Here is a 115,343-nt window from a genome sequence, read left to right on the forward strand (position 1 = left end):
AAAATCCCCGTTGCCGCTAGGCCAATACCGATCCCTGCCCAGATACCGGTCAGACCGTAATCGCGAGTGAGCAGCCACGCACTCGGAATGCCAAATCCCCAATAACCAATCGCAGTAATAAGTGTCGGGCCTTTGACTATGGTCATGCCGCGCAGCAAATTGATCGCTAACAACTGCCAAGCATCGACAACAAATGAGATGGCAACCACCCAAAGCACCGAGCGGAACAACGCAGCTGCGGCTTGCTCTGCGCTATCAAGGTTGAACAAGGTAATGATCACAACGGGAAAGGCGATAAATACTGCGCACAGTACTAGGCTGAGTAAGGTCATCAAGGCAAAGCTTTTTAACGAGATGGTTTTTATCGCATTGAAATTGCTTGCACCAAACTCTCGCCCAACCAGTATCGCCGCCGCTTGAGAGAGGCCGAAGTTAATGTTCCAGGTGAAACTCAGGCACTGCAAAAGGATTTGGTGAACTGCGAGCGCGGTCACGCTGATGGTTCCCGCCAACAGTGTCCCACCGTAAATTAGGCCGTTCTCCATCAGGGCGGCAAGCATAATCGGTGTACCAAGACCTAAAATCGGCAACATAGCCCCAGGACGATAGTGTTCAAGCCTCTGCCATGGCATATAAGCTTGATAGCTTGGGTGCTTGAATAGCCACCAACCATAGCCGAGCATCACCAACAGCGCGGACAGTGCCGTGCCAAGTCCCAGACCTCTAAGTTCAAGTCCGAGCGGGAACGCGAGCAGATAGGAAAGGGGGATATTGATCAGCACGGTGGCAATCGACATAAACATCACCGAACGCACGTTACCCGTTGCACTGGCTAAGCCACGCAGCACAAGCAGCATCAGTGAGGGCAGCATTGCCAATTTGACGGCGTCGAGGTAAACCATCGCTTGCTCGATCACCGCTTGTGGCTGACCCGCGAGCGTCAAAAACTGTGGGGCGGCGGCAAAGACCACCACACTACCGATAGAGAGCAAGAGTGCGACTAAAATTCCACCTTTCACCGCTTGGTCGATTTGCGCTTGTGCGGCTTCACGCTGGGCGACTTGTTTGCCGTAAGCAATCGCCACCAGATTGGCGACGCAGCCGACAATACTCGAGATGAGAATAAAGACGAAGTTGTAAACCGTCGCCCCCAGTCCACCTGCAGCAATGGCAGCGACAGAGAGTTGGGACATCATCCAGATATCCGTGAGGACCAGTGCCATTGAAATAAGTTGGGAGATAATCAGCGGCAGAGCCAGTGTGAGTATTGTTTGCATAAGATCCTCTTTTGTGGAGGAGTAAAATAGCGATCTATCGATTGGCTTTCAATCGACTTTTATGCCAGTCTGACATTACTTCAACTCATGGGTTAAACAATGACCAGTTATCCAGATACTCCTTATTCGCACAAATGCTTAACCACTTTTGAAGCGGTAGCGCGTCATATGAGTTTTACTCGGGCGGCAGATGAACTGCATGTGACCCAAGGCGCGGTCAGTCGTCAAATCCGCCAACTCGAGGAGTTTTGTCAGCAGACACTGATTATCCGCAAGCAGCGTTATATTGAACTCAGTGATAAGGGCCAACAGTTGGCCAAGCTGCTGACCCGCAGTTATAGTGAATTGGATCAGTTATTTGCCAGCTGGAAGCCGCAAAAAGGGCGTCGGATCGTGATAAAATCGGCGATGAGTTTCGCCACGCGAGTCCTGATGCCACGGCTGCCCTATTTGGTTGAGCGATACCCTCAATACGAGATCATTGTTGTGCCCACGCTTGAGGAGGAGCTAACCTTGACCTCAGGTGATTATGATCTGGCGATATTTTTCACGCGCAAACCCATGCCGCGCCATGACATTGAATTTCTGCGTGATGAGTATATGTCACCGGTGTGTGCCACGCGCCCCGACCAAGCGCCGGTCACTATTGACGATGTTCTCGCGCAGCCGCGCCTGCATCCAACCGATGATCATACAGATTGGCGCTCTTGGCTCGAGCAGATAGGGCATCGCGAGAGCGAGACCGTGAGGAACTCGACGCTTTTTACCCTTGATCTGGCGCTGAGTGCCTGCCTATCCGGACAAGGGGTGACCGTTACTGATATGCTGTTGGTGCTACCGGAACTGCAGCAAGGCTTTTTGACCAGTCCCAAACAGACCATCATCTACACCAGTCCGTGGAAGTATTACTGTCATCAACCACAGCCGAGCGAAATCACTCAGGAGATAGCCAGCTGGCTGCGCCAAGAGACGACTCAGCAGTTAGACGATTTAACCGCATTGGCTGAGCAAAACCAATGGCAAATAAGAAGGGTGGAACAATGGAGCTAAACAAGCTAGAGCAGTATCTTTTATCCCGCGCAGGCAGCGAACTCAGCTATCCATTTGGGCCCGAAGTGCGTGTATATAAGGTGAAAGGCAAGATGTTTGCCTGGGTGGCGCACGAGAATACGCCGCTCGATTTGACCGTAAAATGCCAGCCGAGTGAGGTGGATTTTTTGGTCGATGAGTACGCGAGCATCAAACGTGGCTACCATATGAACAAGCGTCATTGGGTAACGATTGCGCTTGATGGCGAGGTGTCTGAATCGATGCTCGAAGACCTGATCGACCGCTCTTATCGGCTGGTGGTGAGTAAGTTACCCAAGCGCGAGCAAACCAGCTTGTTGATTATCGGTGATGACCCAACACCGTGATAAACAAGCACTACAATCACCGAGCTGTGCAATAAATGCATTTCGCAACAAGGACAGTTTCAGTTTGGCACTCAAGTGGTTATCATAGCGCGCAGAACACTCATCTCCACGACTAGTACGCTACCGCTATGTATGACAAACATCTATTACGCCAGAGCTTGATTGAAACTCTTGAAATCTCACGCCAAACTGCCCTCAATGCGGCAGATAGTGCGCACGATGATGCAACCCACGAGCAGAGTGTGGCCGAAACCCAGTACGATACCGTGGGTCTTGAAGCGGCCTATCTGGCGCATGGACAGTCACAACGTGTCGCCGACTGCACCGCGATGATTGAGCGCCTCAAGTCGATGGTGTTGCGTGACTTTGATGCTGACGATGAGATAGAGCTTGGCGCATTGGTGTGCCTTAATGATGGCATGACGTGCTGGTTTTTGCCCGTGTGTGGTGGAGTCAAGCTTGCTAACGGCAAGGTGGTGGTGATCACCCCGCAGTCGCCGCTTGGTCAGATGTTAGATGGCGCAGAGTGCGATGAGCATCTGGAAGATGGCCGGGTGATCGTTGCCATCAGTTAGTGCGATCAGTTAGTGCGACCAAGCCCACAGTCATAGTGACCTCCTTTGCTATAGTGCTTGTTAGAGCGTAGCGATGAGGTGATTTATGTGTGGCAGACTGAATATTATTGATGACCCTTTGTGCACAGCCGTCACTACGCTGCTCGGGGTCACCTTTTCCACGCCAACCAATCAAGACCTGAGGCCAACCGAGCAGGTAGCAACGCTTATTCACCATCCGTCGCATGGCCATCTCGCCTCATCCGAGCCTTTCTCCTCACCAAACCATCATGCCGGATTCAAGCAAATCAATCTCGCGTGGGGCATTCAGCCCAGCTGGTCAAAACGAATTATTATCAATGCTCAAGCGGAATCGGTGGCCAACAAGGTCACGTTTCGCAATGCCTTTCAACAAGCGCGAGTGATCGTGCCCTGCTCGGGTTGGTATGAGTGGGCGACTCATGCTGGTGTCAAGAAGCGCTATCTTTTTGCACAGCCCAATGGCTCACCAGTGTGGATGGCCGGGATTGCGTTCGATGATAGTAAGTTAGTCACCCTGACCACCAGTGCCAATGCGCAGTGCGCGGACTATCATCACCGAATGCCACTGCTGCTGGAGGATGGCCAGCTCGATACCTGGCTGGCTGGAAGCGTGCAAGAGGCTCATCGGTTGACTACTCAATGTTGGCAACCCCGTCTTGTAGTGAGCCGCTGTGAGCGTGTCTAATCTCGTTGCAACTTAACGCTTTTTGTTGATTTCAGAACACATTTCAGTCTTTTACTCCCTCAATGGCGTATGAAATGACCTATATAGATAACAGTGGACAGAGTGAAATGAGTTTAGATGAAGAGCAGCGCTCGCGAATTATTGAGATGGCGTGGGAGGATCGCACGCCATTTGAGGCAATCTGGCGGCAATTTGGTGTCAGCGAAGCGCAAGTGATCACCTTGATGCGCGCGAATATGAAGCGCTCGAGCTTTAAACTATGGCGTAAGCGCGTATCTGGTCGGCGCAGCAAGCATGAGCGGCTGCGTCACCCTGATATTCTGCGTGGGTACTGTCCAACTCAGTATAAAGTCAGGTAAAGACAAATAGGTCCCGCGCGACAAACAAGGAGGGGAGATGGAACACCCGCTGGTGCAACTCGTCAATTTGGCTAAGAGCTTTCAAGATGGTAAGGAAACGCATCAGGTGCTTGGCCACATCAACCTGTCGATCGCGCACGGTGAAAGCATCGCCCTGACGGGGGCAAGTGGCAGTGGCAAAAGTACCTTACTTAATATCATCGGCGGATTCGAAACCCCAAGTCGCGGCGACCTTATCCTGTTGGGTGACAACACACATGATTGGCAACACCAACAGTGGAGTGACTTTCGCGCTCGCTCGCTTGGCGTGATATTCCAGCAGTTCAACCTGCTTACACCGCTGAACGTCAGGCAAAACATTGAGTTTCCCCTGACCCTACAAGGCCAGCATTGGAATGATTGGTGTCAGCACCTGGTGGCGTCACTTGGGATAGACACACTGCTCGACCGTCATGTTGCCAGTCTATCTGGGGGGCAGCAACAGCGAGTCGCTATCGCTCGCGCTTTGGCCCATCGCCCTAAGATATTGTTGGCAGACGAGCCGACGGGCAACCTAGATCAACACGCCAGTAATGAGGTGATGCGCCTACTCATTGAACTCTCCGCGCAAGGTAACACGGCGATCGTACTGGTCACTCACAGTCGTGAATGTGCGCAATATATGCAAACACAGCTGCAATTAAGTGGTGGGCAAATTGATGAGGCGAATTGAGTTGCAGCATTTACGCACTAGCTTAAAGGTGTTCGCTGCCCACTATCGTCAAGCACCGCTCCAGGCCGGTTCGATTTTGCTTGGGATCTTGCTAGCGGTGACACTGTTTGTCGCCGTTCAAGCTATCAACCTCAACGCCAAGCGCAGTTACGCCCAATCGACTGAGCTACTTAGCGCTCGTGCCAATGCCTTTGTCCTTCCCCCCTTGGGCCAGCGATATCTATCTGAGCAGATTTATTTTGCACTACGCCAGGCCAGCGTCAGCGGGGCACTGCCAATTATCGAAGGTCGGGTGAGCGACCAAGAGGGACAAAGGTGGTCTCTACAAGGCAGCGATGTGATTGCTGCCATCACATCAGGCTCGCGCTTTTTAGATCAAGACGCTGGCGCCTCGCTTTCAAGCGAGCAGCTACCACTCAATCAACTTCTGGCTGGCGAGCCGTTAGTTCTTATCAGTCAGTCACAGCATGAGCGAACCGGTGGTGCGCACACTATCGTACTTGAGGGCGTTGAGGCTGAGCTGGTGGTCGTGCCCGATAGCTGGCGTTTGGGCAGTAAATTGTTTGCCGATATTGGGTTCGCACAGCGTCTATTGAAAAAAGACGGTCAGCTTAGTTATATCGCTGTGTTTGATCCCAATCTCTCACCTGAGCCTGCTTTCTTGTCTGCGACTGAGCAGCAAGTGCGTTGGGAGATTAATCAGCAAAGTGACGATCTGGGAGCCTTAACCGACAGCTTTCATCTAAACCTGACCGCAATGAGCTTGCTCGCGTTTCTGGTTGGACTGTTCATCGCTTACAACGGAGTGCAATACAGTCTACTCAAACGCAGCCGGCTCTTGGTGCAACTGCAGCAAGCGGGGATAGCCCCAAGCACACTGCAAGCTGGCCTAGTGATAGAGTTAACGCTGTTAGTGCTAATTGGCGTCAGTGTTGGATTTATTCTTGGTATCCAGTTGAGCTATTGGTTGCACCCTATGGTGGCGGTGACGCTAGAGCAGCTCTATGGCGCGACCTTGTTACCAGGCATTTGGCAATGGCAGTGGTGGCTGCAATCGCTATTACTGACATGGGTCGTGGCGCTCATAGCCTGTTGGCACTATTTTCGCCGTCATATTGGACAGCCATTATCTTCACATACTGGGCTCTATGCCCAATCGGCGGTGTTGGCCTCTGGCCGTTTGTGGCAACTCGGCCTGAGTTTGATGACGGTCGCGATGATCGGGCTGCTCAGCGCGGAGCATTTTCGCTTTACCATGCTCTGGCTTGGCGTCCTGATTGTCGCCATCCCTTTACTGTTACCACAAACCCTCACTTTGCTGAGTGAGTGGGCAGTAAGGCGCTCCCCCCCAGGCTTGATATGCTATCTGTTTGCCGAGCTTCGAGAGCTCGTCGCGCCGCTCTCATTGGCAATGATGGCACTACTTTTGGCAGTAACCGCAAATATTGGCATGAATACACTAGTAGGCAGCTTTGAATCGACCCTCAAAGCCTGGCTAGAGCAGCGTCTGCACGCCGACCTATACATCACGCCGTCAGCGGGACAAATGCTGCCCTTGATTGAAGCGTTAGAGGATATGGAGGGCATCGAAAGCGTTTATACTCAAACGTATATCGACGATAAGATTGCTAACTTGCCGATACAGCTTGGCACCAAGGATCGCCAAACCCTAGAGCAAACCATGGTGTTTCACTCGCAGTTAGATGACTTCTGGTTGCGTTTCTATGCTGGAGAGCTGGTGGCCATCAGTGAGCCTACGGCAGTAAAGCAGCAGCTCAAACTGGGCAGTCTACTTGAGAGCGAGAGTCTGGCGGGTGTGCCGCTTCATGTCGGCGCCATCTTTCACGATTACGGCTCGCCTGATGGTGAGGTACTGATTGCCCCTAAACTGTGGCAGCAACTGGGATTCACTGCCACACCATCAAGCGTTGGGGTAGCTTTTAATCAAGCCCCGTTCGCGGTAATCGAGCAGCTTAAAACTCAATTTAACCTACAACAGAGTCAATTGTATGATCAGCAGCAAATTAAATCCCTTGCCCTTGAGATCTTTTCCAGAACCTTTGCTATCACTAGTGCGGTCAACAGTGTGACCTTATTGGTGGCAGTCGTGGGGCTGTTTAGTGCGTGTTTTATGTTGCTTGATGCGCGTAAGGCGGCGATCGCACGTTTGTATGCGCTTGGGGTCGGTCGCTACAAATTGATAGGAGTAGTAGTTGGGCAAATTGCGGTCCTGGTGGTATTCACGCTGATCCTGGCGCTACCACTTGGAGCTTTAGTGGGCATGGTTTTAACAGATATCGTCACTCTGCGTGCATTTGGTTGGAGCTTAGTGTTTGATTGGCAATGGAGCGGTGCGCTGATCATCTGCATGATCACCTTAGTGGTCGCGGTATCCGCGACGGTTTTTCCCCTCTGGCGACTGGTCAATAGACCAGTTATCTCGGCTCTGCAGAGTGAGGTGTTGTGATGATTAGAGTGTGGATCATAGTGTTAAGTGCTGTTGCCTTGACCGTCATTAGTCTAGTTGTCATGAGCTTAACTGGTGGTGATAACACGCCGGCTCCATCAATGGGCAGTTGGATGGGGGAGGGGGGAGAAGAGAACGTTTACGCCCAAGTTACGCCAGGCCACCCATTGCAGTTCCCGCGTGATCATCTATCTCACGGCGACTATCGTCATGAATGGTGGTATCTGACGGCGAATTTAATTGATGAGCGAGGAGAGCAGATTGGTATTCAGTGGACCTTATTTCGCTTGGCAACAGAGCCAGATGTTGAGGGCAACAGCCCTTGGTCAAGCGGGCAGCTATATATGGCGCATAGCGCGGTCACTACAAACAACGTTCACTATGCCGATGAAAAGTGGTCACGCGCTCACCCACAGTTAGCAGGAGTGACGGGCGCACCTTTCGATGCCTTTATCGATGATTGGCGTTGGCATTCAAGCAGCACTGATCTGTTCCCGGCCACTTTGCAAGCAGACTCAGAGCAGTTTAGTTACGCTCTAAGCCTCACCAGTGATGCGCCATATCAGTTACAAGGCCTGGATGGTTTTAGTCAAAAGAGCACTAATGGCGAGGTGGCGTCTTATTACTACAGTCAGCCATTTGTCTCGGTTAACGGGACGGTGACGATCGATGGGCAAGCGCTTTCAGTAACAGGGCAAGGCTGGATAGACCGAGAGTGGAGCTCACAGTTTTTGCTCGATTCACAGCAAGGCTGGGACTGGTTTGCATTGCGATTGGACCCAGATACCACGCTGGTGGTATTTCAGTTGCGCCAATTGGGCAGTGAACAAGCTGAGTATGCCTATGCCCGTCTGATGCATCGAGATGGGCAAGGGGTGAACATTCCTCAAAACGAAATAGAACTCTCGGTGCGCAAAACCAGTCGTATTGATGGAGCTGGATACCCCACAGAGTGGTGGCTGGCCATTCCCTCACAAGCGATCTCGCTGACCATCACAGCGCTTAATCCATTGGCAAAAATGCCATTGACCGTGCCTTACTGGGAAGGCCCGGTCAATATTAAAGGAAGTCATGAGGGCAACGGTTATATGGAGTTAACTGGCTATTAGGTGGTGAAAGCTAACTCGCTATTGGCCACAAAATAGAACATAAATGATTTCTAAGGCCTGTGGACGCCGAAAGTATCTATGCTCTTGCTGCTGAGCCGGAACGTAGAGCAAAAAGATCACAGCATACTTGAGCAATTAAGTTGTCGCTCGGGCTCTCGGAAAATTATGTATAGTGGCACGACTATATCCAAGCGCAATCGCTGCTGTGATTCAGCTGTCGAAGTGGGCGTGACGTCTTATGTGTTCAATAAACATAGGTATCCGGTTGGCTACATGTTTTTGGGACGCGTAGAACGCGCACAGTACAAGGTCCTCCGGTTGGTACTCCATATCAACTACCTGTAAAGCGCCTGAGCGTATTTCATCTTGGCAATGTTCAATGGGTAATATGGCGAGCCCTAAACCAGCAACGGCCCCAGCTTTGGCCAGGTGACCGCTGTTGACTTTAAAGCAAGACTTCACTCTTTGAATCGTGACTTCATTACCATTATTTTTGAACACCCAAGGTGTCCCGTTCACTGCGGTTAGACTACTAATACACGGGAGGTACTGTAAATCTGTGATCTTAGAGGGCGTTGGATAACGGCTAAGGAGGTTTGGTGAGCCAACTACAGCACTAGGCCAGCGCTGGATTTCTCTCGCAACCAGGCTGGAGTCTGCGAGCTTTCCCCGGTGGAACTTTAAAATAACATCGAAACCATCGAACAAGTCCTCTTTAGGGCTAACGCTAGTATCGCAGCTGATGGAAATAGATGGATGTTGTTGACAAAAGCTCACCACCGCATTGGCCAGTATCGGAGAATCTGGCATTAGTATTCTAAGCTGTCCCTTTGCCTCTCTGGACTGGTTAGTGACTTCCTCCAGCGCATTATCCAACTTACTCAACAACGGCTGCGTGAGGATATATAACTGCTCTCCAGCACTCGTTGGCGCGATTTTGCGCGTCGTCCTGTCAAAAAGGCGTGTATCAAGCTCTTGCTCTAACAAGCGAATGTGGCGACTGATGTTTGATGTCGGTAAGCTTAAAAAATCAGATGCACGCTTAATGCTCAGGTTTTCGTACACGCAATGGAAGCTTCTGAGCCATTGCTGATCAATTCTATTGAGCAATTTCTATTGTCCCATAATATTGGATTATGTAACCAAAATAACTCACTTTATTACCAAATATAGGCTTATACAATACTTAGCTTACCGTAGGAAACTAAAAAGATGTAGGCATGAGTTGGCTCGAAAGACTAATACGCAATAAGAATATTACCAGTAAAAAAAGGGCTGAAATACCTGAGGGCTTGTGGATAAAGTGCACTCAATGCAGTCATATCCTTTATTACAAAACCCTAGAAATTCACTTGGATGTATGTCCCAAATGTAATCATCACATGCGAATGAAAGCTCGTAGGCGACTTGATAGCTTTCTAGATACCCATGAAAAAGTCGAAATTGCTACCCACTTTGAGCCAGCGGATACATTAGGCTTTAGAGACAAACAGCACTACTCCGACCGCCTTGCTAAAGCACAGCGGAGCTCTGGGGAGAAAGATGCATTAATTGTAATGAAAGGAGAATTAATGGGGATACCTGTCGTAGCTTGTGCGTTTGAGTTTTCATTTATGGCAGGGACCATGGGGGCCGTCGTAGGAGCCCGATTTGTTCAAGCCGTTCATACCGCAAGGGATAACAACTGCAGTCTAGTTTGTTTTTCTGCCTGTGGAGGAGCTAGGATGCAAGAGTCATTAATAGCTTTAATGCAAATGGCCAAAACTAGCGCAGCCTTGAACCTGCTATCGAAGGCTGGGTTGCCTTATATCTCAGTATTGACCGACCAGACTTATGGAGGGGTCTCTGCAAGCTTGGCTATGCTTGGTGACATTAATATTGGTGAGCCAAATGCAAGGGTCGGATTCGCGGGCCGACGCGTCATCGAGCAAACGGTACGCGAAGAATTACCTGAGGGCTTCCAACAAACTGAGTTCCTTTTAGAGCATGGTGCTATAGATATGATCGTGCACAGGCACGATATGAGGCAACGAATCGCTTCTCTTCTATCCAAGCTCACCGATACGCCAATTGCTTAGGGGGCTTAATCGGTTCAATTATTTGGCGTTACAACATCAGAGGGAGTGACATGATTAGGGAGTGCAGTGGTATAGTCTGTCTGTGCTTGACCGAGCAACAAGTTGATCAGTTAAACTTACCACCAGTGGTTGCCGTAGCCGATAGTGCAAACCATACGGCATTTACTGTGAGCGTCGAAGCCAAAATAGGCGTGACTACTGGAGTTTCAGCCACTGATAAGGTTAACGCCATATAAGCTGCGACTGCGTCACATGCTAAACCATGTGACTTAGTGCGAGCTGGCCACTATTTGTTTACGCATAAGTAGATCAGGCCCATATATTGATCACTCTTTTCTTGATGGCATATAAACACAGACGATAACATACCTTATTTCTATATGATTTTATTAGGTTTTTTATCAAGATGGTTGAAGTTTTAGGGAGAGAGAATGAAAAGATACATAGGTTTCTTGTGTTTGTTTTTTATCGTGGCTTGTAGCAGTGACAATGATAGTGATAGTGATAGTGACACCCAAGAGCCTGAAGCAAGAGTGGTGTGGCGTTTAAATCAGCCTTATTCCTCTTATTTTATATCCATGCCTGAATTAGAAGAGGATGTCAATCTTATCGAGCTAGTGTTAGCACCATCGGGATATCTTTGTTGGACACGACATGAAACACCAAATTGGACGTTACTTCAAGGCGACCCAGAGGTGGATGATCTGGTTACTATTCAATTTCTGAATTCTGAAGGTAATACATTCACAGGGGAGTATTATCGCTCGGAGCTTGATTTAAATAGTCGTTCTTTATGTGATTCAAATCATAGAGATAATGGTGTTTATAAAGCGATCATGCCTACTCATCACGAATATTGGGTATTAATGTTGCCGTATACTACTGGCTACTACTGGGAAGAGTCTCTAGGTTGCTACGCATACGAGAATATTCCTAAATGGAACAGAGGCCACACTAGTGTGGATAGCGATGGGCGTATAGAGTATGGTGTTGAGATGTTTGACAGCGAAGGTGGTTTAATAAGCGGACACATTGAGCGAAACGTCAATAAACCTGAGTTAATAGAACCAATCTGTCAATAGCCTTTCTATTTAGGTACAGAGTGGTGTTTATACTATTAATTCTTTATGGGGAGTGTAACACAACACTGCCCCATTTCGTGCCAGCGACGATCAACCTCTCAAACAACAACGAGGTACTTTACCTTACTTTTTATAATCGGTGTAATTTATGAAGAGTTTTAGGCTTATCAATTCGCTAGATGGCGGAGTTATGTGTTCCATTCATCAGAGGAGGTTGTTGTGGCTTGGAGAGGCGTTAGGTCCGCAATATGCATCATACAGCGACATACGTTTGACTTAATCGGTTGATAATCTAATGAACTTTATGGATTATGTTGATCTAGGTTTGTTTTTGGTGGCAGTGCTGTAGGGAATTAAGTGGCATGTTGCCGCATAACAAGCATTAGTAAATTAAAAGGAACTTTTCATGACGAAGATTGAACCAACTATCGGATCTGTATTGACGGATGAATCTGCTGAGATAGAAAGTCTGTGTCCCAACTTGTCTGAGCAGGAACTGAGACTAAGTTATCCTCTTGCATCACTAGGGAGGCGACACAATGCTTTATTACTAGATGTCTTACTCACATATGGGTTGTTTGTTGGAGGTATGTACCTAAAGCAGATATTTGGATTAAATCACCAATATGCTGATTATCTGGTGGTAGCCGTGGCCGCGAGTTACTTTTTATTTTCTGATGGTCTTCCCAAAGGAAAGAGTCTTGGGAAAAGAGCATTAGGAATATCTGTAGTCAATGTTAACTCTGGAGCTTATTGTTCATATTGGCAGTCTTTTCTTAGAAACATATTGATTCCTGCTACGAGTATATTAGATGTTGTTATTTTGTTTTCCAAAAAGCGCCGTCGGATAGGTGACTACTTGGGAAGTACAATGGTTATTAATGATAAAATTAGCTAACAAACCAATCAAGTACGCTTCCGATGGTCGCCGGACTCGCTCCGCTCGCCGCTTATTATTAGTGTTAGTTTTTAAGGGGGAGTGGTGAATAATCAAATAGCCTATAAATTGTATTCTAAGGATGTCTCTGATGTACTTTTAGTGTACCAGATGATAGAGCACTCACTAAAGTTATATATTGAGTACAGTTGCAAGTTCATAAAGGTGTATCTGACGGATACCATACCTTTTAACTTTACTGGAAAATAACATGAAAGTTATGCTCTTGGATCGTTAATTAAAGCTTTTGCCAAATATAGCAATAGCAAATAATTAGTTCACGACCTCAAGTTACTACAAAATAGAAGAAATTATGTAGCTTATAAAGCCCTTGTAGACTTCATGGCGACAGGGGAGAAAGTTGAAGATTTGGCAAACATGAAAGCAGACGCATGGATAGCATTCACTGAACTTCAAGAAGAACTAGCTCGCCTAGGTACGCGAATTCGAATGAGGGGATTCGCTAGAACAGGGTGTTATGGAAAATTAGATGATTTAAACAGATGTAATTAGAGTATTGTTGATGGATAAAAAGTAAAAGGAATTAAAATGAAAAAAAGTATTGTTATTGCCTTTTGTGGGCTTGCTTTAACCGCGTGTTCTACAATGCAACCTCCTAGGTATGCTAGTTCAGTAGATAATGTGGTTAAACTCAAGGAGTTTGATGGGGCCAAAGTTAAGGTAGGTTCTTTATCACTAGCAGCATCGTTTGATGCAAATTGTCGTCTGAGGGGAGCTATTGAGCCTGCTGATGGTTTATCAGTCCCTGAGTTTATTGCGAAGGCTATAAACGATGAGTTGAAAATGGCAAGCATTTACTCATCTGATGGAAGTGAAATTACTGGTGAAGTTAGTAAAATTGAATTTTCCTCAACATCTGGGTTAACTAATGGGTATTGGGATATTGGTGTAATATTAGAGTCTTCAAATGGTAATTCCATTAAAGCAGAGCATAAGTATTCATTTAAAAGTGGATTTGATGCTAACACAGCTTGTAATGCTACAGCTGATGCCCTTACACCGGCAGTTCAAAATTTGATAAAAACAGCCATTAATCACCCTGAATTTCCCAGTTTAATTGGGATTTAGCCATAACAAAATGCTCAAGCAGACCAAAAACACGGTGCAGTTCATGTTTACAGTAGCTTATGTGTTTAAGATGGCATACAGAAGGTGCAACTATTCTTTTGGCTGCTTAGCAAAGGGTTATGTTCTATGGAGTAAGAATGGAAAATAATTCGGATTGGAGACTGAGACTTAGATATGGAAAGGATCAGACTCCCTACATTCATTTCACTGTGTTAGGGGATGGTACAGTTGTCGACAATTCACACGGTTTTGACTGTCCTGTTGGCCCCGCGGTTATGGCAATTAAAGTTTGGGCGCTAGATTCTGACCAAGCTTGTGACATGTTAAACGTTATTGGTAAACAAGTGGGATTTCATGTTAGAGGAAAAGTCGAGATATATAATACAGAGCCTGAAGAACCGCCAAAAGAAAATCCTTTTGGCTATGGAATAAACTTTACGCCTTACAGAGAATAAATTCGAACATACAAACTGTTTAAGAGTGTTTCACAACGCGTGGCATTTTTACGAAAATTAACTCAAAATTAACTAGACACCCATATCATTGGTGGAGTTATCGATCCTCTCCTACACTGAAGTAGTGTTTAACTCTCAAGAGAATCACGATGCCCAAAGCTCGCTCTGAACAAGTTAGTCTGGATGATACGGCCTACTACCACTGTGTTTCGCGCTGTGTGCGCAGAGCTTATTTGTGTGGCGTTGATGAGATTACTGGTAAGAGTTATGAACATCGGCGGGGTTGGGTTGAAGAGCGTCTGCTCAAGTTGGCGCGTGTGTTTGCCATTGATGTTTGTTCATATGCGGTGATGAGCAATCATACCCACGTGGTGCTGCATGTTAATCAGGAGACTGCTCTGGGCTGGAGTGAGATTGAGGTGTTGGAGCGTTGGCATCAATTGCATAAAGGAACATTACTAACTAACCGTTATCTTAGTGGAGAGCAGCTCAATGACGCGTCATTGAAAGCGGTTATGGATATTGTTGAGGTGTATCGCCAGCGTCTGTATGATATCAGCTGGTTTATGCGCAATCTCAATGAGGCCATAGCCCGTCAAGCTAACAGAGAAGAGGGGTGCACAGGTCGATTTTGGGAAGGGCGTTTTAAGTCGCAAGCGCTACTTGACGACGCTGCCTTAGTTGCCTGTATGGTTTATGTCGACTTAAACCCGGTCCGCGCCCAGATAGCACCAACTCCTGAAGAGTCTGAATATACCAGCATCAAGGTGAGGGTGGATACTCTTCAGGATTCTGACAGCTGTGGCTCACGCCAACCTGAAGCCTTATTTCCCTTTGTTGGAGACTCAAGGCAGGAGATGCCAGAGGGGCTGCCGTTCCGGCTTGAAGATTACCTGTCACTGGTCGATTTCAGTGGTCGCGCCATACGCGAAGACAAGCGTGGGGCCATAGCTGAGTACCATCCACCAATTTTGTCCAGACTAGGAATCGATGAAGCGGTGTGGAAGTCCCTGATAGTATCGCTTGAAAAGGAGTTCACCGGACCTATCGGTGGTGAAAAGTCTCTGCGTCAATATCAGCGACATCAGGGCTTGCAGCGGATGAAAGGCGTGACTTCCGCCAGGCGTTGCTTTAAAGCTGCTTAACTTTCTATTTATCAAGCTCGAATTTCCGCTGATGAGTGCAGTGGTGAGGAATTATTTGTCCGTTACTGCCCAATAACCAAAAAAATGGTTCTTTTCATAGATTTTGTCTGATATTTGACACCTTTTCTGTTCTGTATACCGTACCGTTGTTGATTCAATAGGTCGGTAATCTCATTTTAATCAAATATGGGTATCTATGTTCTTTACTTAAATATGAGTGTCGATATATGTATTTTTTACGCCGGGAACCCAGCTAAAAAGTTACGTGATTTACCGTGACGGTATAACTAACAAGCACTCAAGATTCTAAGGTTATTTTTCTATTTAGGTAGAAGGTTGTTAGAGCAATACTCCCAGCACGTCTTTGCCCCAAAGCTTTTCAGCAAGCCATCCTTAATCCTCAACCACTGCCTTGAGTTGACCTACTTTACCTAATCGGTGAATATACTCAGTCAATTATGGGATGTAATAATCATTGAATAACAGGGAGTTTGCGTGAAAGTAAAGAAAGTAAGCACAACCTCGGGTTTAGTTGAAAAGCTAAATAAGTTACTGAGCGATTGTATCGAGAGTGGGGCCTCTGTTGGTTTCCTAACACCAGTAGATGAACTAGAAGTAAAGTTATACTGGTCATCTGTAGAGGAAGACCTTAAGTCGGGCAACAGGAAGTTGTTTATTGCTTACGACAACGAAAATATCGTAGGAGCTGTTCAATTGTCTCTCTGCTCGAAGTCCAATGCCTCCCATCGTGGTGAAGTTGAGAAACTTATGGTTCATACCAGTGCGAGAGGAAAAGGTATTAGTAAAAGCTTAATGGCACTGATGGAAAGTGCCGCCCGTGAGCTTGAACTTTCACTATTGGTACTGGACACACGTTTAGGTGATATCGCATCTTCATTATATCGTTCAATAGGCTATACCGAAGCGGGTCAAATCCCTAATTTCGCACGCAGCTCAACTGGTGAACTCGAAGGCACAGTTTACTTCTTCAAATTACTGTAGCGTAATGAAGGACTGCATTCTTTGGAGTACGTGGCACGAATCTGCCCCATTCTTTGCCAGTAGCATTCAACCTCACAAATCACTGTGAGGTGGTTTGACCTACATTTTCCTATCTGTGCAATGTCTGTAAGCTAGGATCTTACCAACTTAGCCAACTAGTTCGAATAGGCCGTCTTATTCCATTTTTTAACCTACCGAAGAAACGTGTTCTCTGTTAGAGTCACCGTCACTACGCTATTGAATAAAGACACCCACAGATCGCATGTGATTGATGGATTTTTATTCACCCTTAGAACTCATTTTAGGAATCCCTAGTGACTAACAACGAAATTTTACGTCGTATCCAACACGCGTTAAACCTTAAAAACGCACAGATAATGAAAGCTTTCGGGCAGGCCGAAGTTACTGTGGCTCACGATAAAGTGGCAAACTGGTTAAAAGATGAAAGCGACAAATCTTGCGTCAAGATGAAGGATCAAGAGTTAGCGGGATTCTTAAATGGCTTTATTAACCTCAAGCGAGGAAAAAAAGACGGCGAGCAACCCAAGCCAGAAGTCACGTTGACCAACAACATGATTCTCATGAAGCTGCGCATTGCGTTAGACATGAAAGCAGAAGATGTGTTGGACGTATTAGAAGTAGTTGGTATTAGTTTGAGTAAATACGAAATTGGTGCATATTTCCGCAAGCCAAACAACAAAAACTACAAACAGTGTGAAGACCAACTGCTGTGTGACTTCTTAAATGGTGTGCAGTTTACCAATCGTCCCGATTCTGAAGAGTTTACTGGGTAATTTTCATCTCGAATCGAAAGTGGTAATTGATTAAAAAAAGCGGGAACCATTTCATTTGGCTACTCGCTTTTATCATTTTAAAGACAGATATTAGAGCTTCACAATCACGTCTACTCTTTGTCTTTCGTCAGTAGATACCTATCAAATCACGCTGAAATCTGGTCGGCTTTTAGAATCAAGACACACACTGCCCCTATTGCAGTGACTCACTAAAACTGGCCATGGATATGGAGTTTTTCCATACTTTTGGTCATACGAGCAGGGTCACGACTGACGCCATTAATAACACGAATTTGCCCCGAAATGGGTTACGAGCATTCAGGTATGCGGTTCTCTAAGGCATAATTTGACTTACTTTCCCTCGTGCCTAGAACTCTAACTCTGTGGCTAAATTCACTGTGCCACTAAAGGTACCGTTAACCGAGACGACCATAAGCTGGTTCTTACCCATCTTAAGGTTGCCTTCCTCGATATCTTTCATCCACACCGATAGAGCGAGAGACTGGACACCGAAAGAGTTGGTAATTGTGATTCGTTCATCCAAAGATGGGCGTGAACCTGGCGGAATCTCTGCATTAATATCATGATTGTTGAACTGCTTGTCGGTATCTAGAAAGATGCAGTTTGGCGCGGGGTGGCAGGTGCGCTCAAGACTTCTCACTGTCTTATATACTGGAATATCGAAACCAAGTTGCGCATATACGTCACACCAGTGGCTATTCAACAGTGGTCCTGCAGGTACACCCAGGCGAGAGTTGACTTCATAGTTAAACACCTTATGAGTTTGAGTGACAGCTGGTCGAGCTGGCATTTTGCCCTCAAAGAAGGGACCGTTGTGGTAGTTATCCTCATAGGTTTTGAGAATATCGTAGAGTTCGAACTGAGTGGGTGTAGTCATCGGAGGCCTTTCACAGTGTACCAATTAGAAATTGGAACGGATACTAACGCTACTGGACAGCATTGGACATAGGCTGGTAGGCACTGATCACGTTATCGCTGAGTGAGATTAATGACTCGACTAAAATAGTAACAAAGGTTTGAAGGAATATCCTTGAGCGGCAGATCTGCGGTACCTAGTGTTTGATAATTATGTTGCTATTACGCAGGGGAAATCTTAAGGTAGCTTTCAGAAAGCGTCAGGCAGAACTGTTAGAGCTCATCACCGACTGGACCACTTGATTGATTTCCTGATTGAAGACGATCAGCGTGGTGCCGATCATACATACCACGATTCCGACAATTTCGACGACGTTGACTACTTTTTTGTAAAACACCCACTGAACGAAAATCGCAATCACGAAAGCCGCAATTTTTGCAATGATGTTCAGCGATGGATAGGAAAAGACTTCACTCCCTTTACCGTAAAACATGGTGAAGCCAACGGTTCCGGTAAAAGTGATGGGCAAGGTAAGAAGGGCAATTTTCGCTACTGAGCCCCACGTCAACTCACTCGCGTTACTCATTCCCATTAAGTTTGGAACTTGTGTCATCACAGTTGCTAAGATTAGTGAAGAAATGATTACGCCCATACGAATGATTGTCCTATCAGTTAAACATGAAAGGCGCGTAATCTAGTTGGTTTTGACTATTTTTGCAACACAGGCTGGCTAAGTTTTGTCCAAAACCTTCGCGGCGGGCACTTCATAACTCAGAAATGCCCCATAACTTGCCAGCAATCCTCTACTTCACAAATTACAGCGAGGTAGCTTGACTCATTTTTTCTAATGCAAGTGGGAGATATTTCGCTTTTTCGATATAAATTGCAATCTGAGCTATTTACCAAACACATCTTCAAATTTGTTCAAATTGTTACCGAACCAGCTAACTTTGTAACGGGCAGTTAATGAGTTATTTTTGGGCCCTGGTGTTTAAATCATAATTTGGTCTATTTATTAGTTAGTTAGATGAATAATTGAATTATCCTAGTTGAGGGGGGGGGGAAGTAGTGAAAGCAGTAAAAGCAGTTATGACAACCATTGCCATCGTAGCGGTAGCAGGGTGCAATGATGATGGAAATAACAACGATTGGTATACCGAAGTGAACACCACAATGCGTACAGCGGAGTCGCTAGGTGATGAATTGAAGGTGGACGAAATCCACACTATGGATGACGTCTTTGACTTACAGTATCGAGGTTACATTAGTCCAATTCCTGAAGAGTTCGAGCATAAGACAGTGTATACCTATAAGGATGCTCGATATACCCTAAAGGGAGGTGATGCAAGTTATGTCAGCGTAGATGATATAGCCACCACTCTTTATGGGCTTAATGAGCATCTAGATAGGTTGTCCTACTTGTTAGGGTACAAAGATAAAGATGAAATACTCTACTCCATGAACTATGACAGAAAGTTTGGTCATATGAGAAATCGCAATGATGACTTAATTGTTAATGTTCTTAATCATGACATCAACAATCACCTCGATGGTGGAACATTAATAGTCTCTCCAGAGTTGCTTGATTACCTCCACGAAGACCCTAGATATATCGAATCGGTTCGGAAAACCGCTCTGTTGAGTTGTTTTATTATGGGTGGTGATTATTATTCGCAAATTTGTTTAGAGGATCAGAATCGCTATGGTTTTGAGGCTCTCGGTTACCTGAGACGCAGAGATATCGAGTTGGAATACGGAGCCTACTTCAGTGAGGCTGGGAATGATTTTGAAGCATGGTATTGCGATTCTACCAGCGATTATGAGTATTGTAGCAAAGATGCCCAGCTTTTTGACAGCTACCTGACCAGTTTGCGTGGTGAAGGTTCTAAGCATTTTTTACGAGCCACTTTTAGCCCTTGGCTGTGCCCATGGTGCGGACAGTATTCTAACGAGGATGTGGGCTTGCAGTTCCCATCAGGTATCTATAATGCTGAGATATACCCACGAGCGACCATGGCTCACGAACTCGTCCACTTGCTGACCTTCGCTCCCATGAATGAAAATAAGGCTATGTACTACTTTGGTTGGATGAATGAGGGCATCGCAGAAGCTTTGGCTTGGCGCTTTAAAGAAGATTGGGGTTTTCTAGCCAGCGCAAGTCAAGAGACCATTGATGGAGCCTTCGAATACCGCACAGAAGATTATCCTCTATCAGCCTTGTTCCCTAGATACATGATGTCAGGCTTTACGCTCGATGAATCAAAAGAGCGTCACGAGAAGTTCATTGAGTATATTAAAAACGTTAGACGCCATTCTAGTGATGCTCATAAGGAGCTATTTGATGATATGAAGTTTACCGATCACAAAGGTAATGTAATGACGGCTGACAGGTTTCAAGCTGATATAAAGTCACTTGCTCAAGAGCTTGTCGATTCTGGCAAAGCGTCTAGCTATATCTCTTACGCGGAGAGAAAATTTCCAAACCCTTAACTCAGTAAAAGATTGACTCACACTCTATTGCGAATGAATGAGTGTGAGTCAATCAATAAGAGGATTTGCATTACCTCTTGTTATCCGCTTGAAGCTAATTTATTAAAATCACTGACTCGTTTTTGTCCAAAAAAGCGTTAGAAATCGGAGAAGCTATGAGCATCAGTATCAGAAGAGCAGAAATCAGTGATGCGAAGGCAGTCAGTGAGTTGATCTTACCTTTAACAAAAAAATATGTCTGCCCAACTTGCGAGGCGTCGGTAAACGGTATTTTGCTCGATTCAATGTCAGAGGAAAATGTAGGCCAGTACTTATCTACAAATTACAACTATGTAGTAGCAGTGACTGCGAATGACGAGGTGGTTGGCGTTGCTGGAGTTCGAGACAACTCGCATCTATATCATCTCTTTGTAGATGAAAACTATCAGGGGCAAGGACTTTCCCGTAAGTTATGGGAAGTAGTCCAAGAAATAGCAATAGAAAACGGCAATGACGGTGTCTTCACGGTTAATTCAGCGGTAAATGCTGAAAACGTATACTTGCGGCTTGGTTTTAAACGTATTGAGGGCATTAGAAACCGACGAGGAATGATTGATATTCCAATGCTGTTAGAGCCGGATTGCTAGTAGGTATTCTGCCAGGTTACATGTCTACTGGGAAAATCATAAAAAGCAGAACTGCCCCTTTCGGTGCTGGCAACTAGGAAGAGATCCTTCTCGGTTGCCTAAATCACCTTTGCCCCTTTCCTTGCCAGTAACGCTCAACCTCACAAATCACAGTGAGGTGGTTTGACAATCAGCATAGTGTCTATGAAAGTGGGGTCTTACTAGGTGATTCAAAAACTGGAGATTGGCCCGGCTTCGTCATCATGTCAGCTAAATACTTAGTGATCATAATCCACTCCTCTCAGCACAATTTGTTTGACGAGAACAGTATAGATCGTTGATACACCACAGGGCTTATACATATCCTAGAAGGGCGTATACATTCATGACTAAGGCCATTTGAACCTGATTGATTATTTGACTGGTAATCTCATTTACAAGTACTCTCATGAAAAATACTTATTTTAAGTAAAAGTAGGGCGGATGAAACAGAATATATATGATGATAAAACCTTCTTTAGTGGTTACCAATCTCTGAGGCAGAGTGAATCTGGATACAACCGTTATTTAGAGGAGCCAGCAGTACATGCTTTCTTGCCGGACTTAGAAAATAAATGTGTACTCGATATTGGTTGTGGATTCGGTGACTTTTCAAAACATGCGATAAACCTCGGTGCTGGTCGCTACTTGGGCATCGATATTTCGCAAAAAATGTTCGCTGAAGCTCTAAAGTTAAAAACAGGGAATATTGACTTTGAAAACTGTTCTATCGAGGATTATTCTTACCCACGAGAACAATTTGACTTAGTCATCGCTTCTTTGTGTTTGCACTATGTAGAGGACATCTCAGCTATCTTCAGAAAGGTTTATAACTGCCTCAAGCCTGATGGAACATTTGTGTTTTCAGTTGAACATCCAATATGTACGTCATTGCTTCAGGGGCTCTATGAAAGTAAGGAGGGCTCTCATTGGCCTGTAGACCGATATTTTGATGAGAGTGAAAGAAGGCAAAACTGGTTTGTCGATGGTGTCATCAAGTATCACCGTACCACTGAGAGCTACATAGGCGCTCTGCTAAACGCAGGCTTTAGATTGCAAGGTCTCGCTGAACCTCAGCCTTCAAATGAGCTCATCCAACAGCAACCACAGCTTAAACTTCATAGCAGAAGACCCGCATTATTAGTATTCAAGCTAGCGAAATAAAATAAGTGTCCCAGTGTAGTGGCTAAGTGAATCTGGCCACTACACTAGAAGCTCTGCCATACTTCAAGTAATCCGCTAAATGCTAATTTAGCAATGCATATAACACGGAATTGTCCAAAACTTTGCTGGTTGGCACCGTGACGCTTTTTGTGATGACCAAGCGAATCTGTCGTATGCTAATTACCAAGCGATTTTGATTAAGTGCAACGCTTTCCACCTGATATAAACAATGCGCTTACTTATGGCGTCAACTTCTCCAACTGTTTCCAAGCAGCAGAGAAATAGCGACAGAAGCGCCCAGTGCGATAAGAGTATTGGCGAGCGAAAATCCCCAGATTGCAATGCAAACAGCAACGGTGACAACACACCAAAGTAAGGTTTCTAGAATCCAAGTCCCCATGAAATAACTCCTCTTTGTAAGCCTTTAGTCATTGTAAATGGGTAATGGTTAATTTTTGGTTACTCCCGATGGTGAGGACGCCTCCGGGTGAGCTGGTGAGAAATCTACGCTAGCAATATACTGATTCTGCGTAGATTGATGGGTAAATTTCCAGTTCTGATGTTGGCACAGGCGCTCTATAAGCATGAGCCCAATGCCAAACGAAACCTCGGAGTTGTCTTGTTGTACAGAATCATGCTCTAGGTCCTCTGGACGTGATTCGGATAGTGCATTGCATATACTGATCCTACGCGAAGAGACACGTATTTCAACATCCCCTTTAGAGGCATGTTGAAACGTATTACGGATCAAGTTGGTCACGATAATTTCAACTAGCATTACAGGCATTGGCTGTGAAAGGCCTACTGGTTCTGCGATTAGCTTTACATTTAGGTCTTTTTCATCAGACAGGTAGCGATGCTGATCGATTGCATGTTCAACCACCTCCGTAAGTACAATTTCGCCCAACTCAAGATTTAGTTGTTGATTTCGACTCATCCAAAGTAACGATGTGACCAAATTTTGCATCGTCACCACCGAGCGGCTGATCCTTTTCACTGCCCGTTGGCCCCTATCAGGAATGGCACCCGCGAGTCTCGTCAGCATCTCGCTACTGGCAGAAATAATCGAGATAGGGGTCCTTAATTCATGGCTTGTAGCACGCAGGAAAAACTCCTCTCGTTCAATCGATTGTTGTTGTGATTGAACACTGTCCACCAGTTGGTCAGCAAGTTGCTGTACCTCTGTGTGGCGAAAGTGTTTTAACTCATGCACTTGATTGAGGTCTAGTGTTTCTGACCATTTTGAAAGCTGGAGAATAGGGTGGGTCAGGCGGTAAATCAGCAACCGAATTAGCGCAAAGATAAGTAAAAGCAATAGCCCAATCACCAAAAACGCTGAGCCGACTTGGCTGACTGACTCTGGCGGGCTCTGTTCATAGAGATCGTAATATAGTGCCTCGTCGTACTGCGATACCATATAAAGGTATCCTTGCTTACTTGCTACATACTGAGAAGCGGCGTAATAGTATTTACCGAATCCTCCATCTTTAGCAGCAACGTACTTGTCGTATATCACGCCTGGCTCAAAGCTGCTCCAATCAAACTGATTCTGGAAAGCCTGCGGAACACTGTTTAAGTCGTCGAAGACCTCAAAAGACATACTATGGGACGGTTGAATCTCTCCAGTCGCGATGTAATGCTGCTCGGCCAGCGCTATCTCATACAAAAAGCTGTATTTGGCTGACTCATTAAGCCCAAGTTCATAGCTTTGGTTGATCATTAAGGCATAGATAGCGGTAAGGCCAAGTAGCAAGCCGAATAAGTAAATATAGATATCTCGCTTAATACTCACCTGCTTCATTTATTGCTCTTCCCTAATTACAATACCGACACCATGCACGGTGTGAATAAGTTTATGCTCAAACGGCGCGTCGACCACTTTGCGCAACTTAAACAGTTGGACTTTTAAGCTATCGGTGCTGGGTAACGCGTCGCCCCAAACCTCATCTTCTAGCTTGGTTTTGCTCACGACATTCGGACTGTTTTGCATCAGGCATACCAGCATCTTCCAACAAACCGGCGGTATTTTAAGGGGATGTCCAGCCCGAGTAGCTTGGTGCTTGTCCAAATCAACCGTGAGGTCGCCAATGCTCAAACGCGTTACGATACCTTTTGAACGCCGTACCAAGGCTAACAAGCGAACTCTAAGCTCATCCATTGCAAACGGTTTGACCAAATAATCGTCAGAGCCTGCGGCGAATCCAGTGAGTTTGTCACTTAAAGTATCCCTTGCGGTGAGCATGAGAATTGGTGTAGTGACCCCTTTGTCCCGAATGGACTGGCATACATCAATCCCATCCATCTTCGGCATATTGAGGTCGGTTAAGATGATGTCGTAAGGATGTTTCAACGCCAGATCACGGCCCGAGAGGCCATTGTAAGCAAAGTCAAACTCAAAGCCATCCAGCTCCATATAGTCGCTGATGGCCTCAGCGAGATCTTTATCGTCTTCAATTAGTAGGACGCTAACGGTCATTGCGTGTTTGTTCCTTTTCGCTTTTGTTGCCATGCCCAAATAGGAGGCTTAATCAGCAGTTGCAGGCGATAACTCCAGTTTGGTGCGTTCCAGATATGTTGGCCTAATTTTACGTAGCCATCGAAATACACTTTAAATGGGTTGACTGTATTAATCCGTGGGAAAACACCATATTTTACCTTTTCGTCTTCACGCGCGAAGGTACCGAACATTCTATCCCAGATGATTAGGATGCCTGCGTAGTTCTTATCCAAATATTGCTTATTAGTGGCGTGGTGCACTCTGTGATGTGACGGGGTATTAAACACTGCTTCAATTGGTCTTGGGAACCTTTTTACCATCTCGGTGTGCAGCAGCGTTTGGTAGAGCTGAACCAGTGTTTCACACATCAACACCACAAATGGATTAAAGCCCATCAGGATCAAAGGTAAATGGAAAAAGAACGGGAAAAACCAATCAAGCGGGCCAAAGCGATAAGCGACCGAAATATTAAAGTAAGGCGAGCTGTGGTGCACAGAGTGGGTTCCCCATGCCAAGCCGTTACTATGCAGAAATCGGTGTTCCCAATAGTAAGCGAGGTCCGCTAAGATCAAACAGCCGAGAATTGTCCAGCCCGTTATCGGTAGTTGGGTTAGGCTAAAATGCTCGTAGGCATAGCTAAATCCCCCAACATACATTAGTCCGATGAAGAACAGCGTAATCAGGTAAAAAAAGAGTGTGACTACGTTTGTCACGCTGTCACCAACAAGGTTCCAGCTCAGCTTGTTATTAAATGCGTAGCGGATTAGCTCAATAAAAAATACAGTGGCTGCAATCAGAACAAAGTACTCGTCCACCCAAGCTTCAGTGAAGATGACGGACATCTCAGATAGCGTTTGAGACATAAAATCCATAATTTAACTCCATATCATCACTATTTATATTGAACAACCAACTGATTAGACTCTTCTCGCCCGAGTGCATCGAGATAATACGTTTCAATGACCATATTTACAGGCTTGTAAAAGTTAATCTCTTCCCATGCACTGACCATTTCAGCCTCGCTGTTGTTGCGACGGCTCAATAACTGCTGCTCATGTGCGTCGGAGGTAAGTTCAATGTCGCCCTCTATCCTCGCGCTCGCCTCGACAGGGAAGCCGATGGTGACCGTTGCGTGGCTGAAGTCTCTATCGATATCCTGATAGACCACCACAAGCTGATGAAGCGTAGTCGGCAGGTTTGTTTGTTGAGTAAGCTTATCTTCAAACTCGACCCAAAGGGTTGCTACTTTGTCCAGTGAGATGGATTGGCTTACGACGCTGCGAATATACGTCTTGCCTTTATCTTGAGTCTTTTGCGTAACCGTAAGTGTAATAGGCGCTTTCTCAGTGCTTTTTGATGCCTGACGATCTGATGAGCCTTCGGCCATAACGGGCTGCATCAGTACAGCACCCCAAACAGCACCCGCGATGACTACAGTGGTAAGCAGTGATGTGAATAGGTTCATCTCTTCTCCTTTGTCTAATATGATTATTGTCGTTGTTAGGAGAAGTGTAAAAGTGAAGGGGTAACCAAAAGGTTATCAGTACTAGTTTCCGGTTAGAAACTTTTTATATAACAGGGTCGTTCCAACGTTACTGGACGTTCAACTGAGATGGTGTTGCTAGACTTAAGTTAATTGATGCTTTACTGAATAAATTGACGATCTATTTTTATGTGAGGCAGTTGCTTGCGCACATAAAATTTAAATGTTAAATACTCTATATTGCTGATCGATATGGATTATCAAACTGGTTTGTCTATGTCAGGGATTTTTGCTAATGATTATTGGAAATAGAGATGAAAAGTAGCTTATTTGGGTATAGATTAATTCAACTATTTGGCTTTTTTCTATGTTTCATGCCTTTTATGTTTGTTCAGGCATATTTTTGGCCTGAATCTACTTCAGCTACAGTCGATTTAGGCGAAGGGAATTTTACAGAACATCTGATGTTCTGGCTTTCTTGTGTTTGCATTCTAGCAATAGGATTCAACATTTTTCACAAAGCCTCCTTGGTCAATTTTTCAGATGACTCGGTTAGTATAAGAGGTTTCAATAGAGATTTAGCCATCAATTGGTCCCAAGTGAAAGGTGTTAGGAAAATTCCCTTTGTTTCGCCGCCCATGTACCGCATCTCATTCTTAAATAATCAGGCCAAGCCTGCATACTTTAGCATGAGCACAACTAGTTCCTGGGAAATCAGTACTCCATGGGCTTTGTTCTCAGGAGACAAGAGTGGTGTGCTGAAATATGTACGCCAGAAAGTGAACGAGGCTAAAATAACCTGATATATGACATAATAATACACTGATTACATAAATATCTGTTTGATGACTTTATTGAGTAAAAACAAAGCAGAACTTTGCTGTTTACAAACTCTTGCTCGTAATTATCCTCAAATGAGCCTAAACGACGTAGGCTGTGACAATCAGTACTAGGAAAGTTCAAGTCCTTAGTGCCACAGCTTCGGATTTAATTGCGCAATGACGGATTTCACCGCACCTTAGCCGCTTTTGCCATTGTCTTGTTGCTCGGTATGAGGTTGATTATCACCTTGGCCTTTTACTGCTTTAGCAATGTCAGAGACCGCTTCAACCAAATTGATTGGCAGTGGGAAGACGATGGTTGAGGTCTTGTCGGTGGTGATCTCGGTTAGGGTTTGCATGTAACGAAGCTGCAGGGCGTTGGGGGCTTCGTTGAGCATTTCGGCCGCTTCCTTGAGCTTGTTTGATGCCTCGAGCTCACCCGTCGCATGGATGATTTTGGCTCGCCGGTTACGCTCAGCCTCTGCCTGACGGGCGAGGGCGCGCACCATGCTCTCATTCAAATCGACATGCTTGACCTCAACGGTGGCGATCTTGATCCCCCAGTCATCGGTTTGTTGGTCCAAGATGGTTTGCAGGTCCTTGTTTAGCTGCTCACGCTCAGACAACAGCTCGTCAAGCTCGTGCTGTCCGAGTACCGAGCGAAGCGTGGTCTGTGAGAGTTGGCTAGTGGCCATACTGAAGCTCTCGATGTTGTTAATTGCCATCTGTGGATCGACAACGCGGAAATAGACCACCGCATTAACTCGCACTGAGACATTGTCACGGGTGATGAGATCTTGAGTCGGCACGTCGAGCACCACAGTACGCAAGTCCACGCGTACCATCTGCTGGATAAAGGGGATCAGGATAATCAGCCCTGGTCCCTTAACCTGCTGGAAGCGGCCAAGGAAAAATACCACGCCACGTTCATATTCGCGCAGCACCTTGAACACTTGGGTTGCAAGCGCCACGAGAAGCAGGATCAATACTGCACTGGTATAAAGAATCATAACTGTCTCCTATCCTTGTGTAGTTTGGCCAGGCTTGACCGTCAGGGTCAGGCCATTAATTTCGACTATGGTGACAACATCGCCTTGCTTGAGTGTCGAATCTGACTTGCTATGCGCATTCCATAACGCACCATCGAGCTGAACACGACCTTCACCAGCGACAAAATCATCGCTTACAATCGCGGTTCTGCCGGGGTAGGTCTCACGCCCAGTGGTGACACGATTACGGCGAATCTTAAGCAGCACTCCGACCGTGGTGACAATAAGCACTGCAGAGAAGATGGCGATGCCAAAGACCAGTGGCAGGGCCACTTGGAAGCCGGGTAGGTCGCTGTCCATGAGGAAAATAGAACCTAGAACAAAGGCGACGACCCCGCCAAGGCCAAGAATGCCGAAACTTGGGCTAAAGGCTTCGGCGATCATGAGGGCAATGCCGAGTAGCAAGAGGCCAAGTCCAGCGTAGTTAACTGGCATCATCTGCAGCGCGTACATCGCGAGAAGTAGGCAGATCCCGCCGAGTACACCGGGTAGACCGATGCCGGGGTTATAGAACTCGAGTAGTAAGCCGTAAATCCCGATCAGCATCAGAATATACGCGACATTGGGGTTGGTGAGCACCGCGAGCATTTCGGCACGCCAATCGGGCTCGCGTTCGATGAAGGTGGGCCGTTCTAGTGACAGGGTCACCTCAGTGTTGTTGATCTTAACCGTTTCACCGTTAATCAGCGTGACGAGTGCTTCAGGCGAGTTGGCAATATAGTCGATAACGTTAAGCGCCAGCGCCTCGCTGGCATCAAGGCTCGCCGCCTCACTCACCGCTTTTTCAGCCCAATCAGCGTTGCGTCCGTGCAGCTTCGCAAGGCCCTTGATATAGGCTTTGGCATCGTTGATGACTTTCTTTTCCATTGCGGTTTTAGCCGGGACTTGCTCTGAGTCACTCTGAGCATCATCTGCGACGTCGTTGTCAGCCGTATCGTCACCGGATGCTGGTTGAGGAGGGCCGCCCAGAGACACAGGCGTCGCGGCGCCTAGATTGGTTGCCTCTGCCATGGCGGCCACGTGACTGGCAAACAGAATATAGGTGCCAGCACTGGCTGCGCGAGCGCCAGACGGGCCGACCCAGGTTGCGACGGGCACTGTAGAAGTAGTGATGGCGTGGATAATATCGCGCATGGCGCTATCGAGCCCGCCTGGGGTATCCATTTTCAATACCACCAAGTCAACGCCATTGAGTTGCGCTTGCTCGATTTCACGGGTCAGGTAGTCACTGATAGCGGGACCAATAGCACCTTTAACCGGCACTACCCATACTGTGCTTGCTAGCGTTTGACCGGTGAACAGGAGTAGGGCGAAAAGCCATAAATACAATCGTTTCATCGGGCCCTCCTTAGCCAATCGTTGGGGCTTATCATAAGTATAGATACGCAGGATATTGACTAAGGGGCTAATTTTCTGCTTCTTGACAGCGGTAACAGTGATCGGAATTTAGGCATAGTCAGTAACTTAAATCACAAACAACCGTTGTGAGAAAATGAGTTATGCATATCACCAATCAAGAGCTAGCAGCTCTGGACACGCGCTACCGAGCCAATCTGGTCAACAGTTTATCGGGTTTTAAGAGCGCCAATCTAATTGGCAGCGTTAGCCCTGAGGGAAATACTAATCTCGCGATCGTCAGCTCGGTGTTCCACCTCGGTGCGCATCCCCCTTTGATTGGTATGATCTCAAGGCCGCACTCTGTGGCAAGAGATACCCTGGAAAATATACTGTCTATTGGCGAATATACGATTAATCACGTTAACCGAGATATCTTCGAGAAGGCCCATCAAACCTCGGCTCGCTATCCAAGCGATGTGTCTGAATTCGAAGCAGTTGGGTTGACCCCACAGTGGCGTGAGGGAGTTCGCGCCCCGTTTGTCGAAGAGAGCCGGTTAAAATATTCGCTTCAGCTGAGAAGCAGCCAGACGATTGAACTCAACGATGTGATCCTGCTGATCGGAGAAGTGACCCATCTATATCTGCAAGAGGAGGCCATCTCACCGCAGGGATATGTCGATATCGAGTCTCTAGATACCATAGCCGTCTCCGGACTAGATACCTACCATATCACCGACCGAATCGGCCGCCTGACTTACGCTAAGCCGGACACACTGCCCAAGCATTTAGATTAACATTCCTGTTCGGGGATCTTTGATTTTATCCCCTTAATCGATTCGATCACGGCGTTTTCTAACCCGTCACCAATGTTCGTTTAGTGCGTTGATTGACAAGTTTGCGGCAATGTAGACCCAGACAATGGAGCTCAATACTGGCCCCTTCTCCTGGGTATGAGTTGGTAGTCAGCAAACCAGCGGTTACACTAACAAAAACGTATAGGAGGCGCGTATGTTAGTCCACAATGCTGAAAACCATGAATACCAAGTGACACTAGAGGGAGAGTATGTAGCTTTAGCTAAATATTCTCTGCAAGGTAGTGTGATGACCATTCACTCGACCCGGGTTCCTGATGAGGTGCAGGGGAAAGGCTATGGCAAAGTGTTAATGGAGGCGATCTTACCGGATATCGAGCAGCGCGGTTACACCGTGATCCCGGCTTGCAGTTACGTAGCTCATTATCTAAATCGTCATCCCGAGTGGCAGCATTTATTGGCGGTATAGCTGAGCATTGCGCTGATTATCGCTAGCGGTAATCGTGCTAACAATTCAGTCGTCATAAACGTGCAACCCATCAAGAGAAGGATGGTCATAACGAATCCATGAGCTCTCGTTCAGCACCCAGTTGCCGACATGAACGATACTGGTGTGGGCGCCAACCGCCCAAGTGAGAGCGACTTTGCTGACGGGATTGCTGGAATAGGCAGAGGCATTAAGAAGGGCATTAATGTACGTCTGCTTGACACCGATGGCGAAAAAAAGGGCAAAAATAGCCAGTATGCTGCCAAGGCGCAACGGCTTGATTGGTTTGTTATTAGGGGGCGGAGTGGATAAATGGCGAATCCGGCTTGGGGCGCGGGATAGTCGCAGCGCCGCGCCTAAGCACAGGCTGAGCGAGAACATCGCCGCGACAAAAGGCGTGTAGATCTGAGTCAGGGACTGCTGGGCAATCAAAGGCTCAAACTCTGAATGATAAAAATAGCGCGATCTCGCATGCTCGGCGGCGGCGTGGCGCTGGTTATCGAGTAGGGTATAAAACTGGGTTTGATCGATATTCACATCCAGCAGTGGTAGATAAAAATCGCCGAGGATATATTGGAGCTGCGATTGGATCGCCTCAAGTGCTAACACCTGCGAGGTTGAAATGGTCTGTGAGAATATTCCCGTTCTGTCAGTCGTGCGCAGCTCATCCCAGCGCCATAAGCGCGGCGCTTGCTCAAACTTATCTATTATCGCTAGTTGATTGTGGGTTGGCTCAAGATGACGCGCTTTTTGCGTGTGCATGGCGACAATATTGGCGATCGGTAGGTTGCCTGCCGCGTCGTGTTTGTAAAGGCTTAGGTCAATACTGGACTGAAATCCTAGCTGTTGGTGTAAGGTTTCGCGCAATTGTACATTATAGAATGCATCGTATTGTAGTAATTGCTGGGCTGATGATAAGCCATAAGCGAAGCCATTTTGCCGCTCAATAGTCGAGGGAGTCCCACTCGAGCCCAGGCGCATCTCGATATATTCAAGCGCAATACGACTATTCCAATTCGGATCGCCAGGACAGATACGCTGGCCATCGATTTGCTGGCATAGCTGGAATAAACGAATACCTGCAAAGAGGTTTTGCTTGCGCCAATCACCAACAAAAATCCAGTTGAGCTGCTGTGCGAGCTGATCTCTGAGCTGCTTGAGCTGACACTCGTCATTGGTATCAAGCTTACCCGTCGCTGAGCAGTGATGATACTGCTGATAGAGCTGAGCTATCCCATCACGCCTGCTGGTGTGATTTAGATAGAGAGATTGAGTTTGCGCAGCGGCTTGCTGTTGCATCGGTAGATAGTGCTGAGCAAAATAGTCATCAGCCGCTTGAATTAATGCCTGCGCAACCGCGCTAATCTCAAAAGCATCAATTGGATTAAGGCTTGGGAAACGACGTTGAAGGTTATGAATCATTACATTGAGCTCAACATCACGCATAAACCCGTGTGTGGCCAGATACATCGCTTCTTTTCTCTGCTCCAGCTCTGCCTGTTTCGCCTTATCAAGCCATTGTAAGTTGTCCCATTGGCGTAACTTATTTTGATACTCATAACTGCTGCCCATCCTTGCCCAAGGGTAGTAGGCCAGAAAGGTCACCGTTTCGGGTGCTACCTTACGTTCTGGGTGAGTATTAAGACCCAAGCGTTTGAGTTGTTCGAAGTGATCGGGGTAGTTGATGCCAAATTCTCGAATATCGAGCAGCATGTGCGCGAGGTTAGCTTGCTCGAGATTATCGGTAACGAGATGGTCTACCAAAGCGCTCTGAGCTTTGTGCACCAGGGGAACAGACAAGCTAATAAAAAACAACAGTTGCAACAGCTTGGTGGTAAGGGGCTGGGTTGCCTTAGAAATCAAGCTAGTGAGTAGCAACGCTAAGCCGATACCACTGAGCGTGCGACCAATCACGACGACCTCTTCCAAGACATGGGATGAGGTAACCAGCCCTGAAGAGACGCGTGCCATTGCCGTATTGAGAACGATCTCACCAATAAGATAGGCAAGATCACACAACACAATCAGCCATAGCCATGCCTTCGTCTGAACGAAGGATGAGGCTGGACTTTTTGATAACATTTTGTTGTGTAGAGCTATTTCCTTACTATGTAGCACGCTTGGTGTATGGGCCATCGGTCTACAATCCTTGTATTCCAGTGGTGATTTAACATTTACATTACACTTTTTCTCAGGCGTTGGATAGGGGGTAAATTTGGCTGATTGTCTTGATTTTGAGAGGGGTTATTTGGGATTGAGTCAATCTGGCGCATTCGATTAAGCATGCCCCCGTTTGATTTCTAGCACTGGAACGCGATACAACGGCTTGACCTGTCTACCGCTCTATACTTTAAGCTTAGTTTCAGCAGCAATCACACCATTTTATCGGGTACTCAAGCGATGCATCTAATTTCTGAAGTAGCTAAAAAGGTAGGGTTATCCCGCACAACTCTTCTTTATTATGAAAAAATCGGTCTGATTAAAGGGCAGCGGATGGCCAATGGTTATCGATACTATCACGATTACGATGTGCAACGGCTCAAGTTACTCCAGCGCTTGCAAGCAGGGGGATTGAGCTTAAAAGAGTGTCAGGTGTGTCTAGAGGCCAAGCTTGACAGGGCAACTCTGTCAGAGCGCCTTGCACAGCTTGATCAAGAGATTGCGCACAAGCAAGCTGCGCGAGAACTGTTGGCGGGCTTGCTGGGTGAGCGTTCTTTGCGTGCGTGGCATGAGTCACTTAATCAGGCGGCTCCCGATGCTCACTTCGATTGGTTGCTGCAACAGGGTTTTAATGAAAAAGACGCTCTGCGTCTCAAATGGTTATCTAAAGATATGAACGAACACGATCAATACATGCAAGATTTTATGAAGGTCTTTGAGACCCTAGAGCGCTGGGGACCGGGAGGCGAGGAGGAGACGTTGCGAGCGCTTCATGCACTGCCATTTTCACCACGTAATATCCTTGAGATTGGCAGCGGTAAAGGGCTGTCGACCAAAGTGTTAGCTGATCATAGCGATGCACAAATTACTGCGATGGATAACGAGCCTCTGGCGATAGATGCGCTTCAAGCTAAGTTTGAACAGCTTGGGCTGGGCACGAGGGTTACGCCGGTTTGCGCCTCAATGACGGCACTGCCTTTTGCGCCGCACAGCTTTGATCTGCTGTGGGCTGAGGGCTGCGTTTACATCATGGGGCTGCAAAAGGCGCTCGAGCAGTGGAAGCCACAACTTAAAAAAGACGGGCTATTGGTAGTGAGTGACCTTGTCTGGCTAAGTGATCAGCCGCAGCAGGATTATGTCGACTTTTGGAAAGGTGAGTACCCTGACATGCAACCCCTCGCGACGCGCTTGGCGCAGTTTGAGCAGCACGGGTATCAAGTGCTGGATCATTTCTCGATCAGCCAGCAAGCCTGGAGGAACTACTGGCAGCCTTTGGAGGCACGAGTCAGTGAATTGTCTAAGGAGCTAGAGGGCGCGCAGGCACTTACGGATATTACACGAGAAATCGAGCTATATCGTCGTCATCAAGGCGATCAATATGCTTACCATTTCTTTATCGCGAGAGCGCTCTAATATACCAAAGTCGTCAACTCCTTGATGTTAATGCTTTTCCTATAGCTAAATGGCCTACAAAAGTGTTAGTTTAAACAACATGATAAGGCCCATCAGGCAAATTAGGATTACGGTTAGGCCCACATGGGCTTACTCAGATTACAAAGTAAAAGGAGTTATGAATGTCAGGATCTATCAACGTAGATTTAGTGGTACTCGGTGGTGGACCCGGTGGTTACACCGCTGCTTTTCGCGCCGCGGATCTCGGTCTATCTGTGTGTATCGTCGAGCAGCGTGACACCCTAGGTGGGGTTTGTGTCAATGTCGGTTGCATTCCATCAAAGACCTTGTTGCATGCGACGTCATTGATTGAGCAGGCGCAGAGTGGCGCGGCCGTCGGTATCGAATTTACCAAGCCGACGGTTAATCTTGATACCCTGCGTGACCATAAACAGAGCACCATTGCGCGCCTGACCGGCGGCATTGCTCAGTTAGCGAAAGCTCGTAAAGTCATCACTTTGCAAGGTCGCGGCCAGTTTATCGATCGCCATAGTCTCTCGGTTAGGGGCGACGAAGAGCAGTTGGTGAATTTTAAGCACGCCATTATCGCCACAGGCTCACACTCAACCCCATTACCGTTCGCCCCTGACGATAAGCGTGTATGGAACTCCACCGATGCGCTTTCATTGAGTCAAATACCTGAAAAACTGTTGATTGTTGGCGGTGGCATCATTGGCCTCGAGATGGCACAAGTGTATGCGGCGCTTGGCTCACAGATCACCATTGTCGAGGCCCAGTCGCAACTGATCCCGGCCGCTGACAAAGATATTTTGCAACCTCTGCTTAAGACAGTGAAAAAGCGTTATCAAATTCTCACCGCCACCGAAATTACCTCAATGACGGCACAGCCAGAGGGCATCGATGTGACGTTTGCAGGGCGTAAAGCAACAGAGCAAGCAACCTTTGATGCTGTGCTGGTAGCGATTGGACGTCGACCTAATACCCAAGGTATTGGTTTAGACAGCTTGGGTATTGAGCTTGATGAACGCGGCTTAATTGAGGTTGACCACCAACAGCGCACCAATGTAGACAATATCTTTGCTATTGGTGATATCGTCGATGGCCCGATGTTGGCGCACAAAGCTACCCATGAGGGTAAATGTGCGGCCGAGTCGATTGTGGGTCTAGATACACCTCACCATACTCCAGAAATTCCGTCGGTTGCGTATACACACCCAGAGATAGCGTGGGTAGGTATTACCGAGAAGCAGGCCAAGCTCGAGGGTATCGACTATCGCGTGGGTAAAGTGCCATGGCAAGCCAGCGGACGAGCCCAGAGTGTGGGCGCGACCAATGGCGCAACCAAGGCATTGTTCGATGCCCAAAGTGGTAAGTTGATAGGCGCGGCGATTTGCGGTGAAAATGCCGGCGAGTTAATCCACGAGGCCGTCAGTGTGATGAATTTCGGCGGCAGTGCCAGTGATATTGCCGCGACGGTGCACGCACATCCAACGCTTGCGGAAACTTTTGCCTTTGCCGCTGAGCTGGTGGATGGCTCGGTGACGGATATGATGCCAAGTAAACGCCTCTAACCAGAGCTTACTATGGTTGATAGCTTATTGAGCGCTAAACACTTTGGTCTCCGGATAGAAAGCATACCAAGCAAACCAATATAGTAGTGTCGATGCCAGCGGTTGTCCGTTGGCGTCGGTGATCCAGGCTGATTGGTTGCTTTCATCCCAATGAACCTTAAGGTCTTGCTCTCCCAGCGGGTAAGTAAATTCGGCTTGGTTGTTAGCGCGAAGCTCTGAGAATGGAAAGGCAACACTGAAACCATCATGATGAAAACCCAGCACGGTCTCTTTTGTTGAGTAGGTAGACGGTGCTTGCTGCGCAACGGGGAAGTATAAGAATGGGCTATCACTGTAGCCTGCGTACGGGTCGCGCTGATAATCACGGCTGTAGCCGGTGTCGGTTGAGAGCACCTGTGTGTCAGGATGGTCGCTTAGCCACTGTTGCCAGCGAGTGAGTTTGAGTGGCAGTTGAACCAGCGTTTGCCCCGAGCGTTCACCACTGACTGCGGCTCCGCGGATTTGTGACCACAATGACTCGCTTTGATGGTCATACATCAATACATCGGAATTATACAAAAGGCCTGAAACACCAAAGGTCATAATTTGCTGGCCATCGTTGGTTTGAAATGCCATACCTGAGCCACACAGTGGGCAATAAGAAACAATAAAATCCCTATCGCCAATGCGATCGTTGACTATCTCGTGCCAATTTAAGATAGCGATTGGATAAGCCTTGCTGACACCATCAAGGTGAATACCAAGGACGATGTCGCTATCTGACAGAAAGTTTGCGCTGGTTCCTGCTTGAAACTTTGGCTCTAGGAGGGCAGGGATCCCATCCTTACCCGGGCCACCAGATAAGATTTCATCGGCAGGGACCGTGAGGTTGTTGAGCTTAAATCCGTTCATTGACGCCGCGTTACCGCTCAATGGAAATAGCCAAGCAATGCTCAGCCAGAAAACAAACCAGGTCTTCATGCTAGTCTCCGAATTGATTGAATAACAATAAAGACCTGGCAAAGCGAACGTACATTTCAACAACAGCCATTACCGAGTGCGACTAGATTAGCATGACTGTCCAGTTTGCAGCGCCCTGTATTAACTTGACTGTCCAGATAGCGGCAATGGGGTTTGAAGTACGCTTTGGACTACTCGCACCTCGGAGCGAAGCGAAACTCGAACCCCGCTCCCTGTTTTTACCGTGACTGTCCAAATAGCGGTTAACACGCTTTGGACCAGCGTTAAGGTGACTGTCCAGATAACGGTATCGCTTTGCATGACTGTCCAGTTTGCTGTGACTGTCCAGTTTGCAGCGATTTGGACTACTCGCCCCTCGGAGCGAAGCGAAGCGAAACTCGAACCCCGCTCCTTGTTTTACCATGACTGTCCAGTTAGTGGGGTCGAATCGAGCTATTCGATTTTCATCCGTAGTACGTGATAAGGCTTGTTCGAACCCTCTGTTCCCTGATTTAATGCTGGGTTAAGGTGTAGTGAGTTTTGGGTGAAATACAGATAGTCACCTTGGATGGCGAAGCCATCAACCCACGACAGGTGTGCGGCATCTTGGGCGATAACCTGATAACCTTGTTGATTGACTTTCGCCAATGCATTTTGCTCTACATCGCCGACATAGATGTCACCTGCGGCGCTGATGATCATGCCGTCACTGGGTCTTTTTTCACTGTAGCGTTCAATCTTGTTGGCAAGGTCGGACTGTGAAAGCGTTTCATCTGCTAGGGCAGCGGCGGGTAGGCGATAGATGTCACTGCCATTCACTGTGCCAAAGTAGACCCATTGATGGTTGGCATCGATTGTGATCGGGTTCAGGCTAAGATAGAGTGCATCGCTCGTACCATCTTCGCGCTTGGCCGCCATCAAATTGTCATCAATGATCAAGTCATGCTTGGGAGAGAGTAAGGCTTGATGAGACTCAAGCAATCGCCGCGCTTTGCCAGTCTCCAAATCCACCACCACAAAAGCCGGGGCAGGGTCTCCGACCAAATTACCCAAACTGGTATCGGCGATGATCATTAGATTGCGCGAAGTATCGATGGCAAAGTCTTGCAGAAACGAGTTTGCGACCACGACTTCGCTGGGTAGCGTGATCTGCTTAACTAACTGCTCGTTAACGCTATCCCAAGCTATGATTTGTGCTGGGGCACTGGCACTGCCCATATCCAAGATCCAAACCAGACCATTCCCAGTGTTATCGATTCCGATCACCGATGAAAGCCCAACCTCACCCTGCTCAGGCCCATCGGCCCAGTCTTGGGTTGGATAAGGCTTTGTTGAACCATCTGGTAGAAGCTCGACTACGCGGTACTCTGGCGCATCAAGAGGTTGCATTGAAAGAAAGGTGCGCCCTTGGGGGGTGACAGTTAGATTGCCGGGTCGAGTGCCATTGAGCTCAGCGACAACCTCGATGTCCGAAGCAGTAACTGAGTAGGCTACTGTGCTTGCTACAATGGCGACCAGGGTGGTGAGTTTTGACGGGTTGATGGATGACATATTCACTTCCTTCTGTTGACACGCTAGCGCGTCGCGTTGAACACGAATTTAGCTTAGAAGTGGTATGGTGATTGATATAGAGGGAGAGCTTTGAGTTATTCTCAAACCATACTTGATAAAGGTGTGAGGTTCGAGACGCGGGGACGGGCAAAGCCCTACGAGATGCGAGTAGTTTACGGTACGGGGTGGGTTCCTCGTTCCTCGGAACGCAGTGAAACCCTAACCCCGCCCCTGATTTTAAGCGGCCGCCATTACGCCCGCTACACCCATGTACAGTCCACCAAACAGCTTATTCTGGATGCGCTGTTGGGCTTGGTTGTTGAGCGCATTAGATAGGCGTGATGCCAAGATCGCGTAGCCTAACATTACTAGGCAGTCTGCCAGAACTACGGTGCTACCTAGGATAAGGTACTGACTGAGAAGATCGCCTTTGACGTCGAGAAACTGTGGGAAAAAGGCGACCAAAAATACCGTTACTTTAGGGTTAGTCAGGTTGATAAGGGCAGCGGCGAAAAACTGTTTTTTCGCGGACTGCTTAGCATTCTGGCCAAACTCGATCGCTTGTGGTTGCTCGGTGAACTTTTTGTAGCCAAGGTAGACAAGGTATCCGATACCCAGCCACTTAACGACTTGAAAAGCCACCACAGAAGAGGCGAGAAGCGCGCCTAGGCCAACACCTACGATAATGACTTGCATGGCGTAACCCAATTGCAGCCCTGCAATACCGGGTAGGGTATCTTTAAGACCATAGCGGATACCATTGCTGATCGTAGTGATCGCCCCAGCACCAGGCGAGATAGAAATGAGCAGTGACGCGCCAAAAAACGTCAACCATAGGTGGATATCCACGTTAACTCTCCAATAAATAACTAAAAATTTTCTGGCGAGGATATTACCGAACCTCCTAGAAATTACTTTGCTATTTATTGGTTGAAATTGGTTAAAATAAGCAATAATCTTTCTTTTGGCACGTACCCATAGGAATATTCTTGCCATGCATCAACTTGATAACACTGATCTTGCCATTTTAGATCAAATGCAAAAAAATGGTCGCATCTCCAACTCCAAGCTGGCAGCGGAGCTTTCTTTGAGTGAATCACCTTGTTGGCGTCGCCTAAAGAGGCTTGAGGAGGAGGGGTATATAGAGGGCTATCAAGCGCAGCTTAATCGGCGCAAAGTCGGATATGGGGTATTATCTTTTGTTCACGTTTCTTGCGTGTTGCATGATGAGAAGACCACGGCTGAGTTTGAAGCACTGATTAATCAATCAGATAACGTACTCTCGTGTCATAACACTGCAGGCACCACCGACTTTGTGTTGCAAGTGGTGGCGAAAGATTTGGATGATTATAGTCAGTTTGTCGAGAGCGTACTGCGCAAGCTCCCTGGCGTGTCGAACCTTCAGTCCAACTTATCGCTCAGAGAGCTTAAATCATCAACCCAACTGCCTATTATTGGTTAGAGTAGGGTTTGCTGGGTAGGCGATCAGAGCTGGTAAGTGAGCCCCAGTCCTATACCGTAGCCGCTGTTTTGAACATCGACTTTCAAATCGTCACTGACTCGGACGTATTTACGCGCATAGTCTTCGCTAAAACCAGTGAGATCAAGACGAAGATGACGGTTGATGTCATAGCCAAGGCCAACACGATAGCGGATATCCTCGCCACCAAAAGCGTCGATCGCTTCGTCCAAGCTTACACCAGCCATTAGTGTCAAGGCTTTGAGGTGATATTGGACGGAAGTAGCGTAGCGTTTGCTATGTTGTGAGCCTTTAAGCAGACCGACGGGGTCGCTGTAATCACTGTAGTAGATGCCTTTGCCCTGCCAACGTGAAAGGCTGTAGCTAGCATGCCAAACTAGATTGTTGTTTATCGCCCAGCTAGCGTAGGTGCTGGTGATTGAGGGTAGGTCAAACTCGATATTCTCGTCATCAAAATGGCTCTCTAAACGATGGGTAGCCGCAAGGCTTATCGCATCACTGATTTGCCATGTCGCACTTATCGCGCCCCCCCAGCCAGAAGTCTGATCATGAATATCCTCAGCGCAGCCTAAGAATGGTCTGCATTTGTCTTGCTCGAGGATATACTCAGCATATTGATACTCCAATGTCGCCGCGACGCTAAAGTTATCCCATTTAAAGGCGACACTGGGTGCAAAAGAGACGACAACAGGGCGAACGCGTGTTTCATACAATATAGGTATTGGCAGCGGATCCATCTTGAATTCAGGAATTGATATATCCGCTGCTGTGCGACTATAAATGGCAAGTCCTGCGTACCAACGGTGATTAATCGGCATCACCATAAACCCAGCTGGAATCGGGTCAGCTTTAGAGTAATCCGCCAGTGTTCCCAGAATATCGTAATCAGTATCCACCTGATAACGTAGCACATTACCCGTTACCGTGGTGCGTTCAATCTGAGTCATGCTTGACGGTGCAGTAGCAAGAATGCTGGCATCCATGGCATAGGCGCCATTGGCACTAGCAAGGGCACTATTGGTGGTGGATGATTCCCAAAAATTAAGTCCGGTGGCAGAACAAAGCGGCGCGTAACCGGCCACAGCGAGTAGAGCAAAGCGAGGAACAACTGACATAGTAATTATTATAAACGTGAAAAATCACATGCTAACACGTTATAAATTAAGTGAAAGTTATAAATTCTAAAACCAGAGGCGGGTAAAGACAGAAGCGAGACTCGAGAGGCGAGAAGCGAGGGATTCGGTGCGTGCGGTATGTGAGTCGTAACTATGAGTGATGAGTTTGTTGGTGCTGAGTTAAAAAAAAGACCTGTGACTACAGGTCTTTTTAGTGTTTTTCTGATGCCCTTTGTCCATCAACGAAGGCAGGTGTTTGAGGAAAAACGCGAAACGTTTAGCACTTCAGGTCGCCTCGCTCCCCGGAGTGAAACGTCCTCGCGCCTCGCCCTGCCTTATCAGGCCGTTGCACGCGCAGCTTGATAGCGCACCGCCTCCAGCTGCACATCGCCTTTGGCTTTACAAATGCACGGCAAAATCTCGTCGCCATGGGTATAAGCCATGGCAAAACCAACCTGTTCAACCTCACCAGAGACCAGTTTGCAGCGGCAGGCGCCACAATGACCATCGCGGCAATGATACTCAGGCTCAAGGCCTGCGCGCTCCATTGCGTTAAGCAAGGTTTCATTGCCGCTGGTGGTGATTTGTGTAACGCGGTTGATCTTGATGCTGGTCATTAGAGTTCGAAGTCCTCGAAGTCGTCTGCTGACACTTCATTGTCAATCTGACCGACTAGGTATGAGCTGATTTCGGCTTCTTGCGGCGCTACCTGAACGTTATCTGAAGATAGCCATGCGTTGATCCATGGGATCGGGTTGCTGGTCGCCTCAGGGTAGGCCGCATCCAGACCCACCGCCTGCATGCGGATGTTGGTGATGTACTCAACGTACTGGCACAGGATGTCTTTGTTTAGACCGATCATCGAGCCGTCTTTAAATAGGTATTCTGCCCACTCTTTTTCTTGCTCGGCGGCAGCTTTGAACAAATCAAAGCACTCTTGCTTCGCCTCTTCAGCGATCTGCATAAAGGCAAAGTCGTCTTGGCCGTTGCGTAGCAAGTTGATCATGTGTTGAGTGCCTGATAAGTGCAGGGCTTCGTCACGGGCGATCAGTTTGATGATTTTAGCGTTACCTTCCATCAACTCGCGCTCAGCAAAGGCAAATGAGCAGGCAAAGCTGACGTAAAAGCGAATCGCTTCAAGCGCGTTGACCGACATCAAACAGGTATATAGCTGCTTTTTCAGCTCATACAGCGAAACAGAAACCGTTTCACCATTAACCTGATGCTTACCCTCGCCGTAGCGGTGGTAGTCGTTGGTCATCTCAATCAGCTTGTCGTAGTAGTGTGAGATGTCCTCAGCGCGCTTAAGGATGTGCTCGTTCTCAACGATATCGTCAAACACAGAGGCCGGATCGTTAACAATATTGCGGATAATATGTGTGTATGAGCGCGAGTGAATCGTCTCTGAGAAAGACCAAGTTTCAATCCACGTCTCTACCTCTGGAAGAGAGACCAACGGCAGTAGCGCAACGTTTGGTGAACGACCCTGGATCGAATCAAGCAAGGTTTGGTATTTGAGGTTCGAGATAAAGATATGCTTCTCATGCTCAGGCAGCGCATTAAAGTCGATACGATCACTTGAGACATCGACTTCCTCCGGACGCCAGAAGAAAGACAGTTGCTTTTCGATAAGCTTTTCAAAAATTTCAAACTTCTGTTGGTCGTAACGTGCCACGTTAACCGACTGACCAAGAAACATCGGTTCTTTTAGCTGATCATTCTTATTGCGGTTAAAAGTGCTGTAAGCCATGGTTTTGCTTCCTTTTTAGACCGATGTCTGTGCACCGGCCAGTATTACTTTCTAATTTATATTCGGAGGGCGGCAGAGTCGGTCTGCCGCCGAATCAGTGGGGTGGTTTAGATCTTACAACCGCCGCCTGCACAGTCATCGTCTTGTGCCTGAACTGCGTCTTTCTGCTCGTCCTTCGCTCCATCACGGGTGTTGTGATAGTAGAGTGTCTTAACGCCGTACTTATAAGCAGTCAGTAGATCTTGCAGCAGCTGCTTCATCGGCACCTTGCCTGATTCATAACGGCTTGGGTCATAGTTGGTGTTGGCAGAGATAGCTTGGTCAACAAACTTCTGAATAATGCCCACAAGGTGTAGGTAGCCATTGTTACTGCCGATATCCCAAAGGAGCTCGTAGTTGTCTTTATACTTGGTAAACTCAGGCACCACCTGCTTGAGAATGCCATCTTTCGATGCTTTGACCGAGACATAGCCGCGCGGTGGCTCGATACCATTGGTGGCATTCGAGATCTGTGAGGAGGTCTCCGATGGCATGAGTGCCGTTAGCGTCGAGTTACGCAGGCCATGAGTCATGATCTCTTCACGCAGACCATCCCAGTCGTAGTGCAACGGCTCATCACACACCAAATCGATGTCTTTTTTGTAGGTGTCGATTGGCAGCAAGCCTTTAGCATAGTTGGTCTCGTGGAACGATGGACACTTGCCTTGCTCTTTGGCCAGCTCAACCGACGCTTTAAGTAGATAGTACTGCATCGCCTCAAAAGTGCGGTGGGTTAGGCCGTTCGCGCTGCCGTCTGAGTACTTAGTCCCATTCTTCGCCAAGTAGTAAGCAAAGTTAATCACACCCACGCCCAAAGTGCGGCGGTTCATGGTCGAGCGGTACGCCGCTGGAAGTGGATAGTCTTGATAATCTAGCAGAGCATCAAGAGCGCGAACCACTAGCTCAGAGAGCTCTTCAAAATCGTCAAGCGATTCGATGGCGCCAAGGTTAAATGCCGATAGGGTACATAGCGCGATCTCGCCTTCTTCATCTTCAACGTTTGCGAGTGGCTTGGTCGGAAGCGCGATCTCTAGACACAAGTTTGATTGACGAACAGGGGCGACTTGCGCGTCAAATGGGCTGTGCGTGTTACAGTGATCGACGTTCTGGATGTAGATGCGGCCGGTAGAGGCGCGCTCTTGCATCAAGATAGAGAACATCTCAACCGCTTTAACCGTCTCTTTCTTAATTGAAGGGTCGTTTTCGTATTTGACGTACAGCTCTTCAAACAAGTCTTGATCTTGGAAGAAGGCGTCGTATAGACCCGGAACATCAGATGGCGAGAATAGGGTGATGTTGCCACCTTGTACAAGGCGCTGGTACATCATCTTGTTGAGCTGAACGCCATAATCCATGTGACGGACACGGTTTTCCTCTACGCCGCGGTTGTTCTTAAGCACCATCAGTGATGGTGATTCGCGGTGCCAGATAGGGTAAAACACAGTTGCGGCGCCGCCACGAACACCGCCCTGAGAGCAGCACTTAACAGCCGTCTGGAAATATTTGTAGAACGGGATACAGCCGGTGTGGAACGCTTCACCGCCGCGGATTTCAGAGCCTAGCGCGCGAATGCGGCCGGCGTTGATGCCGATACCTGCGCGCTGGGAGACGTAGCGCACGATAGAGCTTGCTGTTGCGTTGATCGAATCAAGACTGTCACCACACTCAATCAGTACGCATGAGCTGAATTGGCGAGTTGGGGTACGCACACCAGACATGATTGGAGTTGGCAGTGAGATCTTGAACGTCGAGGTCGCGTCATAAAAGCGCTTGATGTAATCCAGACGGGTGTCTTTTGGGTAATTGGCGAATAGGCACGCTGAGACCAACATGTAGAGGAACTGCGCACTCTCGTAGATCTCACCCGATACACGGTTTTGAACAAAGTACTTGCCCTCTAGCTGCTTAACCGCCGCATAAGAGAAGTTCAGATCGCGGGTGTGATCAATATAGCTGTTGAGTTGGTCGAGCTCAGCGCGGGTGTAGTCTTGCAGCAAGTGCTGGTCGTATTTGCCCATCTCCACTAGGCGGGTGATGTGGTCATAAAGCGTCGGTGGCTCATATTGACCGTAGGCCTTTTTACGCAGGTGGAAAATAGCCAGACGCGCAGCAAGGTATTGGTAGTCAGGCGTTTCCTCAGAGATCAAGTCCGCAGCAGATTTGATGATGGTTTCATGAATATCGGTGGTGGTGATCCCCTCGTAGAACTGAATGTGAGCCTTCAGTTCGACCTGAGAAACGGAGACGTTATCAAGTCCCTCGGCGGCCCAAGTGATAACGCGGTGGATTTTTTCTAAATCGATATTTTCTTTGCGGCCATTACGCTTGGTAACGGTAAGTTGTTGGTTCATTCTTATGTCTTTCCCTAAGAAAACTGATCAAAGCGGACTTTGTTGGTAACTTTTGTATGTAATTACTGTATATGTGCGGCTTGACTTTGTGATCATTATCCACTTGCATGGTTGTCAAAAACACTACATATAGGGCCTCAACCCCTTGTGGTGTACAAGATAGTGCTATATCTAGTTTTGATCAAGGATTGATAACACAGCATATGGCACCAGGAAAGAAAATTTGAAATTTATGGTTAGTGATCACTTACCGATGAATTCAGGGCAGATTTAGGTTTAAAAAAACCTATTAAAGCAAACGATTAAAAGCTAAACGCTGAAAAAAATATTTTACTTGATCTTTTGCCAATAACTGACTTGCAAATAAACCCTGTCAAGTGTGGCAATTGTGTTGTGAAAATGTAGTTGCGGTTGCGGTTAGGTGTGATCTTAAGCGTTGTGGTTAAAACGTTTGGGGGCGAGGGGCGGGTTACACTGCGTTCCGGGGAGCGAGGGGTATGCCTCTATGAGTAGACCACTCACTCCCTTGTTGGTGCTCCTTAAAGGATGCACCTTTCGGTTCTATTGTGGGCGGACGCAGTGGACGATGTAGTTTACGTCGACGTTGGAGCCGAGGCGATAGCTGTCGGTGAGTGGGTTGTAATGCAATCCGGTGATCCCGCGTTCGATCAAAGGGGTGTGATCAATCATTTTGATCATCTCTGAGGGTTTGATGAACTTATCGTGGTTATGCGTGCCTTCAGGCACAATCCTCAGTAGCTTTTCCGCGCCTACGATAGCAAATAGGTACGACTTGATGTTGCGATTTAGCGTTGAGAAAAATACGTGACCACCGGGTTTGACCAACTTGGCGACGGAGCTTATCACTGACTGGGGATCAGGAACGTGCTCGAGCATCTCCATACAGGTAACGACATCATACTGCTCCGGTTTATCCGCGGCATGTTGCTCAACGGTGTTTTGTAGATAATTGACCTTGATACCCGTCTCTAGGCTGCGCAAGCGGGCAACTTCTAACGGCTCGCGCCCCATGTCGAGTCCGGTCACGATAGCTTCTTGACGAGCCATGCTCTCTGCTAAAATTCCGCCACCACAGCCAACGTCGAGTACCTGCTTGCCAAACAGACCGTTGGCGCGCTCGAGTACATAGTTGAGTCGTAATGGGTTGATTTGATGCAGAGGTTTAAACTCACCTTCTAAATCCCACCAACGTGAAGCCATTTCCTCAAACTTCTGAATTTCCTTTGGATCGACATTTTGTCCGTTAATCATTCGCGTCGCCTTGCAAAAAACATAATCAGGTCATCTTAGCGAATGACAGTCAGGAGTCTAGTCACTTTTGTGAGTTAATTTGCTTCATGGGTGATTTTAATCCTGGCGAAAAATGAAGCGTGAGCGACTGAAAAATAACCGTATTTTGGGCTTGCTAACCGGGATTGTATTAAATCTCACCACTTAGAGCGGAATATAGTTCACAACCCGTGAAAAGCGTAGGGAAAGTAATGCCGTTAGCGCGGATTATGTGTTATATTTTTTCTCCTTATACGTATTGTAAATACGATCAAACTATAGAGGGACAATGGCTCTATGAGCGATCTAGCAAAAGAGATCACGCCCGTAAACATTGAAGATGAGCTAAGAGGTTCATACCTAGACTACGCGATGTCGGTTATCGTGGGTCGTGCTCTTCCAGATGTGCGTGATGGCCTAAAACCAGTACACCGCCGCGTTTTGTTTGCGATGAATGTACTAGGCAACGATTGGAATAAACCATACAAAAAATCTGCCCGTGTTGTCGGCGACGTAATCGGTAAGTATCACCCACACGGTGATAGTGCGGTCTACGATACCATCGTACGTATGGCACAGCCTTTCTCGCTGCGCTACATGCTTGTCGATGGTCAAGGTAACTTCGGCTCAATCGATGGCGACTCAGCTGCGGCAATGCGTTATACCGAAGTTCGTATGGCGAAGATTGCCCACGAACTGCTGGCTGACCTAGATAAAGAGACAGTGGACTACGTACCGAACTATGACGGTACTGAGCAGATTCCAGCTGTTCTTCCAACCAAGATTCCAAACCTATTGGTTAACGGCTCGTCCGGTATCGCAGTAGGTATGGCAACCAACATCCCACCGCATAACCTCGGTGAAGTGATTGATGGCTGCCTTGCATACATTAACAATGAAGCCATCACTATCGATGAGCTGATGGATTACATTCCAGGTCCTGACTTCCCAACGGCGGCATTGATTAGCGGTCGTAAGGGTATCGTTGACGCGTACAAGACTGGTCGCGGCAAGATCTATATGCGCTCTAAAGCGGATATCGAAGCGGACAAGAACGGCAAAGAAACCATCATTGTTACTGAGATCCCTTATCAAGTTAACAAAGCACGCCTGATCGAAAAGATCGCGGAGCTGGTTAAAGATAAGAAGGTGGAAGGCATCAGTGCACTGCGCGACGAGTCAGACAAAGACGGTATGCGTATTGTTATTGAGTGTAAGCGTGATGCGGTTGGTGAGGTAGTGCTTAACAACCTTTACGCACAAACTCAGCTGCAAACCACGTTTGGTATCAACATGGTAGCGCTGGATAACGGCCAGCCTAAGCTATTCAACCTAAAAGAAATGTTGAAGTGCTTTGTTGACCACCGTCGTGAAGTGGTGACTCGCCGTACGATTTTCGAACTGCGCAAAGCGCGTGAGCGTGCGCATATTCTAGAGGCACTATCCCTGGCACTCGCCAACATCGATGAAGTGATTGAGCTGATCAAGAACGCACCAACACCAGCGGAAGCGAAAGTGGGTCTGGTGTCACGTGGTTGGGATCTTGGCAACGTGGCTGGCATGCTTGAGCGTGCGGGCACCGATGCAGCACGTCCTGAGTGGCTTGAGCCAGAGTTCGGCATCCGCGACGGCCAGTACTACCTGACTGAAACCCAAGCACAAGCGATCCTTGAGCTGCGTCTGCACCGTCTAACCGGTCTAGAGCACGAGAAGATCCTTGATGAGTACAAAGCGCTACTAGACGAAATCGCTGAACTGATGCACATCCTAGCCAGCACTGAGCGCTTGATGGAAGTGATCCGTGAAGAGCTTGAAGCGGTTCGTGACGGTTACGGCGATGTACGCCGCACTGAGATCACGGCAGCTAGCCATGATATCGACATGGAAGAGCTGATTGCGCGTGAAGATGTGGTTGTGACCCTGTCACACGAAGGCTACGTTAAGTACCAAATCCTGAGCGACTACGAAGCACAGCGTCGTGGTGGTAAAGGTAAGAGCGCAACTAAGATGAAAGAAGAAGACTACATCGAGCGTCTTCTGGTGGCGAACACCCACGATAACATCTTGTGTTTCTCGACGCGCGGTAAGACTTACCGTCTGAAAGTGTATCAATTGCCACTGGCAAGCCGCACAGCACGTGGTAAGCCGATCGTTAACATCCTTCCTTTGGAAGAGAACGAGCGCATTACGGCTATCTTGCCGGTTTCTGAGTTCGATGCCGACAAGTACATCTTTATGGCAACGGGCGATGGCACGGTGAAGAAGACTTCATTGGATCAGTTCGCGAATGTGCGCGCCAATGGCTTGATCGCAGTGAACCTACGAGACGATGACTCGCTGATCGGCGTCGACATCACGACCGGTGAAAGTGACATCATGCTGTTCTCGAAAGAGGGCAAGGTAGTGCGCTTTAACGAAGACAAAGTGCGCGCGATGGGTCGTACTGCAGCTGGTGTTCGCGGTATGAAACTGGCGGACAACGATCAAGTGGTTTCGTTGATCGTTCCTTCTAATGAAGGCGATATCCTGACCGTGACACAAAACGGTTATGGTAAGCGTACTGAGCTAGCAGAATACCCAACTAAAGGCCGTGCAACGCAAGGTGTGGTTTCAATTAAAGTTTCTGAGCGTAACGGTCCTGTGGTTGGTGCAATCCAGGTCGAAGAAGGCGACGAGATGATGATGATCACCGACGCCGGTACGCTGGTTCGTACTCGCGTAGCGGAAGTCAGCCAAGTGGGTCGTAACACCCAAGGTGTCACGCTGATCCGTACGGGTGACGATGAGTCAGTCGTCGGTCTGCAGCGCATCGAAGAAATCGAAGAAGCTGAGTTGGTTGATGGCGAAATCGCTGAAGGCGAAGAGTCTCAAGTTAGCCAAGATGAGGCACCAGCAGGTGATGCTTCAGAGGCCGATAGTCAAGAGTAAGTGACCGTTCAATTAGAAATATGAAAAGCCAGTCAGTGTAAACTGACTGGCTTTTTTATTTTTCAACGGCTTGGACGTTTGTCAATCCAGTACTGATTAACGAGCCTGCGGCAAACCGCTTATCCATTCACTCCTATTCCAGCCCGTAAAAATGCATCCGAATATCAGTGTATATCGGTGAGTATCTCTTATAACTAGGGCCATACTGCTTCTGTTACACCTCGCTGGGGTGCTTCATCCGCTTAATCTTCTCTCCTATTTTTCAATCGATAGATACTAATACTGAAGTGGTGTTGGCTGATCCATGGTTAACACCAGCGCAGGTTTGTAAATGCAGCTACGTTTTTAGAAAAGGAGGTGTGGGTAATGGCGTTTCAATTCAATGTGTAGATTATGCAGTAGTTTTTACCTCGATTGACTCTCCACTTTTTACCTAAGGAGGAGAGTTAGAAATGACTCACATATACACTTTGTAACATATTTTTGAGCACCCGCTGTAAACCATATATGAATTATCGGTTAACATTAGAGTATATGCTCTAGTGTTATGGATGATGCAATGAAATTACCTCAAATAAAAGTAATGGCGCTGATGGGACTTTGTCTGGTCAGTCTCGATGTCAGTGCTAATCAGGTGAGTTTTCTTCAGGCATGGGAGCTTGTACAGTCAAACAATCAATCTCTCGCTGCAGAGCGAGCTCAAGTACAGGCTTACCGTCACTTTGAAACCGCGACTGGCAGTCTAAACCTACCAAGCATCTCGCTTGGTGCAAGCTATGTCAGACTCGATGATGATGTGACCGTCAGCGGACACCAGCTAATGGATGCAACCACTATCCCTGGGCTTGCGGCTGGCTCCTCCGATGCGTTAGCCGGATTGTTGCCCATTTTGGGTGGTATTGAGACCCACATTGCCGATCGAGATATCTTTACTTCTTCGGTGCGAGCGGTTTGGCCAATATTTACTGGTGGAAGGATCAGTGCAGCTCAGAGTGCGGCAGAGGGGCGCACCGAGGAAGCAAAAAGTCATTATGCAATGGAGCTGCAAGCTCGATATGAAGATCTCAGTCGATACTATTTTTCCGTGGTGCTTGCCCGTGAGGTGCTGCGAACTCGCCAAGCTGTTGAGGTGGGGCTCGCTCAACACCTAGAATTTGCCGAGAAGTTAGAGCAACAAGGTCAAATTGCCAAGGTTGAGCGGCTTCAGGCGCAGGCCTCTTTGGATAAAGCCAAGGTCGAAACCCGTAAAGCGCAATCCCAATTAGTGATCGCTCAGTCTGCACTGGACAAAATTATGTCGATTGAAGACTCTGCAATGCCGCAAGAAGTGTTGTTTATTAACCAGCATCTTCCCCCAATGCAGGCTTATATTGAACAAACCCTGTCTACATACCCTGGACTGGCACTGTTATCAGCGAAAGAACAACAAGCCAGCAGTATGATCAAGGCGGAAAGGGGTAAATACCTGCCTGAGGTCTATCTGTTTGGCGATTACTCTTTGCATGAGGATGACACGCTCGCGAGCCAATTAAAACCAGATTGGATGGTTTTAATTGGCGTGAGTGTCCCTTTAACAGATACCAGTGGGCGTCGTCACAATATAAGGGCGGCAAAGTCTTTGGTGCAGAGTGCACAACTTCTGCAGACTCAAGCGCACCGTGATTTAAGCATGCTGGTGCAAAAAACTTACCTAGAGGCGCAACAAGCGATTGATGAGGTGATAGGCCTGGAATCGAGCATAGCGCTTGCGCAAGAAAATCTGCGCTTACGTGAGAAAGCGTTCAACCAGGGACTCTCTAGCTCAATCGATGTCGTCGATGCCCAGCTCTATCTTGCCAGCATTCAAACCCAGCAATCGGTGGCTCGCTATAGCTATCTGATTGGATTAACGCGCTTATTAGCGCTAAGCAGCCAGATGGAGACCTTTACTCAATACCAGCAAACTGCCTATACCCATTCAACTCAGGAGCCAGTATGAAAACACTAAAGTCATTGTCATTGGCCGCGATTGCGCTGTCTATCGTTGGCTGGGTTAGCTACAACTTTTATCTCGCTTATCAACCTAAGCCCATTCGATTGCAAGGAATGATTGAGGCACAGCAGTACAGTATTTCTTCTAAAGTGCCGGGCAGGGTTGACCAGGTTTTGGTGAGAAAGGGCGATCGCGTTGAAAAGGGACAGTTAATCTTCACCTTACATAGCCCAGAGATTGATGCCAAGCTAGCGCAAGCCAAGGCTGGTGAAAAGGCCGCCGGAGCAATGGCCTTGCAGGCAGAGTCGGGGGCGCGGGCTCAGCAAGTTCAAGCTGCTAAAGATAAGTGGCTGAAGGCGAAAGCGGCGGCCGATTTGATGGAGAAGACCTTTCACCGCGTGGATAACCTATTTGCTGACGGCGTCGTTGCTGAGCAGAAAAAAGATGAGGCAAAGACTCAATGGCAAGCTGCTAAGTACACCGAGAGTGCCGCGTATCAGATGTACACCATGGCAAAAGAGGGGGCCAGAGAGGAGACTAAGATAGCGGCGATTGAAAAAATGCACATGGCTTCCGGCGCCGTTGCGGAGGTAGAAGCCTATGTCGCCGATACCGTGATAAAAAGCTGGTTCGAGGGTGAAGTATCACAGGTATTACTGCAAAGTGGCGAGCTAGCCCCCCAAGGTTTCCCCGTCGTCACTATATTGGACACCCATGATACGTGGGCCATATTCAATGTTCGAGAAGACTATCTCAAGTATTTCCTCGAGGGGCGAAAGTTTGAGGCTTACCTTCCTGCTTTTGACCGGGTCGAGGAGTTTGTGGTAACGCATATTGCAGCCATGGGTGATTTTGCTACCTGGCGCTCAACGGATGCCTCGCAGGGTTTTGATTTACGTACCTTTGAGGTTGAGGCGCGACCTGTTGAGCAAGGTTTGAATTTACGCGCTGGCATGAGTGTTGTGATTGAATTGTAGGGAAGTAGCCATGACGACCTTTACGAAGCAACTTAATATTATCCGTGAGGACAGGTGGCTTAACGCCTGCTTAAGCTGGGTGCCGATTCTGTTAGCGTTTTTGATTTGGGCAGTGTTCTCTCAGGGTATTGCGAGAGATTTACCGATCGGTGTGGTGGATTTGTCCAAGTCGAGCACCTCAAGGAGCCTGATTCGTCAGCTATCTGCTTCGCCAGCATTGGCTATTGCCCACCAATATAGCGATGCATCAAGCGCTAAAGCGGCGCTGGTCAACCAAGATATATACGCCTACGTGGTAATACCGAATGATTTAGAGCGCTCGATTGCTCATCAAGTGCTGCCACAGGTAAATAGTTTTTATAACAGCCAGTACATATTGATTGGGCGCTTGGTCAATACCGCCATTACACAAGCAGTAGGGCACTGGAATGCGAGACTAGGAGTGGCAAAGGCACTTGCGACCGAGCAGGGGACGCTGGTTTCGGCGATGGGCAAGTCTGTGCCAATCCGCAGCCAGATCACCGCGTTGTTCAACCGCAACACCAACTACAGCCAGTTTCTGGTCAGTGCGGTTGTGCCAGCACTGTGGCAGATAGTGATGGTTGTCAGTACGATCATGGTTTTAAGCGCGAACTTTCGTCAAAGTCGTGCCAGTAGCCTAACTGAGTGGCTAGGCAAGCGACCAATGCAGCGCTTGGTCAACGTGCTGAGATATTACTATGTCCTCTTTGCCGTGCAAGGCGGGTTATTTCTGCTGTGGTTTTATTATTTTCTTGACTGGCCGAATCATGGCAGCTTACTGATGATTGGCTTTGCCCAGTCGGTGACCATAGTCGCATGCATGATAATGGCAACGTTTTTCTATGTGATCACGGAGGAGCCAGCCAGAGCCTTAAGCCTGGCCGGCGCTTTTACCGCACCGAGCTTCGCCTTTATGGGGATAAGCTTTCCCGTCAGTGATATGGGCTTTCTCGCCCAAGCCTGGAGGAGCCTCCTTCCCATCAGCCACTATATGGACACCCAAGTTGCCCAAAGTTCTTATGGGGTTACTTGGTCGACATCACTTTTAGAGCTGCTCCCAATGTTAGGGTATTTGCTTCCTTTAGTGATGCTCAAACTGGTGCTTGCTAGGCGTGCGTCGAATGCGGGCCCGGTATCGGGTGTGTAGTCGAAACACATTATTTGGACACTCATGTTTATAGAGCACTAATTGGACACCCATATTTATCCGAGCTCTCGAGTATAGGTACCTAAAGTGTATGCAGCTATCACTGTTGTCTGTTGCGTTTATTTGGACAGTCATATGAAGCTACTCTGTTGCGTTTATTAGGACAGTCAGGTGAAGCTAGTCATGTAAACTAAGCGTTTCAAACATTATTTGGCGGTAGCCAATATTGAGAAAGATGAAAGCTAAAGAATTTTAGCGGCTTTAGAACATCAAACGGATGCCAAGTTGGCGTATATCGAAGGAGTAACTAGGATGAAGTTACCGGAATTGTTAAGACAAGAGTGGGTCAGCCTGGTTCGCAATCCTGTTGTGGTTGTGGTGGTGTTTTTTGGCGTATTGTTTTATTCGTTTCTCTATCCACTTCCTTATGCGCAGCAAACACCGACTGAGCAAAAACTTGTAATCGTCAATTTGGACAACAGTCAGATTAGCTACACGCTCGAGCGAATGATTGATGCGACCCAACAAATTAGGGTGATTGAACGAGTTGCGAGTATTGAAGCCGCAAAGCAAAAAGTCGTTGAAAAAAAGGCTGCGGGGCTGATTGTAATTCCTGAGCACTTTTACAAGGATCTGCTTTTGGACAAAAGCCCAACATTGGCTTACGCTGGAGATGCCTCTTATTTTCTAGTTTACGGCGCGATTGTTGAGGGGCTAGCGCATTCTGGTGCAACGCTTGGGGCGCAGGTGAAAGTGGCGCAGTTGGTCGCGAGTGGCCAGCCTATCTCAATGGCGGCACAACAGCACAGCGTCGTTAGTTTGAACAGTAAACCGACGTTTAATGCAGGAATGGGCTATGTGAGTTACGTTGTGCCTGCTGTGTTTGTATTGATCTTACAGCAAACATTGGTGATGGCGGGGGGCTTGATGGTGGCAACCCAACGGGGCAGCGAGGGATATTGGAACAAGGTGCCAGCCGGCCAGCTGCTTCTAGCAAGAACTCTGGTGCTCGTTGGTGTGTACTATCTGTTAGCCATGTTCTATTTTGGCGCCAGTTTCGAGATGTATGGGATTAGCAAAGTGGCTCAAGCTAGGCAAGTATTAACCATGCTGCTGCCGTTTTTGATTGGATGTTGCCTACTCGGGTATGTATTAGGTCATGTTGTGCCACAAAGGGAGTGGGTCAGTGTGCTGGTCCTACTGAGCTCAATGCCACTGATATTTGTGTCTGGATTTATCTGGCCAGTAGAGCTAATACCAGCGCCGCTATTGCTGCTGGCAGACCTCTTTCCAAGCACAGTTGCGATTAAGGCATTTCTGTCACTCAATCAAATTGGAGCGGATTGGAGTCAGGTCGGACACTACTATGTCCATTTGTGGCTGATATGCGCATGGTGGCTTACTTTCGTTTGGTTTCAAGTTAAAAGTCTACGGAGCTTTATTCCAAGCAAATTGGTATCGATTTGAAACTAGCTGTATTGATGGAAAGGGGCAATCTTGCGGCACTTTTCTAAGTCATTGATATTGCGCAAAGCTCAGGGCTATATACGATCAAAATTGTAATCATAACTCTCGATTGGTGATATATGCGTGCTACTGTGGGAGAATCTAGGCGCAAAACAACCATTGCTCTAGGTAAGATTTAGGGACGAATAAGCCACGAGTAGCGACGAGAGATGTGAAAAGCTATGTGGAATAGACTCAATAAATCTATGATGTTCTGCCAAATGATGTTTGGCTTATCGTTCTACGGTGTGATGGTTATCCTCACCCGTTTCTTTTTAGAGGAGCTAAATTACAGTGAAGCCGATACCATGATGGTGGTCGGTGCATTCTCTGCGATCGGCCCTCTATTTGCGATTGCTGGTGGTTTTATAGCAGACAAGTTTCTTGGGGCGTATCGCTCGCTGAGTATTTCCTTTGTTGGTTTCACCTTAGGCTATGTTCTTTTAGTTTTAGGAGCTACTGCGCTTAACGTTCCACTGGCGCTGTGTGGTATCGCACTCGCGAGCTATTCGCGAGGATTGATGTCACCTGCCTATCCAAGCCTCTATAAGCGAACCTTTAAAAGCCAAGAGGATTTTGAGAATGGTTACCCGGTAAACTATTCCATCAACAATGTTGGCGCCTTTTTAGGTCAATATCTATTCCCAATGCTGGTGATGTTGCTTGGCTTTTATGGCAGCTTCTTGCTGTCAGGTGTGATGGCAGGTGCCGCTTTATTAATGTTGATCGTGTCGAGAAAAGGTCTTCGCGCAGTGGCTGCAGAGATTGACCAAGCACCGGTAAGTCTTAAGAATTGGTTGGCTTTTGCAACATTGTCTGTTGCCATGATTGGCTTGGTATTTTTCATGTTTTCTAATATGGACGTGGGTCAAAACATCGTATATGCGATTGGCGTTTCGGCGATTTTGTACTTTGCTAGTTTAATGCTCAAAGTTGAAAAGGCTCAGAAAATTAAGATGGCAGCCATTCTAATCATGACCTTTCTTACTACCTGTTTCTTTGTCTACTACGGGCAGATGATGACATCAATGAACATGGTGGCAATTAATACTATGCGCGGTGAGCTATTTGGTTTTATTCCGGTAGCACCAGAGGCGGCAATGGCGATGAACCCACTGTGGTGCATGGTCGCGGGTCCACTTATAGCAATGTTGTTCTCGTCACTTGAAAAGCGTGATATCCACTTCACAACGGCCACAAAAGTTGCATTTGCATTTGTCTTGACTGCTATTGCATTTGGTATCTTGACCATGGCTGTGAGTACAGTGGGTGAAGATGTGGTGATTCACCCAGAAATATTCCTGGCCATCCATTTCTTCCAGGCATTCGCTGAAGTTGTTGTTGGATCGCTGGTCGTCGCATTCATCCTATCGGTTGCCCCTAAACACATTGAGAACTTTTCAGTAAGCCTATTCTCTGTAGCCATGGCACTAAGTGGTATAATCGGTGCAGTTTTTTCTACCTCTATTGCGTTGGAAAAAGGTCAAGTTATCACCCAGGACATTGTTCAAAATGTTTATGGTGACTACTTTCAGCTGCTCACCATTCTCGCTGTGGTCATGGTTGGTGTCGCCCTTGGCGCGTCATGGCTAATTAAGAAAATGCTTGCCGCGGCGGAGAAGCATGAGGTTTTGACGGCAACCGCTGAGGCTTGAATAAAAACCGAAGATGAAAACGATAAAGCCCAAGTTATATCACTTGGGCTTTATGTTAAAAGTTTCAATAAGCTAGATAGATTGCATTATTTAGACAGTCATATTAAGTCTCGGAGCAAACGAATGACTTATTTTCGATGATCATGCGGGATAAATATGCAGTATTCCCCTTGAGTCACAAACTGGACAGTCATTAATTGCGTATGATTAAACTAAACGAGTCCCCTCAAGAGAGTAATATTAACGGTCATAAAAACTACAAACTTGACAGTCATAAATTACATTTGACTAAACTAGACTTTCCCCGTTGAGCGAACGAGCATGACTAAAGTGGAGATAGACTCTTTTCTAACTCGACAAGAGGGGTTTGGTTACAGGTAACGTATTTTCTAAAAGGCTTTTTTAAGGAAAGTGCCCAGGGTAAATGAGGAGAGTTATGTTGAAGGCTGTACAATTCACTATTAAGCGACTTGAAAATATAGCCTTGCTGAACCAACACCCTTCACTCGTTCTATCCCAAGGTTGAGCTGATAGCGGCGGAGAGATTTTTCACATCCAATCGGTCCGGTAAACCTTTGCTCTAGAGAAGTCATTAGACGAGTCCACATAGCTTCATTTATACCTAATCGCTTTAACATCAGCTCACAGTTGCTCGAGATGCTCCCACGCTTATCACCACGAATTATCCGTCCGCTAATATCGATCAAAGACAAATAGTCACTTAGGTGAAAGGGCAGGCCTTGAGGCCTTTGTTTGCATTCGCCACCAACAAATGGGAATAGCGTGGTGGGCTGTATGAGACTACTATTTACAGCGTTTTGCAGAGTATCAATACGTTTTTTAATGCTTGTGTAAGCTGATTGTTCGGGTGTGCTAGCCATGTTAGATCTTATTGGATTTAAATCGACATAGGCCATACAGGTTGCAAGTGCGGTCTCGTCAAGAAGTGGCTGTGATTTAAATCGGCCCTCCCAGAAGCGGCCAGTCCGGTTTTCCTCTTGATTAGCCTGGCGAGCGATGTGTTCATTTAAGTTGCGCATGAACCAACTTAAGTTATAAAGGCGTTGTCGATATACTTCAGCAATATCCATTACAGTTGATAGGGAAGCGTTGTCTAATGGCTCGCCGGAAAGAAATTGTCTTGTTAAAACCGTACCTTTATATAATCGATGCCAGCGCTGTAACACTTCGTAGATATCCCAGGATAGGGCTTGATCTTTATTAATGTGCAGTACCAGGTGTGTATGATTGCTCATTACTGCATAGGCACAGATATCGATCGAAAACACACTCGCAAGCTTGAGTAACCTTTGCTCAACCCAGTCACGGCGGTGTTCAAAGCTTACTCCACTAGATTTATCAAAACCGCAAAGAAAGGCTTGGCGAACACAGCGCGATACGCAGTGATAATAGGAGGTATGGCTGAGGCTGACAAGTTGCGAACGGGCTGTAGGCATAGGGGCGCTCCAGTTAAGGAATGAGCATAGTTTAGCTGGAGTTGCGTGAAAATGGCCGCTTTGAGTGTCCTGTTTAAAGTAATATGAAAAGCAATGATTGAATATGAGTGACACAACCAAAGCAGCAAGCTATGTAGTTGTGTTGGTAGCTGTAAATTTAGTTAAGCTGGTCACAAAATTAGAACTAGATTGTTGGTTGGATTTAAGTTTTTAAAAAAACGGCTATTTCTCTAAAAACTGAGCTAGTTAGGCAGATGAGGCATTGGTAGTCTGAGTTCAGACAAGAAACCGAATCAAGAGTTTCAAACCAATTAGTACTAAATTCCTAGTGGAGCAAAACTATGTCGAGTACATTCTACATCCCTTCAGTAAACCTCATGGGTACGGGTTGTCTTAACGAAGCTATCAGTAGCATTCAGTCGTTTGGGTACAAAAAAGCGCTGATTGTCACCGATTCAGTGCTTAATCAAATTGGCATTGTAGCGAAGGTAACCAAATTACTTGATGAGGTGGGTGTCTCATCAGTCGTGTTTGATCAAACCAAGCCTAACCCTACTATCGAAAACGTTAATGATGGTTTAGCGATGTTCAAGCAGGGTGAATGCGATTGTGTTATTTCACTTGGTGGAGGCTCGCCACATGATTGTGCTAAGGGTATTGCGCTTCTGGCGACCAACGGTGGCGAGATCAAAGATTATGAGGGTGTCGATCAGTCTGCTAAGGCTCAGGCACCGCTGATCGCTATCAATACAACAGCGGGCACGGCGTCAGAAATGACTCGTTTTTGCATCATCACAGATGAAGCACGTCACATCAAAATGGCGATTGTCGATAAGCATGTAACGCCGATTATTTCAGTCAACGATCCTGAGCTTATGTTGGCTAAACCCGCGTCACTGACTGCTGCGACGGGTATGGATGCTTTGACGCATGCGATTGAGGCATATGTTTCCATTGCGGCAACACCGGTAACCGATGCCGTTGCTATCAAGGCGATTGAGATGATCCAGGCAAACTTGCGTCAAGCGGTGAACCATGGTGACGACATTACCGCTCGCGATAACATGGCTTATGCGCAGTTTATGGCAGGCATGGCTTTTAACAATGCTTCTCTTGGTTATGTTCATGCGATTGCTCACCAGTTGGGTGGCTACTACGACCTACCACATGGTGTATGTAACGCTATCTTGTTGCCACATGTTCAGCAATACAATGCTCAAGTATCGCCAGCGCGTCTTCGCGATGTCGCCAAAGCCATGGGTGTCAATGTAGCAGCGATGAGTGATAGTGAAGCAGCGCAAGCAGGGCTTGAAGCCATTCGCCAACTCTCGAAAGATGTTGCCATTCCGGCGGGCTTAGAAGAGCTCGGTGTGAAGAAAGGGGACTTTGATACGCTGGCGGAAAATGCGCTTAAAGATGCATGTGGTTTTACCAACCCGAAGCAAGCAACGCATGATGAGATTAAAGAGATCCTTGACGCAGCGATGTAATCTGATGATTTGTAAAGCTCACCCGCTAGGGTGAGCTTCTGGCACGTGAACTTTGGTTGAGATCAAAGACGGTGACAAGTAAATGCCCTAAAGTGAACGCTCTAATGCTTGGCGGGGGCGGCACTAACTCATGCATACGATCAACGATTTCAATCGAGTAACAGAGAGAGAATACGCGCTCTCAACAGATAATCTCAATCTCCTCTACTACGATCTTCCTCAATACTTCGACGACAGTTACCACTCTTACGACAGTCCAAGGCTGTGCACTATTTTGGCTGGTGCAAAGGAAGTTAGTGTCAATCGATCTAGCTCTTTTCAATACGACAAAAGTGAATTTGTTCTACTACCGCCAAATTCAACAGTGCAGATGATGATGCCCAAATCAACTAAGGCTCTGGTTTATGAGTTTGGCGATCAGTTGATTGATGGAGTGGTCCAGCAAGTGGCAGACCATCTTGAAATCGAATCTACAAAAGAGTTTGATTGCCATCAGTTTAGCCATAGCAAAATCACAGATAGATTAGGTCAGTTGCATCAGCGCATGCAGCAGATAGTTGGCGAGAATGACAGTAATATGCGCTTTCTAATTGATTTGACTAGCCAAGAGGTAGTTTACGAGCTGTTGAAAAAACAGGGCTGTAATAACATTATTTACCAGTCAAAGAGCCATCCAATTAACCAAGCTATCAGATTAATGAAATCGGCAGAGAGCAGTGCAATGAAGATATCGGATATCGCTGAAGAGGTTGGCTTGTCGCTGTCTAATTTTAGTCAGAAATTTAAAGCGGTCACGGACGAAAATCCAAAAGATTACATGCGAAAGTTAAAATTGTTACGCTCCCAGAGCTTGCTGGAGACACGCTCTGTGACCGACGCAGCAATGGAAGTGGGTTATGACAACATCTCATATTATATTCGCTTGTTTAAACAGGAGTTTGGTATCACACCAAAGCAATATCAAATGCAACGTTCGTCAATTGCAGTTAGTTAGGTGTTAGTCCATAGGTGGAAAACCAGACACCAGCATTGATCGGACACTCATTGTAATGAGAGGCTACAAATTGGACACCCATAATTCCGATTGAGAAACTAACAGCGATCTTCAATATTGACTGTTCAAGCTAGTAGTTGTGATGACTGTCCAATTAGCTGCTGCTATTAGCTGCTTTACAAAACCGCTTAGCGTATTTATCCCAAACTTACATTAAAGAGGAAAACCAAAGCCTGAAATCAGGCTTTGGAGGGAAGATATCGCTTCAGCGTTATGCCTACACAATAAACTTATTCAACGCCTGATGCTGCGCATCAATCATATCCGCTTGCTGCTTCATCAAGTGACGAGCCGACTCAGCGGCTTGGGCAACATCTTCGGAATGTGATTGAATGGTTAGGGCGTTGTAGTTAATTTCCTTTGCGGCCTCACTCTGTTCGTTTGCAGCGGTTGCGATTTGATTATTCATTGAGGAAATCTCGGCAATAGAGCTTTGGATACGTTGTAGGGCTTGGTTGGTTTGTATCGCGTGTTCGACAGTTTCATCGGCAACTTTTCGACTGGAAGCCATGGAGGCACTAACTGATTGGGAGCTACTGTGCAGTTGCTCAATCATCGTATGGATCTCGGTAGTTGACTCCTGGGTGCGATTAGCCAGGCTGCGTACTTCATCTGACACTACAGCAAACCCACGACCATATTCACCGGCTCGGGCGGCTTCTATTGCTGCGTTAAGTGCGAGAAGATTGGTTTGGTCAGCAATTTCATTGATAACCTGAAGGATCTTCTCAATATCGACGATAGCAGTATCGAGGCACTGCACCTCTTTTTCGGTCAACTCAATATTACTCGAAAGATTGTTGATTGATGACATACTCTTGCTGACCACTGAGACACAGTCTTTCGCATTTTCATCCGCCTGATGTGCGGCTGTTGAGGTGTCTTTGGCGCTCAGTGCCACTTGATTGGCGGCGACTGACATCTGCTCGATGGCAGACGCCAGTTTGGTCAGTTCACTTAGCTGACCTTGTGTTGCCTCAACTGATTGGTCGGCGCTGCCTAAGGTTGATTGAGTAGCCTGAGTTAACTTATGGAATACTTGCTTTGACTGTCTAATTTGCTCTTGCAACTGACTAACGAAGGCGTTGAAGTTGATCGCTAGTGATGCAAACTCTGGATCTGAGCGAGTGCTCAAACGCTTGGTGAGATCGGCCTGTCCAGAAGCGACATCTTGTAGGGCCTCTCCAAGTTCATTAATTGGTCGCATTAGCAGGTTGAGGATCAAACCCAATGCAAGAACAGAGAAAAGGACACCCATAACGGTATACAACAGCGCATTTGTTTGCAGCTCACCAATCGATGAGAGTGCCAATTGCCTATCAACCAGAGCGGCAACATACCATTCTTCACCCGGCACACGCTCAAAGCTCAATAGGTAGTCCTTGCCACCAAACGAATAGGTATGAAGGCCAGGAGCAATCGCCACACCAGAAAGATATTCCGACATTGATTGACCATTGTACTGGCGATTAGGGTGGGCAATAGTCGTCCCATCTTCGGCAACGACAAACAGATAACCCGTGTTTAGGAAGTTAACTTGGTTAGTGACATCGGCTAGTATCCCCAAGTCAACATCGAACAGGGTTACACCAACGAGTTCACTGTTATGATGAACTGGATTAGCAATCGAAACTACCATTGAATCGATCAAATCATCATAGTAGGGGGCAGTAATGATTTGTCGCTGTTGTTGTTTGGCTTGCTGATACCAAGGGCGGTGACGGGGTTCATATTCGGCGCCGGGTGTCCACTCGGGATCATTTTCTAGCATCCTTCCTGTATTTTCATAGCCAAGGCCTGCGACAACGAAATTTTGTAGGATTTGTGGCTGTTCAAGTAGAGCTGTAATGTAAAACTCGTTGTCTGGGTCAAACTCAATCGACTCGGTGAGAACATGTGCAAAGGAGCGCTTGTAGTTAATTTCTGTGGCCACGTTGCTGGTGGCACTGGCGACTAGCTCATTAATGCTTGAGTTGACCAAGGACTCGATCTCAGCTCGAACTTTTCTCACTTGGTGAAAAGATAACAAGGAGACAATAACGATCATGATTGCCGACGATGCAGCAATGACTTTGTACTTAAATTTCATAACAACCAAAGGATAAACAGAGAAAACCTAATATCGAAATAGATCAAATACACTAATAGTATACTACTGAGTGTGTGGTTTATCACACCATTAGTTTAACTAACAATATGATTTGTAAGTAATTGTAATTGAGATGGTATTAGAAGGGTTAGTCGAGGGCATGGAGCGTTGTCTGATAGCTCACTGGCGTCCGATAGCCACAAATTGTTGGTTGTGGTCCGACTTGTGTTGCATACATTGTTATTAGCTAAGCCTGGTCAATAAAGCGACATCTAATCTTCACCGTAAATTTATTTTCAGGCCGTATTATTTATTGGTTAAATACCTTCAAGTGGAATGTTAACCGATGAATATAGCTCAATACGAAGACATATTTTGCAGTGAGGCGAGCTTCTCGACTTTGCCCAATGCGGTACAACACCAGTTTAGCTTGATCAGTGAAAAGTTAGCCCTTACACAAGACTCCCCTGCGTGCCTGGTCATTCTTCCGGCTAAAGCTGGCGTCGTAGGTGGAAGGTTACGTCCTTACATAATCGGTGTAGCTGTGAGTAAAGAGACTAGGCACGAGCGAGTTTGCTCTATGGCCAATGAGCTTGGTGTTCACGTCGTTTTTGGTGATCAGCGCCATTCGAAAGCCCGTTTTGCAATGGAAAACATTGGCCTCATTTACGACTTCCGTCTTCGTGACCATTTGGTACTGCAACTGGCAGTAGTGTGTGGTGAGAGGATTTTAGCAAAAGTTTAACCGTCTATGTGGCCGAAGAATTAGTGAGGTAGTGCTCGAGTGTGTGTTAACCAAAGCGCAAACACGACCACACAATGGGAAAGAACGACCCCTGTGGTGAGTAGGTAACGCATTTTCATATAGGCCTCTTGGTCAAGTTTCGGTTCACACACCAGATTTGCAATATGCGCAACAATGAGCCCAATCAACACCAGCACGGGATTGTGAGGGCTGAAAATACTCAAGGCAATAACAAAGAGTGTGACGAGGTTAGACATGAGTAGTACGGACTTGTGCTCAGTTTCTAGCGTGACAACGCGACCCCAATTGGCACCAGCCATAAAAATCGCTATAGCGCCGCTGTAGATAAAAAAGGTGTACAAATAGGCGAGTGAAGCCGCGCCGTGTGAAACCAAAATCACTATCGGTAGGAGCAAAAAGGGGACGAGACCCATGTATCCGAGGAGCGTTTTCATAATCTGTCCTACGTTATCTGCAATTGGGCGATCAGTTCGAAGTTGTTTACCTGAGAGTATTAAGCATAGCTGAGTTAATGAAATCATCGCTAATTTGGTATTCCTTGATTGATACATGACTGTCTGATTAGTCAGTTATGACTGTCCGAATAGTTAATCCCAACTATGACTGTCTGAATAGTCACTTATATGAGCGTCCAAACTAGCCAGCTCTCATATGAGTGTCCAAATTAACTCAGATTGCGGTAGCCCAATCTAGCGTTATCATGACTGTCCAAATTGATTCAAATTGACTATGTCAGTTATGGCTGTCCAATTAACTATCAGTCCGAATAGTTACCTATATGGGTGTCCAATTAACTAAGTTATGGGTGTCCAATTAACTAGAACTTCGAGGTCTGTTTTATGTATTGACCGGGGGTGAGGCCGAACTGTGCTTTGAAAGCGCGGGTGAAGTGGGATTGGTCATTGAAGCCTAGTTGCATGGCTGTCATGGCGATATTGGCTTTGGGGGTGGCGAGCATGGCTTTGGCTTTTGTGAGGCGTTTGGTTAGCAAGTATTGGTAGGGAGTAACACCAAGTAATTTTTTAAACTCGCGCAGGAAGTAGAATTTGCTGCACCCGAGTAACTCGGCCAGATCGTCAATGGCAATGTGCTGATCAATATTGTGCTCAATATAGTGGTCGACTTTGTTGAGTTGATTGTCATCGAACTTAGAGTGGCTATTCTGACTGTCTAATAAATCATGGTAGTTGGAATAGTTGATGACGTAATGGTTGGCGATCAGGGATAGCAGGTGATCGAGATAGACCTTACCATTGCGGCCGAGGTTTTTCGCTTCGAGCAAGAACAGCTCGATGATGGCCTTGATTGTTTCATCGACGACGTTGTAGTTGGTGAGAAACTGCAGTTCCATGCTCTCAATGTTGAGTGGGCAGTGAGATAACAGGATTTGCTTTTCAATCGCCAAGATCACAAAGTAACAGGGCTCTGAGATATGATGAGTAAATGGCGTTTCAGGTGGATTAATCCAGATATTGCCGGGATTGGTTTTCAGGTCGGTCGCGCCGTCTTGAGTTTCAATCTGCCATTTCAACTCGTGCTCAAGCGCGAGTGCGAAGTAGAAGTATGGCGTATAAACATTGTTCGGATAAAAGTGCGGTGATTGGCCTTTTTCTAACACCACTCCGTCCCAGTTTAGCTGGTGAGCGGAAAAGTCGATCTCCAAGACCTCTCCACAATTTGAGGGTTGACGGCTGTCGTATTGATAAAATTTCAGTTCTGAGCGCATCCTATCGTCCTCAACATTCATTTGGTATCAATTCACCAAGCAGTGATTGCAATATAGTGCAAAACCTCAAGCACGAATGTGCAATTTCTTTTCCCCCTTGTTGGCTAATCTAACCTTAGTTTTAGTAAATCCATAGCCAAGCTCGGAGGGGTTATGTATCAGCCTAGCAAAACACTCGCCTTAGCCTGTTTGGTATTGACTGCCAATACACAAGCGAGCCAAAGCCTGAATAACGAGGAGATCAATATTATGCAACATATCCAGCTTAATACCCAAGTGGGCCAACTCGCTGCTAATCTGTATTTACCACAAGGGGTCGATAACCCGCCGGTGGTGATTGTGACGGGCGCATGGACGACGGTGAAAGAGCAGATGCCAGCGACTTATGCTCAAGCGCTCAGCGAAAAGGGTTATGCGGCGGTGACGTTTGATTTTCGCGGGTGGGGCAGCTCTGACGATGAAATCAAATATCTCGAAGATCCCGCGCGCAAAACCGCCGATATCAAAGCCGTTATTGAAGCCGTCAGTTCTTTACCGCAAGTGGATGGTCGCCGTATCGCTGGGCTTGGTATTTGCGCGTCAGCGGGCTATATGCTCGATGCAGTCAGTGGTAACGATAGTATCCGCTCGGTAGCTGTGGTGGCCCCTTGGTTACACGATAAGGCGATGGCAAGCGAGATCTATGGTGGAAAAGAGGCCGCCGCAGGTCTCTTGGCTGCTGCCCAGCAAGCAGAGCAAGCTCCCCAGCCGAGCTACATTGAAGCGGCGAGCCTAACCAACGAGCAGGCTCTGATGTACCAAGCCCCATACTACACTGAGCCTGATCGCGGTTTGATCCCACAATATGATAATCAATTTAACATCGCCTCTTGGACAGGGTGGTTGAATTATGACGCTTTGTCTGGTGCACCCAGTCAAGATAAGCCTGTACTGATGGTGGCTTCACCTGCGATGGCGCTGCCAGCAGGCGCTGAGCGCTACCTACAAAGCTCAGGTGACAATGTCACTTCAGTTTGGTTTGACGACATTACCCAGTTTGATTTTTATGATCATCCTGATGCGGTCGGGCGAGCTGTCGATGCCGTGAGCGCTCATTTTGCGACATCCTTGTAGGAGCCTTTCTTATAGGTGCTTCTCATATAGGAGTAAGCAATGAAACGGCTACTAGCAATTTTACTGACATTCGGAGTGATGACGATGCCAATCTCTGCCCAAACCATAAGTCGTGATACAGCCGAGGTATCCAGTGTTATACACAGTTTTTCGAGCCTAGCCGACCAAGGTGCATTCGAATACCTAGGGCGCTTGTTCACCCCTACAGTCGTGCTCGATTATACCTCCCTATTTGCGGGTGAAGTGACACAGGTAAGCCGCGAAGCCTTGATGGTGCAGTGGGCCGGTTTTTTACCTGGGTTCGATACCACCTATCATCAATTGGGGGATATGAAGGTCAAACTGGACACCCACAATGCCAAAGTGTTGGTGGATGTCACCGCTACCCACTGGTTGGACGAACAATTCTGGCAGATCAAGGGGACGTATGATTTTGGACTAGTGAACACTGCGCAAGGATGGCAAATCACCTCAATTGTGTTGAGCGTTTCAGAGGAGTCAGGAACGCGCACTATCCTTGAGCTGGCGCCTAATCGTGCAAGGCAGAACCATAGCCAGCGTCAATCCCTCTTGTTGCCTGTCACGACTGATGACTGACAGACCCTAGGTATATGCCGCGCTATTCGCCTTTGGTGAGTTGGGCGGCAAACCGCTCGCGATGTTGGCGAACAAAATCAATAAAGCACTTCGACTTTAACGGCATATCAGAGCGTTGTGGGTAGAGCAGATGCAGCGGAGTCGCGGGTTTGCTCCAATCAGACAATAGCGGCACCAGTCGACCATCTTGCAATGAGGGCTTGACCAAGTTGATGGGCAGATAAGCAACCCCAACATTTTGCTGCGCATAGACCAAAGATACCGACAAATCGTCAGAGATCAATTTGTGCTCTCCTTGATACAGAAATTCTTCCCCTTCACGCGAAAACTGCCATGGAAGAATATAGCCATCAATTTGGTTACGAATCGTATTGTGCTGCGCGAGTTGACCAGGATGCTTCAAGGGCTTATTGTTTGCCACCCATTGTGGGCCGGCAACCAACTCAAAGTCGACTTCAGCTAGCAGCAGAGCACGCAGTGACGAGTCAGGCAACACTCCGACGCGAAAAGCAAAATCAACCTTGGTCTTGGTCAGCTCTTGAATTCGATTGGTGGTATCAAGCTCTACACTGATGGTTGGGTATTGATGGTGAAACTCACTGATCAGAGGGGCAATGACACTCTGGCTTAACGCGCGCGGCGCTGAAATATGCAAATGCCCAGTAGGCACGCTCGATGCTTGTTCTGCTTCATGTTCCACTTCACGCAGGATTTCATTGATCAGCATGGCTTTTGGTAGAACGCGCTCTCCCAATTCAGTTAGTGCAAGAGCCCGCGTCGTGCGATTGAGCAAGCGACCACCAAGTGCCTGCTCAAGCTGCTGAATGTGCCTACTGACGGTGGTGGTAGGGAGGTTGAGTTGGCGTGCTGCTTCGGAAAAGCTCTTAAGCTCAACCACCTTAGCAAATAATGATAGACCTTCGACTTGGCGCATAATGATTCACGATTATCCTGTATATGGGATAGTAAAGCCCAATAATGCTATCTAATCAATCTATTTGGGATGACCTATAGTGACAACACCACAAACAAGTCAGCAAAATCGGAAGGTAAATCATGACAATTTTAGTGCTTGGCGCAACAGGTAACACTGGCTCTGAAGTCGTTAAACAGCTCGGTGCACTGGGTGCAGATTTTAAAGTAATGATCCGTAATCAGGCAGGCGCAAAGGCGCTTGGACTATCGCAACAGCAAGTGCGGTTTGGTAATTATGATGACGTAAACTCGCTGATTGCTGCCATGGAAGGGGTTGAATCGATTTACTTATCGATGGCTATCCACCAGGACAATGCACTGTGGGTGGAAAATGTACTCAGTGCGATGAAAGCCAGTGGTGCGCAGCACCTGGTAAAGCTGTCTGGTATGGGGGCCACCACAGATGCAGGCTCACATATCATCCGCACCCATGCGCTGACCGATGAGATGGTCAAAGCCTCGGGCGTCGATTACACGCTAGTTCAACCCAACTCATTTTATCAAAACCTGTTTGGTAGCCTTGAGAGTATTAAAGCTACCGGTCAGTTCTATCTACCAATGGGCAATGCAAAGCAGAGTGTGGTGGATATTCGTGATGTCGCAGGCGTGGTGGTTGCTTCCCTCACTCAGCCACAGCACCGCAATAAAACCTATCAATTGTCTGGCCCCGAGCCATTGACCTTTGCGGAGCAGGCAAACATCCTTTCGTTGGCGGCGGGCAAGCCGATCGAATATATCGCCGTAAGCAGACAGGCTGCGATTGATGGTATGAAAGCCGCGGGATTGAATGACTGGTTAGCCGAGCAGTTGGGTGAAATTTTAGATTGGTTCGCACAAGGGCATTATGCTTATGTCACCAATGACGTTGAGGTTGTGCTGGGTCGTCCTGCTCGTCGGTTTGAGGCGTTTGCTGACGAGTTTGCTCGACTTATCTAGTTGACGGAACAGAAGAATCCAGCACCCAAAAGAGTCACATAGCCGATGGGGTACTTCCTGTCGGCTGGTGTTCACCTAGTGCTCAAAATGAGTTATTGCAAAATAATCGATGCTTCAAGTAGGTGGTGGGCGTGGTCAAGCAGTTGCGGTGCTTGGTTGGCTATTTGTGCGTACCTGTCGTCAATCGAGTCAACTTTGACCATTGCGTTAAATGTTGTTACTAAGACCTCTGGTCGATCGTTGACCACATCCTTGAGTTTACTCAGTTCTATATTGTTAACCCGCTCAACCTTGGTGATTGCTGAGTTAATCATCTCTACTGTAATCATGCCACGCTCTTCCTTGCTGCAAACTTTGCTTTAAATTTTTGTTATTTTTATTGATTCTACATTGAAACCTGCTAACAGAAACATGATCGTAGTCATGTTTAACTCTAAGCAGCAAGAGGATGTACAGGTAAAGTAATAGAAGGGTAAAACCGTTAGAATTAGCGGGCAGGGTAATCGACGCAGCGTTATTTAGAGTAATACTGACTCGTCATGGTATCGGTATCAATATGCTCTAGGAAAGGCTCTGCTGCTGCCGCTTCCATAAAGCTCTGTGCTGAGGCCTCGGCATCCTCTAGCGATTCCCAATAGACGATTGTCAGCCATTGACCATCCTCCGCGATAGCCGTTTCTCGCGCCAAAAAACCAGGCTGCTTAGCGACGTGATCGGTCTCTACCGCTTTGTCCAACGGGCGAAACTCATCAAAATTGACATCCTCCTGTAGATAGAAAGTGATCACTTCAATCACGTTTGCCGCTACGTTGGCACTCAAGGTACAAAGGGAGAGCATCAAGAGGGGCAGAAGTAGCTTGGTTGTGATTCGCATAAGCGCTTCCCTGGCTTCAAAAGAAATGTCTCAAATATAGCCGAATTAGTAGCGCGCGCGTGCTTAGAAAGCAAGTAGTGTAGGTATCGCAGGTTTAAATTCAGTTGTGTCTCATCCTCAAGGCGCAACGCGACATTATCACTGCTCAAGGTTGCTAAAATCGTGTGAAATTTCCTCAATCGAGTGCAATCCACTGCGTTTTTTACCAACTTCTAACAACAATTTAAGTTGTTGCGCTAAGGTATAGCCACGGATTGTGCGACATACCTTACAGGCCACATTGACGCCAAGTGTCCCAATCATATACAAATTTATAAGCTTTACGCATTTATAAGCAATACGCAGTGAGGATTGAATGAAAAAAACAATGACCCTAGGGATAGCCGCGCTCATGTTGGTTGGTTGTCAGGCGACACAACGTCAAAATGCCACCACAGGTGAAATGGAAACCAACTCAACGACCAAAGGCGCGATCATTGGTGCAACCTCCGGCGCTGTGATTGGTATGATCACTGGCGATAGCTCAAAAGAGCGTCGTAAGCGTGCCCTGATTGGTGCTGCTGCAGGGGGTGTTGTGGGTGCCGGTGTTGGCAACTACTTTGACAAACAAGAGGCGGCCCTGCGCCAAGAGCTAGTTAACTCAGGTGTTCAAGTCAAACGTGTTGGCGAGGACCAACTAATGCTAGTGATGGAAAATGGCATTGGCTTTGAAACCAACTCCTACGCGCTTGATCCTACGATCTACAACAGTCTAAATGGCGTTGCACGTATCCTAGTCGAGTATCCAGATACCGTTTTGCTGATTGAAGGCCATACCGACAGCACAGGTAGTGCAAGTTACAACCAACAGCTGTCTCAGCAGCGTGCAGACTCAGTCCGCGCTTATCTCAGTGCACAAAAAGTGGCTTCAACGCGACTAAATACACAAGGGATGGGCGAGACAAGCCCTGTCTGCGACAACAACACCGAGCAAGGTCGTCGCTGTAACCGCCGAGTGGAAATCAATATTTTCCCAGCCAATTAATTGACGTAGGCAGTGAGGCCTGATTGGCCTCACTGCCCCTCAGAATATCGGCTTTTCGCACACCTATTCTCTGCTTTAATTCTCTTTCCTATCTACCGTCTAGCTTGATTTGATAGCGCTTACAGCAGCGTTAAGGGCAATTTTTTATCCGACGCTCATACTGACACTTGCCCAGTACTCTAATTAGAAGGGATCAGGTCACAAGTGTGCATACTTCAATGCCTTTCAAAGACATGGCGACGACAAGCAGGGATTCTTTTCCTACCCTTTAGAGAGCATTTGTACCCTAAGGGAGGACGCGATGAGCAAGCCAGTGATAGCCGACAATAAACCGATTAAAGTCGAGTTGACCAAGGATCAGGAGTATTACTTTTGTACCTGTGGCCGTTCTAAAAACCAGCCTTTTTGTGATGGCTCCCATGCAGGGAGCGACTTTAAGCCACAGCGCTGCGTGGCTGAAGAAAGCGGGGATGAGTATCTATGTCGCTGTAAGCACACCTTGAATTCCCCTTTCTGCGATGGCTCACATAAGCAGTTTTCTGACCAACAGGTGGGAAGCGAAGGCCCCGGCGTACAAATTCAAGCTGCGGCTGACCAAGCACCAGCAGCGACGGCCACCGTTGAGGAGCCAACGGTTGAATTTATCCATCAACTGGCCAGAGAGGGGCTGTCTAAACTTGGACATCATGGCCCCATGACCTCAATGGGGGTGCCGCGACACCTACTGCCACACTGGGATGATCTGCAGATCATGGTGGCGCAAATGGCTAAGCAGCCACTGCAAGAAGAGGTCCCGGTTGCGACTGAGCTGATCATCGGCCCTAAGGCCAAGAAGCCACTCAAGCTTGATATACCACTGCTGGTGTCAGACATGAGCTTTGGTTCACTGTCTGAGGAAGCCAAGACCGCGCTTGCCAAAGGCGCTGAACTCGCAGGCACCGGGATCTGTTCGGGTGAAGGCGGGATGTTGCCTGAAGAGCAAGCGGCTAACTCGCGTTATTTCTATGAGCTTGCTAGTGCGGGTTTTGGTTATCACGAGAGTAAGCTCAAGCAAGTGCAAGCCTTCCATTTCAAAGGCGGGCAGGGGGCGAAAACCGGGACGGGTGGTCATTTACCAGGTAATAAAAACATTGGCAAAATCGCCGAGGTGAGAGGCATTGCCGAGGGGACAGCCGCCATTTCACCACCTACGTTCAAAGACTTACACAGCGCAAAAGATTTTCGTGCCTTTGCCGATCGCGTTCGTGAAGTGACTGGCGGGATCCCAATTGGCTTTAAACTTAGTGCCAACCACATTGAAGAGGACATTCAATTCGCCCTAGATGCCAGCGCCGATTACATCATATTAGATGGACGTGGGGGCGGCACGGGGGCAGCGCCTGTGATGTTTCGTGATCACATTAGCGTACCAACCATACCAGCACTGGCTCGGGCGCGTGCTTATCTCGATAAGCAAGGCGTCAGCGGCGAGGTGACGCTAATCATAACCGGAGGCCTGCGTGTGCCAACAGATTTTATCAAGGCTATGGCACTCGGCGCAGATGGCGTCGCTATTTCTAACAGCGCGATGCAATCGATAGGCTGTGTGGCGGCGCGCATGTGTAATACCAATAACTGCCCGGCAGGCATCGCAACGCAAAAGGCTGATTTACGTCAAAGGCTAAACGTCGAGAAATCTTCACAGCAGCTGGCCAACTTCTTTAATGCCTCGGTCGAGCTAATGCAAGTGATGGCCCGAGCATGCGGTCATACTCACCTTAGTCAGTTTAATCACCACGACCTCGCCACTTGGCATCGTGATATGGCTTACCTGTCCGGAGTGCGCTACGCTGGCGTTAAGTCACTGGATTAAATAACACATTGCCTAAACTAGTTAGCTAGGTAGCTAGGTAGCTAGGTAGCTAGGTAACTAGGCAGTAATCACAAAGCTAAATTGAGCGTCGAGATGACCTTCGGGTCTCTCGACCGGCGCGATTTGTAACAGCGCTCGCTCAGAGCCTCCCCACCATTCATTGCCCGTATTGCCTTTGAGATACAGCTGGGTAGTCAGAAGCTCGGTGTTGTCTTGCCAGAGCTTGACGTGGATGTGGGGTGGGCGACGATTATACGGAACGGGATAGATAGTGGTGAAGTGAAATCGCCCATTGGAATCGGTTAGTACTGCGCCAAAACCGCGAAAGGCGGGATCAAAGCGCGCCACATTGGCCTGGCGTGGGTGTTGATAGAACCCTTGGGCATCGCATTGCCAGATCTCGATGCGAATGCCTGACATGGGTTGACCTTGGTTATCAACCACGTCACCGTTAAGTTCAAGTACTTGTCCAAGAATGTGCTGCTTATCAACAATGAGGTTGGATTGAAGAGGGATATCAACCACAGGGTAGAAAGGCCCCTCAGCCTGACTAGGGGTTACCGAGCGTGCCGCGCGAAGGCTAAAGGGCCACATCAAGGCAATTGAGGGGATGAGGATAAAATGTCTGCGTTGCATATTTGCTCTCCTTAGCCAGTGTTGCTCATGCCAGTCTCAGTGTAATCAGCACTTAACTCGTCCGGTGATCAGCTCACGCACCTAGCGTAAGTGTGAATACATCTCATCAAGCGAAACCGATAATCCATTGTCTTTGACAATCCGCACGTGCTCTTTGGTGATCTGGCGAATATCACTCACACCACATGAGTGGGCGATCACCCCTAAGCCGTAATGGATGTATTTATTATAGTTGGCAACGCGCTGCTTTTTGTCCTCGACGTTAAGCCCCTCTTGCAGGCGAGGGTTGTGGGTGGTGATCCCCGTCGGGCAGGTGTCTTTGTTGCATTGCAAGGCCTGAATGCAGCCAAGGGCGAACATATGCCCGCGCGCCGAGGTAATAAAGTCAGCGCCCAGCGCCAATGCCCAAGCGACCTTAGAAGGTGTGATCAGCTTGCCCGACGCAATCAGTTTAATTCGCTCACTAAGGCCAAACTTTTCGCGCAGTGAGGCGACCAAAGGCAAGCTCTCCTTGAGCGGCAGTCCCATGTAGTCCATCAAAGGTTGTGGCGCCGCACCGGTACCACCATCACAGCTGTCAATGGTGATAAAATCTGGTGCACTATCACTGCCGCGGAGATTGATCTCAGCAAACAGCTCGGAAATCCAACTCGATGAGCCAACCACACACTTAAATCCAACTGGCTTGCCCGTTACCTCTCTAACCCGCGCAATCATATCCAGCAGATCACCCACTGAGCGTATTTCCCGGTGCCCATTGGGGCTAATCGAGTCGCTACCTTCTGGGATACCGCGGATTTTAGCAATCTCGGCGGTGACCTTACGCCCAGGCAACATGCCGCCTTTGCCCGGTTTAGCGCCTTGGCTCATCTTAATTTCAAACATTTTTACCTGCTCGTGCGCGGCGACCTCGCGCAACTTGTCATCGTCAAGATTACCATCGCTATCACGCACTCCATATTTCGCGGTGCCGATCTGAAACACAATGTCTGCGCCTCCCTCCAGGTGATAAGGGCTTAAGCCACCCTCACCAGTGTTCATCCAGCATCCAGCGATTTTTGCGCCGTGGGAGAGGGCTAATACCGCGGGCCTTGAAATCGCGCCGTAACTCATGCCGGAAATGTTAAACAGCGATTTGGTCGCATAAGGTATGCGGCAGCCTTGACCAATGACTTGCTCATCGGGGTCAACGGCATCTTCCTCCAGAGTGGGAAACGGGCAATTAAGAAACATCACGGTGCCGCTTTGCTCGAGATTGCGGGTGGAGCCAAACGCGATGGTCCGGTCAACATCCTTGGCAGCTTTATAAACCCAGCTGCGCTCGGCGCGATTAAAGGGCATCTCTTCGCGATCCATGGCAAAAAAATATTGACGAAAAAACTCACCTTGTTTTTCGAAGAAATAACGAAAGCGACCAATCACCGGATAATTACGTCTGATTGTGTGCTTAGTTTGACGCTTGTCGATAAAGTACATGACCACAAGTGCGAGAAGACCAATGCCAATCACAAACAGCAACAGGCTAGACAAAAACTCAAGACTGCTTAGTAGTGCACCACCCATAGTAACCCCTCCTATACCGCATCTATCAGTTGTTCTGTGTAATCGTTCATTTACCTAACCCGAAAGACCCTAAAATAGTTTGAAATCTTTCAGCGGCAATTGGTCAGTGAGCGAACTGCGGCTACGCTTTTAGTAAGCAAAGTCTCTTGGTGACTTTGTTAAATTAGAAGCTTAGTGGATTTTCGACAGGGGGCAGTGATGAAGAGGTTCAAGGCGCAAAATACCTACTTGGGGGTAATTAGGAGATTGGCTCTCTTTTGTCTCATATTGTTTGCTAGTGGTTGTGCTTCTAATAGCCAGAAGCCATCGAATAATCCTGAGCCCGACACCCGTCCACCTTCCGCAGAGGTGATGATCGCTTATGCTCGTTCTCTGATAGGCACTGAGTACCAGTGGGGAGGCAGCAGCCCACTGGGGTTTGATTGTTCGGGCTATATTCAATACGTCTACCGTCATTTCGGCGTTGAGGTACCAAGGACCACCGCCCAGTATGAGTCGCTGTATAAGAATAAAGTGAGTTTGTCACAGGCCCGTGTTGGCGACCTGATCATCTTTACCGGAACCGATTCTCGAGTGCGCAGACCTGGACACGCGGGCATCATCAGCGAGGTATCTGAGGGAGAGCTGCACTTCGTACACAGCTCGTCATCGAAAAAACACTTTGGCGTGACTGAGACCGATTACTATCACAGCGGTTACCCAAAACGCTTCTTAGCCGTGGTTCGTGTTACTTCACTCTAGATAACGCCCATCACCTCTTTGCGCTCAACGGCTAGTTTGAACTGTCACCATCTTGAGTGATGGACAACTTGGCGCGAATAAACTCGCTGTGGTCAACGTATAACAGCTCAGCGGTTTTACGGATCACCGCATCTTCCAGTGGATCAATCTCACCATCGGCATTAGCAACTTGCCACATTGCTTTAATCAACTCAAATCGGGTAGCCTGACTGAGCTCGCGCAGCTGGTTGGTAAACTCGTACAGTGATGCTGAATCTTTCACCGCACTCTCAGCTTGCAGCAAGAGTTCATCTACCTCAGTGGGGGCAAGCTCGAGTAGCGTACCAAGCAAATGCTGCTTGGCGGCCTTTTCCTGTGGGTCAATTTGGTTGTCAGCACCAGCGACCTCAGTGAGCAAGCACGCGATAGCCAGATTGGGGTTGCTCAAAGGCGTCTGTGAGAGGTCTTGCCCGTCGAGCAGATGTTTAAACAGGGAAGTAATAGCGTTAAACATGACACACCTTAATCAATGATCTTTATCACAGTATAGATACGTGCAGATGGGTAAAAGTTCCCAATTTAAGCCCGCCTGATTATCTTAGATTTATTGGACTAGTTATTGGAACTTAAGTGGGTTTACTACCGAATGTGACAATGATCAATAAACGAGTTGTAATTTATCAGTATGGTGTTCTTTAAGTTCAGAATAAAATAATAACGTTGGACTTGGCTAGGTAGCCCCTCAATGATTTGAGGGGCTTATCTTTTGGGGCTAGAAGTGATTAACCTAGCGTCGGCCTTTTGAAAATATCTCTGCCTTTCTTTTCGCCAGCTCACGCATCAGTATTTGGCTGTTGATAAACATTTTTTGTCGTTCCATCGAGAGCTGCAACTGAGAGGTCAGATCATTGACCTTTTCTTCATAGCGCAGGTATTGACTGGACGCCTCGTCGAGAGGTGCCATTTGTTGATACAAGGCGACGATGTCATTAAACAACATCGCCTCAAAGCTTGAGCGCTTGGGGCTTTCGGTTTCCTTCTTTGGCTGGATTTTACCCTCGGCTTTGTCCTTCTCCCAAGAGCGGATCTTGTTTTCGGCCAAGATATCAAATGCGTTCATATAGTTTGCTCGTTGTGACTGATGGGCATATTGCGTGCCAGTATAATCGCCCTTATGTTGGGGTGACTAGTGTAAGAGTGCATGGAGAAATATTTCTATTTGGGTTGTTACGCTTTGTCATATCTTACAGCAAGTCAGTAACCTATTTTAAGCAACGGCCATGGCGCTTCCTAACCATATGATGACAAAACGCTAATCTTGTGATGATGAAGGGTTTGGGGCAGTTGCTAGAATGCGCGCATCGAAAAGATTCAATCGAGGCTATTATGAAAATCAAGACTATCGTTCTGGCAATGACTGCCGTGACTGTACTAAGCGCATGTAAACAAGAAGAGCAAATTGTTGAAGTCGTAGAACCAAAAGAAGCCAACATCACTTTGGTTGAAGCAGTTACTGAGCAAGTAAGTACACCTCATGAGGTTTGCCAAGATGTGGTTGTCACAGAGCAGGTAGCGCCTAAGGATGAGAACAAACTGCTTGGTACGGTGGGCGGTGCAGCAGCAGGTGCAGCACTGGGCAACCAAGTCGGTGGTGGTAAAGGTAAAGTGATGGCGACTGCCGCAGGCACGGTGGCCGGCGCTGTTGCTGGGCGTAAGATCCAAGAGAATGCGCAGCAAAATAACACTACCTCGCATGTCGAGACAGAGTGTACGACGGAATATACCACATCGAGCCAAGTGGTTGGTTATGATGTTACCTATGAAGTGATGGGTACGCCTCTAACCGTGCGTCTAAATAACAAGCCAGAGGGTAACTCTTTCCCTATCGAAGATGGTAACGTGATTCTACCTGAATAATCGAATTACTGGTTTATCGACGACCGCCGTGCCTTAAGGCGCGGCGGTCGTCGTTTTGATGGGTGTAAGCCTTAATTAATCAGGCCAAAAGCGCGAGGAAGCGCTAGGCTGATCTCAGGGACGAAGGTGATCAGTACAAGGGTGACAATCAAGATGGCACAGAAGGGTAGGACAGAGCGGATCACGCTCTCAATCCGGGCCCCACTGACGCTACAGCCGACAAAAAGCGCGGTCCCAACGGGTGGGGTGGCGATGCCAATACACAAGTTGAAGATGATCATCATGGCGAAATGAACCGGGTGCATGCCCAGTTGAGTTGCGATGGGCATAAAGATAGGGGTAAAGATCAATACTGCGGGCGTGAGATCCATAAACATCCCAACAATCAGCAATATCAGGTTCATCAGAATGAAAATAATGATCGGGTTATCTGAAATGGAGAGCATCCATTCACTGATCATGTTTGGCAAGCCTGTAAATGCCATTGCCCAAGACATGATGGTTGATGCCCCAATCAAAAACAGCATGATTCCGGTGATTTCTGCAGTTTCAACGCAGATCGTTCGCAGCTCTTTGATACCCAAGGTGCGATAACACAGGGACAAAAAGAACGCGTAGAGTACCGCAATACATGCCCCTTCAGTTGCCGTGAAAATCCCGCCGATGATGCCACCGATTACCACGATGACAAGCCCGAGGCTTGGTAGTGCGCGCCACGTTGTATTCAAAACCTGGCGAGCGTTGTAGGGCTCAGAGACGGTTTTATAGCCTTTTCGCTTGGCAATCAGGTAGGCCACAATCATACAGCTCAGTCCCATCAGAATACCTGGAACATAGCCAGCAATGAACAGAGCCGCAATAGACGTGCCGCCACTGACAACTGAAAAGACAATCAGGGAGTTGCTCGGCGGGATCAGCAGTCCAGCAGGGCAGGAAGCCACGTTGACCGAGGTCGAGAATGACTTGTCATAACCCTCTTTCTCCAGTTCGGGCTCAAGAGTCTTACCCACTGCTGCAGCGGCGGCAACGGCGGAGCCAGACACTGAGCCGAACAACATATTCGCCAGCACATTCACATGGGCCAAAGAGCCGGGGAGGCGACCAACCAGCAGTTTGGCAAACTCAACCAGACGATTAGCAATCCCGCCTCGGTTCATAATATTACCAGCTAGGATAAAGAACGGGATGGCCAACAAGCTAAAGCTGTCGATGCCGGTGACAATTTTTTGCCCGGCGGTCATGAAAGCCACATCATTGGGTAGGATGGTACACATAATGATCAGCGATGACATCGCAATCGCGATGGCAATTGGGATACTCAAGCTGATCATGAGCATAAATAGGCACAGTAGCCAGAAACCAATCGAGATATCCATAGTTCTATCCTTGTTCTACAGAGTGTTCACTGCTCGTGGCAGAAGGCTTGCTCACGAACATTTCTAGCGTATTGAGTGTCAGATAAATCAACATAATGGTTCCCGATAAGGGCAGGATGAAATACACATACGCCATGGGAATTTGCAGAGCAGGCGAGGTCTGCAACATGGTGCGACTAATGAGTTGCATCCCGCCCTTAATCATCGCCAAATAGATAAAGCTAAATGAGACGAGGTGGATCAATAGGTGGCAATAGTTGCGGATTTTCTTATGCACTGAGCCGATAAAGAGCGTAATGGCCAGGTGACCATTTTTTCCGAACAGGTAGCTTGCACCAAAAAGTCCAAACCAAATCATGGTGTAACGCGCCAACTCATCGGTAAACGAACTGGGGTCATTAAGGACATAGCGACTGAAGACTTGCCACGTGACAGTGACGACCAACACAATGATGGCAATGCCGCACAGCGACAGAATTGTGCGGTCGAGTAACACTCTGACACGCTGAAATAGCGATTGCATTGAGACTCCTTAATACAATAACACAATAAAAAGGGCCCCTGGGTAGTAAGGGGCCAAATGAACACAAGGTGAAATTACATGCCTTTGATTTCTTCGATGTAGTAGCTTAATTGGGGATCTTGCTTAGCATCATCGAGCATTGGGCGAACTTTCTCGCGGAACAGCGCCTTATCTACCTCGACAAAAGTGACGTCGAGCGATTTAGCTAACTGCATATTCTTATTATCGATCTCTGCCCATATTTTGATCTCTTCTTCCATAGATTCCGCCGCTGCTTGTTTGACGATATCTTGTTGTTCTGGGGTCAGCCCTTTCCAAGTTACCTCAGAGATCATGATTAAATCAGGTGTCATCATATGCTCATTCATGGAGTAATACTTGGCGACCTCAGAGTGCTTCATCTCGACCAAGCTCGAGATATTGTTCTCTGCCGCATCAATCACCCCTTGTTGCAGCGCGGTATAAACCTCAGTGAAGGGCACTGGCGTGGCTCTTGCGCCAAGCAAACGCACCATCTCCATCATGGTTGGCGATTCAGGGACACGAATTTTTAACCCCGCTAAGTCTTCAGGTGTTTTGATCGGTTTTGAGCTGTAGAAGCTACGTGAGCCTGAATCGTAGAGGGTCAAGCCGATAAAGCCTTTGCCTTCGCTTGAGTAAAGGAGTTTTTCTGCTGCTTCACTGCGCATAAAGGTGTGCATGTGGTCGGCGTCGCGAAACAAAAAGGGGATTGAAATCGCCTTGTAGGTTGGCTCAAAAGACTCGGCCAGTGAGCCATTGATCTTCGCCATATCGATAGCGCCAGTGACAACCTGCTCAGCTTGGTCACGTTCAGAGCCAAGCATGCCATTGGGGAAAATCCTTACGCTCATCTCGCCGTTGGATTTCTCTTTGACCTTTTCGGCAAATATCTCCATGCCAGCGTGAGCGGCGCTTTCAAGGTTCATGGCATGGCCTAGCGTAAGGGTTTTTGCTTGGGCGCCAAATGCCATCATTATCGACGCAGCAGCTAAGGTCAGTAGTCTAGATTTCATAATAGTGTCCTTTATTATTCGTTGTGTTATCCAGTTGAGCACATTGGGGAATCACAAAACCCGAGCGGTTAATTCATCATTATGTTTGCGTGTGAAATTTGCGCTAACTAGGGTGATGCATGCACTTGTGGTTCAACTTGAGTATTAAATGTCCTAATTTGTAATACAATGTGACAATAACGCATATGTGTTCAAGCACACATAAAGTGGCGACATAATGAGCAGATATGTGAGGTGTTTCTCTCGAACCGGACAATTTGTGATGTTAATTCATGGTGAATTAATGATTAGGTAGATGTTTTTACTAGTGAGTGGGCTAATGCGTGCGGCGTAAGGATAGAACGAGCGTATATCGGGTCTTGATGGCAAGAGGCGTGCAAGTGAAGGGAAAGCGCAACTACGGTCTCAACCCCCATAGAAATAGCCATGGAGCACAGCAGTGACAAGGAGATTGCGCTTAGGATGAGCTAATCTATATATCAGTTACTTTCCGGTGATTTTTATCGTGACCACTCGAGCCTTAGGCTCGTGAGGTTGCTCCTCGGCAAGCATTTGCAATTGATAAGTTGATTGCATGTGCTCTTTGGCAATCCCGTGCTGATCTAAATAATTAACCACTTGATCGGCGCGTTTTTGCGCAAGTGCTTGGTTATGTTCAACGTAACGAGAGTATGAGTCTGCACCGCCGATAATCTCAATTTGATACTGGTCCATTTTACCTATCTTCTCGACGATATTGTCGAATTGGCTCAGCATCTGAGGGTTAAATGCTACAGAGTCGTAGTCGAACTCTCCGCTGGTGAAATCAATTTTGAAAATGGTCGGCGCTGGCTTAGGTGCTGTCACTGGTACCTTTTTCTCAGCAGTGAAGACTTGAGCCTCAACCTGAGCAGGCTCTATCGAGTGTCGACTGGTTTTTGATTGAGGGAAGTTAATTACCAGCGACAGTAGCCACTGGTCGAGGTTTTTACTGACTTTTTTTTGGTAGGTCGGACTTTGATAGTCGAAATCTAAGATTTGCTCATAATTAAGCTGAAACTGAACGTGCTCATTGACGTAATAATCTGCGCCCACAGTTAGTAATGGACTGACTGAGTTGGTATCTCCTCCGGAGTTCAGCAGCGCAGAATCCATTGATGAGCGATAAAAATAGGCACCTGCGCCAGCGTTCAATCCAATATCACGCCAGCGAACAATAGGCACTCGACCGACCAAGTCGACACCATCGGCTTTAAAATCATCGCCATCTCGGTAGCCGCGATAGCCGAGTTCAGCGGAGACGCCGCCAAAGTGCTTACCTGCACCAAAACGCAATGCAGTGATGGAGTTGTCATCAAAGTAGCGATCGCGGGAGATCTCGGCTTGTCCGCCGCCCCCAAACAGATAGAAGCCGGACAAATCGAAGTCGGAACTCAATTCATCTGCACTGGCAAGCGAAGCGCAGACGGCGCCGGGCACAATTAAAGACAAACGGGCAAACTGACGAAAATGGTTATGTATTTTCATTTATCTTTCCTTTATAAGTAAGAAATTGAATAGACCAACAGCCCCTCAAAGGGACCGGGTTGGACGGGGGTAGAATCGGTGGAGTAGAGCGTGGCTTGATAGCGTTGCACATCTCTTGGGCCAACGACTTCGAAGCCCTGGCCAATCGGCTCGTTGAGCGTGACTGGATTGCTTTGATCATCGCTTAACTTGATGCCAATGCCCTCGATTCGCTCTCCAGCGCGATTGTAAAGGGGTACATATTCGTTGTTAGTGTGGTCACGAATGTTCTGAAAAACGCCGCGAACTTTGACACTAGGACAGTCACCACTGGCGTACTCGGTATTGGTAAGATTGATTTGCAAAGGCTGCGTGATACCGCGTGAAACCCTGTCGGTGGTGACTCTGCCATAGTTGACTTGATTACCATCCAGTCCAAGCTCAACCGTACAGCGAGTCGGTTTGAGTGCATCCATGTTCTGGATTACGGTGTAAAAGTTGGCGTAGGCGACGTTGTAGCCCATCTCGCCATCGAGCTGAAAAATACCAACCGGTTGGCTATAACCGGTGAAGGTTCCAGGGCCTTTGACGATGATGGGGTAATACTCCAATTTCACCGTCGTACTTGTCGCACTCTCACATTTTTTATTGGACTCATTGTTATAACAACCACGCAGATGAATACCGTCTAAGCGAACCGTATTCGAGCCATAATAAGCGGTGTTGTTATAGACAAACCCAACCTTAATCCCCGGTATTGAGGGAATTGCCTGACTTTCGCTAGTACCGGGATAGAAATAGATGTTCTCACTAAGCGTGCGTAACTCTGGATAGTTGGTGGCATCTTTATAGCAAGTTACATCGACAACGGTTGAGTGACCTCGCCAGATCACTTGTCCCTCTGGGGCGTTATCTGGCACGGAGACTGAAGAGTCAAGGAAATACTGGCTGGCGCCCCCTGGCCCCCGGCCACCAAAGACCCCGCCATGATCCTTGCTATAGCAGGCGACGGCAAGCACCTCTGAGCTGAAAACAACCAATCCCCACATAAGGATAAGTAAGCCCCATGGTCTCATCGCTTACCTCGCACTGTTAGCAAACGAGCAGGCGTCGAGTTTGCAAGCATATCGGTTGGTGACGGTCGCGCCATAGTCGTTGATAAACGCAATTTGATAACTATTGTCTTGCGGAAGTTGAACCTCGATTTGTGAATACGGCTCAATCATCGCCGACTGAAACTCTTCCACCTGCTCGCCGTTATTTTGCATAATTGACAGGACAGTCACGTGAAAAGGGGTGTCATTGACGAGCTGATGCCCTTGTTGATAACGCTGGATGGAGAGACCATTTGCCACGGTGAGATCAACCTCTTTGATGCGACTGACAATAGCAGGGCGATAAAACAGCTTGATCACAGATTCAAAGGCTAACTGAATGGTGCCGGCGGCGTTGAGGTTGTTTTTTGGTGACTCTTTACGTTTGGCAACAGGTGGGATCTCCCTGAGGTGAAAATAAAACACACTCTCTCTGTCGTCAGGCAGCGCATTGGCATTACGCAAATTTTGAATTCGAATCGCGGCGTAATCGTGCGCTTCAACTCGCGTCACGGGAGGGACAACCATGAAAGGCATCTGCTCGGGATCGCCATCTTGGTCAATGTGTGCCTGTGATGCAATCCACGATTGGGCAAGAAAGGGGGTATCGACTGGGTTGTTGACCCTTAATACCTCGAGATCACTAGATTGGTTAAAGATGATGCGGGTTCGATCCAGCGCAAGCGCCGCATGACTGTGCGGAGTAAATGAGATGGCTAGGACGATGCTGAGTAGACGATATAATTTCATTAAAAGTAACTCCTGGAACTAATGACAAAGAACATCACGAATAGGGGTGTGATCGGTTAATACACTGCTTGAGATTTCGATCTGGCAAGAGTGTGAGTCTCCCCAAATGGCATGAAGTTGGGACTCACGGTGAACGCCCGTGAGATACACCAAGTGGTGATTACCCACGATGCCAACCTCATCAAGGCTCTCTAAATCAACCACGCTGGTACCGAATGGAATTTGGTGTTCACCATTGAGCCTAGCGACAAAGTTTTCTCCAAGCCGTGCCCGGATCTTTGTGTAGCCGATGGCTCCCTCGGTGAGTACCAAGCGATTGATGGTATCGAGCACCTCAATATCAGCAGGTAAGTGCTTGTAATCTATTGAAGCGTTGGTGCTTTGGTAAGGAATGACACCATTGATTAAGGCCAGCCCAAATCGATTCGATTTTTCTCGGCTGGTACCATTGATGGTGACGTTCGGGATCAAGGTATCGACTAATAACTTAGTATCACCAAAGGTTTGGTTGCTATAACTCGGCCCATACTGGGTCAACACCGCCGAGCCTGATGCGCTGGCGGAAACATAACTCGAGCGCTGTGTTTGATGGCCGCCACTGAGAGAAAAATTCCAGTAGGGGTGTTCTTGATGATAGGCCGCGCTAACACCGACGCCTTGGCCTTCAATCGTGTCAAAACCGAGTCGGTAATTACTATACTCAACGCTGTCATGACCCATGTAGGCGATACTCTGTACATAACGGCCATCATTTTGCCGATAATCAAAATTGACCGTATCTGAGTTGCCAAGAGGGATTGATAAGCCAATCGAAAAGCCTTGGCTATCGGTGCGCCTTAAACGCAGGCCATCTTGATAGTTGTAATCGTAGAGCTTGTTGGTGGCACTATACACATTCGCATTGAGATAGAGCTGCAGCCCTTTGAGCTGCACCGGCTTGGTGAGTGAGAGATCCAATCGCTGGGAGGCGCGCTCGGAAGACCAATACGTCTCCTTATTGTATGAGAGGAAAATCCCGACATCCTTGATCCGCTGTGTCAGGGTCAGGGTTTGTAGCCCCTTGCGATTTGAATTGAGTCGATCGACAACGGGGTTATAGTCGATATGACTCTGTTTGATATGGTCGGTGAAATCACGATAGCCGCGGCTACTATAACGATAGCCTGCGACCCTTACCCCCAAGCCAAAGTGATTTAAGTGTTGATTGTAAACCACACCATAGCTCTGTCCGGTCACCTCGCCCTCGCGATCGGTCACCGACCTTGAATGGTTGATGTCCAGAGATAGTGCGCCATATTCATAGAGGTTGAACCCACTACCCAATGAGCCGATTTGATAGTTATCGGCCAGCAAGCTGGCGGTGAACAATGACACATGGTTGTTGATCCCATAGGCAGCCTCAGCCGAGGCAAAACCATATTGCTCTTGGGCGTAATCCGCGTCGGTCTGACCAAACGCGAGGTTATAGCGCCAGTGCTTGGGACGAGTAAGGTACTGCACCGAGGCATCGGTCACTGAGAAGCTCTCGATTTGACCATCGGCTGTTTTCACTTCAACATCGATGCGCCCCACTGAGGTATGGGGCAGGTCGTCAATCACATAGGGACCCGCGTTAACATTGATCACCTGCAGAATTCGCCCATCTTGTGACAGGGTAATGATGGCATCTGACTCGACACTCCCGGAGATGACGGGTGAATAGCCGCGTAAATAGGCCGGGAGCATCGCGTCATCGCTGTGCAACTTAAGTCCGTTCATGCGAAATGAGGGATAGATGTTGGAGCTGAGTTGCAAATTGCCAACACTGAGCCGTGAGCCAAGCGTGCGCAGTGGCATGTAGGCATAATAGGAGGTGAGGTCGACGCTGTTTTGCTCGCCAATGTATTGATAGTTACTGCGAAGACGAACGGGCCCTAAATTAGCGCCTATTAAGCCATGGGTGACAAAGTGTTGATCCCAAGTCGTATTATAATCACTTCTTGAGGCATAATAATTTAGGTAATAGTCGCTAAAAATACCGGGAATACCATCATCCCAAAGTTCAGGGTCAACAAACCCTTGTCGATAAGAGCGAGCAAGGTGTTGTTGTGGGACGAAGATATCAACCCGCCCCTTATTGAGACTTGCCTCTAATTTGACAAAGGGTATGTCAGTGATGTTATAGCAGTCATCGCCGGAAATTATCGTGTTGTGATACATCGCATAAGTGTCACGATTTATTGGTATGGCATCTAGTAAATCTTGTGTAAAGCAAACTTCGGAGTTTTTTATTTGTAATTTATCATCAGTTAGAAATGCTTGATTAAAGTAGATGTCAAAATGGTAGCTCCCATCTTCAATGAAGTTAGGATTACGGAACGCCTCAAGATCGATAGACATATTTGAGTTAATAAAATGGCTATTGAATTCTTCACAAGATACTTGGTATGAAAATAGCAAAGCTAATATGAAAAGAATCAATAGCACGTTACATCCTTAAATAAGTATTTAACTAACAGTGTGTAAGCTAAAGCTGTGAGCGTTATACCTAATACATCTCATAGTGCTGGATAGTAAATTAACAGTGTCTTTTATCGCCCTTTTGGCGTTCAACAAATATAGCGAGTTACAGGTACTCGACACGAAGTAGTGCCCAAGACTCAGCACTACCCGCTTTTACCGTTTCAGAAGTCGATTCATAAGCAGCGGAGAAGTACATGATATTTGTGCCATCCACTAGGCTTATACTGCTGGTCGCGGTCCCATTATCGATAGGGTTACCGCCGTGTAGGATACGAACACCAATCCCTTCTGCACCGCCCTCTACGCCAAATAGCTCTGGCTTATCAGGTGCAGGGTTGGAGTGAAAGGTAAATGTCGCGTTTTCATAGGTCTCGGTGTTACAGTCAGTCAGTTTGATCCCAAAAGCGACAGGGGTAGTGCGAGTACCTACTGAAGTGAATAGGTGTGCGGGGTGCTGGCCGAGTTGTACGGTTTGATCCATGCTCTCCGGTGCAAGACCACAGGCAGCGCTGACGATTTCGCCCTTAAAGTTGACTTGAGTCTCGTTATAGTCATTAGCCATAACAGCTGCGCTAAGTAGCGAAACTGCTGAGATAGCAACTGATATTTTAGTTTTTTTAAGCATAATTATTCTCTGTTATAAAACGTATGGTTGTTGAGTTAATTGAAACTTAAATAATTACAAAATAGTAATTATCTGACGTTGAAAATATGCGCTTGCTGATTTTTAAAACACTAAAAATCACAGCGAGTGAATTGTTAACCAATCTGTGAAGTGAATCAAAATAGTAACCTATTAACTTTGGTTATACATGACGTAGGCAGGGTTAGAGTAAAGATTCAATTGCAGTGAATTGGTCTAGTACGATATGGTTGATAGTCGGAATAAGGCTGGTAAATAGAGGGTGATTTATGTTGAGTATAGAGTCTATAAATACATTTGTCACTGCGGCGGAGAGTAAATCATTTAGTGCGGCTGCAAAGAAAATTGGCTGCTCACAAGCGGCGGTTAGCACGACCATACACAATCTGGAAATTGATTTAAATACCACGTTATTTGATCGCTCGAATAAATACCCACTGTTAACTCTCAGTGGTAAACAGCTTCTAAGTCATGCGCGTGAGATGCTTGGTGTCTATAATGACTTTGTGTTTAGAACCACCAATATTGATAAAAATGCCATGAGTGATGTGGTGATTGGAATCGACCCAACGTTGCAGTTTGGGGCGTTTATGAACGGCGTGAATGACTTCCTTTTCTTGCACAAAGGTATGCACGCAAGCATTATCCAGCGTGGCTCTGGTGAGTTGATCAATTTACTGACTCAAGGTGAGCTTGATATTGCGATCGGCGTATTCCAATCTGAAGAAATTGACAACGCCATACAAATCAAACTTGGTTCGATACAGGGAGAGTGGGTCGCTAACCCAAAGTTCTTCGAGGTGGATCAATTACTGCTGCATAGCAAGCTCGCTACTACGACGTTAATGACACCAGCGAATATCAACGAAAGCCACCTTCAAGAGTTGCAATATTGCCAGCGTCACATCGAGGTTGAGTCAATGAACAGCCTAGTGACTTTTGCGACGCAAGGACTTGGGGTTGCGTATATGCCCAGTGACCTGGCCAAGTCTTGGATAGAGCAGGGGACGCTAATTAAGGTTTTCTCGTTTGTTAACCGTGAGAATCACGACCGCTGGACGGTAAGTCTGGCCGTAGATTTAGCGCATATCGCCAAGGCACCGATTGTTGATCTTTTCCGTGCCTATGCAGTCGATTTCGAAAAAACCTATCCGCTGAACTTATTGCAATGGGAACACAACGAATAGGGGGCGGGGTTCGGGTTTCACTTCGTTCCGAGGGGCGAGTAGTTTACGGCTTGGCTGGCGTTGATACCTCATCGACTAGGTACAGGATGGATTGGTAAGGGATGCCGCTGTGGTGGGAGAGTCCTATCTCACAGGTGCGGCTGTTGCTAAAGCCTCTTTTACAGTCTTTGGGGACTTGGGCTTTGAGTGATTGCACCGCTGCGGCATTGAGCTCTGGTGTGGTGAAGCCTTTGTCTCCTGCCCAGCCACAGCATTGGATGTGTTCGGGCACGATGACCTTGCTGGCGCATTGCTTTGCAAGCTGGAGCAACTCTTTTTCAATCCCCATTCGCTGGCTGCTACAGGTGATATGCAGCATAACCGTCTCGTCGGCTGGCTTGATTTCTAGGTGCTCAAGTACAAACTGGTTAATAAAGCCAGTTGGTTCATAGATAGTCAAAGGCCGAGTAAATCTCTCTAGACTGAGCTTAGTGCATGGGCTGGTGTCGATCAGGATTGGATAGCGACCTTGCTCGGAAGCTTGCCACAGGGCCTGCTCTAGTTGCTGTGATTTTTGCGCTGCAATCTCACGCATTCCTTTGCTCTCATAGGGCATGCCACAGCACTGCTCATCTAGGCTCTTCGGAATAATAACCTGATAACTGGCTTTATTAAGCAGTGACAATGTCACTTCAGTTAGTGACCTTTGGTCTTGAGCATTGCTTTGTTGACCCATATTGCGGCTTGCGCAAGAGGGAAGATAGACCACTTTTTTCGTTTGTGAGGGTTGATGGCTCACCCACTTCTTAATGTTGAAGTTATTGGCTTGTGGGATCTCGGCCAGCCATTGAGGCGTGGCGCCCCGGGTGAGTTTACGCGCGCCGTCAGAGAGTGTTTGCAGCGCGTTTTCGCCCAGTAGCTTAACCGCGAGTTGGTTAGACTTGAGACCTGTACGAGCAATCGCGGTGGTGGCGGCAAAGTGATCCGCTGTCCAACGGGCGATTGGGGTAAACTTTTTGTATTTCGCACTGCGCAGGTTTTTAATCAAATCACCCGTGTTGATCCCGACCGGGCAGCGCTCGGCACATAAACCTGTTGCGGCGCAGGTATCTAAGCCCTGATATTCAAACACTTGCTCGAGAGCGCTGGCTTCTAGAGTCTCATTACTGTCGCGGCTACGCTGCAGCTCCCGATATAAGACAATACGTTGACGTGGGGTCAGGGTCAGGCTGCGTGATGGACAAACCGGCTCACAAAATCCGCACTCGATGCAGCGGTCGACGAGTGCGTCGGCAGCAGGCATCGGCTTGAGATTTTCGATATGGGCGTGAGGACTGCCATTAATGATCACGCCGGGGTTGAGCAGCCCTTGTGGATCGAACAGTGTTTTGATCTGCTGCATCAAAGCGTAGCCGGCTTTGCCCCATTCCAGCTCGACATACGGCGCCATGTTGCGCCCCGTGCCGTGCTCGGCTTTGAGTGAGCCTTGATATTTCACTGCAACGAGCTCAGCGACATCATCCATAAATTGACCATAGCGCTGGATCTCGTCTGGTGACTCAAACCCTTGGGTAAAGACAAAGTGCAGGTTACCCTCAAGTGCGTGGCCAAAAATAATCGCTTCATGGTAGTGGTACTTATCAAATAAAGCCTGCAGGTCGCGCACCCCATTGGCCAGATTGTCGACTGGGAAAGCGACATCCTCAATAATCACCGTGGTGCCCACCTCCCGAACCGCGCCCACCGCCGGGAACATCCCCTTGCGGATCCCCCATAGCGTGGCGACCGTCTCTGGCTGGCTCGTAAAGGGGATGGATTGGATGATGGTGTAGTCTGCCAGTGATTGGATGATTTGCTGGCACTGCTCGTCCATATCAGCTTGCGCGCTGGCGTGTGTCTCAATCAATAGCGCCGCCGCTTCTAGATCGAGCTGCTGGATAAAGCTTGGCATACCAGATTTGTCCGCCACCGAGCGCAGTGCTCGGCCATCCATCAATTCAACCGCCGCGACAGGGGTGTTTGATAAGGTGCTGACGGCGCGGCTGGCCTCTTCGATATCACCAAACACCAGCAGCGCGGAGGCCTTATATTGATGCTCAACCACGGTGTTGTAGGTGATTTCAGCGATAAAGCCCAGCGTTCCCTCTGAGCCAATCATCAGATGCTCGATGACTTCAATTGGGTCATGATAATCAACCAAGGCATTGAGCGCGTAGCCGGTGGTGTTCTTGAGCCGGTATTTGTGGTGTATGCGATCGGTGAGGGTTTTGTTGGCACGGGTCTGCTCGCACAGTGATTTTATCCCTTCAACAATCTCAGGCCGTTGGCGATGAAAAGTCTCGATACTCTCCTGGCTGGCGGTGTCGAGTAGAGTGCCATCACTAAAAACGATCTTCATACTGTCCACGGTACGATAGGAGTTTTGCGCGGTACCGCAACACATGCCACTGGCGTTATTAGCCGCGATACCCCCAATTTTACAGGTGTTGATCGAGGCAGGATCTGGCCCGATTTTGCGCTGAAAAGGGGCAAGGTATTTATTGGCATCGGCGCCAATCACGCCGGGTTGCAGGCTGATTTTATTGCCGTTTTCTAAAATCTGATGCTTACGCCAATCATCGCTAAGCGTGATCAGCACAGAATCGGACACCGCTTGACCCGATAGACTGGTGCCGGCAGCACGAAACGTAAAGTGAATGCCAAGCTCACGACAGCACTGGATGGTGAACACAACTTCTGACAGGTCGCAAAGGCGCAGCACGATTTTGGGCACTAGACGGTAGAAGCTGGCATCAGTGCCATAGGCGAGGCATTGAGCTTGTTGGGTAATGATGCGATCGGCATCAATGCGCTGTGCTAGCCTCTGTTCTAGTTGTTGATAGGTTGCATGATCAATATCTTTTGTCATCAGCTAAATCCTTTTGTGCCATACCTGAGCGTGTGGGGCTACCTTGCAAACGCATGTTACTAATTAGTAACTCGTATAATTTTAGCTTAAGTGAGAGCATTTTATTTTGTATCAAGTAGCTACCAGCGTTTTTGTTGGATTGTACTTGTGAGTTGAATGCAATCTTCATCGGGCGATTTGTATAAAATGGCAACTCACGCATCTAATTTACTGCAAAATAACTTGATGATACGTGAGCGGGTACAGGTTGTTTCGAACGTATATGTTGACCGCTAGATCGATCCTAATGACTGTAGTTAAGGTTTATGAAAGCGGCGTTCGTTCGTAAGATAGGCTTGGCAGGATAATAATCGCCAACATATAAGCGACCATGAATTGACTCACCAACAGTTGTGAAATGTTGATAGGTGCCTCGATACCCATCATTGACATCACCAAGATATCAATCACGAATAACATTAAGAAAAAGATTAATAACACCTGTGAGCCGAAAGAGAGTTGTTGCAAATTACGGTTGATATCCACACATAAGCCCCCCCAAGTGCAGCGTCTATTGATACTGAGATAACAGAGCCAAATACTCATCACAGCGGTGGCTGATACTAAAAGCGTCATAAAGACGATATTGGCAGTGCGCGCTCTCAGTAAAATACCACTTTTATACTCGGTGACATCGAAACTCAAATAGGCTTGATAATCAAACAGTGATGACGGCGCATTCAGCTCCGAAAACGCACCGTGCAACACAAACGCAAATAGAAAGATGGACAGGGACACCTTCGATGTTAATAGCTCTTTGATGTTGAATTGACGCCAGTGTTGGCGCTGCATATAGGCTTGTTGGTCGAAGAGAATTAAACCGATATGAAAGACAACGATAGGTAAAAGTAAGTACAAAACGGCAAAGCCAAGCTTGTGAAACTCACCAAGTCTTGGTAAGTACTCGCGGCAGAATACCGCGAGGTTGGCAAAGCCGATAGTCATAACGCAGATATGGGCTATGAAATAGAGTACTCTACTCAGCATGATGATGACTCCAAAATGAGATAAAACGAAGGCAAACAAACACTCATGCAAGCCAGTTACATGAGTTAACGGTCTCTAGCTCGGTTAAAATCTTGATAAAATTGCGTGTAATATCAATAGCTAGTGGAATCATTAGGATGAGGACCACCATTGGGCTGATAAACCAACTTCCATCCTCAACTAATGGGACAGTCAACAAAATACTGCCAAAAACGGTGAAGCCTCTGTGAAACTTCTGGTAGTCAGTGGGTTGGTGAAAATCATAGTTATCACCAATCGTTTTATGCAACCAAAAGCGAAAAAATGAGTCGACTAAAAATAATAAACACAGCAGCGTGAAGCCAGCAATAGTCATGCGTGTGATAATGGTGAATGTAGATAACTCTCCACTAAAATCTGGTAGCACCTCAAAGTGATCCAGTTTTAGTTCCCACACGAACTGGAAGGCTAAGCTCATCAACGCAAATATGCCTACTGTCAGGCGAGACGCCAACTGCCTATGTAAACCCCAAAACGACCATACTTTTTTTGATAAATACTGATTTGGTTCATAAATAATATAAGTCGCGTGAAAGGTTAAGAAACCGACCAGCAGTAAGGTGGCACTATAGCCCATGGCAACGGGTAAGTTACCCAATGCCCAATTAAGTATCGGAGCGGTGATCTTCAGAGTAAAATAACCCAAGCAAAGAATAGCCACGGCTTGAATGCTTGATGTCAGCACTGTTTTTACTTTTTGCTTTGCTTGTGTCCATATAATTTGCATATTGAGTTCCAAAGTTGTTTCAAGCTATCCAACCGAAGTATATTTGCACACTTAAACGTCACGGCTTAGTCAGCTGGCAAACGTCTGTTATTTTGAAGTTTGTTTATGATTTGTGTTTACTCAGTTCAATGTACAGAGAAATAAACCCCCAGCACTGTTCGACAAATTTGTCCCTTTGCGTCAGTCATTAGTGTCAATAGACAGAGGTGCTCAGTATTCGTGTGCCGCAATAACGCCTATTGAGTATTCATTGAATTGAACACATAAAGTTCTAAGGTGGTATCTATATCGTCGTAAGCATGAATTGCCTATTGGATCAATTAACAGAGGAACGGTCAGTGGAGTTGGTAAAGAGTCACAGTCGTAAGTTGAATTCGGGGTAGAGTGCGCGACTGGCAATCATGAAACTAAACAAGGCGCGCGGGCATACTCTTAGAATGCGCTCGAATAGTCGGACTTTTCTTTATTCGTTTTTGTTATTTGTATTTATTTCAATTGCTTACGGTTAAAAATGCAAGATTGTGATCATGCTGGTAAAGGAGTGTGACTAAGGTCACGATTTTTGCAGCAACTTGCCTCTGAAAGCCTTGATTTTAAAGGGCTCTAGAGGGTAGGTATTAGGTATGCCCTGATTAGAAGGGATTAAGACGCTATTTATTATACGGCGACAGAACCGCCTCAGTATTAGGTATGCCCTGATTAGAAGGGATTAAGACCTCGCGGGTCAAATTGTATATTTTCATATTCAGGCTGTATTAGGTATGCCCTGATTAGAAGGGATTAAGACAATCGTTTGGCGGTTTGGAAAACGTAATTTTTCTTGTATTAGGTATGCCCTGATTAGAAGGGATTAAGACACAGTTACATCGAGGTTTTGTCGAGCTCTAAAGTATTAGGTATGCCCTGATTAGAAGGGATTAAGACGCTATTTATTATACGGCGACAGAACCGCCTCAGTATTAGGTATGCCCTGATTAGAAGGGATTAAGACTTCATTGTATATGACATTGAGATTTACCACGTGGTGTATTAGGTATGCCCTGATTAGAAGGGATTAAGACCTCGCGGGTCAAATTGTATATTTTCATATTCAGGCTGTATTAGGTATGCCCTGATTAGAAGGGATTAAGACAATCGTTTGGCGGTTTGGAAAACGTAATTTTTCTTGTATTAGGTATGCCCTGATTAGAAGGGATTAAGACACAGTTACATCGAGGTTTTGTCGAGCTCTAAAGTATTAGGTATGCCCTGATTAGAAGGGATTAAGACCTAGACCTACTACTAGCGATCTATAATCACCTGTGTATTAGGTATGCCCTGATTAGAAGGGATCAATACCCAAGATTATCTGAACCCAGCCTCCTCGTTCTATGTATGAGGTGCCCCTCATCCGGCAGGGAGTGGGTCATTATGCTCTCAGGCAACAGATGTTCTCTGCTCAATAGAACCGTAACTCTTCAGTAAAACTCGCAAGTAGAAACACAAGGTGTTCAGAATAAAAAAGCGCAGATTCAACTGCGCCAAACTTCACTTTAAATTTTAAGAGCTGAAAGCTCTCAGTAGGAGCTAATCACCGTATCTGCAAACAGGCTTTGCTGTATCGTTAAGCTCGGGTCAAAAACAAGCTGTGATTGGTTGATATCCGTGACAACAAACTCGGTGCCAAGGCGATCGCCTTTGACCAAGTTTGGCTTTGGATGAAAATACGCGCGGATTTCACGACACTGTTGAGCAGCCAAGACCGGAACTCGACCATTTTCAATCGTGGCGGGTTTGGCCAAGCCTTGCTTGGTCATTGTTACCTCCAGATTAAATGCGGGGTGGTCGGTGAGGTTACACAGCTTGTAGGTCGCCTGGTTATTGCGGTTTTCCTTGATGGGTGCGTTACCTATCATCGGCTCCATACTCAGCTTCGGTTGCTGATAGGCCAAGGCGCGAGATGATAGTTTCGTGACGGTGTCACCCGCGACATTTTTAAAACTGTCAAACAATTGGATTTGCAGGTCGAATCGATGTGTGCCGCTGCCAATATTGGCTGAGACCGGGACAGAGAACACGACTTTCTGCTCGGGCTTGAGGATGCCGATTTCATGTAGGTCGTTGACAGTAATGAAATGACTGGAGGCGTGGATGCGTGCTTTAAGGCCATGCGACGCGCTGTTGCCGATGTTCTCCACCTCAATGTAGAGTTTGCCGTGCTCACCCGCACGTATTATCCCATCTTCGCCAGCGACTTCCAGGGTAGAGATAACTTTGAGCCGGGTTATCGCATTTGGCGCTTTGATATCCTTACCTTCTTTAGCTAGCGCTGACTCAATCAGCGCCAAATAGCGATTGGGTGCATAATCCACCCGTTTAGCATCAGGGGTAACCATCAATTCACACTTTACCCCGCAGTCGAAGTTGCTATAACTAAACACACGATTAATATAAAGCACTTCATCATTGGGGTTATACTTCTTTGCCTGCTCAAAGCTACGTTTAGCGGCAGTGTAGTTGCGGTCTTGATAGGCGATAAGGCCATCGTAGAAAAGCATGCCCGCTCGGTTATCTAGCGTATCGCGTGAACTGCAACCAAGGCTAAGCAGAGTACCGATCAAAAGAAACATAGCGCCAACGCGTTTAGGCATATCACTCTCCTCACTGAATAACGGAATAAAAGTCAAATCGGCTGGTCGAGGCCAGCCGAAGAGGTTAGTTTAGCGCTGCGGCTCACTAGCGCTCATTGCCTTGAGGAAGACACTTTTAGGTATCCCTGCCAGCCCATACATGGTGCCATCGCCGTCGATTGTAGTGCGGTACAAGCGGACCTGCGAAAGAGTCGATTCAGAGGTGGCGACCGATTTGAACCCGGTTTCCATCGTATAATCGATGTCTCGCATGCCTCGGGTGACTTCACGGATCTCACGAGTTTGGCTCGAGACCAGTTGATTGAAGTTCAAGCGCGCTTGCTCGAGCAGCAGTTGCTCCTGCATTGGGCGTGGCATATTGGGTCTGCTCTCTTGTACGGCATTGATAAACTGAATGTCACTAAAGCCTGCCAGGGTCTGGTCACAATACCAACTTGGTGCGAGTGAGCCATCCATCAACTGACACGCGTTGGTGTCTGTACTCACTTCATGGCTACCGGCACAGCCGATTAGCATGCTAGTAATGGATAATGTGGTCACCGCCGCAGCGTGGCGGCATACGCGCTTGATTCTATTCATGGAGCCTTCCTGATTAGTCGGTGAGAATGTTTGCATCGTGCTTACTCGCTGTGGTGTGAAATGGGCTAATGGAGTCATATCGATTTCCTTATCTTTGTTGAGATTGCCAACTACATCGGGTGATAAATCGCGGTGGCGACTTGCCAGTGGTTGCGCTTAACCAATGCCACTAAGTTAACCAATTCTTGACGTCTGTGGGTGTAAGACAAATTTGTCTCAGGCTCACTAAAATAGCGCTGGAGTGGTGTGTCGTGTTGCACCAAGATAAATTGCTGTGCCTCAATCGGTTGATAAGGTTTATTGAGCGTTTCAATTGTGTATGAGATATCGCCCTCGGGGCTATCAAGCAGCACGCTTTGCAACTGACCCTTACCGTTGTAATAAAACACGCTGGCGAACGGGGCACTGGATTTACCCTTGATGGTAATAGGGTGCTCTTGTCGCGTGAAAGCGGTGGTTTTTTGGTTGATGGTCAATGGCCCATTTTGACTCATGAGCTCAAACAACTCGGTATTGACTAAGGTCTCTTGATGTTGATCGCTGTGCACAAATGCTGAGATGTGCCCATCATCGCGCACGGCCATTAACGTCACCCTGTCTGTCCACGCCGAGCCACGCAGCAGCTGTGGGTGTCGTGCCAGTAATGGGCGCATGTCTTTGGTAGCACGCACCAAATACTGCTCTGATGAGCATTGATACAGCTCATATTTCGTACCAAGCAGGTCCTCATTGACTGAGATATGATGGCGCTGCACAAACTGCAGGCTCCCTGTTTGGCCTTGATAGCTTTGGCTTATAAGGCTTTGGCTGGTCACATCGGTGCGCAACTGGGCGGCGAGTCGAGTGTTGGCCTGATCCATCGCCGCTTGTTGAGTTTTGCCAACCCCGATGCCAACGAAAACCGAGGGGTTCAGTAGGGTGTGCTGCTCAAACAACTGATTACAGCGTGCTTGCTCGGCACTGATAGTGCAGCCGGTTAGAGCGAGCATGCCAGGCAGTAGCGAACACAAAAGCAAGATTTTTTTCATAAGGTTTCCTTAACGTTCATCAGTGTTGACAATCATTGATGTTGATTGCGAGCAAATACGCTACTTGTTACAGCATCAGGGTATAACCAAAGCCAACAAAGGATTCGGACTCATTCGGTGCGAGATACTCTTGCCAATAAGTTGCGTCCAGCATGTGGTTTCGCCACGTCAATGCTGCGCCATACGAATACAAGGGGTCGAGATCATGCTCGCTGTAGTTCTGCATGCCAGCACGCAGGGCCAGTTGGACACTCGAGGACTTATTCGCGACTGAAAATAAACGCCACTCAATACCTGCTTTGCTGATCATGACAGATTGATCAGGGTCAAAACCCATCAGGTATTGGCGCTTCTCCCCATCCAAGCTCAGCTGCAAACGGTAACTTAATGTCTGGTTAAGGTGTGTTACGCTAAAGTGAGCACCGAGATTGCTTGAAGAGGGCACAAGGCTAACCTCTCGCTCTCCGCTATAGCGCATTTTGACTTTCAGTTTAGCCTCGTCACGGTAATACCCACCAAGTCCGGCACTGATCACAACACTATGGCTCGGACTGAGCACGAGTTGTGAGCTCCAATCTTTGATGATACCGAGTGAATAACTGAAACCACCTTCACTTTGAACTGAGTCATCACTCAAGTCATAGCCCTTGAGTGCACCACCAAGCTGCCAACCAGAGCGCTCTGAGCGAAAAGCGAGACCAAGGGTAAGGTCGGAGACACTACCGCCAATCGATTCACTATCCGGCCCGTTAGGCGGATTAAAACTGAATGCTTGATCGCGGCTTTGTTGGTCATAGTCTAAACCGATAGCGAGGACACTGTTGCTCTCACTGAGTGCGATAAAGGAGACACCGAAGCTCGTCCATTCGTGCCCTTTATCGCCATTGGTTTGGAGTATCTCGCTGTTCTCTGTATACAACAGCATGTGGCTTTCCTTGATGGCATAAACATTAGATGCCGGGTTGTATTCCCAGCCAGAGTGAGAGCCTCTGAGCGCACTGGTGGCTTCTCCTAACGCCTTAGCGTGCAGTTTCGCAGCTTGTACGTGCGAAGTGGCTAACAGTGCACCAAGCGTCACGGCCACCCCAATCCATTGTTGCGCTTGAATAACCAGTCTCTTCATTACGGCATCCTCATCGTCTATGTGAACGCGACTATTATGCGCAGTTCGACAAAAACAAACTGATTAAACAAATTTGTGTTGGTCGGTATGCGGATTGAATCTGGGTATGGTTTTGCATAATTAACGCATGGGCAATTAAGGGGAGAGGCGCAATGGTGATACTAATAACAGCGTATTTAGCAAAACGATTAGCGAGTAAGGCGACACAAGGACGAATCGATGGGCGCCGATTTTCGCTGCGCCTGCGCAAGATCAGTGTACTGAGCATCAGTTTGATGGCGCAACCCATTGATGCGGCCCAAACCCCCGAGGAGAATCGTCTAGTGGAATCATGCCGAGTGATACAAGAGAGTGCACGCTGTGATCGCCACAGGGGTGTTGAGGCGGCCGACCCAGCTGATGAGTTTAACCACTATAAGGCTTGTCGATCACGTGAATATGAAGAGGTGGCGAAAAAGGCACTTTGTGAGCTCGACGATTTAGTTAAGGTGGTGAATAGTGAGTTTTATCATTTTAAAACACAGGTAGAGCAGGTATGGGCGAATCCTGAGTTTAGCTCTGCGACGCAATGGGTTGGTTATTCATCAGACCTGGATCAAGTGACAATGGTTGACTTTGCCAATAATCAACTACGCATTCAGTTGCGAGATCGCCAGTTAGTGAGTAAGGATGAATGGGAAAGTGCCTTTCTCCAACTGTCAAAACTCAGGCTGAGTGATGCGCAAAATGGTGAGCCTCTAACCCACGGGATGTTGAGACATTCATTCGATGAACTGCCACTCAGTGATACAAATTTGTTGCCAGTGGCCAACAGCAAGTCGCAACAGCAGCAAGAGCTGCAATCTAGCCTAAAACAGTTGAAGGTAAGACGTTATGAAGATGCGTCTGGCACCACAATTGTGGAGGCAAGTCTCCCATTTCCAGGGCCATGGTTGTCACGAAAGGAGCAGCGGTATGCGAACACGGTCAAACGCTATGCCGCGCAATATAATCTCTCACCACAACTGGTGATGGCGGTGATCAAAGTCGAGAGTGCCTTTGATCCGGTAGCCGTATCGCACATCCCCGCTTTTGGCTTGATGCAGATTGTGCCAACCTCCGCGGGTTTAGATGCGACCGAGCACCTGTATGGACGAAAAAGGCAGGTTGAACCAGCGTACCTCTTTGATCCACAGAAGAACATTCAAATGGGAGTGGTCTATCTTCATCTGCTCAAAACTCGCTACTTTGGCGGGATTAATGACCCACAAAGCCTCAAGCACTGTATGATCGCGGCGTATAACGGCGGCATGGCTCCAATCTATCGGTTGTTCGGTGGCGGAGACCGACAGCGCGCCATCGCGCATATCAATCGTCTGTCAGCCGAAGAGGTCTATCAGACTATCGTTGAGCGCCACCGTGCAGCGGAAACAAGACAATATTTAGTCAAAGTGACTCAGGCTGAGTCAGAGTATCACGCTCGCAAGGGGTGAGGCAGAAAATGACGGACATGGACTCGCTCAGTTATTGAGCCACTATACAATTAGGTGCATTTGTTTTGCGTTCTGTGCTAAATTTGTTGCACTCTCATTAATAAGACAGTAAATATATTTGAGAGGCGGATTCAGGGTTTGAGTTCCGTATTTGACAAAATGAATTTAGGGAAGGTCCTCACCTCGGCAGCGGTCAAAAGATTTACTCTTGCCAATAGTCAAGAGTAGCCAGTCAGCGAGGTGTGGACAGAATAACAATGTCAGAGTTTGAATTACTAGAAAAACCAAATGTCGCTTCGCCAACGGACGACCGACATGATGACTGGATGGCAAAGCTTGATTCAAGCATCAATTTGTTTACCGATGAATGGGTGTTGGATGATGTTATCCAAGATGTGACAGAATATGCGCGAGCGAACCACGATACTCCAAGCAACCCCACCGAAAAACCAGTAGCGGCAGATATCGCCCAATCTGACACGCTTGATCACACAAAGGCACCATCACAGCCCGAGCTACCTGCACAGCCATCAAGCAATGACTCGGTTCCCTTTGAAGCACAGTATCAAGCGATCAAAAGGGCCCTAGACACCGATTATTATGACCCTGAGGAGATGGAAAATCTCAAAGGTGTGATCTCGCAATTAAGCAATGTTTCTAACAACTTTGATCAGTTCGAATCGCTGTTTAATAAAATGGATGCATTTCGAGCTCGTATGCTGCGTAACGAGTTAAAAACCGGACTCAGTGATCGCGAGCTACCTTATGGCTATCGAGCCAAACAAAAGTGTCTGCGTTCAATGCAGGTTGCCGATGGCTCGAGAAGACCCACTAAACAGCTAGCCATTACGCTTGAGCGGATTGGACGCGAGGTGTTTGGCTCACCAGAAACGATTGAGCTAAAACAGCAGTTGCAGCAAGCCAGTGATGAGATCAAGCAGCTTTACCAACACGGCTTTGATCCCGCGAGGGTAGTGCATACGCAAATGCAAAAGCGCGCATGGCTTGAGATCATGGGGGGTGGCAGTAATAAAATTTTGCCGCAGGAGCTTCAGCGAGCGAAGTTATTGATGGAAAACTTTCTGTTCAAGCATAAAGCTCGCCTTGAAGAGTATCAAACATGGCTCAAGCAACCCTCACAAGGCGAGCCACCATACATGGGTAATGTGGTGCGTGATGCGCATAAGATTGCCAATCAATTAAGTCATCGGATTGAGGATATTAGCCGCGGCTTAAAAGGGCAAGAGCGGCTAGTGGTGAACAACTTTGTCCAAGCCTTAGATGCTTACTATGTCGATCAGATTCGGTACGGCCTTGGTGGCGGAAAGAGTTTCAACCCAGTCAAGGCATCACTGGGCGGGGTGCAAGCAAAGCTCGATAAGGCTAAGCACTATCAGACCATGTTTGATGAGGCGATCAATCTTGAAGACTCGTTAGAAAAAATCTATCTGTTGCATGCGGTTGCCGATGAGTTAATCGACGCGGTGTGGGAAAGACATAAGTTCAATAAACGCTATAAAGGCGATTGGAATAAAGTGAAAAATGCCGGTGGTAAGTTACATCACATCGGAGTGTTGGATGCGAGATACTCTAAGCCTGTAGCCTTACTCAGGTCGTGCCGCAATATGCGTAATAACATAGCGCATAATGGCTTGATCCATAGCCCCAAAGAGTTTGAGCGGTGCTGTCATGAGTATCACTCAGGGATCCAGGCGATGAGCCGTATTGCTGGCATTGAGCTCAATCAGGTTAAGGTGAAGACGTTGAGCATCCCGATGAGTGAAGAGGAGTTTGAGCGGCCTTTGCTTGAAGTATGTAAGTCAAAAGGGCTTTCGCTTGAGGTTGTGCAGCGATTGTTTAATCAACCCTTGCCGCTTTATCATCGCTGTAAGTCGATTAAAGAAGAGCAGATCAAAGAGCAACTTTCAAAAGAAATTACCCGTGAGGTACAAAAGAGCTTCCTTGACTATATCAATCAACACCGAACCACAAAGTTTGCAAACGCTCATCAGGTAAGACAAGCACTAGAGCAGCAGAAGGAAAAAACGAGTTATTTTACTGCCGCCGCTTTTAGTTATGTAAAACAGGAAGATAGAAAGTTTGTTGAAGACACAATTAAGCTATTAAGAGAGCCAAGCTAAATGGAATTAAAGCAACTCTATAAGCGATTACTTAACTCGGTAAAAGATCTTGAGCTGCGCCAGCAAAAGCTAACCAATGCTTTGCTCGATAACCAATCACTGGATGTAGTACCTAAATTGTATCTTCGCGGTCAGTTTATTGAGTTTGATGCAGAGCAGCAGTGCCTCGAGATTAAGATTGATGGTGAGCGTTACTACTATCCGCTCAGTGATTATTGTTGCCAATGGCTCCCTTTTCCTGATCACCAAGTACTGATTTTTTGCTCCGAACAGGGCCGGCAGATCTTTGGTTTTGCCGAAGGGGGACGACAAATCCCGGTGGCAACGGCCAAACGTTTGGCCCTGATCCGTATCAACAGCGTGTATCGAACCTGGACGTTTCGTGACTCCGAGGGAGTATTGGTTGAGCTCCCCTTGATGCCACAACCGAGCGAGATTGTCATAGGCCAAACCTACCGTTTTCGAGAGGTGGAGTCTGAGCCAGATCGCTACTGGACACTAGAGCTTGAAAAAGAGCTCACGAGTGATCGCAGTGAAATTACTAATTCCGTGTTTAATTTGATAGGCAGTAAATAAGCATGATGTTTTTACTCATTTTTACCATATATTGTTCAACAATGATTGCTATCCCATTGCTCGCTCAGGGGGGGCTTCCTCTGATTGAGGTTGGCGTTGACTTGCAAGCATGGAACACGCCGAAATACGGTGTCCTTCATTGGCCATCGTTGGCGTTTATTGGTTTTAGTTGGTTGTTACTGAGCAAGGCATATCGCAAAAACGCTATCTCAATTGGTGAGCGAAATAGTCGCAGGTTTACCAGAATGATCACTGAAGCAGGTGATTATTTCTCCAAGCATTATCATTTAAAACTCAAGGGTGACTACAACGATGAGCACTACCGCATGTTGATCGATAAGTCTGAACAGACCTCACTAGAAAGCCAGACGCTGAATGTGATTATGCATGGTGGTTCCGATGATGATATTAAAAGACTAGTCTATGTCGAGAGTTTGGCAGTACGAGAGAGCTTATTACGCAAGTCTAAGCAAGTCGGGTTTACCTCTAGTTTACTCCCTCTATTGGGGATGGCAGGGACAATCACCGGCTTGATGTTTATCTTTTCGGGTGATATTTCAGGTGTTGCGAGCGCTGAAGAGAGTTTCGACCAAAAATTCACCGGAATGGGCATTGCTCTACTGACCACGCTCTACGCTACATTGGCCACTTCGATAATGGTTAAGCCTAGATTGCAATCACTCCAGCAGCAACTGATCGATATCGAGCTATTAACCGAGCAGCTTGAGGCAAGCATTCTGCTGTTTAAACACAACCTGGATATGTCCAAGCTGCTGATGATAAGAGCAGAACTGCTCAACCAGCAACGAGCAGCCTCACTGTCGGATGTGAGTGACGAGAAGAGTGCCGCATAATGAAGTCCCTAAGTTTGGTCGATGAGGCCGAAAACCATGATCAGTGGATTGTCTCATACGCAGACCTTATCAGTGCACTGCTGGCGGTATTGCTACTTTTAGCCAGTTTCTCCAAGGTGGATATCGATAAGTTTGACGCGGTGCAAAGAAGTCAAAGCTCGTCAGAGGCCGAGAGTCTCCAGCAGATCTTGAAAAACCTGGAGCAACTTGCAATCGAGAATGATCTGGAGGGGGACTTAGAATTCAAACTGGACCGAAATGGGTTGGAGGTGCGCTTTAACTCTGTGATGTTGTTCGACTCTGGGCATAGCGAACTGAAACAGGGGTTTTTATCGCGTATTGATCCCATTTTTGATCATTTGGCTGAGGTCGGCGCAGATCGTTATGTCGATATCATCGGCCATACGGATGATCAGGCGTTTCGTAAAGGACATCAGACCAATTGGACTTTATCAGCTGAGCGGGCTGCCTCTTTGCATCAACATCTACTTGATAAAGCGATGCCGAAAGATGGCACCAGACTGATCGCTTACGCCGATACTATGCCAGAGATTCCCTTTAAAGGGCTTAAAGGCGAGGAGTTAAAGCATGCGCGTGCGGCCAATCGAAGAGTGTCAGTGTTGATCGGTTTGCTTAAATCTCAATAAAAAAGAACTAACTGGTATTAGTAAGTTTTAATCAGTAGTACTAAGACTAAATTGTATTCATCGGTAACAAATTTGTTAGAGCAGATAATTTCATGACAGTGGTTATTATTCTTCTATCGAGAATGAGAAGGAAGCTAACATGAATGAATTTATCGTTACTCAATATGCCCATTTCTTGCTTTTTGCAGAATATATGACTGACGCAATACCACTGCTTATCGATGGCAAGCAGAGTCTGCTTGAGGTTCTGAGACATGTTCCCTCAGACAGTATCGCGATTATGATTGTTTCTCTAATCGTATTGCTGGTGGTGGTGAAATCGATTGTCGTGAGAACCCTTCGCTTAATCATTGGCATATAGGGAGTAGGCTGAAATTTCAGCTTAGAGTAATGAGCTTGATTGTAGCTTGATACTGAGTAAATTCTTGACCTAAATCAACAGGTCAACCCATTTGACTGGTAGTTTGACAAGTAACCGAAATAGTTCAACCTAGGAATGAAATGAAAAAGCCAATCTATGCAGTAGCCGCGGGTATTATTATCGGTGGTTTAGTGTTGGCTGGTAGTGCAAAAGTGATGAACGTGACATCAAGCAGTGAATTTTGCATATCGTGTCACTCAATGCAGATACCGTATGAGACTTATCAAGCCTCAAGCCATTTTAGTAACAGTAAAGGGATCAAAGTTGAATGTGCCGACTGTCATATCCCTAATGAGCCTATCGATTACATGACAACTAAGCTGGTGGCAGTTAAAGATGTTTATCATGAGTATGTGACTGGCAAAATCGATACGCCAGAGAAATATGCCCTTGAGCAACCGCTGATGGCGCAAACAGTCTGGGAGCAGATGCGTCGTAATGACTCGGCGACTTGCCGCAGTTGTCATGACATTGAGGCGATGGATTTCTCACAGCAAAGCGTCCCAGCGGCGATGATGCATAAAAGCCTAGAGCAGAGCGATCGCACTTGTATCGATTGCCATAAGGGAATAGCACACTCCGTACCTTAGGAAGGCATTAATAGCAGTTTTCCATGGGTGTCCAGATAAGCCCTAGAGCAATGCGATCGCATTTGTATCGATTGTCATAAGGGAATAGCACATTATGCAACTTAGCACGGCATTGGTAGTAGTTTTCTGATGGGTGTCCAGATAAGCCCCCAGAAAAGCCCAAAATATCGCCAAAATAAAGTTACTAACCTTGAATTTTTGAGTGAGCAAACATTGAGCAATATCAATGTTTGCTCCGAGTTAAGTGCTTAAATTTTATACATAACCTAAGCAAATCAAGGATGACTGCTATGCGAAAAGTATTACTAAGTCTCTCTTTGACACTATTGCTCTTCGGATGCAATTCTGGTGGCTCTAATAGTGAAGGGGAGAGAGGGGAAACTGTTAAGGGAGTTGGGAATTCTACTGTCTTTACTGACGATTCAAGCCCCTTCTTAATTTCCCACACTACCGACAGCGCCGAATATACGATAGGCCGAGATTTAAAATCACTGTATATTGCGCCACACGATGAAGATGAAGCTCTAACAATAAAGCTCGAAAGTGATTCGGTGAGCCTTTTTATATCCAGTTATGAAATACAAGTTTTTGAGGATCGGGTAATTTACTACGATTCAGATGGCGATCGCGAGATGATTGAATATTTTGCAGAGCCATTAGACTTCTCGGAATGGTCCGCGACCTACAACGCATCTCAGCAAAACCAAAGGGCGCGCACCTTGTCTTTTGATGGTCAACGCTCCCTAGAGGAAGGGGCCTTTGCCAGAGTTGAGTACAAGGAGATGAGGGAGGATGGCCGTCTTTATGACTATTGGGCCCCAACCCCTCCTTATGCATCGTTGAATGTAAATGGTTATGTGCTCCCGTTAACTATGGTAAGAGAGAATGAAAACCTAGGATGGTTTCGTTCGGCGCAACCACTTATTACCGAGAACTCAAACGTAGTTGAGGAGGCGCTTATCTCTGGGGTGCTAGACCTACTGAGCGTAGACTGCAACGAAGGGAACCACCTGCTAAATGTTGGGGCTGGGGGAGTTATTAAGATAGTTGCAAGTAAAATAGTCGCAAACAGTGGGTTCGTGGGAAAGGTTGCAGAGGCAATGATGAAAAAAGCGCTCGGCAATTTAATTAGTGATATTGCCGACGCTAACATTGCTTATGTTGCGTGTACTGATTGGGCAACCGCCGTCATTAACACGGTTGTTCCAGAATCACTGCTAACACCTCCAATGGTACCATTATCATTTAAACTCGACCGAGCCGCAGGAGTCATTACTGATAGAGAGTGCTCTACAGACTTCTCAATGACAGCGCCAGGCTTAAATACGCGCACCAAGTGCACGGTACAAACCGATCTCGCCCTAAACTACACAGTTAATATGAGCAATGTAGGCCAGGCGATGGAAGAGTTAAGTAAAAAGAATTTAATAGCTCAAGCACAAGAACTCTATGAGGTCGCCATTATATTTGTTGAGCCTATGAAGGTTGAGGCTGAAATGAAGCGTCGCCAAGGGCTACGTGAAGATGAAATGCTAGAGCGACTCATGACAATCAATGCCTCGATTGTTGGTACAGATGGCTATGTCAAGGAGCTATCAAAATCGGTTCGAAGCTTCAATGAATTGGTCGAATCCAATATTGCGGCAACCCGAGAGTTGCGGCTAGCAATCGCAGGTGGCGATCATAACGTCGAAGACAAAGTTGAGGTCGAAATTGAATATGCTAACCCTACCCAATCCCGACCTAACAACACGAAATCGGTTACGGACGTTACCAACATAGTGCACGCATTTGGTGATATAGAGCCCGCTCATTCTTGCCCAAAATTTGGCCCAGTTGCAGAGGAAAAGATGAATCATGAGGACGCTGCTGCATATTGTGCGGCTAGAGGGGGACGGCTGCCAAAATTATCAGAGTTTGAACGCATAAACAGCGCCCCTCTTGGTAGCACCAATGATGTCTGCGAATGGGGCAAACACAACTTCTGGACGAGCGATAATTACGATCTCGATACTGCTTGGGGCCACAATACTGCTATCAATTTGGGCTCTGCCCCTTGGAGTAAATCAGGTTCAATGAGCGTTATTTGCACAGACGAGCCGGTCTACAGCAGGTTGTAACTCGTAGTACGTGATGCACCGATAGAGTGAGTGGCGCCGGAACAACGGCACCACTCTAGTTGTTTTACTTCAGTAAAACTGCTCAACAGTACAATTCTGGCAATACCCAGTTTAAGGGGTAGTGGCAGCTTTTGATGGGTGTTCAGATAACCGTGAGGGAATAGCACATTCCGTACCTTAGCAAGGCATTAACAGTAGTTTTCTGATGGGTGTCCAAATAAGATTGTGCAGTTTTCCATGGGTGTCTAGATAAGTCTGTCTAGATAAGTCTGCCATGGGTGTCCAAATAGGGATGGTGGGTGTCCAGATAGGGATGGAAAAATAGACATGGTAAATCAGTTGGTTGGGTTGGATGTGATCCTATACTTAACTCTAAATGGTTAATTGAGAGTAACAGGATTTACGCCGATGCCTTCGCAACTGCAATTGAGATTATCAGCAATCAATAACAACAAGTATTTCCAGGCTTTTACCGTCATCGTGATCATCTTGGCAGCATTGACTATTGGGGCTAAAACCTTTGAGCTGCCTCAAAGTGTGGTCGACGGCATTTACTGGCTGGATCAGGCCATCCTACTGTTCTTTGTCGTTGAGATTGTTATCAAGTTTATCTCTTACCAGCACAAGCTCGAATTTTTTAAAAGTGGTTGGAACGTGTTTGACTTGTTGATTGTCATTGGCAGCCTGATCCCCGCGGGTGGTCAGGGTGTTCTGATCGCTCGTTTGCTGCGTGTTTTTCGGGTATTGCGGTTGGTCTCTGCAGTGCCTCAACTTAAGTTATTGATCAACGCACTGTTTAAAGCCATCCCCAAAATGGGCTATATAGTGGTGCTGATGTTTATCATTTTCTACATCTATGCAGTGGTGGGCAGTTTGATTTTCTCACACATCAACGCTGTTCTTTGGGGAGATGTTTCCATCTCGATGTTAACGCTGTTTCGTATAGCCACTTTTGAAGATTGGACCGACGTAATGTACGAAACAATGGCGGTTTATCCGATGAGTTGGCTGTTCTATCTGACGTTTATCTTTCTCACGGCGTTCGTGTTTCTCAATATGATGATTGGAGTGGTCATTGAGACGATGACTGAGGAACACGCATTAGCCGAGCAGGACAAACAAGCCGAACTCCCTCTGACGTCGGCAACACGAGAGTCACGACAGATATTTGCGACGTATAAGCAAGTCGAACAGATACAGCAAGAGCTTGAGCAAATCAAAACCCTGCTTGCACAAAAAAGTGCTGATTAGATGGAACAGTGGCTGTACAAACTGGGCGTTGACCACCAAGTTGCTAGATACGGCTATTAATAACGCCTGACAAATTTGTAAAGTGCCTCAGAAAAGCAAAGAAAATGTAAGGTGATAGGAGACTACAAATTAAAGGAAGGTAAAATGGAAAAGACTGAATTTAAGAAGAAATTTCTGCGCCAATTAATCAGGGAGTTTTTGAGCATGGTGGCAGGAGGTTCCATACTCCTAACTATCTTATTTTTCTTTGATAGCTACATATTTTCAGATTGCAATCTGACTTATTTGCAAATGAATGTGATTGCTATCATGGCTACTTTTGCATTTTCAATTAAAAAAATAAGCGACCTTGTTGCAAATAAAATAGTAAGTACATTTTAGACGAAGGAATGAATGTTATGTCTAGCGAAGCCTGGCAGTATAAAAGAGAGTGTATAGCTCATTGCTTGAGAGTACTTGGCTACTCAGCCCTAATAATATTGTTATTAGTCATAACGCCGACTTTCTCCATTGATGCAGGAGAGATTGTGAATAAAATCCAGCAAATTTATGCCGATTTTGAGATTGATTGGTATTTTGAGTTACTCATTGGATCATATGCGGCAGCGCTTGTGGTAATGCATACTCGCCAGGCTAGGATTTGTCATCGGTTGTTTAAAATACAAATAGAAATCGATAGGATTAATCAAGCTATTTGTGAGTGCAATGAGCATTGAGCTAGCGATATCTTTTCCAAGGTTTAAGGCTCTAATTTACGCATATCTAGCTCGACATTTAGCAGCGAAACACGGCTGGATCGAAAGTAACTATTGTGGGCAACCTCAGCTGACCCACAATAGTTAGCATCCAGTTCTAGACACTTTAATCTTTGCTGTGCTTAGCACGCTTTTTCTTTTTGCCCGTGCCGGCCGGTTTGGCGCGCGGCTTCATAGGCGCAAAGTAAGCCTCACTCTGATCGTCCTCGACCTCAAAGCCAGCGACTTGCTCGCGCTCTAAACGCAGTTTGTTCTTTTTCTCGATAACCTTAAAATGGTGGTAATCATCATAATCGATCAGCGACAGACCAAGGCCCACCTCGCCAGCTCGACCACTACGGCCAATTCGATGCATATAATCCGCCGGGCTACGAGGCAAATCAAAGTTGATCACAACAGGGAGTTTTTCAATATCCAATCCACGCGCTGCAATATCAGTGGCAATCAGAACTTGGATTTCACTAGATTTAAATCCATCGAGTACGCGTGTACGAGCGCCTTGACCCTTGTCACCATGGAATACCTCAGCGGTAATACCGCGCTTGGATAGCTTCTGCGCTAGGTGGTTACAGGCATTTTTGGCATTCACAAAAATCAAAGCTTGTCGCCATTTATGCTGTTTGATCAGGTGCGCCAAGACAGCTGTTTTTTGTCCTTTATTGACGCTAAATACACGCTGTACCAGTGTGCTTGCCTCAGCACTTTGTAGCTGAACCTCAATAGGGTCTCGCAGCAGTGACTTGGTCAATGTGGTGACTTTTTCTGGGAAAGTAGCAGAAAACAATAACGTCTGCTTGTCCTGCGGCAGCATTGCGAGGATCTTATTGAGCTCTTCGGTAAAGCCCAAGCTCAACATGCGGTCCGCTTCATCTAGCACCAAGGTTTTGACCTGATCAAGCTTGATAGCATTGCTGCCAACGAGATCAAGCAATCGGCCTGGCGTCGCGACGATGATGTCGCTGCCACCGCGTAGTGCCAGCATCTGTGGATTCACTGAGACGCCACCAAAGACAGCGACCGTTTTTACCTCGTTGCGCAGATGATACGAGTACGACTTAATGTTGTACGCCACTTGAGAGGCAAGCTCACGAGTTGGCACCAAGATAAGGTGTGAGACATAGTTTCCACTACGATGATGCGAGGCTTTATCCGCGGAGGCTTTGAGGATCTGTTGCAAAATAGGCAAGGCAAACGCCGCTGTCTTACCAGAGCCCGTGTTCGCTCCCGCAATCAAGTCCTGTCCGTCAAGAGTGTGCGGGATAGTTTGTGCTTGAATTGGGGTGGGGTGCTGGTATTCCAGCTCGCCAAGTCGTTCAACGAGGGTTGGGATGAGGCCAAGGTCTTTGAACGTCACTGGGGTGGTCGAGTCTGTCATGCTTAGAAATTGCTCAAGGCTAGATAAAGGGCGTGTATAGTAGACTATTTAGGCCAGATGCGTTAGTGAAATTACATCATCGCAAACGATGAGTTGAACATAAGTGGTAAGTTGTGATCAATGTAGCTCACAATAATTCAATCAAATGTTAGAACACTGTTATGCTTATTTTGGTGATCATGTAGTACTTTCGAGGTAGATTTTCACCTGCGTGTGTTATAGACCACTACTTCTTACTGATAGGTGCTTCTAATTGATAGATGCATATTGTTAATTGATGGTTTGGTGTTGTGAAAAGCAGAAAGCGATGATCGACCTATAACAGATAACGACAGTAATAAAGGAAAGGCTAGAATGAAAAATACAACACAATGGATTAAACCTTGGCAAGCATTGCTGCTAGCAGGCTCAATAATGATCGTCGGTTGTGATAGTGACTCCGATAGTAGTGGTAGCAGTAGTAGCTCGCTGTCACGGGTGAATATTGATTCACTTGTTGATGATGGCGTGATCTCTCAAGATGATTTAGACAACCCGACAGAAGCGGTTTTTCGAGTTGTGGTTGAACACTTGGGTGCAGAAACTGCAGATTTAAGTGACACCTATGATCTGCCGTATGTCCGATACAATAGTGAGGGCGTGCCCAAGGCGTTTGTATTCCATGATGATGGCACATACACCTATTACAGCTCGGGCAGTGCACGCTACTCAGGGCTTTATGATACCCTTCAAGGCACGGTCAATATGGGGAACGTTGAAAACACACTGAGAACTTGGCTTGCTCCAATCGAGTTTGATCAGGCAACACAATTGCTATCCGCGGTTATCTACTACGAAGATGACGATGAGAACGAGCAGGAGTTGTATTCCACGATCTTTGCTGAGGATCGCCAATTGTCACTTTGTACCACTGGAGATGCAGACTGGGATGATGATCTTGATATACCAACGCCTGAAACGGCTGCTACGTTGTCACAGTTTGATAGTTTCGTGAATGGGTGTATCAATCAACTTGATGGTCGCACAGCGTCATTTAGAGAAAAAGATTATTATGGTCAGACGGTTGAGTTCCTATCAACTTATGACGATTCAAGTGAAGGGGACTTTTTTAAGGTTGAGCTAACCGACGTTGAGTCCGATGATGAGGGGTGGTTGGAAGCAACTGCTTTCATTGGTGACGTTCCTATAGGCGCGACATGGAACGTAGTCGAAGGTGTGCTGAATATCATGGCAGAAGACGATGGCTATCCGGTCAGTATAGTGGTCAAAGCGGTGGATAGTAATGGACTAAAATACTCTACCAAAGTGTTTATGCTGAATGATCGTTATCAAGAGCAGGGTATCGAGGATGGTAAAGGCGATGTCGCTGCTTATTATGTTGAGATCAATAATCCGCTTTAATTTGCGTTGATTGACCTTCCATAGACAAAGCCCACGGTTTATGTGGGCTTTATAATAAAATTAAGCCAAGTAGATTTAAAGCTCGGCGGAGTGAATCAAACAGCGTGTTTAATTTTATCCCTGATAACAATGCTGCTGCATGGCTAGGCAAACTTAGGCTAAGTAAAAACAAATTTGTGTTGGAACACGGGTTTTGTGGGAGGTATATAGTGAGTTGTAACTATACAGCTAGGTTGGGCTGGGCAGATAAGTAGTGGTAGCTAAGCTGCGCTGATATTGTGATAGAGGTGGCGATTACTCGACTACCGATAGCGCGCCTTTATCTTGTTGGAGTTATTGTATATCAACCGATGTCTTAAATGGAGTTAAAGTCACATTAAACACTTCCATTTTTGTTTACTGTAATATTACTTGCTTTATAAGTCGATCAACATGTCATAAACAGTACACCAATATTGTGCTAAATATCTAAAGGTTAGGGATAACATGATTTATGCATATTTGTTTGAAGCGAAGTCCATTCAGCAATACCTGTTTAGCTCTGGAAAGTTAAAGGATGTTATTTCCGCGAGTGAACGCCTAGATAAGCTCATTGATAATGATAAAAATAGCGTATTGAGCCGGGTGCTTGAACGCGCGCAACTTGTCTCCGATTTGAATAAGGAGACAAATGAAATCGGCGCTATCCATTTCCTGCGCTGTAAAGGAGGGGCGTTTTACTCTGTTTGCACTGATAGAGAGCCGCTGAGTCAGTTACGCTCGATTTGGACATTAACCATAGCACAGCTCTTTCCTTCGTTAGAGTTTACCGATGCACTGGTGAGTGAAGAAACACTGCATTCTGCGCTCGAACTAGGGCACAAAACACTGGCGCAAGACAGAAATGCCCCCAAGTTAAAACTTCCTTATGCTCCTGGGCACTCAGAGCGTTACTCGAGAACAGGGGCGGCCGCAGTCGTGTTGTCTGCATTGGCTAGTAGAGCAGTCCATCCCGATGAAGCGACCGATGGTACGCCGCCAAGTTTAGATATTGATACAGAAAAACACCGCCAAGCTTACCAAGCCTTAAACCTTCGTCATGATGCCGCGCTTCAACACCGCTTCACGCCTAACGGGTTGAAAGAAAAAATCAGTTATCCCATCGATTTTGAGAATCAGTTTGAATTTTCTTCAAAGGGAGCACTGGAGCAGTTGTCTAAGTCTCAGCGTGAATCGGTCAAAGATATGGCATTGATTCATATTGACGGTAATGGTCTAGGCATATTGCTAATGAAACTCAAGCAGTCTCTGAATGGCTGTGATGATTCGCGTTATCGACGAGTATTTCGCGCGTTTTCTGATGCGCTTAATGCATCAACAATGGAAGCGGCGAAAGAGGCGACCTTTTGGCTGTATGAACAGGTGGTCAAAGAAGGAAGTGAGATTGATGCTGATGGGCGATGCTGCTTACCAATGCGACCAATTGTGTTAGGCGGGGATGACATTACCCTGTTTTGCCGAGCAGATTTGGCCTTGACCTACGCACGCAAATTCTGTCAAGCCTTCAAGCGCGCCTCAGGTGAACAATTGAAGAAACTCGATCTTCGCCTTAAGGGAGTCAAATACCTTACGGCCAGTGGTGGAATTTTGTATAACAAGGCTGCACACCCGTTTATGCACTCACACCACTTGGTAGAGGCTTTATGTGACAAGGCGAAAGTGCTGACCAAGAGCGTCTATGGTATCGAAAATAATGATAAAGTTGGGCCATCGGCGTTAGCCTTCTATCGTTTATCAAACACGACAACACTATCACTGTCTCAAGTTGAGGCACTCACTAACGATGTGCGTCAGGGTGATGAACACCTACATTTAGCACAGACCGCCTATTTCGTTGAGCACGATGACAATATCCAAATAGCGGGTTTATCCCACCGAGCTCTAAGCCATCTCGATAAGCTGGTCAGTTTGGTTACAAGCAAAAGCGACAGTCAAACCAACTCGCTCTCGCTGGCTAAGTTCCGGCAAATGGCGGGAGAGATTGCCCAAGGGGATCTCTCCGAAGCTCAACGCATCTATTACCGTGCGCTCTCCTTGGCACCGAAAAAACACCAGCAGGCCTTACAAACAGCACTGGCTAACCTCAATCCGCATTGTGAGGCTGCGTGGTATTGGCGAGGATCCAAGCCAAAAGAGCTGCAATCGTTCCTAAGTGACCTTCTAGTAGTGGGGCACTATCAACTGGTCGACCCACCACAGGCAAACAAAGACAAGAGTAAGACGGTCGTAGCGAAAGAAGCAGAGGTGCAAAATGGGTAAAACTCAATTAACTCTTAGTTTAGATATCGTCAGCGAATGGCATATCGGCTCCGGTGAAGAGGGAGGGGCGAAAGCGGATAGTTTGGTGCTCAAAGATGCGCTAGGTTTACCCTATGTACCGGGTCGCTCCTTGAAAGGCTTGATCCGCGAGGCGGTGAATACAGCAATGGACAACCAGTGGTTCTCGTCGGATTTACTCAGTGTTTTAGGTCAGGAGGGCACGCAGATAGACAGCCAGAGCAGTTTACATGTGAGTAGTGCTTGTCTCTCTACCGAGGACGTGAGCTATTTTCGAGATAACCAGCATAGTGCCGCCCATCTGTATCGCGTGATCACCTCCACCGCGATTGAGGGCAAAACCGGGGTGGCAAAGCCGACGAGCTTGCGGTCTATGGAAGTCGCCGTGCCTATGCGATTAACCGCTAAATTGGAATTAGTGGATAAGGCTCAGTTGTTGGTTGAGGAGTTTAAAGCGGTATTGCCACTGATCACAAGGTTAGGAGCCAAAAGGCAACGAGGATTAGGTCAGGTTTATGTCAGTGTTGAATCGGTTAGGGAGAGTGTTTGATGCGAATTTACTACACAATCACAACTATAGAGCCGATCATCATCAGCGGTTCAACCGCGACGACCAATGGTCATCAAAGCCTTGATTATATTCCGGGCAGTGCAGTGCTGGGAAGCATAGCTGGCACGCTCTACCCTTTGGTCTCTGAGGAGATTGCTTGGGACTTGTTTCATTCAGGTCAAGTGCAGTACAGCCCTTGTTATCCACTAGTCAATAATGAGATTACATTGCCTACGCCGGCTTGTTGGCACTACAAGAAACTGACACAACCGATTGTCGATGATGTGTATGACCCCGCTCAGGTCAGCAATCAAGCCAGCCCGGACTTTCAGCGCGCAGAAGGCATCCAGTATAAACAGTGCCGCGACGGCTTTGTCGCATCCGATGCGCGTGTGGGCAAAGTCACGCTCGGTGTCACAACCAAAACAGCGATAGAGCGCAGCAGCGGGAGCGTGAAAAAAAGTACGCTATTCAACTATCAATATATCGAAAAGGGCCAAGTGTTTGGTGGATACATTGAGTATGAGAGTGAAGCGCAAGGGGTACTCATCCGTGAACATCTACTGGGTGAAAAACGGATTGGTCGTTCAAGACACACCGAATTTGGCTTGGTGGATATTCAAGAATGCCACCGACAAGATGAAGTCGTTGAAACATCATTACTTGATGATCGCCTGGTTATTTGGTGCCTCTCAGATTGTCAGCTGGTCTCCCATCAAGGCT

The 115,343-nt window shown here is 47.2% G+C and carries 102 protein-coding genes, 2 pseudogenes and 1 CRISPR repeat array (2 of these 105 cut by a window edge); of the genes and pseudogenes, 58 read left to right on the plus strand and 46 right to left on the minus strand.

Going from position 1 to position 115,343, the window contains the following annotated elements; translation table 11 throughout:
* Positions 1 to 1,277: the 5' portion of an MATE family efflux transporter gene (locus ACSTTG_RS13255; RefSeq protein ID WP_438475144.1), read on the minus strand. The gene continues 55 nt to the left of window position 1, outside the view; only the first 1,277 of its 1,332 coding nucleotides appear in the window; it begins with the start codon at positions 1,275 to 1,277; its stop codon lies off the left edge, out of view.
* Positions 1,278 to 1,376: 99 nt separating this feature from the next.
* Here ACSTTG_RS13255 and ACSTTG_RS13260 point away from each other — a divergent pair, with 99 nt between their 5' ends.
* The 8 genes from ACSTTG_RS13260 to ACSTTG_RS13295 all read left to right on the plus strand — a co-directional run bounded on the left by ACSTTG_RS13260 (position 1,377) and on the right by ACSTTG_RS13295 (position 8,620).
* A complete protein-coding gene (locus ACSTTG_RS13260; RefSeq protein WP_438475145.1) occupies positions 1,377 to 2,327 on the plus strand; it encodes a LysR family transcriptional regulator in 951 nt (316 codons plus the stop codon).
* Positions 2,318 to 2,692 carry an MmcQ/YjbR family DNA-binding protein gene (locus ACSTTG_RS13265; protein WP_438475146.1) on the plus strand — a complete coding sequence of 125 codons (375 nt, stop codon included), beginning with the start codon at positions 2,318 to 2,320 and terminating at the stop codon, positions 2,690 to 2,692. The genes ACSTTG_RS13260 and ACSTTG_RS13265 overlap by 10 nt, the downstream gene beginning before the upstream one ends.
* A gap of 128 nt (positions 2,693 to 2,820) precedes the next feature.
* Complete coding sequence (locus ACSTTG_RS13270) at positions 2,821 to 3,267, plus strand: hypothetical protein (protein WP_438459541.1); 447 nt, start codon at positions 2,821 to 2,823, stop codon at positions 3,265 to 3,267.
* Positions 3,268 to 3,352: 85 nt separating this feature from the next.
* A complete protein-coding gene (locus tag ACSTTG_RS13275) occupies positions 3,353 to 3,973 on the plus strand; it encodes an SOS response-associated peptidase (RefSeq protein ID WP_438475147.1) in 621 nt (206 codons plus the stop codon).
* 107 nt (positions 3,974 to 4,080) lie between these two features.
* Positions 4,081 to 4,332 carry a TIGR03643 family protein gene (locus ACSTTG_RS13280; RefSeq protein ID WP_438459635.1) on the plus strand — a complete coding sequence of 84 codons (252 nt, stop codon included), beginning with the start codon at positions 4,081 to 4,083 and terminating at the stop codon, positions 4,330 to 4,332.
* 37 nt (positions 4,333 to 4,369) lie between these two features.
* Positions 4,370 to 5,044, plus strand: a complete 675-nt coding sequence (locus ACSTTG_RS13285) for an ABC transporter ATP-binding protein (protein ID WP_438459539.1) — start codon at positions 4,370 to 4,372, stop codon at positions 5,042 to 5,044.
* Positions 5,031 to 7,511: an ABC transporter permease gene (locus ACSTTG_RS13290; RefSeq protein WP_438475327.1), complete on the plus strand. Its 2,481-nt coding sequence runs from the start codon at positions 5,031 to 5,033 to the stop codon at positions 7,509 to 7,511. Before ACSTTG_RS13285 ends, ACSTTG_RS13290 begins: the two co-directional genes overlap by 14 nt.
* Positions 7,511 to 8,620 carry a lipocalin-like domain-containing protein gene (locus tag ACSTTG_RS13295; protein ID WP_438475148.1) on the plus strand — a complete coding sequence of 370 codons (1,110 nt, stop codon included), beginning with the start codon at positions 7,511 to 7,513 and terminating at the stop codon, positions 8,618 to 8,620. The genes ACSTTG_RS13290 and ACSTTG_RS13295 overlap by 1 nt, the downstream gene beginning before the upstream one ends.
* 210 nt (positions 8,621 to 8,830) lie before the next feature.
* On the opposite strand, the gene ACSTTG_RS13300 is transcribed toward ACSTTG_RS13295, so the two are convergent.
* Positions 8,831 to 9,730 (minus strand): LysR family transcriptional regulator, encoded by a 900-nt coding sequence (locus ACSTTG_RS13300; protein WP_438475149.1) that lies wholly within the window; start codon positions 9,728 to 9,730, stop codon positions 8,831 to 8,833.
* A 110-nt stretch (positions 9,731 to 9,840) separates the two neighbouring features.
* Between ACSTTG_RS13300 and accD the strand changes: the two genes are divergently transcribed.
* From accD to ACSTTG_RS13345, 9 genes and pseudogenes are all read left to right on the plus strand, one after another.
* Positions 9,841 to 10,698, plus strand: coding sequence for an acetyl-CoA carboxylase, carboxyltransferase subunit beta (gene accD, locus ACSTTG_RS13305; protein ID WP_438475151.1), 858 nt, complete (start codon positions 9,841 to 9,843; stop codon positions 10,696 to 10,698).
* A 50-nt stretch (positions 10,699 to 10,748) separates the two neighbouring features.
* Positions 10,749 to 10,931: pseudogene (locus ACSTTG_RS13310) on the plus strand (3,4-dihydroxy-2-butanone-4-phosphate synthase); the annotation flags it as partial.
* A 198-nt stretch (positions 10,932 to 11,129) separates the two neighbouring features.
* Positions 11,130 to 11,780: a hypothetical protein gene (locus tag ACSTTG_RS13315; RefSeq protein ID WP_438475152.1), complete on the plus strand. Its 651-nt coding sequence runs from the start codon at positions 11,130 to 11,132 to the stop codon at positions 11,778 to 11,780.
* A gap of 406 nt (positions 11,781 to 12,186) precedes the next feature.
* Positions 12,187 to 12,678, plus strand: coding sequence for an RDD family protein (locus tag ACSTTG_RS13320; RefSeq protein ID WP_438475153.1), 492 nt, complete (start codon positions 12,187 to 12,189; stop codon positions 12,676 to 12,678).
* Positions 12,679 to 13,266: 588 nt separating this feature from the next.
* On the plus strand, positions 13,267 to 13,806 hold the full coding sequence (locus tag ACSTTG_RS13325; protein WP_438475154.1) for a hypothetical protein: 540 nt from the start codon (positions 13,267 to 13,269) through the stop codon (positions 13,804 to 13,806).
* 137 nt (positions 13,807 to 13,943) lie between these two features.
* Positions 13,944 to 14,261, plus strand: coding sequence for a hypothetical protein (locus ACSTTG_RS13330; protein ID WP_438475155.1), 318 nt, complete (start codon positions 13,944 to 13,946; stop codon positions 14,259 to 14,261).
* Between the two features lie 149 nt (positions 14,262 to 14,410).
* Complete coding sequence (locus ACSTTG_RS13335) at positions 14,411 to 15,406, plus strand: transposase (protein ID WP_438475156.1); 996 nt, start codon at positions 14,411 to 14,413, stop codon at positions 15,404 to 15,406.
* 495 nt (positions 15,407 to 15,901) lie between these two features.
* Positions 15,902 to 16,408, plus strand: coding sequence for a GNAT family N-acetyltransferase (locus ACSTTG_RS13340; protein WP_438475157.1), 507 nt, complete (start codon positions 15,902 to 15,904; stop codon positions 16,406 to 16,408).
* 314 nt (positions 16,409 to 16,722) lie between these two features.
* Complete coding sequence (locus tag ACSTTG_RS13345; protein ID WP_438475158.1) at positions 16,723 to 17,202, plus strand: YehS family protein; 480 nt, start codon at positions 16,723 to 16,725, stop codon at positions 17,200 to 17,202.
* A gap of 367 nt (positions 17,203 to 17,569) precedes the next feature.
* Here ACSTTG_RS13345 and ACSTTG_RS13350 read toward each other — a convergent pair whose 3' ends face one another.
* Complete coding sequence (locus ACSTTG_RS13350) at positions 17,570 to 18,100, minus strand: beta/alpha barrel domain-containing protein (protein ID WP_438475159.1); 531 nt, start codon at positions 18,098 to 18,100, stop codon at positions 17,570 to 17,572.
* Between the two features lie 238 nt (positions 18,101 to 18,338).
* Positions 18,339 to 18,731: a hypothetical protein gene (locus ACSTTG_RS13355; protein WP_438475160.1), complete on the minus strand. Its 393-nt coding sequence runs from the start codon at positions 18,729 to 18,731 to the stop codon at positions 18,339 to 18,341.
* A gap of 416 nt (positions 18,732 to 19,147) precedes the next feature.
* Between ACSTTG_RS13355 and ACSTTG_RS13360 the strand changes: the two genes are divergently transcribed.
* From ACSTTG_RS13360 to ACSTTG_RS13370, 3 genes are all read left to right on the plus strand, one after another.
* On the plus strand, positions 19,148 to 20,569 hold the full coding sequence (locus tag ACSTTG_RS13360; protein WP_438459529.1) for a hypothetical protein: 1,422 nt from the start codon (positions 19,148 to 19,150) through the stop codon (positions 20,567 to 20,569).
* A 155-nt stretch (positions 20,570 to 20,724) separates the two neighbouring features.
* Entirely contained in the window at positions 20,725 to 21,195 is a 471-nt protein-coding gene (locus ACSTTG_RS13365; RefSeq protein ID WP_438459528.1) for a GNAT family N-acetyltransferase, read from the plus strand.
* 462 nt (positions 21,196 to 21,657) lie between these two features.
* Positions 21,658 to 22,377 (plus strand): class I SAM-dependent methyltransferase, encoded by a 720-nt coding sequence (locus tag ACSTTG_RS13370; protein WP_438475161.1) that lies wholly within the window; start codon positions 21,658 to 21,660, stop codon positions 22,375 to 22,377.
* A gap of 448 nt (positions 22,378 to 22,825) precedes the next feature.
* Here ACSTTG_RS13370 and ACSTTG_RS13375 read toward each other — a convergent pair whose 3' ends face one another.
* Genes ACSTTG_RS13375 through ACSTTG_RS13390 form a run of 4 tightly spaced genes read right to left on the minus strand, consistent with a single transcriptional unit; the run spans position 22,826 to position 26,339 of the window.
* Positions 22,826 to 24,178, minus strand: a complete 1,353-nt coding sequence (locus ACSTTG_RS13375; protein ID WP_438475162.1) for a sensor histidine kinase — start codon at positions 24,176 to 24,178, stop codon at positions 22,826 to 22,828.
* On the minus strand, positions 24,179 to 24,853 hold the full coding sequence (locus ACSTTG_RS13380) for a response regulator transcription factor (RefSeq protein WP_438475163.1): 675 nt from the start codon (positions 24,851 to 24,853) through the stop codon (positions 24,179 to 24,181).
* Positions 24,850 to 25,746, minus strand: a complete 897-nt coding sequence (locus tag ACSTTG_RS13385; RefSeq protein WP_438475164.1) for a sterol desaturase family protein — start codon at positions 25,744 to 25,746, stop codon at positions 24,850 to 24,852. Before ACSTTG_RS13385 ends, ACSTTG_RS13380 begins: the two co-directional genes overlap by 4 nt.
* 20 nt (positions 25,747 to 25,766) lie before the next feature.
* Positions 25,767 to 26,339, minus strand: coding sequence for a hypothetical protein (locus ACSTTG_RS13390; protein WP_438475165.1), 573 nt, complete (start codon positions 26,337 to 26,339; stop codon positions 25,767 to 25,769).
* A gap of 332 nt (positions 26,340 to 26,671) precedes the next feature.
* Between ACSTTG_RS13390 and ACSTTG_RS13395 the strand changes: the two genes are divergently transcribed.
* Positions 26,672 to 27,160 (plus strand): hypothetical protein, encoded by a 489-nt coding sequence (locus ACSTTG_RS13395; protein WP_438475166.1) that lies wholly within the window; start codon positions 26,672 to 26,674, stop codon positions 27,158 to 27,160.
* A gap of 215 nt (positions 27,161 to 27,375) precedes the next feature.
* On the opposite strand, the gene ACSTTG_RS13400 is transcribed toward ACSTTG_RS13395, so the two are convergent.
* On the minus strand, positions 27,376 to 28,188 hold the full coding sequence (locus ACSTTG_RS13400) for a slipin family protein (protein ID WP_438459520.1): 813 nt from the start codon (positions 28,186 to 28,188) through the stop codon (positions 27,376 to 27,378).
* Between the two features lie 9 nt (positions 28,189 to 28,197).
* Positions 28,198 to 29,565 carry an NfeD family protein gene (locus ACSTTG_RS13405; protein WP_438459519.1) on the minus strand — a complete coding sequence of 456 codons (1,368 nt, stop codon included), beginning with the start codon at positions 29,563 to 29,565 and terminating at the stop codon, positions 28,198 to 28,200.
* A 161-nt stretch (positions 29,566 to 29,726) separates the two neighbouring features.
* Here ACSTTG_RS13405 and ACSTTG_RS13410 point away from each other — a divergent pair, with 161 nt between their 5' ends.
* Positions 29,727 to 30,359, plus strand: coding sequence for a flavin reductase family protein (locus tag ACSTTG_RS13410; protein ID WP_438459518.1), 633 nt, complete (start codon positions 29,727 to 29,729; stop codon positions 30,357 to 30,359).
* 214 nt (positions 30,360 to 30,573) lie between these two features.
* Positions 30,574 to 30,846 (plus strand): GNAT family N-acetyltransferase, encoded by a 273-nt coding sequence (locus ACSTTG_RS13415; RefSeq protein WP_438459517.1) that lies wholly within the window; start codon positions 30,574 to 30,576, stop codon positions 30,844 to 30,846.
* A 45-nt stretch (positions 30,847 to 30,891) separates the two neighbouring features.
* Here the strand turns inward: ACSTTG_RS13415 and ACSTTG_RS13420 are convergent, their stop codons facing one another.
* Positions 30,892 to 33,000, minus strand: a complete 2,109-nt coding sequence (locus ACSTTG_RS13420; RefSeq protein WP_438475167.1) for a hypothetical protein — start codon at positions 32,998 to 33,000, stop codon at positions 30,892 to 30,894.
* A 264-nt stretch (positions 33,001 to 33,264) separates the two neighbouring features.
* Here ACSTTG_RS13420 and ACSTTG_RS13425 point away from each other — a divergent pair, with 264 nt between their 5' ends.
* Positions 33,265 to 34,437 carry a MerR family transcriptional regulator gene (locus tag ACSTTG_RS13425; RefSeq protein ID WP_438475168.1) on the plus strand — a complete coding sequence of 391 codons (1,173 nt, stop codon included), beginning with the start codon at positions 33,265 to 33,267 and terminating at the stop codon, positions 34,435 to 34,437.
* 161 nt (positions 34,438 to 34,598) lie between these two features.
* Positions 34,599 to 36,008, plus strand: a complete 1,410-nt coding sequence (gene lpdA, locus ACSTTG_RS13430; RefSeq protein WP_438475169.1) for a dihydrolipoyl dehydrogenase — start codon at positions 34,599 to 34,601, stop codon at positions 36,006 to 36,008.
* Positions 36,009 to 36,032: 24 nt separating this feature from the next.
* Here the strand turns inward: lpdA and ACSTTG_RS13435 are convergent, their stop codons facing one another.
* The 3 genes from ACSTTG_RS13435 to rhtB all read right to left on the minus strand — a co-directional run bounded on the left by ACSTTG_RS13435 (position 36,033) and on the right by rhtB (position 39,347).
* Positions 36,033 to 36,968 carry a DUF3179 domain-containing protein gene (locus tag ACSTTG_RS13435; RefSeq protein WP_438475170.1) on the minus strand — a complete coding sequence of 312 codons (936 nt, stop codon included), beginning with the start codon at positions 36,966 to 36,968 and terminating at the stop codon, positions 36,033 to 36,035.
* A 432-nt stretch (positions 36,969 to 37,400) separates the two neighbouring features.
* Positions 37,401 to 38,498, minus strand: coding sequence for an L-dopachrome tautomerase-related protein (locus ACSTTG_RS13440; protein ID WP_438475171.1), 1,098 nt, complete (start codon positions 38,496 to 38,498; stop codon positions 37,401 to 37,403).
* Positions 38,499 to 38,735: 237 nt separating this feature from the next.
* Complete coding sequence (gene rhtB, locus ACSTTG_RS13445) at positions 38,736 to 39,347, minus strand: homoserine/homoserine lactone efflux protein (RefSeq protein WP_438459511.1); 612 nt, start codon at positions 39,345 to 39,347, stop codon at positions 38,736 to 38,738.
* A 145-nt stretch (positions 39,348 to 39,492) separates the two neighbouring features.
* On the opposite strand from rhtB, the gene ACSTTG_RS13450 reads away from it, so the two are divergent.
* A complete protein-coding gene (locus tag ACSTTG_RS13450; protein ID WP_438475172.1) occupies positions 39,493 to 39,960 on the plus strand; it encodes an Lrp/AsnC family transcriptional regulator in 468 nt (155 codons plus the stop codon).
* 23 nt (positions 39,961 to 39,983) lie between these two features.
* On the opposite strand, the gene ACSTTG_RS13455 is transcribed toward ACSTTG_RS13450, so the two are convergent.
* From ACSTTG_RS13455 to ubiG, 5 genes are all read right to left on the minus strand, one after another.
* A complete protein-coding gene (locus tag ACSTTG_RS13455) occupies positions 39,984 to 41,093 on the minus strand; it encodes an OmpP1/FadL family transporter (protein ID WP_438475173.1) in 1,110 nt (369 codons plus the stop codon).
* Between the two features lie 338 nt (positions 41,094 to 41,431).
* Positions 41,432 to 41,710 carry a class I ribonucleotide reductase maintenance protein YfaE gene (gene yfaE / locus ACSTTG_RS13460; protein ID WP_438459508.1) on the minus strand — a complete coding sequence of 93 codons (279 nt, stop codon included), beginning with the start codon at positions 41,708 to 41,710 and terminating at the stop codon, positions 41,432 to 41,434.
* Positions 41,710 to 42,843, minus strand: a complete 1,134-nt coding sequence (gene nrdB / locus ACSTTG_RS13465; protein ID WP_438475174.1) for a class Ia ribonucleoside-diphosphate reductase subunit beta — start codon at positions 42,841 to 42,843, stop codon at positions 41,710 to 41,712. The genes yfaE and nrdB overlap by 1 nt, the downstream gene beginning before the upstream one ends.
* A 107-nt stretch (positions 42,844 to 42,950) precedes the next feature.
* Positions 42,951 to 45,233 carry a class 1a ribonucleoside-diphosphate reductase subunit alpha gene (gene nrdA, locus ACSTTG_RS13470; RefSeq protein ID WP_438475175.1) on the minus strand — a complete coding sequence of 761 codons (2,283 nt, stop codon included), beginning with the start codon at positions 45,231 to 45,233 and terminating at the stop codon, positions 42,951 to 42,953.
* A gap of 561 nt (positions 45,234 to 45,794) precedes the next feature.
* A complete protein-coding gene (gene ubiG, locus ACSTTG_RS13475; protein WP_438475176.1) occupies positions 45,795 to 46,505 on the minus strand; it encodes a bifunctional 2-polyprenyl-6-hydroxyphenol methylase/3-demethylubiquinol 3-O-methyltransferase UbiG in 711 nt (236 codons plus the stop codon).
* Between the two features lie 315 nt (positions 46,506 to 46,820).
* Here ubiG and gyrA point away from each other — a divergent pair, with 315 nt between their 5' ends.
* The 6 genes from gyrA to ACSTTG_RS13505 all read left to right on the plus strand — a co-directional run bounded on the left by gyrA (position 46,821) and on the right by ACSTTG_RS13505 (position 56,729).
* A complete protein-coding gene (gyrA, locus tag ACSTTG_RS13480) occupies positions 46,821 to 49,451 on the plus strand; it encodes a DNA topoisomerase (ATP-hydrolyzing) subunit A (RefSeq protein ID WP_438459504.1) in 2,631 nt (876 codons plus the stop codon).
* A gap of 583 nt (positions 49,452 to 50,034) precedes the next feature.
* Positions 50,035 to 51,429 (plus strand): TolC family protein, encoded by a 1,395-nt coding sequence (locus ACSTTG_RS13485; protein WP_438475328.1) that lies wholly within the window; start codon positions 50,035 to 50,037, stop codon positions 51,427 to 51,429.
* Positions 51,426 to 52,400 (plus strand): HlyD family secretion protein, encoded by a 975-nt coding sequence (locus ACSTTG_RS13490; protein WP_438475177.1) that lies wholly within the window; start codon positions 51,426 to 51,428, stop codon positions 52,398 to 52,400. Before ACSTTG_RS13485 ends, ACSTTG_RS13490 begins: the two co-directional genes overlap by 4 nt.
* A 10-nt stretch (positions 52,401 to 52,410) precedes the next feature.
* Positions 52,411 to 53,568, plus strand: a complete 1,158-nt coding sequence (locus ACSTTG_RS13495; RefSeq protein WP_438475178.1) for an ABC transporter permease — start codon at positions 52,411 to 52,413, stop codon at positions 53,566 to 53,568.
* Between the two features lie 312 nt (positions 53,569 to 53,880).
* The gene (locus tag ACSTTG_RS13500; protein ID WP_438475179.1) at positions 53,881 to 55,035 is read left to right on the plus strand and encodes an ABC transporter permease; all 1,155 of its coding nucleotides are present in this window, start codon (positions 53,881 to 53,883) and stop codon (positions 55,033 to 55,035) included.
* 221 nt (positions 55,036 to 55,256) lie between these two features.
* Positions 55,257 to 56,729 (plus strand): peptide MFS transporter, encoded by a 1,473-nt coding sequence (locus tag ACSTTG_RS13505; protein ID WP_438459500.1) that lies wholly within the window; start codon positions 55,257 to 55,259, stop codon positions 56,727 to 56,729.
* Between the two features lie 461 nt (positions 56,730 to 57,190).
* Here ACSTTG_RS13505 and ACSTTG_RS13510 read toward each other — a convergent pair whose 3' ends face one another.
* Positions 57,191 to 58,186: a transposase gene (locus tag ACSTTG_RS13510; RefSeq protein ID WP_438475180.1), complete on the minus strand. Its 996-nt coding sequence runs from the start codon at positions 58,184 to 58,186 to the stop codon at positions 57,191 to 57,193.
* Between the two features lie 341 nt (positions 58,187 to 58,527).
* Here ACSTTG_RS13510 and yiaY point away from each other — a divergent pair, with 341 nt between their 5' ends.
* On the plus strand, positions 58,528 to 59,676 hold the full coding sequence (gene yiaY / locus ACSTTG_RS13515) for an L-threonine dehydrogenase (RefSeq protein WP_438475181.1): 1,149 nt from the start codon (positions 58,528 to 58,530) through the stop codon (positions 59,674 to 59,676).
* A 130-nt stretch (positions 59,677 to 59,806) separates the two neighbouring features.
* The gene (locus tag ACSTTG_RS13520; RefSeq protein WP_438459497.1) at positions 59,807 to 60,670 is read left to right on the plus strand and encodes a helix-turn-helix domain-containing protein; all 864 of its coding nucleotides are present in this window, start codon (positions 59,807 to 59,809) and stop codon (positions 60,668 to 60,670) included.
* 277 nt (positions 60,671 to 60,947) lie between these two features.
* Here ACSTTG_RS13520 and ACSTTG_RS13525 read toward each other — a convergent pair whose 3' ends face one another.
* The gene (locus ACSTTG_RS13525; protein ID WP_438475182.1) at positions 60,948 to 62,819 is read right to left on the minus strand and encodes a methyl-accepting chemotaxis protein; all 1,872 of its coding nucleotides are present in this window, start codon (positions 62,817 to 62,819) and stop codon (positions 60,948 to 60,950) included.
* A gap of 346 nt (positions 62,820 to 63,165) precedes the next feature.
* On the opposite strand from ACSTTG_RS13525, the gene ACSTTG_RS13530 reads away from it, so the two are divergent.
* Positions 63,166 to 63,564 carry a hypothetical protein gene (locus ACSTTG_RS13530; protein WP_438475183.1) on the plus strand — a complete coding sequence of 133 codons (399 nt, stop codon included), beginning with the start codon at positions 63,166 to 63,168 and terminating at the stop codon, positions 63,562 to 63,564.
* 20 nt (positions 63,565 to 63,584) lie between these two features.
* Here ACSTTG_RS13530 and ACSTTG_RS13535 read toward each other — a convergent pair whose 3' ends face one another.
* Together ACSTTG_RS13535 and ACSTTG_RS13540 are read right to left on the minus strand one after the other, a co-directional pair.
* The gene (locus ACSTTG_RS13535; RefSeq protein WP_438459494.1) at positions 63,585 to 64,019 is read right to left on the minus strand and encodes a DUF3429 domain-containing protein; all 435 of its coding nucleotides are present in this window, start codon (positions 64,017 to 64,019) and stop codon (positions 63,585 to 63,587) included.
* A gap of 383 nt (positions 64,020 to 64,402) precedes the next feature.
* Positions 64,403 to 65,311: a helix-turn-helix transcriptional regulator gene (locus ACSTTG_RS13540; RefSeq protein WP_438459493.1), complete on the minus strand. Its 909-nt coding sequence runs from the start codon at positions 65,309 to 65,311 to the stop codon at positions 64,403 to 64,405.
* 153 nt (positions 65,312 to 65,464) lie between these two features.
* On the opposite strand from ACSTTG_RS13540, the gene ACSTTG_RS13545 reads away from it, so the two are divergent.
* Together ACSTTG_RS13545 and ACSTTG_RS13550 are read left to right on the plus strand one after the other, a co-directional pair.
* On the plus strand, positions 65,465 to 66,424 hold the full coding sequence (locus tag ACSTTG_RS13545; protein WP_438475184.1) for an alpha/beta hydrolase: 960 nt from the start codon (positions 65,465 to 65,467) through the stop codon (positions 66,422 to 66,424).
* A 39-nt stretch (positions 66,425 to 66,463) separates the two neighbouring features.
* Complete coding sequence (locus ACSTTG_RS13550) at positions 66,464 to 67,021, plus strand: nuclear transport factor 2 family protein (protein ID WP_438475185.1); 558 nt, start codon at positions 66,464 to 66,466, stop codon at positions 67,019 to 67,021.
* Positions 67,022 to 67,043: 22 nt separating this feature from the next.
* On the opposite strand, the gene ACSTTG_RS13555 is transcribed toward ACSTTG_RS13550, so the two are convergent.
* Positions 67,044 to 67,955, minus strand: a complete 912-nt coding sequence (locus tag ACSTTG_RS13555; protein WP_438475186.1) for a LysR family transcriptional regulator — start codon at positions 67,953 to 67,955, stop codon at positions 67,044 to 67,046.
* A gap of 122 nt (positions 67,956 to 68,077) precedes the next feature.
* On the opposite strand from ACSTTG_RS13555, the gene ACSTTG_RS13560 reads away from it, so the two are divergent.
* Positions 68,078 to 68,932, plus strand: coding sequence for an SDR family oxidoreductase (locus ACSTTG_RS13560; protein WP_438475187.1), 855 nt, complete (start codon positions 68,078 to 68,080; stop codon positions 68,930 to 68,932).
* 92 nt (positions 68,933 to 69,024) lie between these two features.
* On the opposite strand, the gene ACSTTG_RS13565 is transcribed toward ACSTTG_RS13560, so the two are convergent.
* Together ACSTTG_RS13565 and ACSTTG_RS13570 are read right to left on the minus strand one after the other, a co-directional pair.
* Positions 69,025 to 69,261 carry a hypothetical protein gene (locus tag ACSTTG_RS13565; protein ID WP_438475188.1) on the minus strand — a complete coding sequence of 79 codons (237 nt, stop codon included), beginning with the start codon at positions 69,259 to 69,261 and terminating at the stop codon, positions 69,025 to 69,027.
* Positions 69,262 to 69,446: 185 nt separating this feature from the next.
* Positions 69,447 to 69,806 (minus strand): antibiotic biosynthesis monooxygenase family protein, encoded by a 360-nt coding sequence (locus ACSTTG_RS13570; protein WP_438459487.1) that lies wholly within the window; start codon positions 69,804 to 69,806, stop codon positions 69,447 to 69,449.
* Positions 69,807 to 70,161: 355 nt separating this feature from the next.
* On the opposite strand from ACSTTG_RS13570, the gene ACSTTG_RS13575 reads away from it, so the two are divergent.
* A complete protein-coding gene (locus ACSTTG_RS13575) occupies positions 70,162 to 70,830 on the plus strand; it encodes a YiaD family glycine zipper/OmpA-like lipoprotein (protein ID WP_438475189.1) in 669 nt (222 codons plus the stop codon).
* A 301-nt stretch (positions 70,831 to 71,131) separates the two neighbouring features.
* On the plus strand, positions 71,132 to 72,682 hold the full coding sequence (locus ACSTTG_RS13580; RefSeq protein WP_438475190.1) for a glutamate synthase-related protein: 1,551 nt from the start codon (positions 71,132 to 71,134) through the stop codon (positions 72,680 to 72,682).
* A 57-nt stretch (positions 72,683 to 72,739) separates the two neighbouring features.
* Here the strand turns inward: ACSTTG_RS13580 and ACSTTG_RS13585 are convergent, their stop codons facing one another.
* Together ACSTTG_RS13585 and ACSTTG_RS13590 are read right to left on the minus strand one after the other, a co-directional pair.
* Positions 72,740 to 73,318, minus strand: coding sequence for a dioxygenase family protein (locus ACSTTG_RS13585; protein WP_438475191.1), 579 nt, complete (start codon positions 73,316 to 73,318; stop codon positions 72,740 to 72,742).
* 81 nt (positions 73,319 to 73,399) lie between these two features.
* Entirely contained in the window at positions 73,400 to 74,881 is a 1,482-nt protein-coding gene (locus tag ACSTTG_RS13590; protein ID WP_438459483.1) for an FMN-binding glutamate synthase family protein, read from the minus strand.
* Between the two features lie 351 nt (positions 74,882 to 75,232).
* Here ACSTTG_RS13590 and ACSTTG_RS13595 point away from each other — a divergent pair, with 351 nt between their 5' ends.
* The gene (locus ACSTTG_RS13595) at positions 75,233 to 75,622 is read left to right on the plus strand and encodes a C40 family peptidase (RefSeq protein WP_438475192.1); all 390 of its coding nucleotides are present in this window, start codon (positions 75,233 to 75,235) and stop codon (positions 75,620 to 75,622) included.
* Between the two features lie 31 nt (positions 75,623 to 75,653).
* On the opposite strand, the gene ACSTTG_RS13600 is transcribed toward ACSTTG_RS13595, so the two are convergent.
* Positions 75,654 to 76,115 carry a tellurite resistance TerB family protein gene (locus ACSTTG_RS13600; protein WP_438475193.1) on the minus strand — a complete coding sequence of 154 codons (462 nt, stop codon included), beginning with the start codon at positions 76,113 to 76,115 and terminating at the stop codon, positions 75,654 to 75,656.
* A 273-nt stretch (positions 76,116 to 76,388) separates the two neighbouring features.
* Entirely contained in the window at positions 76,389 to 76,721 is a 333-nt protein-coding gene (locus ACSTTG_RS13605) for a hypothetical protein (protein ID WP_438475194.1), read from the minus strand.
* A 266-nt stretch (positions 76,722 to 76,987) separates the two neighbouring features.
* Between ACSTTG_RS13605 and ACSTTG_RS13610 the strand changes: the two genes are divergently transcribed.
* Positions 76,988 to 77,518: a glycine zipper 2TM domain-containing protein gene (locus tag ACSTTG_RS13610; RefSeq protein WP_438475195.1), complete on the plus strand. Its 531-nt coding sequence runs from the start codon at positions 76,988 to 76,990 to the stop codon at positions 77,516 to 77,518.
* A gap of 71 nt (positions 77,519 to 77,589) precedes the next feature.
* Here the strand turns inward: ACSTTG_RS13610 and ACSTTG_RS13615 are convergent, their stop codons facing one another.
* From ACSTTG_RS13615 to ACSTTG_RS13650, 8 genes are all read right to left on the minus strand, one after another.
* The gene (locus ACSTTG_RS13615) at positions 77,590 to 78,894 is read right to left on the minus strand and encodes a TRAP transporter large permease (protein ID WP_438459478.1); all 1,305 of its coding nucleotides are present in this window, start codon (positions 78,892 to 78,894) and stop codon (positions 77,590 to 77,592) included.
* A gap of 4 nt (positions 78,895 to 78,898) precedes the next feature.
* Complete coding sequence (locus ACSTTG_RS13620) at positions 78,899 to 79,417, minus strand: TRAP transporter small permease (protein ID WP_438475196.1); 519 nt, start codon at positions 79,415 to 79,417, stop codon at positions 78,899 to 78,901.
* A 74-nt stretch (positions 79,418 to 79,491) separates the two neighbouring features.
* Positions 79,492 to 80,451, minus strand: coding sequence for a TRAP transporter substrate-binding protein (locus ACSTTG_RS13625; RefSeq protein ID WP_438475197.1), 960 nt, complete (start codon positions 80,449 to 80,451; stop codon positions 79,492 to 79,494).
* Positions 80,452 to 80,934: 483 nt separating this feature from the next.
* A complete protein-coding gene (locus ACSTTG_RS13630) occupies positions 80,935 to 81,957 on the minus strand; it encodes an OmpA family protein (protein ID WP_438459475.1) in 1,023 nt (340 codons plus the stop codon).
* 11 nt (positions 81,958 to 81,968) lie between these two features.
* Entirely contained in the window at positions 81,969 to 83,012 is a 1,044-nt protein-coding gene (locus ACSTTG_RS13635; protein WP_438475198.1) for a fimbrial protein, read from the minus strand.
* 3 nt (positions 83,013 to 83,015) lie between these two features.
* Complete coding sequence (locus ACSTTG_RS13640; RefSeq protein ID WP_438475199.1) at positions 83,016 to 83,780, minus strand: fimbrial biogenesis chaperone; 765 nt, start codon at positions 83,778 to 83,780, stop codon at positions 83,016 to 83,018.
* An 18-nt stretch (positions 83,781 to 83,798) separates the two neighbouring features.
* Positions 83,799 to 86,246, minus strand: coding sequence for a fimbria/pilus outer membrane usher protein (locus ACSTTG_RS13645; RefSeq protein WP_438475200.1), 2,448 nt, complete (start codon positions 86,244 to 86,246; stop codon positions 83,799 to 83,801).
* Positions 86,247 to 86,385: 139 nt separating this feature from the next.
* Entirely contained in the window at positions 86,386 to 86,907 is a 522-nt protein-coding gene (locus tag ACSTTG_RS13650) for a fimbrial protein (RefSeq protein ID WP_438459471.1), read from the minus strand.
* 287 nt (positions 86,908 to 87,194) lie between these two features.
* On the opposite strand from ACSTTG_RS13650, the gene ACSTTG_RS13655 reads away from it, so the two are divergent.
* A complete protein-coding gene (locus ACSTTG_RS13655) occupies positions 87,195 to 88,112 on the plus strand; it encodes a LysR family transcriptional regulator (RefSeq protein ID WP_438475201.1) in 918 nt (305 codons plus the stop codon).
* Between the two features lie 43 nt (positions 88,113 to 88,155).
* Here the strand turns inward: ACSTTG_RS13655 and ACSTTG_RS13660 are convergent, their stop codons facing one another.
* From ACSTTG_RS13660 to ACSTTG_RS13690, 7 genes are all read right to left on the minus strand, one after another.
* On the minus strand, positions 88,156 to 90,999 hold the full coding sequence (locus ACSTTG_RS13660) for an FAD-binding and (Fe-S)-binding domain-containing protein (protein WP_438475202.1): 2,844 nt from the start codon (positions 90,997 to 90,999) through the stop codon (positions 88,156 to 88,158).
* A gap of 303 nt (positions 91,000 to 91,302) precedes the next feature.
* Complete coding sequence (locus tag ACSTTG_RS13665; protein ID WP_438475203.1) at positions 91,303 to 92,025, minus strand: hypothetical protein; 723 nt, start codon at positions 92,023 to 92,025, stop codon at positions 91,303 to 91,305.
* Positions 92,026 to 92,068: 43 nt separating this feature from the next.
* Positions 92,069 to 92,803, minus strand: coding sequence for a hypothetical protein (locus ACSTTG_RS13670; RefSeq protein ID WP_438475204.1), 735 nt, complete (start codon positions 92,801 to 92,803; stop codon positions 92,069 to 92,071).
* 602 nt (positions 92,804 to 93,405) lie between these two features.
* Positions 93,406 to 94,129: a CRISPR direct-repeat array (repeat unit 35 nt; unit sequence GTATTAGGTATGCCCTGATTAGAAGGGATTAAGAC).
* Positions 94,130 to 94,347: 218 nt separating this feature from the next.
* A complete protein-coding gene (locus ACSTTG_RS13675) occupies positions 94,348 to 95,421 on the minus strand; it encodes a hypothetical protein (protein ID WP_438475205.1) in 1,074 nt (357 codons plus the stop codon).
* Between the two features lie 69 nt (positions 95,422 to 95,490).
* Positions 95,491 to 96,000 (minus strand): hypothetical protein, encoded by a 510-nt coding sequence (locus ACSTTG_RS13680; RefSeq protein ID WP_438475206.1) that lies wholly within the window; start codon positions 95,998 to 96,000, stop codon positions 95,491 to 95,493.
* Positions 96,001 to 96,110: 110 nt separating this feature from the next.
* Entirely contained in the window at positions 96,111 to 97,028 is a 918-nt protein-coding gene (locus ACSTTG_RS13685; protein ID WP_438475207.1) for a hypothetical protein, read from the minus strand.
* Between the two features lie 67 nt (positions 97,029 to 97,095).
* Positions 97,096 to 98,151 (minus strand): hypothetical protein, encoded by a 1,056-nt coding sequence (locus ACSTTG_RS13690; RefSeq protein WP_438475208.1) that lies wholly within the window; start codon positions 98,149 to 98,151, stop codon positions 97,096 to 97,098.
* 152 nt (positions 98,152 to 98,303) lie between these two features.
* On the opposite strand from ACSTTG_RS13690, the gene ACSTTG_RS13695 reads away from it, so the two are divergent.
* The 11 genes and pseudogenes from ACSTTG_RS13695 to ACSTTG_RS13745 all read left to right on the plus strand — a co-directional run bounded on the left by ACSTTG_RS13695 (position 98,304) and on the right by ACSTTG_RS13745 (position 108,939).
* A complete protein-coding gene (locus ACSTTG_RS13695) occupies positions 98,304 to 99,623 on the plus strand; it encodes a transglycosylase SLT domain-containing protein (protein ID WP_438475209.1) in 1,320 nt (439 codons plus the stop codon).
* 257 nt (positions 99,624 to 99,880) lie between these two features.
* On the plus strand, positions 99,881 to 101,764 hold the full coding sequence (locus tag ACSTTG_RS13700) for a hypothetical protein (protein WP_438475210.1): 1,884 nt from the start codon (positions 99,881 to 99,883) through the stop codon (positions 101,762 to 101,764).
* Positions 101,765 to 102,340 carry a hypothetical protein gene (locus ACSTTG_RS13705; RefSeq protein WP_438475211.1) on the plus strand — a complete coding sequence of 192 codons (576 nt, stop codon included), beginning with the start codon at positions 101,765 to 101,767 and terminating at the stop codon, positions 102,338 to 102,340.
* 41 nt (positions 102,341 to 102,381) lie between these two features.
* Positions 102,382 to 103,194 (plus strand): MotA/TolQ/ExbB proton channel family protein, encoded by an 813-nt coding sequence (locus tag ACSTTG_RS13710; protein ID WP_438475212.1) that lies wholly within the window; start codon positions 102,382 to 102,384, stop codon positions 103,192 to 103,194.
* Entirely contained in the window at positions 103,194 to 103,841 is a 648-nt protein-coding gene (locus ACSTTG_RS13715; RefSeq protein WP_438475213.1) for an OmpA/MotB family protein, read from the plus strand. The genes ACSTTG_RS13710 and ACSTTG_RS13715 overlap by 1 nt, the downstream gene beginning before the upstream one ends.
* Before the next feature lie 139 nt (positions 103,842 to 103,980).
* Positions 103,981 to 104,202 (plus strand): hypothetical protein, encoded by a 222-nt coding sequence (locus tag ACSTTG_RS13720; protein WP_438475214.1) that lies wholly within the window; start codon positions 103,981 to 103,983, stop codon positions 104,200 to 104,202.
* 140 nt (positions 104,203 to 104,342) lie between these two features.
* Positions 104,343 to 104,849 (plus strand): annotated as a pseudogene (locus ACSTTG_RS13725) (NapC/NirT family cytochrome c); the annotation flags it as partial.
* A 293-nt stretch (positions 104,850 to 105,142) separates the two neighbouring features.
* Positions 105,143 to 106,972: a hypothetical protein gene (locus ACSTTG_RS13730; RefSeq protein WP_438475215.1), complete on the plus strand. Its 1,830-nt coding sequence runs from the start codon at positions 105,143 to 105,145 to the stop codon at positions 106,970 to 106,972.
* Positions 106,973 to 107,380: 408 nt separating this feature from the next.
* The gene (locus ACSTTG_RS13735) at positions 107,381 to 108,223 is read left to right on the plus strand and encodes an ion transporter (protein ID WP_438475216.1); all 843 of its coding nucleotides are present in this window, start codon (positions 107,381 to 107,383) and stop codon (positions 108,221 to 108,223) included.
* Positions 108,224 to 108,367: 144 nt separating this feature from the next.
* Positions 108,368 to 108,604 carry a hypothetical protein gene (locus ACSTTG_RS13740; RefSeq protein ID WP_438475217.1) on the plus strand — a complete coding sequence of 79 codons (237 nt, stop codon included), beginning with the start codon at positions 108,368 to 108,370 and terminating at the stop codon, positions 108,602 to 108,604.
* A gap of 17 nt (positions 108,605 to 108,621) precedes the next feature.
* Positions 108,622 to 108,939, plus strand: coding sequence for a hypothetical protein (locus ACSTTG_RS13745; protein WP_438475218.1), 318 nt, complete (start codon positions 108,622 to 108,624; stop codon positions 108,937 to 108,939).
* A gap of 145 nt (positions 108,940 to 109,084) precedes the next feature.
* Here ACSTTG_RS13745 and ACSTTG_RS13750 read toward each other — a convergent pair whose 3' ends face one another.
* Entirely contained in the window at positions 109,085 to 110,353 is a 1,269-nt protein-coding gene (locus ACSTTG_RS13750) for a DEAD/DEAH box helicase (RefSeq protein ID WP_438475219.1), read from the minus strand.
* A gap of 354 nt (positions 110,354 to 110,707) precedes the next feature.
* Between ACSTTG_RS13750 and ACSTTG_RS13755 the strand changes: the two genes are divergently transcribed.
* The 4 genes from ACSTTG_RS13755 to ACSTTG_RS13770 form a co-directional block, all read left to right on the plus strand.
* On the plus strand, positions 110,708 to 111,754 hold the full coding sequence (locus tag ACSTTG_RS13755) for a hypothetical protein (RefSeq protein WP_438475220.1): 1,047 nt from the start codon (positions 110,708 to 110,710) through the stop codon (positions 111,752 to 111,754).
* A gap of 486 nt (positions 111,755 to 112,240) precedes the next feature.
* On the plus strand, positions 112,241 to 114,052 hold the full coding sequence (locus tag ACSTTG_RS13760; protein ID WP_438475221.1) for a Cas10/Cmr2 second palm domain-containing protein: 1,812 nt from the start codon (positions 112,241 to 112,243) through the stop codon (positions 114,050 to 114,052).
* Positions 114,045 to 114,620 carry an RAMP superfamily CRISPR-associated protein gene (locus tag ACSTTG_RS13765; protein WP_438475222.1) on the plus strand — a complete coding sequence of 192 codons (576 nt, stop codon included), beginning with the start codon at positions 114,045 to 114,047 and terminating at the stop codon, positions 114,618 to 114,620. Before ACSTTG_RS13760 ends, ACSTTG_RS13765 begins: the two co-directional genes overlap by 8 nt.
* On the plus strand, positions 114,620 to 115,343 hold the 5' portion of the coding sequence (locus ACSTTG_RS13770; RefSeq protein ID WP_438475223.1) for a hypothetical protein. It continues 863 nt past the right edge of the window; only the first 724 of its 1,587 coding nucleotides appear in the window; the start codon lies at positions 114,620 to 114,622; the stop codon falls past the right edge of the window. The genes ACSTTG_RS13765 and ACSTTG_RS13770 overlap by 1 nt, the downstream gene beginning before the upstream one ends.

It is taken from the genome of Vibrio glycogenivorans, from assembly GCF_051660965.1.
Classification (GTDB): Bacteria; Pseudomonadota; Gammaproteobacteria; order Enterobacterales; family Vibrionaceae; genus Vibrio.

Bases quoted from the DNA above. Each gene is read 5' to 3' on its own strand.
- ACSTTG_RS13260 (WP_438475145.1), top strand. From the start codon at position 1,377: ATGACCAGTTATCCAGATACTCCTTATTCGCACAAATGCTTAACCACT.
- ACSTTG_RS13265 (WP_438475146.1), top strand. From the start codon at position 2,318: ATGGAGCTAAACAAGCTAGAGCAGTATCTTTTATCCCGCGCAGGCAGC.
- ACSTTG_RS13270 (WP_438459541.1), top strand. From the start codon at position 2,821: ATGTATGACAAACATCTATTACGCCAGAGCTTGATTGAAACTCTTGAA.
- ACSTTG_RS13275 (WP_438475147.1), top strand. From the start codon at position 3,353: ATGTGTGGCAGACTGAATATTATTGATGACCCTTTGTGCACAGCCGTC.
- ACSTTG_RS13280 (WP_438459635.1), top strand. From the start codon at position 4,081: ATGAGTTTAGATGAAGAGCAGCGCTCGCGAATTATTGAGATGGCGTGG.
- ACSTTG_RS13285 (WP_438459539.1), top strand. From the start codon at position 4,370: ATGGAACACCCGCTGGTGCAACTCGTCAATTTGGCTAAGAGCTTTCAA.
- ACSTTG_RS13290 (WP_438475327.1), top strand. From the start codon at position 5,031: ATGAGGCGAATTGAGTTGCAGCATTTACGCACTAGCTTAAAGGTGTTC.
- ACSTTG_RS13295 (WP_438475148.1), top strand. From the start codon at position 7,511: ATGATTAGAGTGTGGATCATAGTGTTAAGTGCTGTTGCCTTGACCGTC.
- accD (WP_438475151.1), top strand. From the start codon at position 9,841: ATGAGTTGGCTCGAAAGACTAATACGCAATAAGAATATTACCAGTAAA.
- ACSTTG_RS13315 (WP_438475152.1), top strand. From the start codon at position 11,130: ATGAAAAGATACATAGGTTTCTTGTGTTTGTTTTTTATCGTGGCTTGT.
- ACSTTG_RS13320 (WP_438475153.1), top strand. From the start codon at position 12,187: ATGACGAAGATTGAACCAACTATCGGATCTGTATTGACGGATGAATCT.
- ACSTTG_RS13325 (WP_438475154.1), top strand. From the start codon at position 13,267: ATGAAAAAAAGTATTGTTATTGCCTTTTGTGGGCTTGCTTTAACCGCG.
- ACSTTG_RS13330 (WP_438475155.1), top strand. From the start codon at position 13,944: ATGGAAAATAATTCGGATTGGAGACTGAGACTTAGATATGGAAAGGAT.
- ACSTTG_RS13335 (WP_438475156.1), top strand. From the start codon at position 14,411: ATGCCCAAAGCTCGCTCTGAACAAGTTAGTCTGGATGATACGGCCTAC.
- ACSTTG_RS13350 (WP_438475159.1), bottom strand. From the start codon at position 18,100: ATGACTACACCCACTCAGTTCGAACTCTACGATATTCTCAAAACCTAT.
- ACSTTG_RS13355 (WP_438475160.1), bottom strand. From the start codon at position 18,731: ATGGGCGTAATCATTTCTTCACTAATCTTAGCAACTGTGATGACACAA.
- ACSTTG_RS13365 (WP_438459528.1), top strand. From the start codon at position 20,725: ATGAGCATCAGTATCAGAAGAGCAGAAATCAGTGATGCGAAGGCAGTC.
- ACSTTG_RS13370 (WP_438475161.1), top strand. From the start codon at position 21,658: ATGAAACAGAATATATATGATGATAAAACCTTCTTTAGTGGTTACCAA.
- ACSTTG_RS13375 (WP_438475162.1), bottom strand. From the start codon at position 24,178: ATGAAGCAGGTGAGTATTAAGCGAGATATCTATATTTACTTATTCGGC.
- ACSTTG_RS13380 (WP_438475163.1), bottom strand. From the start codon at position 24,853: ATGACCGTTAGCGTCCTACTAATTGAAGACGATAAAGATCTCGCTGAG.
- ACSTTG_RS13385 (WP_438475164.1), bottom strand. From the start codon at position 25,746: ATGGATTTTATGTCTCAAACGCTATCTGAGATGTCCGTCATCTTCACT.
- ACSTTG_RS13390 (WP_438475165.1), bottom strand. From the start codon at position 26,339: ATGAACCTATTCACATCACTGCTTACCACTGTAGTCATCGCGGGTGCT.
- ACSTTG_RS13395 (WP_438475166.1), top strand. From the start codon at position 26,672: ATGAAAAGTAGCTTATTTGGGTATAGATTAATTCAACTATTTGGCTTT.
- ACSTTG_RS13400 (WP_438459520.1), bottom strand. From the start codon at position 28,188: ATGATTCTTTATACCAGTGCAGTATTGATCCTGCTTCTCGTGGCGCTT.
- ACSTTG_RS13405 (WP_438459519.1), bottom strand. From the start codon at position 29,565: ATGAAACGATTGTATTTATGGCTTTTCGCCCTACTCCTGTTCACCGGT.
- ACSTTG_RS13410 (WP_438459518.1), top strand. From the start codon at position 29,727: ATGCATATCACCAATCAAGAGCTAGCAGCTCTGGACACGCGCTACCGA.
- ACSTTG_RS13415 (WP_438459517.1), top strand. From the start codon at position 30,574: ATGTTAGTCCACAATGCTGAAAACCATGAATACCAAGTGACACTAGAG.
- ACSTTG_RS13420 (WP_438475167.1), bottom strand. From the start codon at position 33,000: ATGGCCCATACACCAAGCGTGCTACATAGTAAGGAAATAGCTCTACAC.
- ACSTTG_RS13425 (WP_438475168.1), top strand. From the start codon at position 33,265: ATGCATCTAATTTCTGAAGTAGCTAAAAAGGTAGGGTTATCCCGCACA.
- lpdA (WP_438475169.1), top strand. From the start codon at position 34,599: ATGTCAGGATCTATCAACGTAGATTTAGTGGTACTCGGTGGTGGACCC.
- ACSTTG_RS13435 (WP_438475170.1), bottom strand. From the start codon at position 36,968: ATGAAGACCTGGTTTGTTTTCTGGCTGAGCATTGCTTGGCTATTTCCA.
- ACSTTG_RS13440 (WP_438475171.1), bottom strand. From the start codon at position 38,498: ATGTCATCCATCAACCCGTCAAAACTCACCACCCTGGTCGCCATTGTA.
- ACSTTG_RS13450 (WP_438475172.1), top strand. From the start codon at position 39,493: ATGCATCAACTTGATAACACTGATCTTGCCATTTTAGATCAAATGCAA.
- ACSTTG_RS13455 (WP_438475173.1), bottom strand. From the start codon at position 41,093: ATGTCAGTTGTTCCTCGCTTTGCTCTACTCGCTGTGGCCGGTTACGCG.
- yfaE (WP_438459508.1), bottom strand. From the start codon at position 41,710: ATGACCAGCATCAAGATCAACCGCGTTACACAAATCACCACCAGCGGC.
- nrdB (WP_438475174.1), bottom strand. From the start codon at position 42,843: ATGGCTTACAGCACTTTTAACCGCAATAAGAATGATCAGCTAAAAGAA.
- nrdA (WP_438475175.1), bottom strand. From the start codon at position 45,233: ATGAACCAACAACTTACCGTTACCAAGCGTAATGGCCGCAAAGAAAAT.
- ubiG (WP_438475176.1), bottom strand. From the start codon at position 46,505: ATGATTAACGGACAAAATGTCGATCCAAAGGAAATTCAGAAGTTTGAG.
- gyrA (WP_438459504.1), top strand. From the start codon at position 46,821: ATGAGCGATCTAGCAAAAGAGATCACGCCCGTAAACATTGAAGATGAG.
- ACSTTG_RS13485 (WP_438475328.1), top strand. From the start codon at position 50,035: ATGGCGCTGATGGGACTTTGTCTGGTCAGTCTCGATGTCAGTGCTAAT.
- ACSTTG_RS13490 (WP_438475177.1), top strand. From the start codon at position 51,426: ATGAAAACACTAAAGTCATTGTCATTGGCCGCGATTGCGCTGTCTATC.
- ACSTTG_RS13495 (WP_438475178.1), top strand. From the start codon at position 52,411: ATGACGACCTTTACGAAGCAACTTAATATTATCCGTGAGGACAGGTGG.
- ACSTTG_RS13500 (WP_438475179.1), top strand. From the start codon at position 53,881: ATGAAGTTACCGGAATTGTTAAGACAAGAGTGGGTCAGCCTGGTTCGC.
- ACSTTG_RS13505 (WP_438459500.1), top strand. From the start codon at position 55,257: ATGTGGAATAGACTCAATAAATCTATGATGTTCTGCCAAATGATGTTT.
- ACSTTG_RS13510 (WP_438475180.1), bottom strand. From the start codon at position 58,186: ATGCCTACAGCCCGTTCGCAACTTGTCAGCCTCAGCCATACCTCCTAT.
- yiaY (WP_438475181.1), top strand. From the start codon at position 58,528: ATGTCGAGTACATTCTACATCCCTTCAGTAAACCTCATGGGTACGGGT.
- ACSTTG_RS13520 (WP_438459497.1), top strand. From the start codon at position 59,807: ATGCATACGATCAACGATTTCAATCGAGTAACAGAGAGAGAATACGCG.
- ACSTTG_RS13525 (WP_438475182.1), bottom strand. From the start codon at position 62,819: ATGAAATTTAAGTACAAAGTCATTGCTGCATCGTCGGCAATCATGATC.
- ACSTTG_RS13530 (WP_438475183.1), top strand. From the start codon at position 63,166: ATGAATATAGCTCAATACGAAGACATATTTTGCAGTGAGGCGAGCTTC.
- ACSTTG_RS13535 (WP_438459494.1), bottom strand. From the start codon at position 64,019: ATGAAAACGCTCCTCGGATACATGGGTCTCGTCCCCTTTTTGCTCCTA.
- ACSTTG_RS13540 (WP_438459493.1), bottom strand. From the start codon at position 65,311: ATGCGCTCAGAACTGAAATTTTATCAATACGACAGCCGTCAACCCTCA.
- ACSTTG_RS13545 (WP_438475184.1), top strand. From the start codon at position 65,465: ATGTATCAGCCTAGCAAAACACTCGCCTTAGCCTGTTTGGTATTGACT.
- ACSTTG_RS13550 (WP_438475185.1), top strand. From the start codon at position 66,464: ATGAAACGGCTACTAGCAATTTTACTGACATTCGGAGTGATGACGATG.
- ACSTTG_RS13555 (WP_438475186.1), bottom strand. From the start codon at position 67,955: ATGCGCCAAGTCGAAGGTCTATCATTATTTGCTAAGGTGGTTGAGCTT.
- ACSTTG_RS13560 (WP_438475187.1), top strand. From the start codon at position 68,078: ATGACAATTTTAGTGCTTGGCGCAACAGGTAACACTGGCTCTGAAGTC.
- ACSTTG_RS13565 (WP_438475188.1), bottom strand. From the start codon at position 69,261: ATGATTACAGTAGAGATGATTAACTCAGCAATCACCAAGGTTGAGCGG.
- ACSTTG_RS13570 (WP_438459487.1), bottom strand. From the start codon at position 69,806: ATGCGAATCACAACCAAGCTACTTCTGCCCCTCTTGATGCTCTCCCTT.
- ACSTTG_RS13575 (WP_438475189.1), top strand. From the start codon at position 70,162: ATGAAAAAAACAATGACCCTAGGGATAGCCGCGCTCATGTTGGTTGGT.
- ACSTTG_RS13580 (WP_438475190.1), top strand. From the start codon at position 71,132: ATGAGCAAGCCAGTGATAGCCGACAATAAACCGATTAAAGTCGAGTTG.
- ACSTTG_RS13585 (WP_438475191.1), bottom strand. From the start codon at position 73,318: ATGCAACGCAGACATTTTATCCTCATCCCCTCAATTGCCTTGATGTGG.
- ACSTTG_RS13590 (WP_438459483.1), bottom strand. From the start codon at position 74,881: ATGGGTGGTGCACTACTAAGCAGTCTTGAGTTTTTGTCTAGCCTGTTG.
- ACSTTG_RS13595 (WP_438475192.1), top strand. From the start codon at position 75,233: ATGATCGCTTATGCTCGTTCTCTGATAGGCACTGAGTACCAGTGGGGA.
- ACSTTG_RS13600 (WP_438475193.1), bottom strand. From the start codon at position 76,115: ATGTTTAACGCTATTACTTCCCTGTTTAAACATCTGCTCGACGGGCAA.
- ACSTTG_RS13605 (WP_438475194.1), bottom strand. From the start codon at position 76,721: ATGAACGCATTTGATATCTTGGCCGAAAACAAGATCCGCTCTTGGGAG.
- ACSTTG_RS13610 (WP_438475195.1), top strand. From the start codon at position 76,988: ATGAAAATCAAGACTATCGTTCTGGCAATGACTGCCGTGACTGTACTA.
- ACSTTG_RS13615 (WP_438459478.1), bottom strand. From the start codon at position 78,894: ATGGATATCTCGATTGGTTTCTGGCTACTGTGCCTATTTATGCTCATG.
- ACSTTG_RS13620 (WP_438475196.1), bottom strand. From the start codon at position 79,417: ATGCAATCGCTATTTCAGCGTGTCAGAGTGTTACTCGACCGCACAATT.
- ACSTTG_RS13625 (WP_438475197.1), bottom strand. From the start codon at position 80,451: ATGAAATCTAGACTACTGACCTTAGCTGCTGCGTCGATAATGATGGCA.
- ACSTTG_RS13630 (WP_438459475.1), bottom strand. From the start codon at position 81,957: ATGAAAATACATAACCATTTTCGTCAGTTTGCCCGTTTGTCTTTAATT.
- ACSTTG_RS13635 (WP_438475198.1), bottom strand. From the start codon at position 83,012: ATGAGACCATGGGGCTTACTTATCCTTATGTGGGGATTGGTTGTTTTC.
- ACSTTG_RS13640 (WP_438475199.1), bottom strand. From the start codon at position 83,780: ATGAAATTATATCGTCTACTCAGCATCGTCCTAGCCATCTCATTTACT.
- ACSTTG_RS13650 (WP_438459471.1), bottom strand. From the start codon at position 86,907: ATGCTTAAAAAAACTAAAATATCAGTTGCTATCTCAGCAGTTTCGCTA.
- ACSTTG_RS13655 (WP_438475201.1), top strand. From the start codon at position 87,195: ATGTTGAGTATAGAGTCTATAAATACATTTGTCACTGCGGCGGAGAGT.
- ACSTTG_RS13660 (WP_438475202.1), bottom strand. From the start codon at position 90,999: ATGACAAAAGATATTGATCATGCAACCTATCAACAACTAGAACAGAGG.
- ACSTTG_RS13665 (WP_438475203.1), bottom strand. From the start codon at position 92,025: ATGCTGAGTAGAGTACTCTATTTCATAGCCCATATCTGCGTTATGACT.
- ACSTTG_RS13675 (WP_438475205.1), bottom strand. From the start codon at position 95,421: ATGCCTAAACGCGTTGGCGCTATGTTTCTTTTGATCGGTACTCTGCTT.
- ACSTTG_RS13680 (WP_438475206.1), bottom strand. From the start codon at position 96,000: ATGAATAGAATCAAGCGCGTATGCCGCCACGCTGCGGCGGTGACCACA.
- ACSTTG_RS13685 (WP_438475207.1), bottom strand. From the start codon at position 97,028: ATGAAAAAAATCTTGCTTTTGTGTTCGCTACTGCCTGGCATGCTCGCT.
- ACSTTG_RS13690 (WP_438475208.1), bottom strand. From the start codon at position 98,151: ATGAAGAGACTGGTTATTCAAGCGCAACAATGGATTGGGGTGGCCGTG.
- ACSTTG_RS13695 (WP_438475209.1), top strand. From the start codon at position 98,304: ATGGTGATACTAATAACAGCGTATTTAGCAAAACGATTAGCGAGTAAG.
- ACSTTG_RS13700 (WP_438475210.1), top strand. From the start codon at position 99,881: ATGTCAGAGTTTGAATTACTAGAAAAACCAAATGTCGCTTCGCCAACG.
- ACSTTG_RS13705 (WP_438475211.1), top strand. From the start codon at position 101,765: ATGGAATTAAAGCAACTCTATAAGCGATTACTTAACTCGGTAAAAGAT.
- ACSTTG_RS13710 (WP_438475212.1), top strand. From the start codon at position 102,382: ATGATTGCTATCCCATTGCTCGCTCAGGGGGGGCTTCCTCTGATTGAG.
- ACSTTG_RS13715 (WP_438475213.1), top strand. From the start codon at position 103,194: ATGAAGTCCCTAAGTTTGGTCGATGAGGCCGAAAACCATGATCAGTGG.
- ACSTTG_RS13720 (WP_438475214.1), top strand. From the start codon at position 103,981: ATGAATGAATTTATCGTTACTCAATATGCCCATTTCTTGCTTTTTGCA.
- ACSTTG_RS13730 (WP_438475215.1), top strand. From the start codon at position 105,143: ATGCGAAAAGTATTACTAAGTCTCTCTTTGACACTATTGCTCTTCGGA.
- ACSTTG_RS13735 (WP_438475216.1), top strand. From the start codon at position 107,381: ATGCCTTCGCAACTGCAATTGAGATTATCAGCAATCAATAACAACAAG.
- ACSTTG_RS13740 (WP_438475217.1), top strand. From the start codon at position 108,368: ATGGAAAAGACTGAATTTAAGAAGAAATTTCTGCGCCAATTAATCAGG.
- ACSTTG_RS13745 (WP_438475218.1), top strand. From the start codon at position 108,622: ATGTCTAGCGAAGCCTGGCAGTATAAAAGAGAGTGTATAGCTCATTGC.
- ACSTTG_RS13750 (WP_438475219.1), bottom strand. From the start codon at position 110,353: ATGACAGACTCGACCACCCCAGTGACGTTCAAAGACCTTGGCCTCATC.
- ACSTTG_RS13755 (WP_438475220.1), top strand. From the start codon at position 110,708: ATGAAAAATACAACACAATGGATTAAACCTTGGCAAGCATTGCTGCTA.
- ACSTTG_RS13760 (WP_438475221.1), top strand. From the start codon at position 112,241: ATGATTTATGCATATTTGTTTGAAGCGAAGTCCATTCAGCAATACCTG.
- ACSTTG_RS13765 (WP_438475222.1), top strand. From the start codon at position 114,045: ATGGGTAAAACTCAATTAACTCTTAGTTTAGATATCGTCAGCGAATGG.